This is a genomic window from Faecalicatena contorta (assembly GCF_021531895.1).
GTDB lineage: Bacteria > Bacillota > Clostridia > Lachnospirales > Lachnospiraceae > JAFBIX01.
The window spans coordinates 1-115,343 of sequence record NZ_JAFBIX010000004.1; the positions used below are offsets into that span (position 1 = coordinate 1).

The following is a 115,343-nucleotide window of genomic DNA, read 5'->3' on the forward strand; positions in this document are numbered from 1 at the left end:
ACTAAAAATATATTGACAAATATTGATTTGGATGATAATATATAATCATAAAATAACAAATCGGAATTGTAAGACAGACGCGAGCTGTAAACAATCATTTGTTATTAAAATCAACATCAATGTTGAAAAAAGATTTCCGAGAAAATAAGGCGCTAAGTATCGGGAAGAGAAGTTTATGAAAGGAAGGTACAAGCCACCAAAAACGTAAACTGAATTTTAAAAATTAAAGAAAGTAAGAGGTACAGACCATTGGATAATGAGTCAATATAAAGGCGGATGCGAAGTGAAAGATATTTGCATCCGTTTTTATATTGTGTTACCATACATTCGATAAGAGTAATTAAGTTGGGATGGAACAGATCCTGGCGGAGAGGGGAATACAAAGTGTCTGTTCATGATAATGTGCGAAAAGAGTATGGGAAAATAGCTTTGGAGTTGTATGGGGAATCTGTTCTGACTGAGACAATTTCGCCAGAGAATATGTCTGAAAATGTAGGATATACATTCGAGGAATTAGCGATGGCTCCCGAGGGAGCGAATATGGGACTTGGTTGTGGAAATCCTCATCGAAAAGCGCAGATTCAGCCTGGGGAGATCGTACTGGATCTGGGAAGCGGAGCAGGATTGGATTGCTTTATTGCCGGAAAGATCGTGGGAAGAAGAGGACGTGCGATTGGAGTGGATATGACTCCAGAGATGTTATCACGTGCCAGAACTATTGCAAAAGAAAATAAGATTCGTAATGTGGAATTTCGTCTTGGAGAGATTGAAAATCTGCCGGTTGCAGATAATACGGCAGATGTCTGTATCTCGAATTGCGTGATTAATATGTCTGATAATAAACTGCGAGTTTATAAGGAGATATTCCGTGCATTGAAGCCCGGTGGAAGAATATCAATCTGTGATATTGTGATCATGAAGGAGCTAACAAAAGAAATGCAGGAAGATGAAGCCATGCACTCATGCTGAGTGTCTGGCGCTTCTTCAGTTGAAGAATTGGAAAAGATTGTAAAGTTTGCCGGATTTGAGCAGGTGGAGATTACGACGAAGCCTGTCTCAAAAGAATATGAACAACGCTGGGGGCGGAGCCTGTCAATAGGAGAATACATTATGTCATCTTCTGTGACAGGGCGAAAACCTGAGATTCTATAACAATAATAGCCAAAGGAAGCCATAGATACGAATGGCTTCCTTTGGTTATTACTGTATTTCCATGAATTTTCCCTGTGGTCCGAACGAGAATAAGGAACGAGTGATCCAACTTGATGCTTCTTTAAGTGCAGGGACATATTTTTCTAATTCACTCACATCTTCTACACCGATAAATCCGCTGAACGAAAGAGCGGCAATTACGGTTCCTTCAATATCCCTTACTGGAACAGCAACACAGCTTCCTCCTTCTGTAGACTCATGATTATCAAAAGCATAACCGCGCTTTGCCGTAATGCGAAGTTCTTGCCAGAATAGATTCGGGTCTGTGATTGTATGGCTGGTCAAAGGAACTAGATTGCTTGCCTCAATAATTGCTTCGGCATGGGAAATAGGAAGTTCTGAAAGGAAAACCTTTCCTCCTGCACAGGCATAAATTGGAAGTTCAGAATAGATGGGAGGAACGTAATCAACAATTTTATTCGTCCTGGATTGCTGAAGAATAATACAGGAAGTCCCTTTGCGGATCAATAAGTTCATTGCCATATTATATTCATTGGTATAATGCTGCATGATCAGAGATGCAACGTCTTGCAGTGCGATATATAGATTATTGCGCTCTGTTACAAAACTAATCTTTTGACCAGTTATGTAACGACTGTCATTCAATTGAAATACCCACCCCGATAATTCTAATGTTTTTAAAATACGAAACGTAGTGGAGGGGTTTAGCTTACATGTTTTTGCAATTTCATTAACACCAAGTGGTGACTTAGAAGTTCTTAATAAATCCAATACTTGCAGGGCACGTTCCACCATTTTGATCGTTTCGGTATTTTTTTGCTCTCTCTCTTCCATAGATATAACTCCTTTCGACCTCTTCTTGTGTCCTTATGCGTAATGAAACACATGATATAGAATATCTAACTTAAATATATGCTGTATTTTGTGAAAAGTCAACTATATGGCATCTGAAAATAGAATAAAAATTGGATGGTTTTCCATAGATAAATTACAATTTTATACAAGTTCAGCAATTCTGGATACGCCTACATATACCTCGGAGATTTTATACCAGGTGCTGTAATCAACAACACCGGTGGCCGGCAATCCGAAGACGGATTGGAATTTTTGTACGGCAGCAGCGGTAGCTGGACCGTAGATGCCATCAGCGGTGACCTTGGGAATTGCAGGGTATGCACTGGCAATGGTATTGAGTTGTTCTTGCATCTGGCGGACTTTGGGGCCAGAAGAACCTTGCTCCAGATTATATCCTGGCCAGGAAGAAGGGATGCCTGAGATGGCTTCGGCGGTATTAATGTACATGTCGTCACCGTAATAGTAGCGCAGGATTTCAATAGGGGTATATCCCTGTTCTCCCAGAGACATCGAACCCCATTGTGTCATCCAGTTTGGACATTGAACACGCCTTCCGTCACAATACTGGGTCAGAATCGGCTGGCGTACATTTGGACGTGACAGATAATCAGCAAAAAGTTCATCTACGATTACGGAGATGGTGTCAAATACATTCCTCTCTGGGATCCATTTGTGGTCAAATGCTGTAGATGAAGTTATGGTGAAGTCATAGCCTTGATTTCGGTACCATTCAGTATATACTCGATTCAGAGTGAAGGACATAATTGCCAGAACATTTGCCCGGATAGTATTTGCCGGCCATGTGGCATAGATTTCACTGGAGGCAACATTTTTGATATAATCCTTGTATTTCACATAATAATTTTGTGCAGTAGAATCTCTTGGACTTCCATCATGAACGACAATGTATTCGGGGACAACGACGCGGCTTAGAACGATTTCGCCGGTTTCATTCATAGGTTTGATCTCATCTTCCGGTATTTTAGCGGGATATGTTCCATATAATGTGTGTGCAGGGATGACAAAAACTTCTTCTGATGGTTCTGGGGTATCAGTTGGGCGAAGAGAGATGTTTTGAATTGCGGTAACGTCTGGAAGCAGTTCGGCGCCGGCAATGCTGACAGGTTCGTATCCGGGAGCCTCTACTTGGAATGTATATTCTGCATAAGGTTGTTCTTCAATCGCAGGATTTGTACTATACTCTAAAGGAGGAGTATTTAGTTCGATGACTTCTGTCTGACCGGAGGAATCTGTTTTTAATTGTTCTAATTGACTTTCTGGAACACCAGTATATGAAATGGATATGGTGGCATCTGCAATCGGATATGCATTAATTTCAGATGTAATATTAATCTGTAGTTTTCCTTTATCAGGTGTATCCAACTGATTGGGATTCATTGCATTCATAAAAGTACCTCATAGAGAATCTATTACAATTAGCATATGAAATCAGAGAAGAAAGCGTTACTTGTATTGTACATTTTTGTGAGAATGAATATAATGTGAATAGAATATTGGTAAGACTGAGGAGGATGAATGAGAAGAAGAAAGAAGCGAGGATGCCTATATGCATTGACGACGGTGGTCGGTGTATTTTGTATGTTGCTGTTCATTATATATGTAACAGGTGAAAAATTAAATATTCAAAAAGAAGCAAAAAAAACCGTATCTATACCATATCAGGAGATAGACGCAGAATTGGAAGAAAGCTTGGGAGAAAAGTATTATTATCAGCAAATTGGAGCTGAGGAACAAGCAATCTATCAGGAAATTCTACAGGGAATCAAGGAGAATGTAGATGAAATTTATACGCATGGGTCAGATGCGGACAGAACGATTCAGTTATTTCAATATGTTTTAAAAGATTATCCTGATATATTCTGGTGTGATGGGACGGCAACAGCAACTGCGTATGAGGAGGAAGAGTCCTATACTATATTGCGGCCGGATTATATATATAATAATGAAGAAAAGACTGTTATGAAAGAGGAGATTGAAGATACAGTGTTGGACTGTCTCTCGGGAATATCTGCAGAGGAATCAGAATATCAGAAGATACTGTATGTCTATGAATATATTGTTAATACAGTGGATTATGATCAAGAAGCTTCTGATAATCAGAATATTTACAGTGTTTTTGCGCACCATCGTTCTGTGTGTGCCGGGTATTCCAAGGCGACACAATATCTGTTGGAAAAATTGGGGGTATTCTGTACTTATGTGACTGGAACGACGACAGGGGGGCAGAGTCATGCATGGAACCTGGTGCGTTGTAACGGAGAGTATTATTATGTGGATACGACATGGGGAGATCCAGTGTTTCAGGCAGCGGAGGGTGAAGAAGTGAACCAGCTGCAGAATATTAGTTATGACTATATGTGTTGTGATGATACGGAACTTTTGAAAAATCATACGCCGGATAATGACGTGGAACTTCCATCTTGTACAAGAATGGACTGTAATTACTATGTGATGAATGGAATGTATTATGATTCTTATGATGGGGAAATCATACTTCAAAAGATGAATGATATCATCTCGTCCAAAGGAAATCCAGTGGTGTTGAAATTTAAAGACAGTGGAGTATATGGTCAGGCACATGATGACATTTTTCAAAATATTATTCACAAGGCAGCGCAGAATCTGGCATCCTGGTATGGGCTGACAGAAGTGAAGTATCAATATATGGATGAACCGGAGCTGAATAAGATTACGATTTATTGGCAGTATGAGTAAGATTTAAGAAGAATTAGTGGTTGAAAAATGAATCTATTTGTAGTATAATTTTTACAATTTGTGGAGACGAGGATTGTCGAAGAGTGATAGAATAAAACAAGGCGGTTTTGTGCTTGCACAAACTGCCTTATTTTTTGGAATTATAGCTGTTTCGGAGGGATGTTCGTCCTGCATAAATTAAGGAAGGGAAAAGGTGAATATATGAAAGCATTTCTTATATTGGAAGACGGGACCGTCTTTACCGGAACCAGCATAGGTTCAACAAGAGACATGATTAGCGAGATAGTATTTAATACTTCAATGACAGGTTATCTTGAGGTGTTAACTGACCCTTCTTACGCCGGACAGGCCGTTGTAATGACCTATCCATTAATTGGCAATTATGGAATTACGCCGGATATGGAATCGAAAAAGGCATGGCCGGACGGGTATATCGTAAGAGAATTATCCAGAATGCCAAGTAACTTCCGATGTGAAGGCAGCATTCAAGATTTCCTGAAAGAACAGGATATACCGGGAATCGCGGGAGTTGATACCCGGGCACTGACGAAGATATTGCGTGAAAAAGGTACCATGAATGGAATGATCACTACGAATGAGAATTATGATCTGGAAGAAATCATCCCGAAGTTAAAAGCTTATGTGGTAGGGGACGTAGTATCAAAAGTCACATGTAAGGAAAAATATGTCTTAGAAGGTGATGGACCGAAAGTTGCGCTGATGGATTTTGGCGCGAAGAATAACATTGCCAAGTCTTTAAATAAGCGGGGATGTGAGGTGACAGTATATCCGGCAGACACTTCTGCAGAAGAGATCATAGAATCGCAACCGGATGGAATCATGTTATCGAATGGGCCTGGAGACCCGGCTACCTGCGTATCTATTATCAAAGAAATCAAAAAATTATATGATTCAGAGATTCCAATTTTTGCAATTTGTCTGGGACATCAGTTAATGGCTCTGGCAAATGGTGGGAAAACCTATAAGTTGAAATATGGACATCGTGGTGGCAATCATCCGGTGAAGGATCTAAGTAATAATCGTGTGTATATTTCTTCACAGAACCATGGATATGCAGTAGATGGCTCAAGCCTGGATCCGTCGGTTGCAGAAGAAGCATTTATCAATGTCAATGATGGAACCAACGAAGGACTTTCATATGTTGGGAAGAATATCTTTACCGTACAGTTCCATCCGGAAGCATGCCCTGGTCCTCAGGATTCGGGTTATTTGTTTGACCGGTTTATGGATATGATGAAAGGAGCAAAATAATGCCTAAAAATAAAGATATAAAAAAAGTATTGGTGATTGGCTCCGGTCCTATTATTATTGGACAGGCAGCAGAGTTTGACTATGCAGGTACACAGGCCTGCCGTTCATTAAAAGAGGAAGGCCTGGAAGTTGTTCTTTTGAACTCTAATCCGGCAACGATTATGACAGATAAAGATATTGCAGATCGTGTATACATTGAGCCGTTGACTCCAGAGGTAGTGGAACAATTGATCTTGAAGGAAAAGCCAGATAGTGTGCTTCCGACTCTGGGAGGACAGGCAGGATTGAATCTTGCAATGGAGCTGGAAGAATCAGGCTTTTTAAAGGAGCATGGGGTTCGTCTGATTGGAACAACATCGGAGACTATAAAAAAGGCGGAAGACCGTCTGGAATTTAAGGCTACCATGGAAAAGATTGGGGAGCCTTGTGCAGCATCTCTGGTCGTAGAAGATGTGGAGTCTGGTATTAAATTTGCAGAAGAAATTGGTTATCCGGTCGTTCTGCGTCCGGCCTATACATTGGGAGGAAGCGGCGGCGGTATCGCACACGACAGAACGCAGCTGGTAGAGATTCTGGAAAATGGACTTCGTCTTTCTCGTGTTGGTCAGGTTCTGGTTGAGCGTTGTATCGCCGGATGGAAAGAGATCGAGTATGAGGTGATGCGTGACAGCAATGGTAACTGTATTACTGTATGTAATATGGAAAATATTGATCCGGTCGGCGTTCATACCGGTGACAGTATCGTTGTAGCACCTTCTCAGACGTTGGGAGATAAAGAGTATCAGATGCTTCGTACTTCGGCATTGAATATTATCAGTGAGCTGAATATTACAGGAGGATGTAACGTACAGTATGCATTGCATCCAGAGACATTTGAGTACTGTGTTATCGAGGTGAATCCTCGTGTCAGCCGTTCTTCGGCACTTGCATCTAAGGCAACAGGATATCCGATTGCCAAGGTTGCGGCTAAGATTGCACTTGGTTATACTTTGGATGAGATTAAGAATGCGGTTACGAAGAAGACTTACGCAAGCTTTGAGCCTATGCTTGACTACTGTGTAGTAAAGATTCCAAGACTTCCATTTGATAAATTTATCAGTGCAAAACGTACACTGACGACTCAGATGAAGGCAACCGGAGAGGTCATGAGTATCTGTGATAATTTTGAAGGTGCCCTTATGAAGGCCATCCGTTCTCTGGAGCAGCATGTTGACAGTCTGATGTCTTATGACTTCTCTCATTTATCCAGAGAGGAATTGCTGGAAGAGCTGGAGGTGGTGGATGATCGCCGCATCTGGAAGATTGCAGAGGCGATTCGTCAGGGAATCACCTATGATGAGATTCATGCGATTACCAAGATTGATAAGTGGTTCATTGACAAGATTGCGATTCTGGTTGAAATGGAACAGAAACTGCAGAACAGTACACTTGATGCTGAGACCTTAAGAGAAGCAAAGCGTATGGAGTTCCCAGATAATGTGATTGCAAGACTGACCGGTAATACAGAGCGTCAGATTCACGATATGCGTCATGAATATGGAATTACGGCTTCTTATAAGATGGTTGATACCTGTGCGGCAGAATTTGCGGCTGAGACACCATATTATTATTCCGTATACGGAAGTGAGAATGAAGTAGAAGAGACAACCGGCAAGAAGAAGGTTCTGGTGCTTGGTTCTGGTCCGATCCGTATCGGTCAGGGTATTGAGTTTGACTTCTGCTCTGTACACTGTACGTGGGCATTTGCAAAAGAAGGTTATGAGACGATTATTGTAAATAACAACCCAGAGACGGTTAGTACCGACTTTGATATTGCGGATAAATTGTATTTTGAACCATTGACACCGGAAGATGTGGAAAGTATCGTTGATCTGGAGAAACCAGATGGAGCAGTGGTACAGTTTGGCGGACAGACAGCTATTAAACTGACGGAATCTTTGATGAAGATGGGCGTTCCGATTTTAGGAACATCTGCTGAAAATGTAGACGCTGCAGAAGACCGTGAGTTGTTTGATGAGATTCTTGAAAAATGTGGAATTCCAAGACCGACAGGTGGAACTGTATTTACTGCGGAGGAAGCCAAAGAGGTTGCAAACAGACTGGGCTATCCGGTATTGGTAAGACCTTCTTATGTACTTGGTGGACAAGGAATGCAAATTGCAATTAATGACCACGATATTGATGAATTTATTGGTATTATCAACCGAATCGCCCAAGATCATCCAATTCTGGTAGATAAGTATCTACAGGGCAAAGAGATTGAGGTTGATGCAGTATGTGACGGTGAAGATATCTTGATTCCTGGTATTATGGAGCATATCGAGCGTGCCGGAATCCATTCTGGCGATAGTATCTCCGTATATCCGGCACAGAGCATTTCCGATAAGACAAAGCGTACGATTGAGGATTATACGAAGAAGCTTGCGCAATCACTTCATGTAATTGGATTGATTAATATTCAGTTCATTGTGGTGGGAGAGGATGTCTATGTCATTGAAGTGAATCCCCGTTCCAGCCGTACCGTTCCTTACATTAGTAAGGTGACTGGAATTCCAATCGTACCGTTGGCTACAAAGGTGATTATTGGAAATAAGATCAGAGATCTGGGATATACGCCGGGGCTTCAGCCGGAGGCGGATTATTTTGCAGTAAAGATGCCGGTATTCTCCTTTGAGAAGATCCGCGGTGCAGATATCAGCCTTGGACCAGAGATGAAATCCACCGGTGAGTGTCTTGGCATTGCCAAGACATTTGACGAGGCATTGTATAAGGCATTTCTTGGAGCTGGTATTAAATTGCCGAAGCATAAGAATATGATCATTACAGTGCGTGATGACGACAAAGAAGAAGCTGTGGAAATCGGACGCAGATTTGAAAAGATAGGATATAAGATTTTTGCAACAAAGGGAACGGCGGATGCATTGAAAGAAGCTGGTGTAAGAGCCAATGCAGTTAATAAGATTGAACAGGAATCACCAAATCTTATGGACCTTATCCTTGGACACAAGATAGACCTTGTCATTGATACGCCGCCACAGGGTGCTGATCGCTCCAGAGATGGATTTATCATTCGAAGAAATGCGATTGAGACAGGTGTCAACGTCCTGACGGCTATTGACACAGCGGAGGCGTTGATTACTAGTCTAGAGAATACAGATATCAAAAAATTGACATTAATTGATATTGCGACAATATAATATGGTTGCTTTGAAGAAAAGGAATGTGCAGATATGCATGTTCCTTTTTTTAGTAAAAGCAACTTTTTTGTTGACAGATTATTTTGAATATGATAATATATCTCACGTTGTGTTATGTAACAAATTTGTAATAATTGTAATAAAGTTTAAAGAAATGAATATACTTTATTAAAACAATGTTCATACATTGCAAAATAGGAGGGTATAAATTTATGATAAAAAATAAGAGACTGAGTTCGATGTTCGTGTTTTTGGCAGCATGTTCACTGATGGCAACGGGGTTTACCAGCCAGGCAGCCTCTTTACAGTCTGAGACAAACCATACAACAGGGATAGAGACAGCTGACATACAGACTACAGCGATGCAGACAATATCTGAAGAATTCGTGGCTTCCGCCAGTGAAGTTACAGCAGAGGGTCAGCAAATGGCAGCTGAAGAAACAGCCAGAAGAGAACAAGAAGCAAAAGAACAGGCAGAAAGAGAGGCACAGGCTGCGAAAGAATTGCAGCAGAAGCAAGAACTTCTGGCATCTATCATATTTTGCGAGGCAGGAAATCAGCCATACGAAGGACAAGTGGCGGTAGGAGCTGTTGTTCTAAACCGCGTGAACAGCGGAAGCTATCCCAATAGCATAGAAGAAGTCATCTATCAGCCAGGCCAGTTCGGTCCGGCATCCACAGGATGGCTCAACCAAGTCAGAAATTCCGGCGGTTACACCGCAACAGCCCTACAGGCTGCAGCAGATGCACTGGCAGGAGCCAACCCAGTTGGCGGGTGCCTGTACTTCGACAAAGGCGGATGCGGTACCAAAATAGGAGATCATTACTTTCATTAGTAAAATGTTAAAATGGGGACGTAGTAAAATGCAATTTTACTACGTCCCCATTTTAAAAATGCCCTGTACCCAAATTAAGATTTTATGAATTTTTATGTGAAATATACACAAGAATATTAAAATCCTGTACACTGTTGTTTGATAAGGAGTGAAGACAACGATGTACAGGATTTTAATTATTGAGGATGATATGACGATTGCGCATGCGCTTGCAAATCATTTGGAAAGATGGGATTATGAAACGCGGTGTGCGGAGGATTTTAAGTATGTGACAGAGGTTTTTCTGGAGTATGATCCGCAGTTGGTGCTTTTGGATGTTATGCTTCCGTTTTTTAATGGATTTCACTGGTGCCAGGAGATTCGAAAGATATCGAAGGTGCCGATTATTTTTCTGTCTTCAGCCAATGACAATATGAACATTGTGATGGCTATGAATATGGGTGGAGATGAGTATATTGAGAAGCCGTTTGATCTGAATGTAGTGACGGCGAAGGTTCAGGCTATCTTGCGAAGGGCGTATTCTTTCCAGGGTTCGGTCAATGTGATGGAATATCATGGGGCGGTATTGCATTTGAACGATGCGGTGATCGGTTATCGGGATCGGGAATTAGAATTGACAAAAAATGAATTTCGCATTTTGCAGATGCTGCTGGAGAATCGGGGAAAGATTGTCTCGCGAGATGATCTGATTACGAGACTCTGGGAGAGCGATGAGTTTATCGATGACAATACTTTGACGGTCAATATTGCCAGGCTTCGGAAGAAATTAGAGCAACTTGGACTGGATGATATGATCCGCACAAAAAAAGGGATAGGATATATGGTGGAGCAATGAGGATAGTGATGTCATTTTTGCGAGAGCAGACCAGAGAGATATGCTTGTATATGGGGCTGGTCGGAATATTTATTGTAATGTTATTCTTATATAATGTTCCGTTGGATGCGGTTCAATATATTGTGTTATTGATGATTTTGTGGGGAGTTTTCTGTGGAGCAATCGGCTTTTTCCGATATCGGAAACGTCATGAGGCACTTTTAAAGGTGGAAAGGAGTCACGGAAAATGTCTGGATGATCTGCCACAGCCGGAAGGTATGCTGGAAGATGATTATCAGAGAATTGTACGACTTTCTGATAATCTGATCAGAGATATGGAATCGACAGCTCGTATTTCCAAGCGGGAGATGGAAGATTATTATGGAATGTGGATACATCAGATCAAGACACCGATTGCGGCAATGCATGTCTTACTGCAATCCTATGAAAACGGAGATGTAGTTGATCAGATTCTGACTAAAAATATAAAAATGGAACTTTTCAAGATTGAACAGTATGTCGAGATGGTCCTTACTTATCTTAGAGTAGAGGATATGTCGTCGGACTTGTCTCTGAAAACATATGATCTGGATGATATCGTGAAACATGCAGTCCGTAAATATTCACAGCCATTTATTTTGAAAAAGATTAAGTTAAATTATACTACAATAGATATTCAAGTTCTTACAGATGAAAAATGGCTTCTCTTTGTTATTGAACAGATTCTGTCAAATGCATTGAAATATACCAAAAGTATGGGGAGTATTGCCATTTATATGGAAGAGACAAAGCAAGGAAAGTGCCTTGTGATAGAAGATACTGGAATTGGTATTCAGCCAGAAGATTTGCCGCGAGTGTTTGAAAAGGGATTTACAGGATATAATGGCAGGGCAGATAAAAAGTCTACTGGGATTGGTCTGTACCTGTGTAAAGTGGTTATGGACAGGCTTCGGCACAGCATATGGATCGAATCAGAGGTTGACCAGGGAACCAAGGTGTTTCTATGTCTGTCCAGAGATGAAGGCTACTTCGAATAGAATCCATTCTTACAAAGATGTAAGTTTATACAGGGAAAATGTAATCCAATTCGATGGAAGGACATTTTCCCGTTTTTTATAATAAGATTTGTAGAGAACAAAGAAAGGATGGATAGATTATGGCACTGTTGGAAGTGAAAAATGTAAAGAAAATATATACGACCCGTTTTGGGGGCAATCAGGTGGAGGCACTTAAGAATGTGAATTTTTCTGTGGAACCAAGAGAGTATGTTGCAATCATGGGAGAATCAGGATCGGGAAAGACGACTCTTTTGAATATTCTTGCGGCACTGGATAAGCCTTCCGGAGGAAAAGTATATTTGAAAGGCAGAGATCTTGGAAGTCTCAGAGAGAAAGAAATTGCAACATTCAGACGTCAAAATCTGGGGTTCGTGTTTCAGGACTTTCATCTTCTGGATACGTTTTCTCTCAAAGATAATATCTTTTTGCCTCTGGTACTTTCCGGCAAAAAGTACGAAGAGATGGAAAAGCGATTAAGGCCGATTGCAGAAAAACTTGGTATTCAGGGAATATTGGACAAATATCCTTATGAAGTGTCCGGCGGACAGAAGCAAAGGGCAGCGGTAGCAAGAGCGCTGATTACCAGGCCGCAGTTGATTCTGGCAGATGAGCCTACAGGAGCGTTGGATTCCAGGGCCGCAGATGATCTGATGAATCTTTTTACGACCATTCATCAGGACGGACAGACAATCGTAATGGTCACTCATAGTGTGAAGGCGGCAAGCAACGCAAAACGGGTGTTGTTCATCAAAGATGGCGAAGTGTTCCATCAGTTGTATCGTGGCAGTCTTACCAATGAGGAAATGTATCAAAAGATCTCAGATACACTGACCGTGTTAACAACGGGAGGTGAGAGGCATGAGTAGCTCCATTTATTCCAGGCTGGCTGTGACAAATATTAAGAATAACCGAAAGACCTATGTTCCGTATATCCTGACGGCTATTCTGACGGTTATGATGTACTATATTATGGATGCTCTTTCCAAAAACCCGGAAATTGGAGATGGAAGTCTGAAATCAGTATTGGATTGTGCAGTTTGGGTTATTATAATTTTTGCAATTATTTTTCTGTTCTATACAAATAGTTTCCTGATTAAGAGACGGAAAAATGAAATCGGCGTGTATAATATACTGGGCATGGGAAAACCTCATATAGCAAGGATGCTTACAATTGAAACGATGATTACAGCAGTGCTCAGCATTGGCACAGGGATGATCTGTGGAATTATTTTCAGCAAATTGATGTATCTGATTTTTTTGAAAATCCTGCACTACGACATAGGAATGAAATTCAATTTATCAGTAGATTCACTTCGCAATACATTAATCCTCTTTGTCGGAATATTTTTGCTGACATTGGGATATAACCTGCTTCAGATTAAACTGTCGAATCCAATAGAACTGCTTCATGGAAGTGAGCAGGGTGAAAAAGAGCCAAAGACAAAATTACTATTGACAATATTTGGCTTGATATCACTTGGAATTGGATATTATATTGCTATTATAACAAAAGAACCTTTGACGGCTCTCACTAATTTTTTCGCAGCAGTTGTATGCGTAATCTTAGGAACATACGCATTGTTTGTGGCAGGCAGTATTGCACTTCTTAAAATGCTTCGCAAAAATAAGAAATTTTATTATCAGACCAGACATTTTACGGCAGTTTCCGGCATGATTTACCGTATGAAACAGAATGCAGTCGGACTGGCCAATATCTGTATCCTCAGTACGATGGTTCTGGTCATGATATCAACCACAGTATCTCTGTATGCAGGAATGGATGATATATTACATATACGATTCCCGAAAGAATGTAAAGTGAGTATTGAGACTGCCAATCCTGAAAATGAGCAGATGGCAGATCAGATTATTGAAGAAGAAACCAAAAAAGCAGGCGTTAGGCTGGAAAGTATTCTGCAATATCATAATGAAGAATTAATGGCATCAAGATCAGACGATGAATTTCAGTTGAGAGAATTTGGAAATTATGCGGTTGCTAATACTTGCGAAATAAATCTGATTCCGCTGGAAGACTTCAACCAGATGGAAAATCAAAAGAGGAGTCTTATGGCAGATGAAGTCCTTGTATACAATGTGAAAGGAATGTATGGGAAAGATACGATTAAAATTGGTGACAAAGAGTATCATGTAGCAGAAGAACTGGAACACATGAAAGCAGAACCAAAAAACCAGTCCGGGATATATGAAACCTATTATGTGATATTCCCAGATATAGATCAGATTCAGGATGTACTAAATCATGTATATCAGGATAGTACAATGGATGCAGACTGGATTGCCAAGAAAAGCAGCATTTCTTATGATATATCATTTGACCTGAAGGGGAAAAAACAAAATTGCAAGGATGCAATGAATGTTATCAAGAGCCGGATTGAAAATGAAATTCCGAATGCATCCTGTGAAAGCCGTGAATTAAGCCGTAAAAGCTTTTACGGTTTATACGGCGGACTGTTTTTTATCGGAGTCTATCTTGGAATCATGTTTCTGATGGCAACCGTACTCATCATCTATTACAAACAGATTTCCGAAGGATACGATGATCGTAAACGTTATCAGATTATGCAAAATGTAGGAATGAGTAAAGCAGAAGTCAAACGTTCTATCCGAAGTCAGGTCCTTATCGTATTCTTCCTTCCGCTGGTAATGGCAGTTATACACATCACTGTGGCATTTGGTGTGATTACAAAATTACTGGCAGTATTAAACCTCGTCAATGTCGAATTATTCCGACATTGCACAGTCGCTACCGTTGCAGTATTCGCTGCATTCTATGCAGGAGTATTCACGATTACTACCAGAGAATACTACAAAATTGTTAAATAGATGTTGTTGACACATCCCTTTCTTAGGTTGTATTGTGTATATAGAACATATCATCAATGAACTAGGATGATAGCGATAAGGAGGAGCATGTAGTATGACAAAAGCCGGAGAAAGAGAATTAGTAAAAGTAGAGCATGTGAATGGAGGAGCAGGGTTCATCACAAGAGAGCAGTTGGTTTCTTCTGAGGAAGTCGGAGAAGCTTGTAGGATGTATGCGAAGATATCGGTTCTTCCGAACTGTGAGATTGGATATCATGAGCATCATGGAGAGACGGAATCGTATTTTATATTGTCTGGACATGGAATGTATGATGATAATGGTAAAGCGTATCCAGCTGAACCGGGGGACTTATTCCTGTGTAAAGACGGAGATGGACATGGGCTAAAGAATACTGGAACAGAAGAACTTACATTTATGGCATTGATACTTAAAAAATAATATGGGTAGTTTTCATAGACTAAGTGAAAGGGAGTAAGTTGTCGGAGGACTTACTCCCTTCAAAAGTTAAATATATAATTATAGATTTCGGAAAATATCCATAAGCCGGTCATTGTCTTTTGGCATCATGATACAAAATCGCACATATTCTCCCTCAAGACTTTCAAAAGAGGAACAATCACGGATCATCATACGTTCGCGGATTGCGGCTTCAAATACATCAAATGAAGTAATACCTGTTTTAAGAATTCGAATCAGGATAAAGTTCGCATAGGGATTATAGATTTTTAATGTGCCTTGGGCTTCTAGCTTTTTCAACTCTGTGTAGAGTCTGGTACGTTCAGAGTCAATCAGCTGATAGGTAGCATGGATGTATTCTTTGTCATTTAACATAAGTTCGCCTGCAAAAGCGCCGATACTGTTCAGACTCCATGGATTTTGATGGGTAATCAGAGCCTGAAGAAATGCTTCGTTACTTGTAAGCCCATAACCAAAACGCAGCCCTGGAGCGGCGAAGAATTTGGAGACACCACGGATGACCATGAAGTTGTCGTATTTTGGAACAAGAGGGATAGAACTGATTTCGGTTCCTTCAGGGGCAAATTCCACGTAAGTCTCGTCGATCATGACGAAAATATCGAGCTCTTTGCAGCAGTGGATGATCTGTTCCATATCATTTATGCTGATAGCAGAAGAAGTAGGATTGTTTGGATTACAGATGATTACAAGATCGATTTCTTTTGTTAAATTATTTAAAAAATCTGAAATATTTAGACAAAAGTTATCCTCTTCCTTTAGATGATAGTATTCCAGAGTTCCACCGACCAGGGAAAGTTCTCGTGCGTATTCTGAATAGGTAGGTCCGAGTACAAGGGCTTTTCGAGGAGCACGCTGACTGATCAGAAGGGAGATTAGTTCGGTAGAACCATTCCCGACTACAATATGCCGTGGATCTGCATTACAGTAGGAACCTATGTTTTTTTTGAGACTGGTGTAATTTCGGTCTGGATAGCTGCTGATGATGTCCAGATTACCGGCCAGTTTCTTTTTTACTGTCTCTGATAATCCAAGTGGATTGACATTTGCGCCGAATTTAACGATTCCTTCGGCGGAAATGTGGTAATATTCTGCAATCTTTTCTAAATCACTTCCGTGAAATTCTGGTTTCTTTTCCATATCTATGCATCCTATTCTATAATAATTTCATGATTTTGTGTTTCTGGCATTGCCTTTACTTATCAATCAATGCTATAATTTATTATAGTATGTTTTTAGAAAAATGCAACGAAAGAAGCAGGTGTCAGACTTGAAAAATAAAATCCAGAAATTTTCCAAAGGAGACTTTCAGCTCAAACAACCTGATGTCATATTTGATGAAACAAATCTGGTTCTCATTATAGGAGAAGGGGAAGTATATCGGGGGAGTTTTACAATTAAGGCGAATAGTGAGGGAACAATACGGGGGTTGGTCTACCCGTCTTCTTTTCGCGTTCATTTTAAAGACCAGGGATTCGAGGGGAATCCTGCAAAAATAGAATTTACTTATGATGGAAGAGGATTGCGTCCCGGACATGTAGAAGAAGGAAAATTCACAGTTGTGTGCAGCGGCGGAGAGTATGAACTGTCATTTACTGCAATTATTGAGAAGCCTTATGTGATGACGTCTTATGGTAAAGTGCAGAGTACGGATGATTTTCGCAAGCTTGCCATTAAGGATTTTTCTGAGGCGGGAAGATTATTCCGTTCCAAAGAATTCTATGAAATATTAAAATATGAAAATGAGAGAACATTTTATCTTTATGATAATATGCGGAAATGGTCACTTGGTGAACAGGCGATGGAAGAATTCCTGGTAGGAATAAAACAGAAAGAGTGTATCTTTCTGACTTTGCCGGGAGAAGGTATGTTGTTTGAGGATATTTCGGAACCTACCAAGGGAACTTTGACGCTGATGAAGAATACCTGGGGATATATGCCGATTCATATTGAGACTGAAGGTGGGTTTATTCGAGTATCCCGGCCGGAAATCAGCACCGAAGATTTTGTGGGGAATGCGCATGAGATTGAATATGTAGTCCGTCCGGAGCGTTTGCATGCTGGACGTAATTATGGTGCGCTTAAGTTTGTTACACCTTATGAGACCTTGAAATATGAGATTGAAGTTCTGCAGAATCAGGAATATCATGAAAATCACAGAGTACCGGAACTTCTGCTTGCGCAGATATTGAAAGAATATGTTGGGTATATTGGCGGAAGGATTAAGCTGGAAAATTGGATCGACAGTGCAGTTGAGAAGATGACTGCACTTCGAAAGTTAGAGCCGCAGAGTGAACTCTATCAGTTGATGCAGGCTCAGATTTATCTTGCGGGTAATAAAGTAGAAGAAGCAAAATGGATTCTTGAAAATTATAATTATAATAGATTTGCAATCGGAAAGGATCCTGTGACAAATTGTTATTATCTTTATCTGACAGCGCTTGTCAGAGGTAAGGGGAATCATGTAGAGCGTGTACTTGATGAGATTGGCAAGACTTATATGCGTCATCAAGATTCATGGGTCCTTCTGAGCATGTTGTTAGATCTTGATCCTAGATATAAGAATGCATATAAAAGAATTGAAGTATTAGAGCAACAGTTCGAATACGGAATACACGGTGTATTATTCTATCTGGAAGCATATTTGTGCTATCAGGAGAAGCCGACACTGTTGAAAAAACTTGGAACATTTGAGATGCAGGTTCTGAACTTTGCATCCAAATACCGTTTAATGACGAAGGAATTAGCATTGTACGTGTCGAATTTTGCCAGTCAGCAGAAGAACTACAGTGATTCTATGTTCCGGATTTTGGAGCGTATATATAAGATGTACAATGAGCCAATGATTCTGAATACTATCTGTACCCTTCTGATTAAAGGAAATAAGACACAGAAGCGTTATTTTGTGTGGTATCAGCGTGCAGTTGATGCGGAATTAAAGATCGCGCAGTTGTACGAGTATTATATGATGACTCTTGATGAAGACAATGCCAGAGGACCACTTCCAAAGACAATTCTATTGTATTTTATGCATGGGAATTCGCTGAATTATAAAAAGGCAGCTTTTCTTTATGCCAATCTGATAACCTATGAAGAAACGGCTGGAGATTTATACTTGAATTATAGGGAACAGATGGTGGCGTTTACATGGGATCAATTGATGAAGCGCCATATTACAGAGTCTCTTCGAATATTATATAAGAGATTCTGCCAGGAAGAAGAGATGACGGCAGAACGGATGGAAGCCATGCGGGACATCTGTTATTCTTATGAGATCAAGACGAAAGTTCCAAACATGAATTGTGTTCTTGTAATTGAGAAAGATGGAGCAATCCGGCAGAGAGTTCCATACGATGAAGATGGTGCAATTATTTTCCTGTATGATAAAGAATCAAGGATTGTATGGGAATCTGTAGAAGGACGTCATTATACGGATTCTATTGCATATGAGACAAGACGGCTCTTTTATGAACCGCGTTTCCTTGATATGTGTCGTAAGTATGCAGCATCAACGGGAATCTGGAAGCAGGAAAATGAAAAAGAAGAGCCGACGTTTGAAAAAATAAAAGTTAAAGGAATCAATGCATTTGATGAAAAAGACGTATTTCGCATGTGCAGTAAACGGATTCGTGAGGATAATTATGAAGAAGATGAGTTCTTAAATTATCTTTGTATTGAATTGTTCAAAAGACAGCAGTATGATAAGGTGACTCTGATGTATCTTGCGAATTATTACTGCGGTGCGACCAGAGATATGAAAAAACTCTGGAAAGTATTACGGGAATATGGAATCCCTGCATTCAAAGTCGGAGAGCGTATAATTACCCAGATGCTATTTTCTGAAAATCTGTTTCAGGAAGAAGAGATATTTGAAGATTACTATATGTCTGATAATGTCTATTTTCGTTTGAAACAGGCGTATCTGGCATATGTATCCAGAGAATATGTGGTATATGGACGAAGCTTGAAATCCTGTGTATTTGATATGATTGCAAATGAATGTGATAAAAAAGAAGAATTACCGGATATCTGTAAAGTTGCGCTTTTAAAGTATTATTCCGGACGAGATTATACTGCGGCTTTGGAAGTAATCCTTCATCAAGTATTGAGAGAGATGTGCGAGAAACAGATTGTTTTCCCGTTTTATCTGCAATATAAGAAAGAATGGCTTAGAGAAGTACAATTGTATGATAAGACAATGATTTCTTATCAGTCAGCGCCAGGAAGCAGAGTTACTTTGTATTACAAAGTAAAACAAGGGAACCGTGATGGATTGGGGTATCAAAGTGAAGCCATGATGCCGGTATATGAGAATTTGTATGTAAAACAATTTGTCCTGTACGACGATGAATCCGTGAGTTATTATTTCGCGGAAAGCAGGGAAAAAGAGGATATCACTACAGAGAAATCTGTGTTGAAAAATGAGAATCAAATTGCAGGCTCTGGAAAATATGGAAAGTTAAATGATATGACTAAGATGGCGCCTGCATCGCGCAGAAAAGCGATGATAGAGTACCAGGAAGAAGAAATTATGGCAGAACATTTATTTAAGATTTATTAGGAGAGAGGAGGATATGATAATGAAAAGGGGCAGTATTCTGGGCTATGATCTAAATGAAAAGAATTGCCAGATCAGTTATTACGACGAGAACAAAGAAGAACCTGAGACACTGGAAGTTTCCGTAGATAATTATCAGATTCCTCTGGTATTAGGATATTATAAAGAACATTGGGTTTATGGAAAAGAGGCGAAAAGGCTTGCGGCAATCAATGAGGGATGTACGATAACCGATCTTTTTAATAAGGCGGTACATCGAGAAAAAGTAAGAGTTGGTGCACGTAATCACGATGCAGTATGGCTCCTCGCCAAGTTTGTTAGTCTGACACTGGAAGAATTTGAAGATATCAAATTTATAACGTTTACAGTTCCGTTTACAAATATTGATATGTCAAAAATGATGAAAGGAATTGGTCAGCATCTTGGCGTTCCGAAAGAAAAAGTATGTGTTCAGGATTATAAAGAGAGTTTTTGTCATTATATGTTTTATCAACCAAAAGAGTTGTGGCAGTATGAATCAGCATTATTCTATTGTGATGCGCATGAGATACGGGCTTATATGCTGCGGAAACTGAATGCAATCAGTGGCAGAGGAAAAGATATGTTCGTGACAGTTGATGAAGTGGCAAATGCGCGTATGAAGGAGCTGGAAGCAATCTATCCGGTACTAAATGTTGATAAAGCAAAAGATGCGGATGAGCGATTTAAGACATTTATTCAGAGCGTATTTGAGAAAAAGGTAGTATCTTCCGTATATTTGACGGGAGAGGGATTTGAGAATAATTGGTATCCGAATTCTTTGAAAGTACTTTGTAATGGAAGGAGAGCTTTCCTAGGCAATAATTTGTACAGTAAAGGAGCGTGCTATACATCAATCCGAAAATGTCTTGATTATGATGAGGGACCGGTCTATCTGGATGAAACCAAGATGACGGAGCAGATATGTCTGCGTATGCGGGTGAATGGTCAGGAAGGCTGGTATCCAATTGTCTCATGGGGAACCCATTGGTATGAAGCAGATGGACAATGGGATGTGATCCTGGAAGATACCTCAGATATCGAAATTCACGTAGAGACATTGGCAGGAGAAGAACTTCAGGTTGAAACGGTTTCGCTGGAAGGTCTCCCTGAAAGAAGAGATTATTCTCTGAGAATTCAGATTGAAGCAATGTTTATGGATGAACGTACCTGTAAGCTCACATTTAAAGATGTCGGATTTGGAGAATTTTTCCTGTCGTCCGGTTTTCAGGTAGAGAAGATATTACATTTAGGAGGAATCAATGGGCAGTTTAATTCTATGTCATAGAAAAAAAGCAAAACAACCATACGAGATATCCAGAGTTCATATGAGAATCTATACGATAGAGGAACTGTGCTATTATATATGCAACAATCTGTATCTGATTGATTATACGATTATAAACAGACAGCTTTGTAATTGGATTGACACTGAATTAGATATGAAAGAGCTGGCTGATAAGCTGCGCGAAGAATTGAGGCAGAACTGTTCGATGGAGCAATTTGTGTTGACAATTTTGAGAGAATCAACGATTTATGCAGCGGCGGATATTAATAAGATCCAGAGTTTGTTAGAACATCTTCAGAACCAGAAAGATGTAGAACGAACAAAGTATAAAGCAGACAGTTTGCAAAATAGTGGAGAATATGAAACTGCGATACTGGTATATCAGTCTATCATCAATCAGGAGTGGGATGATTCTGTGCCCAAGATGTTTTATGGTAAGGTGTATGCATGTCTGGGAGCGGCTTATGGACATCTGTTTTTATATGAGGAAGCTGCCAGGATGTATCAGGAAGCCTATCGAATATGCGAGGAATCAGATCTGTTGAAGGCATATCTTTATTGCTGTTATCGTTTTATGCCGGAAGATCAATATGTGAAAATGTTATCAGGAAATCCTATTTACCTGAGTGTGAATTCTCTTTTGAGAGACGAGATGAAAGAAGTGCAAAAGGAAATTGATATAGATATGCCGGAAGAACAGCTGGTACAGTGGAAAAAGGAATATCGCAGAACGGATAAGAAAACAGTATAAATTTACAGGCACCTGAAAAAGGTGCCTGTTGTGTTATCCTTGTGTAAATCGAGACAGGAATTGTTTTGTACGTTCTTCTTTAGGGTGTTCGAATACTTCGTAAGGATCTCCCTGTTCGAGAATGTATCCATCGTCCATGAAAATCACCTGATTGGCAACATCTCTTGCAAATGCCATTTCATGTGTGACAATAATCATTGTAGTGTTCTTGTCTGCAAGTTCTTTGATTACTTTCAATACCTCTCCGGTAAGCTCTGGATCCAGTGCGGAAGTTGGTTCATCAAAGCAGAGAATATCAGGCTGAAGTGCTAATGCGCGGGCAATTGCGACACGCTGGCATTGTCCTCCGGACAATTGATGAGGATAATTATCCATACGATTTTCCAGACCCATTTGAATGAGAAGGTTCTCGGCCTGTGATTTGATCTCTTCGTGGATTTCCTTTTTCTTTGCTTTGTAATCAGGCTGCTCTTTGGCTAATAATTCTTTGGCCAGCATAACATTTTCCAGAGCAGTGTACTGTGGAAAGAGATTGAATGACTGAAAAACAAGACCAAAATGAAGCCGTTTTTTTCGAATTGCGGTTTCTTTTTGTGTAGATGGATCCGCATAGTCAAATAATGTTTCTCCATTTACACGGATAATACCTTTGTCTGGTTGTTCTAAAAAGTTCAGACAACGCAGAAGAGTGGTCTTACCGCTGCCGGATGAACCAATGATGGATACGACTTGCCCCTTTTCCAGAGAAAAACTGATGTCCTTCAATACTTCTGTGTTATTAAAAGATTTGCAAATATGTTCAACTTCTAAAATAGCCATTGTATGACCTCCCTTTTATCTAAAATAGTCTAGTTTCTTTTCCAGACGCCCAAGCAAAACAGTAAGAACGCCGTTGAAAATCAGATAGTAGACAGCTGTGAAGAACAATGGCCAAATAACACCAGAAATTCCCTGTGAGCCTTTCATAAAGGCCTGGCCAGCCCAGATGATCTCTTGCAATGCAATGATTCGGGCCAGTGAAGTGTCTTTTACCAAAGTAATGATTTCATTGGACATTGGCGGAACAATATGTTTGATCATCTGTAATAACTTTACTTTGAAGAAAATCTGAGTTTTAGTCATTCCAAGTACAAGACCGGCTTCTTCCTGGCCTACAGGAACACCTTGTATACCGCCGCGATATATTTCGGAAAAATAACAAGCATAGTTTATAATGAAAGAAACGGATGCAGCGAGAAAACGGCCGGTTTCACCACTGCCCCAGATTGGATTGTGTAATACAAGTCCAGGAAAATAATAAATTATAAGCAACTGAATCATAAGTGGAGTACCACGTACGATCCAGACAATCAACTTTGTAAGATAACTCAAAGGTTTAAAATGGGACATAGAGCCAAAAGAAATAATCAGACCCAGAGGAAATGCCCCGATCAATGTTACAAAGAAAAGTTTTAAAGTTTGTAAAAAGCCGATGTTTAGTGAGTTGATGACAACCGGCATTTGTTCCATTATATGTTCCATAGGATTATCCTGCTTTCTCTTTGTGTAATGATTCTAGTGAAAAATAGAGAGCGGGGAAAACCGCCCTCTATGAATATACATTACATTATTATTTTGATTATTGTTCAAGAATGGCATCCTTTACACCATATTTCTCAGCACATTCCATCATGCTGCCATCTGCATAGCTGGAAGCGAAGAATTCATTCAGTGCTTCTGCCAGATCAGATCCTTTACGGAAACCAACACCGTATTCTTCACTGTTCAGTTCTACTGTATGGGTTAAGGATTCGTAACTTGTTCCTTCTCCGATCATAGCAGCTGCCATAAGTAAATCGATAACAGCAGCATCAGATGTTCCTGCAGATACTTCCATCAGAGCATCTGCCTGAGATGCAACTGCTGTATACTCAAGATTCAGAGCACTAACTTCTTCTTCACCGGCACTTCCTGTCTCAACTGCGAAAGCGAGATCAGCAAGACTGTCGGTATCCTGATATTGATCTGCCTTATCAGAAGGAACTACAACAACCTGTGCGTTTTTGCAGTATGCATTGGAGCATTCCATTGCACTTGTAACTTCATCTGTTAATGTCATACCGTTCCATACGCAGTCAATGGTCTTGCCATCAAGCTCCATAATCTTGTTATCCCAGTCGATTTCAACAAATTCAACATCAACTCCAAGGCTGTCTGCAAATGCTTTTGCCATGTCAGCATCAAAACCAACCCATTCATCGCTGCCTTCTTCTTTGTAATCCATTGGTTCAAAATTTGTAATACCTACGACCAATGTTCCCTTTTCTTTTACGTAATCAGAATCGCTCTGGCTTTCTGTTGACTCCTTGCTGTCTTCTTTAGAATCAGAAGAACCACAAGCTGCCAAGGACAGAACCATGATTAATGATAACGTGAATGCAATAAATTTTTTCATAGTACATCTCCTCAATATTATTGTTAAATTATATTTCTTTTACGTTACAATATTATCAAGTTAGCAGACTAAAGTCAACAGGATTTTTAAAGAAGAGAGATTGCTTTTCTGAACGCCTTGTATTATACTGGTATTGCATGTCAAGTGCATTGATACAGTACTTTGTATGATTTGGGTATAAAAAAAGAATAAGTAAGGAGCTTACATTCATGGATAACTTTGAAAAAGTTACGACAGGTATGGGAGAGGAATGTGGAGTTTTTGGAGCCTATGATATGGACGGAAGCGATGTTGCTTCTGATGTATACTATGGGCTTTTTGCGTTGCAGCACAGAGGACAGGAAAGCTGTGGTATTGCTGTGACGGATACTTATGGGGAAAGAAAAGTACATTTTAAAAAAGGACTTGGTCTGGTAAATGATGTTTTTGATGCCGAAGCATTGGAAGCATTACATGGTAATCTTGGGGTTGGTCATGTCCGCTATTCAACAGCTGGAGGTACAAGGGCAGAGAATGCTATGCCGCTGGTTTTGAATTATGTAAAAGGAACTTTGGTGATTGCACATAATGGTAATTTGACGAATGCAGTGGAACTTCGGCATGAATTGGAATATACGGGGGCTATTTTCCAGACAACGATTGATTCTGAAGTGATTGCATATCATATTGCAAGAGAACGTCTGAAGACGAAGAATGCCGAAGATGCAGTAAAAAAGGCCATGAAAAAAATAGAAGGTGCTTATGCATTGGTAGTAAGTTCTCCGAGAAAGATGATTGGTGCAAGAGATCCATATGGTTTCAAGCCTCTTTGTATCGGGAAAAGAGATAATACTTATTTTTTGGCTTCTGAAAGTTGCGCGATTGCGGCAGTTGGGGCCGAATTTGTCAGAGATGTGGAACCGGGTGAAATCGTAAGCATTACGAAAAAAGGAATCAAATCCGACATGTCGATGGCAATTCATCCTGCGAAACAGGCAAGATGTATCTTTGAATATATTTATTTTGCCAGAACAGATAGCTGTATGGATGGCGTAAATGTTTATCATTCGAGAATTGTTGCGGGAAAAGCATTGGCAGAGTCTTATCCTGTGGATGCGGATCTGGTAGTTGGTGTGCCAGATTCTGGTCTGGTAGCTGCAAAAGGATATTCGGAACAGTCTGGAATTCCCTACGGAATGGCATTTCATAAAAACAGTTATGTCGGCAGGACTTTTATTAAACCAAAACAAAGTGAGAGAGTCAGCAGTGTCAAAATCAAGCTGAATGTTATCGAAGAAGTAGTCAAGGGGAAAAGAATTGTTATGGTAGATGATTCTATTGTAAGAGGAACTACCAGTGCCAATATTATTAAAATGTTGAAGAAAGCAGGGGCGAAAGAAGTTCATGTCAGAATCAGTTCGCCGCCATTCTTGTATCCTTGCTATTTTGGTACCGATGTACCATCTAATGAACAGCTGATTGCCCATTCACATACGACAGAACAGATTCGTGAGATGATAGGGGCGGATTCACTGGGATATATGGAGATTGACAAATTAAAGGATATGGTAGGAAATCTGAGCTATTGTGATGCTTGTTTTACCGGCAAATATCCAGTAAAAGTACCGGGGAAAGATGTTTCCCTGGCATTTGAGTAGTAGATCTGTAACAAGGAAAAAGAAAAGGAGAATCAGATTATGAGTAATGACAGATATCAAAGCCCGCTTTCTGAGCGTTATGCTAGTAAGGAGATGCAATACATCTTTTCGCCAGATAAAAAGTTCAGAACATGGAGACGACTTTGGATCGCTCTTGCAGAAACAGAAAAGGAATTGGGACTGCCAATTACAGAAGAACAGATTGAAGAATTAAAAGCTCATGCAGATGATATCAACTATGATGTAGCAAAAGAAAGAGAGAAAATTGTGCGTCATGATGTTATGTCGCATGTTTATGCGTATGGACAGCAGTGTCCTAAAGCAAAGGGAATCATTCATTTGGGTGCCACTTCTTGTTATGTTGGCGATAATACAGATGTCATTTTAATGTCTGATGCTTTGGAATTGGTGAGAACAAAGCTGATTAATGTAATAGCAGAACTTGCAAAATTTGCTGATGAATATAAGAACCTTCCGACTCTGGCATTTACGCATTTTCAGCCGGCTCAGCCGACAACTGTTGGAAAACGTGCAACACTTTGGATGCAAGAGTTTATGATGGATCTTGAAGATTTGGAATATGTAAAAGGAAGTCTTAAATTACTGGGCTCTAAAGGAACCACTGGAACACAGGCAAGTTTCTTGGAATTGTTTGATGGCGACCAGGAGACGATTGATAAAATTGATCCGATGATCGCAGAGAAGATGGGATTTAAAGCGTGCTATCCAGTATCCGGGCAAACATATTCTCGTAAGGTAGATACCAGAGTATTAAACGTTCTTGCAGGCATTGCGGCAAGTGCACACAAGTTCTCGAATGATATTCGACTTCTTCAGCATTTGAAAGAAGTGGAAGAACCATTTGAGAAGACACAGATAGGATCTTCCGCGATGGCGTATAAGAGAAATCCAATGAGGAGTGAAAGAATTGCTTCATTGTCGAGATATGTTATGATTGATGCACTGAATCCGGCTATCACTTCTGCGACACAATGGTTTGAAAGAACTTTGGATGATTCTGCTAATAAGCGTCTCAGTGTACCGGAAGGTTTCCTTGCAATTGATGGTATTCTTGACCTGTGTCTGAATGTAGTAGATGGTTTGGTGGTATATCCAAAGGTGATTGAGAAACGACTTATGTCCGAACTCCCGTTTATGGCAACAGAGAATATTATGATGGATGCTGTGAAAGCTGGCGGTGACAGACAGGAACTTCATGAAAGAATTCGTGAGTTGTCAATGGAAGCAGGCCGTAATGTGAAAGAAAAAGGGCTGGATAATAATCTTCTTGAACTGATTGCAGCTGATCCGGCATTCAATCTGACATTGGATGAGCTGAAGAAAACTATGGATCCGGCAAAATATACAGGCCGTGCATCTGTGCAGGTAGAAGCGTTCCTTGAAAATGTTGTGAAACCAGTTCTGGATGCCAATAAGGATGTCCTTGGCATGACTGCGGAAATCAATGTTTAATATTACCAAAAAATAAAAAATCAAGTGTTTTTTTTGAAAAATCTTAAATGGCGTAAACGGCGTGTTTGCGCCATTTTTCTTTTTTGTATTGACTGATTAAAAGTCATAAAATGGCAAAAGTGACGAAAATTCTTCAAAATTCTCTGCAATTATTGAAGAAAAAATGGGTGAGTGATATTATAGACACATCGAATAATGTTATTCAAAATATCAATACAATGAAGGGGGTCATGTTGTGGAGGCAGCATTAAATAACATTTTTTCAACTATTGGCAGTTATCTTTCAAACTACATTCTGATCGTAGCACTTCTTGGTGGCGGTATCTGGTTTACTGTGAAACTTGGTTTCATTCAGGTAAAGGGCTTCGGCGAAGGAATGAGAAGAACGTTTGGTGGACTTTTCAGCAAAAAAGGCGAGGCGGGAAATGATGGTATGTCTTCTTTCCAGGCACTGGCTACAGCTATTGCAGCTCAGGTAGGTACTGGTAACATTGCTGGTGCGGCAACAGCACTTGCAGTCGGTGGACCAGGAGCGATCTTCTGGATGTGGATTGCGGCATTCCTTGGAATGGCAACAATCTATGCAGAGGCAATTATGGCACAGAAATATAAGAAGATTGGTGATGACGGAGTTGTGACAGGTGGTCCTGTTTACTATATTCGTGCAGCATTTCAAGGACCATTTGGTAAGTTCCTTGCAGGGGCATTTGCAATCCTGATTGTTCTTGCACTTGGCTTCATGGGTAATGCTGTGCAGTCCAATTCTATTGCGGCAGCATGGAATACAGCATTTGGAATCCCAAAATGGGTTATGGGTGCTATTCTTGCAGTTGTAGCTCTGTTTGTGTTTGTTGGAGGCATGGGACGTATTGCTAAGATTACTGAGATGATTGTTCCGGCTATGGCAGCACTTTATATTATAGGTTCATTGATTGTCATTATCTATAATTTTAAAGAGATTCCTTATGCGTTCAAATCTATTATTGTAGGTGCGTTTGCACCGTCTGCGGTTGTCGGTGGTGCGGCAGGTGCAACGATCAAGCTCGCACTTACAAAGGGTGTTGCAAGAGGTTTGTTCTCTAATGAGGCTGGTATGGGTTCTACACCTCATGCTCATGCAGTGGCGAAAGTAGATCATCCGGTAGAGCAGGGATTTGTGGCTATGATTGGTGTGTTTATTGATACATTCGTAATTCTGAACCTGACAGCTCTCGTAATTATTACAACACATTCTATTCCGACTGGACTTACCGGAGCAGAGTTAAGCCAGTATGCATTCTCAACATTATATGGAAAAGGCGGAGATATCTTTATTGCTGTATGTATGCTGTTCTTTGCGTTTTCTACTATCCTTGGATGGTATTTCTTCGGACAGGCTAATATCAAGTATCTGTTTGGAGCAAAAGCAGTAAAAGTGTATTCTGTGATTGTGGCGGTTTGCGTGTTCCTTGGATCACTAGCAGAGGTTGAACTTGTATGGACAATGCAGGATTGCTTCAATTCTCTGATGGTTATTCCGAACATTCTTGCGTTGTTTGCACTTAGCGGAGTGATTAAAGAAGTACATAATGATTACTTTAAAAATAAAAAGAACAAATAACTATTCGTTATTTCTATAGAAAGTAATGAAGATTTTTGCTGAGAAGAATAGAAAGTTTCAATAAATGCAAAGGGCAAAATCAACAAAAATAGAAATAAATATTAGTGCAATGTGCATAAAATAATTTAATTTTAAGATAGCGGTTGCAAAAAAAATAACAATACGCTATTATAGATATAGGCAATTGAATATATTCAGGAATTCGATAAATCACGTCGGATTTTGAATGAGAATATATTGAAAATGTCTATACATAAAAAATAAGAGTGGGATGATATTTTCCAAGAGAGAGTCAGGTTTTTGACCGCCGAAGAGGCAAACCTTATATAAAGTGGTGAATATATATGAGGCGAAACTTTCAGGCAAAAGGACTGGAGAATGTACCACATTCTGAATCTTGTGCTGTATGATAAAGCTTTAAAGGAATACATTATCAGGGCAAAAGACAGAAAAGGACGATTACGCACATGGTTGTGTTTGAATCGTCCTTTTTTAATTGCTATGCATTTAGTATGAGTTTTCATATAGGCTGGCAGATTGACTGAAAGGAGAAAGTGGAACGTGAATCAAAAGAAATACATCATTATAACGAATAATCCACTGGTTTTTGATAAGCTTAAGGAGACGCACAACGTAGAATACAAGGAGATTTCTTACGAAGAGATTCTAAAAGAAGTTAGAGACAGAATCCATGAAGGTCATTTGCTTCTGACGCACCCATTGTCGGGGAGCGTGAAGCCTAATGAAACACCATACAAATCCATAATGATTACGGAGGGAAAGGGGGAGATCGACGAGAGGTCTCTCACGTTGATTGAAAACGCCATACAAGCGTGCCAGAAGTTTGAGTTTAAATCAGACAAATATAAAGCTTCGGTATATGACGATTTTCAGTTGATTGACTGGACCTTGCTGGAAAGTGGAATGGCATCGGCTGATGCGTGGTAGGTCATAAGTGAGGTTGTAAAAGCGTTAAAGCTTACACAATAATATCAAATTTCTTGAAGGAGGGAACTACAAGTGAGATTAGAAATGGGACACATTTACATTAAGGATATTCAGTTCGCAGCTGAGTCTAAGATTGAAGACGGAATCCTTTATGTATCCGAAGAAGCCGTTAAGGCTGTCGCTCTTGAGGATGAGAAGATTAAGAGCGTATCATTTGACATTGCAAAACCAGGTGAGTCAGTAAGAATTACACCAGTTAAAGACGTAATCGAACCAAGAGTTAAAGTTGAAGGAAGAGGGGGAATCTTCCCGGGCGTTATCTCTAAGGTTGATACAGTTGGTGAAGGAAAAACTTATGCATTAAAAGGAATGGCTGTAGTAACAGCAGGTAAGATCGTTGGTTTCCAGGAAGGTATCATTGATATGACAGGTCCGGGAGCTGACTATACACCTTTCTCAAAGACCTTGAACCTGGTAATGGTATGTGAACCGGTTGATGGAATCAAACAGCATGATTATGAGAAGGCTGTTCGTTTCGCAGGATTCAGAGTTGCAGTTTATATTGGGGAATTAGCTCGTGACTTGACACCTGATGAGACAAAAGTATATGAGACATGCACAATTAAAGAAGGTATGGAAAAATATCCAGATCTTCCAAGAGTTGCATATGTTCAGATGCTTCAGAGTCAGGGATTATTACATGACACATATGTATATGGTGTGGATGCAAAGAAAATCGTTCCTACAATTTTAAGCCCAACAGAGATTATGGACGGTGCAATCGTATCTGGTAACTGTGTGTCTGCTTGTGATAAAAACCCTACATATGTACACTTGAACAATCCAGTTGTACATGATTTGTTTGAGCAGCACGGAAAAACATTAAACTTTGTATGCCAGATCATCACAAATGAAAATGTATACCTGGCAGATAAACAGCGTTCTTCTGATTGGACAGCTAAGCTGTGTAAGATGTTGGATCTGGATGGCGTTATTGTATCTCAGGAAGGATTTGGTAACCCAGATACAGACCTTATCATGAACTGTAAGAAGATCGAAGCTGAAGGCGTTAAAACTGTAATCATTACAGATGAATATGCTGGACGTGATGGAAAGTCTCAGTCATTGGCTGATGCTGATGCAGCTGCAGATGCAGTAGTAACTGGCGGAAATGCAAACCAGGTAATTATCCTGCCAAAACTTGATAAAGTAATTGGAACTTTGGATTATGTAACCAAGATTGCTGGAGCAAGTGAGGAGACACTTCGCGAAGATGGATCTCTGGAAGTTGAGCTTCAGGTACTCACAGGTGCAACTAATGAGACCGGTTTCAATAAGCTGAGCGCAAGATAGGAAGGGAGGATAATATAATGGCTAAATTAAAAGTTGTTCATTACATCAATCAGTTCTTTGCACAGATTGGTGGAGAAGAGAAAGCAGATTATCCGGCTGAGATTCGTGTTGGCGAGATCGTTGGACCGGGTATGGCATTGACACAGAATTTTGGGGATGAAGCAGAGATTATTGCTACAATCGTTTGTGGTGACTCTTACTTTAATGAGAACCTTGATAAAGCAAAAGCTGATATCCTCGCTATGGTAAAAGAGCAGAATCCAGATGTATTCGTTGCTGGTCCTGCATTTAACGCTGGACGTTATGGTGTTGCTTGCGGAACTATCGCAGCAGCAGTTCAGGAAGAACTTGGAATTCCGGCTGTAACTGGTATGTATGTTGAAAATCCAGGTGCTGATATGTTCAAAGATAAGGTATATATTGTATCTACAAAGAACAGTGCAGCAGGTATGAGAGATGCTATTAAAAAATTAGCTCCTCTTGCATTAAAAGTTGGAAAAGGTGAGCCGATTGGCGCTTCTTGTGAAGAAGGATATATTCCAAACGGCGTTCGTGTGAACTTCTTTGAAAAAGAAAGAGGATCTCAGAGAGCTGTTAAGATGCTTATCAAGAAATTGGCTGACAAACCGTTTGTTACAGAATATCCAATGCCTGACTTCGATAGAGTAGCTCCGAATCCGGCAGTAAAAGATCTTGCTCATGCTAAGATCGCTCTGGTTACTTCTGGTGGTATTGTACCAAAAGGAAATCCAGATCATATTGAAAGTTCAAGTGCATCTCACTATGGTGAGTATGATATCGCTGGTGTTATGGATCTTACCGAAGAGACATATGAAACTGCTCATGGTGGATATGACCCAGTATATGCAAACGAAGACTCTGACCGTGTATTGCCGGTTGATGTACTTCGTGACATGGAAAAAGAAGGAATTATTGGAGAACTGCATCACCTGTTCTACACAACAACAGGAAATGGTACAGCCGTTGCTTCAGCAAAAGCATTTGCAGCAGAATTTTCTCAGAAATTACTGGCTGACGGTGTAGACGCAGTAATCCTTACCTCTACTTGAGGTACCTGTACTCGTTGCGGTGCAACGATGGTTAAAGAGATAGAGAGAGCTGGTATCCCGGTTGTACATATCTGTACAGTAACTCCTATTTCTATGACAGTTGGTGCGAACAGAATCGTTCCGGCTATCGCAATTCCACATCCTCTTGGAAATCCAGCACTGGATAAAGATGAGGAAAAAGCACTTCGTCGTCGTATTGTTGAAAAAGCTTTGAATGCTCTTACAACAGAAGTAGACGATCAGACAATTTTCGAATAGGTGTTACCTTATATTAAAGGAGAATAACAAAAATGGATAAGATTTATGATGTTATTGTCCTGGGTGCAGGTCCTGCTGGTTTAGCAGCAGGACTGTATGCAGGAAGAAGCCGTCTTTCTGTTCTGATTATTGAAAAAGGTCAGGATGGCGGACAGATTGCAATTACAGATGAGATAGAAAACTATCCGGGACAGATCGTAGAAGGCGAATCAGGTCCATCCTTGATTGCAAGAATGACAGAGCAGGCTGCAAAATTTGGAGCAGAGCGTGTGTCTGATACAATCAAAGAAGTGGAGCTTGAGGGCGAGATCAAAGTCCTGAAGAGCGCAAAAGAAGAGTACAAAGGAAGAAATGTAATCATTGCTACCGGTGCTCATGCACGTCCGATCGGATGTAAAGGTGAAGCTGAATTCACAGGAAAAGGTGTTTCCTATTGCGCCACATGTGATGCAAACTTCTTCGAAGATTTTGAAGTATATGTAGTAGGTGGTGGAGATTCCGCTGTAGAAGAAGCTATGTATCTTACAAAATTTGCAAGAAAAGTTACGATTATTCACAGACGTAATGAACTTCGTGCTGCAAAATCTATTCAGGAAAAAGCATTCAAGAATCCAAAACTTAACTTTATGTGGGATTCTGTAGTTGAAGAAGTTGGAGGAGATGATATCCTTCAGTGGATGAAAGTAAAGAATGTAAAGACTGGCGAGATCACTACAGTAGAAGCTGATGAAGAAGACGGAATGTTCGGTGTGTTTGGATTTATCGGTACTGTTCCGAATACCAAACCATTCGAAGGAATCATTGACATGGATGAACGCGGATATATCAAGACGGATGCTGATATGCATACAAACATCCCAGGTGTATATGCAGCAGGTGATGTTCGTGTCAAGAGTTTAAGACAGGTTGTAACTGCAGCAGCTGATGGAGCAATCGCAGCTGTTCAGGTAGAAAGAAGCATGTCTGATTACTTCTAGATTATATAGCCGGAGAAAAGTAAATCGCGGTGCGAAGCGGCGCATGGTCATAAAGTGATGCCTTTTGGTTCTTCCGGGTTATATAAAAAGCAACATAATAAAAGGAGGATGATACCAATGTTAGATTTGGATAAGACAAACTTTCAGGCTGAAGTATTAGAGGCAGAAGGTTATGTATTTGTAGATTTTTATGGAGATGGATGTGTTCCATGCCAGGCTCTGATGCCAAAGGTACACGAGTTTGCTGAAACATATGGAGATAAATTAAAATTCACATCTCTGAACACAACAAAGGCACGTCGTCTGGCAATCAGTCAGAAGATTCTTGGCCTTCCGGTTATGGCTATTTACAAAGACGGAGAGAAGATCGACGAAGTTGTAAAGGAAGAAGCAACACCGGAAAGTATTGAAGCGATGATTCAGAAATATATCTAAGAGATATTTCTTGATCATATAACATGTTTTTTACCACTTAAGAAAGGAGAAAGCATAATTATGGCTATTTTAGAAGGGAAAAAAGCAATAATTATCGGAGACCGTGATGGAATTCCGGGACCAGCTATCGCTGAATGCGTAAAGACTGCTGGTGCTGAGATCGTATTTTCATCAACGGAATGTTTCGTCTGAACGAGCGCAGGCGCAATGGACTTAGAGAATCAGAAGAGAGTAAAGGAATTCGCTGAAGAATACGGCGCAGAGAACTTAGTAGTAGTTCTTGGAGCAGCTGAAGGCGAAGCTGCAGGTCTTGCAGCTGAGACTGTAACATTAGGCGATCCTACTTTTGCAGGTCCATTGACAGGGGTCCAGCTTGGACTCACGGTATATCACGTATGTGAACCTGAAATCAAAGAAGAATTTGATGAAGCAGTATATGACGAGCAGGTTGGTATGATGGAAATGGTTCTTGACGTAGACGACATCGTTAGTGAGATGGAAGCTATCAGAGAACAGGCTTAATCGATGCTTAAAAAGGGGCAGACCCGGTGTGTACCCACTAGGGTACTGCCTCTTTTTTCTATGAATTTCGTCAAAGCAAGAAAAAAGAAAGGTGGAAAACCCATGAATAGTGTAATCAAAGGAGCAAGCTACGTATTGGCACATACTCCTGATATGGTTTTATATAACGGAACAACTCAGACAACAGAGAGAATCGTAAATCCAGAGTCTGAATACTTAAAAGAACTTCCAGGACATCTCCGCTCTTATGAGGATGCAGTTTCTTACTGGCCAAACCAGACATATATTGGAAATGTACATCCGGATGAGCTGGCTGAGGTAGAGTTCCCATATTATGATAAGAAAAAAGAAGGCGCAGAGCGCTACGGAAAATATGGCGAGATCATGCCAGAGGAAGAATTCCTGTTCCTTGTTCAGGCATGTGATATGTTCGAAGTTGTAAAACTCGACAAAGAATTCGTTGCAAAATATAAAGATGCATTTGCAGCAGACCCGATCATCTCTGATGATATCGTAGAGAAGATTGAGGAAGGTGTGGAGATTGCAGAGATCGAAGCATTGATTAATGATGACCATGCAGAAGCATTATATTTTGAAAACAAACTGGTTGGATGTGTCAAGCCTGCTCATGATATCGATGTGAACTTGTCATCACACGTAATGCATGAGAACCTGATGAGCAAGGCATCCAGTGTACTGGCACTTCTCTATGCAGTACGTAATGCAGGAATTGACAAAGCAGATGTAGAGTATGTAATCGACTGTGCGGAAGAGGCATGTGGTGATATGAATCAGCGCGGTGGCGGTAACTTTGCAAAGGCTGCAGCTGAAGTTGCAGGTCTTGTGAATGCAACAGGTTCTGATGCAAGAGGATTCTGTGCAGCTCCGACGCATGCATTGATTGAAGCAGCAGCACTTGTAAAATCCGGTGCATACAAGACGGTAGTAGTTACTGCTGGCGGATGTACAGCAAAACTTGGTATGAATGGAAAAGACCATGTGAAGAAAGGCCTTCCGATCCTTGAGGACTGCCTGGGAGGATTTGCAGTTGTCATTTCTGAAAATGATGGTGTAAACCCAGAGATTGACCTTGGAATGCTTGGACGTCACAGTGTTGGAACAGGTTCCGCACCACAGAACGTAATCGGAAGTCTGGTAGCTGATCCACTTGACAGAGTTGGAATGAAGATTACAGATATCGATAAATTCTCACCAGAGATGCAGAATCCGGACATCACAAAACCGGCAGGAGCAGGAGATGTTCCGCTTGCAAACTACAAGATGATCGCAGCTTTGGCAGTAAAGAGAGGCGAGCTTGACAGAAAAGAACTGGCATCCTTTACAAAAGACCACGGTCTTACCGGATGGGCTCCTACCCAGGGTCATATTCCTTCAGGAGTACCATATGTAGGATTTGCACGTGAAGATATTCTGGAAGGAAAGATTAAGAATGCAATGATCATCGGAAAAGGAAGTCTGTTCCTTGGACGTATGACAAACTTATTTGACGGTGTATCCTTCGTAATTCACGGAAATACAAAGGCAGAAGAAGAAGCTGCTGCAGGTGTATCCGAAGAAGAGGTTAAGGGACTGATCGCAAAAGCAATGAAAGACTTTGCAGCTACCCTGATGGCAGAATAGGGGGGCTTTGATATGGCAAAAAATATTGAAAAGATGATCGCTGAGACATTCATGGAGATGGCACAGGGACTGGAAACAGGAAGCTTTGGCAAGAGACCAAAGGTTGCCCTCACAGGAATGGGAAGCGAGCACGGAGAAGAGAACTCCATGGCTGCAGCAGTGGCGGCAGCAAAAGATGGAATCGATGTATATTACATTGGTACATTAGAGGCAGAAGGCGTAACGACCGTCAAAGTGGCGAATGATGAAGAAGGCCATGATAAGATGGAAGAGATGCTGAAGAATAAAGAAGTGGATGCTGCAGTGACCATGCACTTCCCATTCCCGATTGGTGTATCAACGGTTGGACGCTGTGTAACACCAGCGATGGGAAAAGAGATGTATATTGCGAACACGACCGGAACTTCCAGTACAGACCGTATTGAAGGTATGATCAAGAATGCAATCTATGGAATCATTACTGCAAAAGCATGTGGAAATGCCGCTCCATCAGTAGGAATCCTGAATGTAGACGGCGCACGTCAGACAGAAAAAGCCCTGAAACAGTTAAAGGAACAGGGATATGACATTACATTTGCAGAGTCATCCAGAGCAGATGGCGGATGTGTGATGAGAGGAAATGATGTGCTTCAGGCATCACCGGACATTATGGTAACGGATTCCCTGACAGGAAATATCCTTGTGAAGATGCTTTCATCTGCAAATACAGGCGGAAGCTTTGAAGCAACAGGATATGGCTATGGACCAGGCATTGGAGAAGGATATGAACAGTTAGTCATGATCGTATCCAGAGCCAGTGGAGCACCGGTCATTGCAAATGCGATCCGATATGCAGCACAGCTGGTAAGAGGAAAAGTCTTTGAAGTAGCAAAAGAAGAATTTGCGGCAGCTCAGAAGGCTGGATTAAAGGACATCCTGGATGCATTAAAAGCATCTCAGAAACCGGCAGGAGCAGCAGAAGAAGTCAAAGAACCACCAAAAGAGATCGTAACAGCACAGATACCTGGAATTGAGGTTATGGATCTGGAAGATGCAGTGAAAGCATTGTGGAAGATCAATATCTATGCAGAGAGCGGAATGGGATGTACCGGACCGATTATCCGAGTGTCTGATGCAAATCTTGCAAAGGCAGAAGAAGAGCTTAAAAAAGCTGGATATATTCAATAATAATTGTATTGTGGCATCTTGATGTGTCAAGATGCCACTTTCTTTTTAGGGACAGATGGATTTATAATAAAACCGTGAGGTGTTAATAGTTATGGAAGCGGTTTTGAAATTAAGATATCCAGGCATTCAAATTTATGTTCCATGGAAGAGAATAATAAGTGCAATTATCAGTATTTTATTTTGGAGTGCTTTAACTGTTGGGGTAATGAATCAGGCACAAGTCTGCGCAGAACTTCCAACGGTCGAAGGAATGAATAGTACGATGACGCATGCTGTAGATGCAATGTCAACGAATAAAATTTCAATGGTTATCAGAGAACAGACACACACTGGTTCGCCAAGATTTGCAGATGTGGTAAATCTGAATATTAGTGAAATACCTAAAATATCAGTAAAACCCACTGCAATATCGACAAATTCTGTTGAAAAAAGCTATCAGGAATCACTGCCAGATGAAGCTCTTCCAGTGGGAATTTTGGATGAAATACCAGAAGAAGAGGGAGACGTAAGTAACAGTTACATCAATATTAATGGTTTCTTGTGTGATGAGAATGGCTTGATTGTTGGGTACGAAGATATGCCGGTTGCCGATGGAGTTTTGGCATTTCCAAATAACAATAAATGTACTGGAATTGCGAAATCTGTGGCCGAAGGATTGGAAGCAGAGACAATGGAAATCTATATTCCGGGGAATATTACTTACATAGAGCCAGGTGCATTTGATAATCTAACGTCACTATTCTACATAGAAGTAGCAGAAGGAAATCCAAATTATTATAGTTCTTGCGGAATCTTATATTTGAAAACAGGAGAAGTATTCTGTTATCCGGCAGGAAGATAGAGATTAGGGATGTTATTTGAGAAGAACTCAGAAAGCATCCCTAAAACTATGTAAAATTATACTATAATTTTCAGAATGTAGGTGCTATAATAAGTTGGATTAATTGATAGAGGTGCAAAAATGAATATTCAACAGGTTGTAGACAATAAGAAAAAATACATGGATATGTTGCTGATGGCTGACCCGGAAGAACAGATGATCGAGAAGTATCTGGATGAGGGCGAGATGTTTATATTGAAGGAGCATGGGGAGGTCAAGACAGTCTGTGTGGTAATGCTGTTGAAAAATCGTAAATGTGAATTGAAGAACATAGCGACCAGAGAAGAAGACCAGGGAAAAGGCTATGGGAAAAATATGATACTTTTTCTGTGTGAGCATTATAGTGCGCAGTGCGACACTATGTATGTAGGAACAGGTAATTGTCAGAAGACGTTAGATTTTTATAAAAAATGTGGATTTGTTAATTCCCATATTATTGTTGATTTTTTTGTAAAGAATTATAAAAAACCGATTTATGAAGATGGTATTATGCTCACAGATATGATTTATTTGAAGAAGCAGCTTGAGTCGGAAGTAAATGTTAAGAAAGTTGTCGATCTTGCTCTGGAAGCTGGAAGAATTCTTTTGAAAAATGGAGCGGAGATATTTCGTGTGGAAGAGACAATTACCAGAATCTGTAATCGTTTTCATGTTGATCAAGTTGATATTTTTACCTTGAGCCATGCAATCTTTGTCACTGCGGAAAATGATATGGAAGAGGCATATACAAAGGTAAAGCAGGTACCTTTGTCTGCTTCGCATCTTGGAATTGTGGCAGAAGTTAATGATTTGTCTCGAGAGATTACTGCTGGGAATGTAGGAATAGATGAAGCATCTGAACGTTTGAAAGTGATTGATAAAATGCCTGCTAAGAAGTGGTATTTTCAAGTGCTTGCGGCTGGTATTGGCAGTGGATTTTTTGGATATTTATTAGGAGCTACGCTGCGAGAGAGTGTGATTGCGTTCTGCATTGGATGTCTGTTGTATTTATGGGTATTGGTTGGAAAGAAACATAATATGTCTAAGATGATCGTGAATATTGTGGGAGGAGCGATTATTACTTTGATGGCAATCATTGCGATTCATCTTCCTTTTCTAGGGGGAGTCAGATTGGAAGGAATGATTATCGGTTCAATCATGCCGTTGGTTCCGGGACTGGCATTTGTGAATGCAATACGAGACATAGCGGACAGTGATTTTCTGTCCGGGACAGTGCGTATGATTGATGCGTTGCTAACGTTTGTTTATATAGCAGTAGGTGTAGGATTGACGCTCAGTATTTACAATAACATGGGAGGAGGACTTATGATATAATGGGGATTCTGATTAATATATTGTGTGCTTTTATGGGGACTATTGGATATGCTATATTGTTTAATGTTCCCAAGCGTTTTTATCTATGCTGCGGAATGACGGGAGCTGCCGGGTGGCTTATGTATCTGATTGCTCATGAATATTCTTCTCCGGCAGTAGCTTCATTTTTTGGAACACTGGTGGTAGTCTTGATTTCGAGAATGCTGACAGTTAAGATGAAATGTCCAATTACGATATTTCTTGTATCAGGAATTTTTCCAATGGTACCGGGAGCAGGAGTATATTTTACAGCTTATTATTTGGTGACTAATCAGTTGGGACTGGCAGTACAGAAAGGGATGGAATCTTTGAAAATTGCATTTGCCATGGTACTGGGAATTGTCTTGATTGTATCTATACCACGAGAAGTATTTCAGGCGAATTATTGGAGAGAAAGAAAATTCAGACGGCTTAGAAAAGGTTGATGGAAGTTAAAGGGTTGTGCTACAATAAGTATGTATTCCAGGTTATGTAATAAGAGGGAGGGATGCTACATGTTGGAAAGAACTTTACTGAAGATATTGCAAGAAAGCAAGTATACTACTGTTTTAAGTGGTTTTGGTATGTTGATCGAGAGTGATTATCCGGCAATTCGAGACGGAGATGAGTCTTATGATATTGAGTTAAAATACGGATATTCTTGTGAAGAATTGTTTTCGAGCGCATTTTACTCCACCCGAAAAGATCAATTTTTTGAGTTTTATCGAAATGAGTTGTTAAGTCATTTAGATAAACCGCCAGGAAAAGGGTTTTATGAGATGGCGGAATTGGAAAAAGCAGGTTTGTTTCAGTCAATTATTACCAGGCGTATTTTTGGCCTTCCTGGAAGAGCTGGTTGTAAGAATGTAATTAATCTGCATGGTAGTGTATATGATAATTATTGTCCGCATTGTGGACGCAAGTATTCTATGGAATATGTCAGAGATTCTGCCAGAGTTCCGTTGTGTGAGCATTGTAATACGCCAATTCGTCCTAAGGTATGTTTGTTTGGTGAGATGGTAGACAATGTAGTTATTACAAAAGCGGCAGAAGAGATTCAGAAAGCAGATGTATTGCTGGTGCTTGGAACGAATCTCAATTCATATCTCTGTAGTCAGCTGATAGATTATTACGATGGAAGTAAGCTGATTTTAGTAAATGAAGAGCCTCATTTTTCTGATAAATATGCAGATATTGTAATTCATGCAAGAGTAGATGATACATTAGAAAAAATACGAAAGGAATTAGGAAGATAACCATGAGTAAAGTAAGAACAAGATTTGCACCAAGTCCTACAGGGAGAATGCATGTAGGAAATTTAAGAACAGCGCTATACGCTTATTTGATTGCAAAGCATGAAGGTGGAGATTTCATGCTGAGGATTGAAGATACGGATCAGGAGCGTTTTGTAGACGGTGCGTTGGAGATCATTTATCATACATTAGCGGAGACAGGCTTGATTCATGATGAGGGCCCGGATAAAGATGGAGGAGTAGGTCCATATGTGCAGAGTGAACGTAATGCATCAGGTCTTTATCTGAAATATGCCAAGCAGTTGATCGAACAGGGAGATGCATATTATTGCTTTTGTGACAAAGAGAGACTGGATTCATTAAAGAGCAGTGTTTCTGCTGATGGTGGAACAGAAATTGTTGTATATGATAAGCATTGTCTGGGATTAAGCAAGGAGGAAGTAGAAGCGAATCTGGCAGCCGGTAAGCCGTACGTTATTCGGTTTAATATGCCGACGGAGGGGACAACAACTTTCCATGATGATATTTATGGTGACATTACAGTTCCAAATGAGGAATTAGAAGATTTGATCTTGATCAAATCAGACGGCTATCCGACATATAATTTTGCTAATGTTATTGATGATCATTTGATGGGAATTACGCATGTTGTACGTGGGAATGAATATTTGTCATCTGCGCCGAAATATAACAAGATTTATGAGGCGTTTGGATGGGAGATTCCAACATATGTACATTGTCCATTAATTACTGATGAGAATCATAAAAAACTGAGCAAGCGTTGTGGACATTCTTCATATGAGGATTTGATCAATCAGGGATTTGTTACAGAAGCAGTTGTGAATTATGTTGCATTGTTGGGATGGTGTCCATCTGGCAATCAGGAGATATTCTCGTTGGAAGAATTGGTGAAGGAATTCGATTATCATCATATGAGTAAGTCGCCGGCGGTGTTTGATATCGTGAAATTAAAATGGATGAATGGTGAATATTTAAAATCCATGGATTTTGATAAATTTTATCATATGGCAGAACCATATATCAGAGAAGTTGTGACAAAAGATTATGATCTGAAGAAAATAGCAGCTCTGGTAAAGACTAGAATCGAAATTTTCCCAGATATTAAAGAACAGATTGACTTCTTTGAAGAGTTGCCGGATTATGACACTACTATGTATTGCCATAAAAAGATGAAAACCAATGAAGAAAATTCACTTGAGGTCCTTCAGGAGATTCTTCCGATTCTTGAAGAGCAGGAGGACTTTAGCAATGATGCTCTCTTTGCCACATTAAAAGGTTATGTGGATGAAAAAGGTGTGAAGACAGGTTTTGTGATGTGGCCAGTCAGAACGGCAGTATCTGGAAAGCAGAGTACTCCTGGCGGAGCAACAGAGATTATGGAAATCCTTGGAAAAGAAGAATCTCTTAAGAGAATCAGGAAAGGAATTGAGTTATTAAGCAAATAAGGTGAATCTATGAGTTTAAATCAGGCTCAGGCTGAGGCGGTCGCCCATAAGAATGGACCATGTATGGTTCTTGCCGGTCCCGGTTCCGGGAAAACTCTTACCATAGCGAAAAGAATAGAATATCTGATTACAAAGTATAAGGTAAGACCAGAAGAAATTCTGGTCATTACCTTTACAAAGTATGCTGCAAATGAGATGAAGAACCGTTTCCGACAAATTATAGGAACATCAGGGGTACCGGTGACTTTTGGTACATTTCATGGGATTTATTACGGAATTTTGAAGTGGGCCTATGGACTGAATCAGGCTAATTTATTGTTGGAGGAAGAAAAGATTCAGCTCATTAAGCAAATTGCGGTATCTATGGATTGGGGAGAAATATCAGATGCGGAAGAGGAGAAAGATATTCTTGAAGAATTGGCAATAGAAATAGGAAATGTGAAAAATAATTGTTATGATATTCAATTCTATGAATCTTCTCGTTATGGGACGAACAGATTTCGGGAACTGTATCAGTCATATGAGAAAGAAAAAAGAAAATTAAGAAAAATTGATTTTGAAGATATGCTGGTGATGTGTCGGGATCTTTTTCGAAGTCGGCCAGATATCTTAGAGAAATGGCAGAAAAAATTCCGTTATATTCTTGTGGATGAATTTCAAGATGTAAATCAGGCGCAGTACGATGTTGTCAGGATGCTTGCTGAACCGGAAAATAATTTGTTTGTGGTAGGCGACGATGACCAGTCTATCTATGGATTCAGAGGTGCAAAACCTGGTATCATGATGGAATTCCGAAAAAATTATCCAGAATCGAAACAAATCCTTTTAAATATTAATTATCGTTCAACCGCGCATATCGTAAGAGGTGCATTGCGCGTTATTGCACATAATCAGGAACGTTATGAGAAAGAAATCATTTCCAAGAAAAAACCGGGAGAGACTATACATGTTCAGGAGGTAAAAGATCCGGTTGAAGAGAGTAAATATGTGTTGGAGAAGATAAAAGAGTATGTTGCCCAGGGGATTCCTTATCATCAGATTGCTGTGTTGTATCGGACGAATTTAGATGCAAGGGCGCTTTCTGAAACACTGATGGAGTATCAGATACCTTTTACGATGAAAGAATATCTGAATAATATTTATGATCATTTTGTAGGGATCGATATCAGTAGTTATTTCCATTTGTCACAAGGAGATTATGACCGAAAATATTTTCTTCAGGTTGCCAACCGTCCAAAACGTTATATTGGTCGTGACAGCTTAAGTGGGGATAAAATTAGTTATGAATCATTACGAAATTTCTATTGTGATAAGGATTGGATGATGGATCGAATTGACCAGTTGGAATGGGATATGAAGATGATTCAGAATAAGACGCCATTTGCTGCGATTCAATATATTCGAAAAAGTATAGGATATGATGAATTCTTAAAAGAATACGCCGCATATAGAAAGATATCCTTAGAGGAAATCATGAATGTTCTGGATGAGATACAACAGAATTCCAGAGAGTTTCAGACTATCAGAGAATGGTTTGTTCATGTAGATAATTATCGGGAGATGTTGGAAAAGCAGAGAGAAAAAAAAGAGAGTAAAGAGGGTGTTGCTCTCATGACAATCCATGGGGCCAAAGGGCTGGAGTATGACTCTGTTTTTATTATTGAAAGTAATGAAGGAAGTATACCATATAAGAAAGCAAAGACTCCTGATGATATAGAAGAAGAACGAAGATTATTTTATGTAGCTATGACACGTGCCAAAAGAAAGCTGATTATTAGTTATGTAAAAGAAAAAAACGGAAAGGATATCAATCCTTCCCGTTTTGTCGAGGAACTACTCCTCGTCGTCTAACTCTTCAAATTCCTGTGTATCCATCCATTCGTCAAAAGCGTCAGCAGCAATTTCATATTCGTCATCATCTTCGATATTCTCAAGCTCTGGTTCGCCGCTTTCGTTTTCAATATAACGGTAAAGATATACATCGCCGTCTTCTGTCTCGCCATTTTCATTAAGAGGAAGAAGAGCGATGTATTCTTTGCCGCTCGCTTCAAATAATGTTAGAATGGCACATTCAACGACTTCATCGTTGTCGAGAGTAAGCTCAACTGTCATGTATTCATCCATAGCATAATCTCCTTTATTTATAGATACTTTAACTGTACCAAAGGAGCATGCAAAATGCAAGGATGTTTTGGAGGAAATACAAGAAAATGAAAACAGTAGCCAAACAAGTAAAAATGTTGTAAAATGTATATTAAATATGCGAACATATGCATAAGGAGGAAAACTATTATGATGAGAAAGAGAATGTTAAGAGTATTATCAGTGATGCTCATATGCATTTTCGCATTGTCCGCCTGCAAGAAGAATGTAGGTACTCCGGAGGACAATGCTGTTACGGAAGAGACACAGGATAGTGAAGAGACAGAAGAAGATACATATGTATTTGGCTTTACGGCAATCGATATGGAAAATCCATATTTTATAACGCTGGAGGCAGCAATGAGAGAAGCTATTGAAGATGAAGGATATCAGATGATCACGAAAGACCCGGGATCGGATCCAGAACTTCAGGCAACCCAGATTGAAGAGATGATAGAGGAAGGCATTGATGCTATTTTCCTTTGCCCGGTGGATTGGGAAGCGATTACTCCATCTTTGGAAAAGCTGAAAGATGCAGATGTCAAAATCATTAATGTTGACACACAAGTAAAAGAGATGGATTATGTAGACGCATATGTTGGGTCGGATAATGAAAAAGCGGGATATATTTGTGGGGAAGATCTGATCGAAAGATGCCCGGATGGAGGAAAAGTTGCTATTTTAGAATGTCCGACACAGAATTCAATTAATGATAGAATTACAGGATTTGAAGAAGCAATCGCAAAAGCCGAGAAGGGATTTGAAGTTGTTGCCAGAGCCGATACGAATGGAGAATTTGAAAAGGCCTTGGATGCTGCGGAAAAGATTGTAGATGAATATCCTGATGTAATGGCTATTATGTGTGGAAATGATCAATTGGCAGTTGCAGCGAAGACGGCTGTGAATCTGGCGGGACTTGACAAGGTAATCATCTATGGTGTAGATGGTTCTCCTGACATAAAGAAGGAGCTGAAGAAATCAGAAAGTCAGATAGCAGGAACAGCAGCACAATCTCCTATTAATATGGGAAAAACAGCAGCTCAGGTTGGAATTGACATATTAGAAGGAAATGAATACGAAGAAGAGACCTATGAAGATGTATTTATGATTGATAAAGATAACGTTGATATGTATGGCGTAGATGGGTGGCAGTAAAAATATAGACGACAGGAAGGATAAAGCATGAAAGAGATACAGGGAAGACCTTTACCACTAGGAGTTACGAGGATAGGAAATACCATGAATTTTTCGGTGGCAGTACCACAGGAGAAGGAGTGTCAGTTATTGTTATACCATGCAGGAGAAAAGAAACCCTGTATGTCTTTTGGAATGAAGAAATCGATTGGGGAAGTAAGATATATTGCGCTGGAAGATATTGACCCATCTGAATATGAATATAACTATGAGATGGATGGGGAGATTGTTGTTGATCCATATGTAAAAGCGTTGGCAGGACGCGAAAAATGGGGGCAGGCAAGAGATGTTCAGATGCATGAAGTGCGAGGAAAGCTGGATATCAAAGAATATGACTGGGAAGGTGATGCGCCTTTGCAGCTTCCGTATCATAGTATTATTGCATATAGCCTGCATGTAAGAGGATTTACAAAACATTCTTCTTCTAAGGTAAAGGCCAAAGGGACATTTCGGGGAGTGATTGAAAAAATACCTTATCTGAAAGAACTTGGAATCAACCAGATTCAGTGTATGCCGGTATATGATTTTGAAGAAAATCTTCAATATTGTAATTACTGGGGATATGGGGATGCTTATTGTTTTGCACCAAAGGGTGCTTATGCCTATTCAAAAGATGCTGTAAATGAATTAAAAGATATGGTCAAATCCTGCCATAGAGAAGGAATAGAAGTTGTGTTGGAAATGCCGTTTTCTGGTAATGTTCCAAAACAGATGATGGAAGAATGTCTAAGATATTATATGATGGAATATCATGTAGATGGATTCATACTAAATCCATCTTCGGCACCCATGGAGGGTATCTGTGCGGATCCGATTTTGAAGAAAACAAAGATTATGGTACATCAGACCGGATTTCAGACGGTGATGCGACGATTCTTGAAAAGTGATGAAGGAATGATTCCTGAAGTTATGTATTGGCTGCGGCATAATTCTCTGGGAGACAGAACTTATAATTATTTTACGAATCAGAACGGATTTACTTTGTATGATCTGGTATCCTATGATGGAAAACATAATGAAGCGAATGGAGAAAATAATCAGGACGGTCCGGAATACAATTACAGTTGGAATTGTGGTGTGGAAGGTGTGACTCGTAAAAAGGCTGTTCTGGAATTACGTCAGCAACAAATAAAAAATGCATTTTTCTTGTTACTCTTTGCACAAGGAACACCTTGTATTCTGGCGGGCGACGAATTTGAAAATACACAAAAAGGCAATAATAATGTGTATTGTCAGGATAATCCAGTGGGATGGTTAGATTGGAGTAAACTAGAAAAGAAAAAAGAATTGCATGATTTTGTAAAGAAATTGATCGAAATACGAAAAGCATATCCGGTGTTCTGGCCGGAAGAAGAAATGCGGGGAATTGATCAAGTCAGTTGTGGAGTCCCTGATGTGTCTTATCATGGTGAGAGCGCGTGGAGAGTTCCATCGGAGGTTTCCAGCAGGCAATTAGGAGTTTATTATAGTGGCGCTGCTGTCGGAGGAGACGACTGCTTTGTGGCATACAATATGCATTGGCAGGAGCATCCATTTGCTTTACCGGCATTGTCGTCAGGAAAGAAATGGTATAAAATAGCTTCAACCAGTGAAGGAGTTTTAGAAGAACCAGAACTTTTGGATAATCAGAGACTGGTCGAAGTAGCAGAAAGGACTATTATGCTGGTTATAGGCAGGAAATAGCATGAGATTGGTACAGAAAATTAGACTCACATCTTATCAATTAAAATGGATTGCAATTATTACAATGGTCATAGACCATACGGGTGCAGTCCTTTTTCCAGAATGTATGTTGATGAGGGAGATAGGAAGAGTGTCCTTTCCAATATTTTGCTTTTTGTTAGTGGAAGGGTTTTTTCATACGCATGACTTATATCAATATATGATAAGGCTTGGAACTTTTGCTGTAATCTCGGAGATTCCCTATGACCTTGCTTTTCGTGAAACAATATTGGAATTCACTCATCAGAATGTTTTTTTTACTTTACTTTTAGGCGTGCTTATGATGTATGTGTTGCAAATGGCAGGTGAATGGCCGACGAAAGTGGTTGAAGTATTATTGGTGATGTGGGCGGCTGTATGTTTGAAGACAGATTATAGTTTTAAGGGAATTCTTTTGATTTTGGTTTTTTATTTGTTTCGTCAGAATAAAAGATTGAAACTGGCAGGGGGAATTTTGTGGAACTTTCTCTGGAAAGGGAACTTGCAGAGATATGGAGCTATTGCGATGTTTCCTATTGCATTATATAATGGAGAACGAGGAAAAGGAATAAAATACTTTTTTTACATTTTCTATCCAATGCACTTGTTCCTGTTATTTTTGATGAAAAGATTGATTGGATGATGAAAGAAAGAGAAGTAAAGAGATATGAAAGCTTTGCAACATTTGAAGACGATTAATCACCATAAATGGCTGGTTATGAAAGGTTGTTTTAAAGTAGGACTCTATAAACAAGGATTACTCCATGATCTGTCCAAATATACGCCAACAGAATTTTTGGTAGGATGTTGGTATTATCAAGGAAATCGAAGCCCTAATAATGCAGAACGGGAAGCAACCGGATATTCGCAGGCATGGCTTCATCACAAGGGCAGAAATAAACATCATTACGAATATTGGATTGATTATAGCGTGAATCCAGAAGAAGGTATTGTTGGGCTTAAGATGCCTGTGAAGTATGTAGTAGAAATGTTTGTAGACAGGATTGCAGCGTCTAAGACTTATCAAGGCGAGAATTATATGGATTCGCATCCGTTGGAGTATTATGAGAAAGGTGCTGCGAGACTAGGTAAGATGATCCATCCTGAGACAGCAAGATTGTTACATTCATTATTGAGGATGTTGGCAGATGAAGGAGAAGAAAAAACATTCTATTACATAAGACATCATGTGTTAAAGAAAAAAAGTTAAATTAGTTGTTGACTTTTGTAGTATAGTGTAGTATTATAATCTTCGGGCAGTTGATAAAGACGCCACTTGCGGAAGTGTCGGAACTGGCAGACGAGCAAGACTAAGGATCTTGTGACTATTGCAGTCGTGTGGGTTCAAGTCCCATCTTCCGCATCCTAATACAAAAAGGTTCAACCCTATGGGTTGGACCTTTTTGTATTAGGAGCCGAAGCGTCCCTTGAACCCGAGGTTCAAGATCTACGCTTCGCTCCGGTCGGCGCAGAGCAGACATCCCCCGGATGTCTTGCGCCTCATCTTCCGCTTACGATAGAAATAGTAGGGAATCAGCAAAAGTGCTGTGGATGCCCAGGCGAGAGGATAACTGATCAGAATGGTGGATATACTATGATGGATTGGTGTCATGATTAAAATCCAAGGCAATCTTACGCCGCAGACACCGCCAATTGTTATCAGAGATGGAATCAGTACATCTCCCATACCGCGAAGGGCACCGGATATTATCTCTACAAATATATAGATGCTGTAGCTTGGAACAATATAGAGCAACATATATACTCCAATCTCAATGACATTCTCATCTGTGGTAAAGAGATGGAATAATGGGCGGGCGAATATCATCAGACATGCCAGGATTGTTCCGCAGATGGCCAGGGACATTCCAAGGCTTATGCGTACACTTTTGTATACACGGTTCATTTTCCCTGCACCATAATTCTGTCCGGAGAAGGTGGTAACGGAAGTGCCCAGTGCTCCGCTGATTGCCCAGAAAATGAGATCCATTTTTCCGAAAGCCGCCCATGCAGCAGTGGTATCGGTGCCGAAACCATTGATGGAAGATTGAATGATCATGTTTGTAAGTCCATAAGTGCAAGCCTGAAGTCCTCCCGGAAGTCCAATGCGAAGTTCTGATTTTAGGATTGATAGAGTGGGACGGATGGAACGAAGTTCTAATTTCAGCATATTGTAAGAAGTCATGAGTGATCTCGTTACCAGAATTGCACTTGTCCCCTGAGACAAGATAGTGGCAATAGCGGCACCAGCAATCCCCATTTTCAATACAACCACAAAAAGAAGATCCATTGTTATATTCAGGACGCAGCAGATGATCAGATAATATAAAGGCCGTCTGGAATCACCAATAGCCCGCATAATACTAGATCCCATGTTGTATATTAGTGTAGCAATAATTCCAAGAAAATAAATTCTTAGATATAAAACAGAATCGTCCATTGTATCTGATGGGGTGTTCATAATTTCTAAGAGCCATGGAGTAGAAAACCATCCGACAATAGAGATTATGATACTTACAATAATTGCAAAGGCGTATGAAGTATGTAAGCCTTTGTGAAGATTCCTGGAATCACATGCACCATAGAATTGTGAGATGATTACGGTTGCACCAGTAGATAGAGCAGTAAAAAATGCAACCACCTGATAAGAGATGACCGAAGCTGATCCTCCGACACTAGCCAAAGCTTCTTTTCCTACAAATCTACCCACAATGATGGCGTCCACAGTATTATATAATTGTTGAAACAACGTTCCAACTGCAATAGGAACGAAAAAGATTAATAGTTGTTTCCAGATAATCCCTTCTGTTATCTGATTTTTCCCCAAATTTGTTTTTGACATGATATAAACACTCCTTTATAGGAAAATTATAGCATTATAAAAGAAAAACAACATCCATATTTTGCGAAAAACCAATATATATTTGGCAAATAGTGTATAATAATAAAAGAATTAGAAATCTTAGAAATATTGGCATTCTTGGTTGTGCAAGGAGGAGAAAATATGTTGGAAAAAATAGATTTGACGAAGAGTCTTAGTAAGACGGAATATAAAGAAAAGATGTTGGGATATGAATCGAAACTTGGGAAATTACAGCGGGAATGCAAAGAGTTAGGGATTCCCGTTATGATTGCCTTTGAAGGGTATGGAGCATCTGGAAAAGGAGTGCAGATAGCGCAATTGATTCAGGCACTTGATCCAAGAGGATTTGAAGTATATGCTGTGAAGAATGAGACAGAAGAAGAACGTATGCATCCTTTTTTATGGAGGTTCTGGACAAAGATGCCAGCGAAGGGCAGAATTGCAATCTATGACAGTAGCTGGTATCGAAAGGTTTTGGTGGATCGCTTTGATAAAAAAATGAAGAAAGAAGAAATTGAGGATGCATATCATTCGATTTGTTCATTCGAAGAACAATTAACTGCAGATGGAATGGTAATTATTAAAATTTTTCTGGCAATTGGGAAAAAGGAGCAGAAAAAAAGATTCGACAAATTGTTGAGTTCAGAAGAGACTTCATGGCGTGTGAGCAAAGGAGATTTAAAGAGAAATAAAGAATTTGAAAAATATCAGAAAATGAATGAGGAGATGCTAATGCGCACAGATACAGAATATGCGCCATGGCACATTGTTGAAGCAACTGATCGGAAGTTTGCAACAGCAAAGATTTATGCAATTGTAATCCAGACTTTGGAAGAAAGAATCAAAGAACAGAAAGTGAAAAAGGAAACAGAAGAAAGGGGACAAAAAGAGGAATTCCGGGTTAATGAATCGGAAAAAGATAAAAAATTAAAGGAATCAATTCTAGCAAAAGCAGATTTAAGCCTTTCTTATACAAAAGAGGAGTATAAAAAGCGCCTGGAAAAACTACAGAAGAAGATAGAAAAGCTTCACAGTGAGTTATATCGCAGAAGAATTCCGGTAGTACTTGCATTTGAAGGCTGGGATGCTGGAGGAAAGGGAGGGGCAATCAAGCGCCTGACAGAAAAAATGGATCCAAGAGGATATGTGGTTCATCCAACCGCATCTCCAAATGATATAGAAAAAGCACATCATTATCTATGGCGTTTTTGGACGGATATGCCAAAGGCAGGACATATAACGATATTTGACCGGACCTGGTATGGAAGAGTTATGGTGGAGCGAATTGAAGGTTTCTGCACAAAACAGGAATGGCAGAGGGCTTATAAAGAAATAAATGATATGGAATTGGATCTTACGAATTCAGGTGCAATTGTCTTAAAATTCTGGATGCAGATTGATAAGGATGAACAAGAGAGAAGGTTTAAAGCAAGACAGGCGAATCCAGAAAAGCAATGGAAAATAACGGATGAAGATTGGCGTAACAGAGAAAAATGGAGTCAGTATGAAGAAGCTGTAAATGAAATGTTGATTCGTACTTCCACACCCAATGCACCTTGGATTGTAGTAGAAGGAAATAGTAAATATTATGCAAGAATTAAAGTATTAGAAACTGTGGTGAATGCAATTGAAACTCGATTAAAGGAAAAAAAGAGATAAAGAGGTGGCAGATACATGACGATCAGGGAACAGTTAGAACTTCGGGAAATAGAATATTTGAGCCCATATGCGGCCTTAAGTAAGGATTCTGTGGGAAGAGACAGACCGGAACAAGAATGTGATATTCGTCCGGTATTTCAACGAGATCGTGATCGGATTCTGCATTGCAAATCGTTTCGTCGATTAAAACAAAAGACACAAGTATTTCTTCTTCCCAAAGGAGATCATTATCGAACCAGACTTACTCATACGCTGGAGGTTTCGCAGAATGCAAGAACGATTGCAAAAGCACTTCGTCTGAACGAAGATCTGGTAGAAGCAATTGCGCTTGGACATGATCTGGGCCATACACCATTTGGTCATGCCGGAGAACGCGCATTGAATCAGGTCTGCTCTTTGGGGTTTCAACATCAGGAGCAGAGCGTTCGGGTTGTAGAAATACTTGAAAAAGAGGGACAGGGACTGAACCTGACCTGGGAAGTGAGGGATGGAATCCGCAATCACAAAACCAGTGGAACACCGCATACACTAGAGGGACAGATTGTACGGTTGTCTGATAAGATTGCGTATATTAATCATGACATTGATGATGCGATACGGGGAAATATTTTAAGAGAAGAAGATATTCCGGAAAAATATCGTAAAATTCTGGGTGCAACTACAAAAAAACGATTGAATACAATGATTCATGATGTGATTACCAATAGTATGGATCAGCCAAGGATCTGTATGTCTGAAGAGATTCAGGAAGCGTCAAATGGGCTACGTAAATTCATGTTTGAGCATGTATATTTGAATTCAAAGGCCAAAGGAGAAGAAGAGAAGGCGATTCGTATGGTGGAGGATCTGTATGAATATTACATTCACCATTTGGAACTTTTGCCACTGCAGTTTTTGGATATGCTTGAAAAAGGCGAGGCGGGAGAGGAACAGGTAGTCTGTGATTATATAGCAGGAATGACTGATACATATGCAGTTAAAAAATTTGAAGAATATTTTGTACCGGAATCTTGGAAATTTTAAAGGAAATCGGATGCTTTTGTCGAATATTATATATGAGGGCTTAAATTATGTATTATTCCGATGAACTAATTGAAGAAGTAAGATCAAAAAATGATATTGTAGATGTAATTTCCAGTTATGTGAAGCTACAGAAAAAAGGTAGTTCATACTTTGGGCTTTGTCCTTTTCACAATGAAAAATCACCGTCTTTTTCGGTAAGCAGACAGAAGCAGATGTATTATTGCTTTGGATGTGGCGCCGGAGGGAACGTATTTACATTTCTAATGGAGTATGAAAATTATTCTTTTGTAGAAGCATTGAAATATCTGGCAGACCGGGCAGGAGTAGAACTGCCTGAGCAGGAATATTCCAAAGAGGCAAGAGAACGTGCTGACACAAAGGCGATTTTGCTGGAGATCAATAAAGCGGCAGCGCAGTATTATTATGTTCAGCTGAAGAATAGTCAGGGGGCGCAGGCACTCGATTATCTGAAGAAAAGAAAGTTAAGTGATGATACTATTAAGGCTTTTGGACTGGGATATTCCAACAAATATAGCGATGATCTCTATCGATATTTAAGATCAAAGGGCTATCAGACAGAGATGATTGCGAAAGCAGGATTGATCAGTGTTGACGAAAGGCAGGGCGTTTATGATAAGTTCTGGAATCGGGTAATGTTTCCGATTATGGATGTCAACAATCGAGTTATTGGATTTGGCGGCAGAGTCATGGGAGACGCGAAGCCGAAGTATCTGAATTCGCCGGAGACTATGATTTTTGATAAGAGCCGGAATCTATATGGCTTGAATCGGGCCAGAAGTTCCAAAAAGCCATATTTTCTGCTCTGTGAAGGATATATGGATGTGATTTCTCTTCATCAGGCTGGCTTTTCGAATGCAGTGGCGTCGCTTGGAACTGCATTGACTCCGGGACATGCATCATTGATTAAGCGGTATGTGCAGGAGGTATACCTTACTTATGACAGTGATGAAGCTGGAACAAAGGCTGCGCTTCGTGCAGTGCCAATTCTAAGGGATGTAGGAATCACAGCCAGAATTATTCGGATGGAGCCATATAAAGATCCAGATGAATTTATTAAAAATCTCGGAGCAGAGGCTTTTGAAGAACGGATTCAAAAGGCAAGAAATGGATTCATGTTCAGCCTGGAAGTTCTGGAAAAAAATTATGATATGAATTCTCCAGAGGGAAAGACAGATTTTATGAAGGAAGCAGCTAAAAAGCTGACGGAATTTGATGAAGAGATCGAGCGGAACAATTACATAGAAGCGGTAGCAAAAGCTTATCATGTAGGTTTTGAAGATTTGCGGAAACTGGTCGGAAAGATGGCAATTCAGACAGGACTTGCCAAACCGGTGGAGCGGCCGAAGTCTTCACAGAATCGTGAAAAAGGTAAGGAAAATGGAATTGTCAAGTCACAGAAGATTCTTCTGACGTGGTTGATTGAGGACGAATCCATATTTCAGCAGATTAAAAAGTATATAACTCCGGAAGATTTTACCGGAGATATATATAGAACGGTGGCAGAACTCCTTTATCAGCAATATGAAGATCAGGATGTAAATCCGGCAAAGATTATGAATCATTTTACGGATGAAGAAGAACACCGGGAGGTTGCAAGTCTATTCCATACGAAGATTAAGGAATTGACAACCGTAAAAGAGCAGGAAAAAGCGTTGCAGGAAACCGTTGTTCGGGTGAAGAACCATAGTATTGAGGAAGCAACAAAAAAGCTTGACCCTACGGATATCAAGGGATTACAACGGTTGATGGATGCGAAAAGGGAACTGCAGGACCTCCAAAAACTGCATATTTCTATTAATTAAGGATAAAATATAAACAAGCAATGAGAGGATGGGCACTACATGGAAGAAAATATAGCAAAATTTGAAGAGAAACTCAAAGAGCTGGTAGCGCTGGGAAAAAAGAAGAAGAGTATTCTGGAAGTGCAGGAAATTAATGATTTCTTCTCGGATATGGATCTTGAATCCGAACAGATGGAGAAGATATTTGAATATCTGGAAGCAAATAATATTGATGTTTTGCGTATCAGTGGCGATGATGACGATGATATTGATGATGTGGATCTTCTGATTTCGGAAGAGGATGATGTGGATGTCGAGAAGATTGATCTGTCTGTTCCGGACGGAATCAGTATTGAAGACCCAGTACGTATGTATTTGAAAGAGATTGGAAAGGTGCCGCTTCTGACTGCGGAAGAAGAGGTAGAGCTGGCAAGAAGAATGGCAGATGGAGATGAAGATGCCAAAAAGCGCCTTGCAGAGGCGAATCTTAGATTGGTCGTAAGTATTGCCAAGCGATACGTTGGACGTGGAATGTTATTCCTTGATTTGATTCAGGAAGGAAATCTTGGACTGATCAAGGCTGTCGAAAAGTTTGATTATCAGAAGGGATTTAAGTTCAGTACTTATGCGACCTGGTGGATTCGTCAGGCAATTACCAGAGCAATTGCCGATCAGGCAAGAACGATTCGTATTCCTGTTCACATGGTAGAGACTATTAACAAATTAATCCGTGTGTCCAGACAGTTGCTGCAGGAATTAGGACGTGAACCTACGCCGGAAGAGATAGCAGCTGAGTTGGACATGCCTGTAGAAAGAGTTCGTGAGATTCTGAAGATTTCGCAGGAGCCAGTTTCTCTTGAAACTCCGATTGGAGAGGAAGAAGACAGTCATCTGGGAGATTTTATCCAGGATGACAATGTGCCAGTACCTGCGGAGGCGGCAGCACAGACTCTGTTAAAAGAACAGTTGGATGAAGTACTATCTACGCTGACAGAAAGAGAGCAAAAGGTATTGAGATTACGGTTTGGGATGAATGATGGACGTGCACGTACATTGGAGGAAGTAGGAAAAGAATTTGATGTTACTCGTGAACGTATTCGTCAGATTGAGGCAAAAGCACTTCGCAAATTGCGTCATCCAAGCCGCAGCAGAAAATTAAGAGATTATTTGGATTAAGAAAGAGGCGCCTATGGAACTATCAAAAAGACTTTATGCAGTTGCAAGTCTTGTGACAGAGGGCGCCTCTGTTGCAGATATTGGAACTGATCATGGTTATATTCCTATTTATTTGACTGAGCAAAAGATTGCATCAAAAGTGATAGCATTGGATATTAACAAAGGTCCATTGGAACGGGCAAGGATGCATATTATTGGGCATGGATTGAAAGATCAGATCGAGACAAGATTATCAGATGGACTTAAAGCGGTAGATCCAGGTGAAGTTGATACTATGATAGCGGCTGGCATGGGTGGAGGACTTGTGATTAAGATCCTGGAAGAAGGAAAAGATGTTGTTGATCAACTATATACTTGTATTCTTCAGCCACAGTCTGAGATACAGAGGGTTCGAGAATATCTGGCCACGAACCATCTTAAGATTATTGCGGAAGATATGGTGGAGGAAGATGGAAAGTTCTACCCTATGATGAAGGTGGTTCATGGGGAAGTTCAGCCTTACACTAGGTGTGAATGTCTTTATGGAAGATGCTTGCTGCAGCAGAGACATCCTGTCTTGGAAAAATACCTTCACAGGGAGATGGCAATTAGAGAAAGTATATTTCGTCAGTTGGAAAAAAGAAAAAACAGTGAGAGTGCAGCCGCTCGAATGGAAGAGATGCGAAAAGAAATTATCCTGATTGATCAGGCGCTGGGATATTTTCGCGAAAAGAAGTGATTATTCAAGGAGGGGCAGATACAACGATGATTTGCAAAGAGATTATAAAAATCATTGAAAATGCTTATTCCAGAGCATATGCACTGGAATGGGACAATGTGGGACTTTTGGCTGGCAGAGATGACAAGGAAGTACAGCGTATCTATGTGGCGCTGGATGCAACAGATGAAGTGATTGATGCGGCTTCTGCATACCATGCAGATATGTTGATAACCCACCATCCGTTAATTTTTAGTGGCTTGAAGAGAATCAATAATCAAGATTTTATTGGAAGACGTATCATAAAATTAATTCAGAATGACATATCCTATTATGCGATGCATACGAATTATGATGTAAAGGGAATGGCAGCGTTATCTGGAGAAAAAATGCAGTTTAAAGAGGCAGAAGTTCTGGAAGTTACGGCAGAAGACCCTGAAACAAATCTGCTGGAAGGAATTGGAAGAATTACAGAACTTACATCTCCAATTACTTTGCAGGTTTGTTGCCAGAAAGTGAAAGAAGCTTTTCAGTTAAACGAAGTGAAAGTATTTGGAGAGCTTGGACAGAAGGTGCAGAGAATTGCTATTTGTCCGGGCTCAGGAAAAAGTGTAATTCCAGAAGCGTTGAAAAGAAATGCAGATGTATTGATTACTGGTGATATTGGACATCATGAGGGAATTGACGCAAATGCACAGGGACTTGCTGTGATTGATGCTGGACATTATGGAATAGAACATATATTTATAGAGGATATGAAACAATATCTGGAAAAGAATCTGGAGGGAGTGGAAGTGATAGCCGCACCTGTCCGGCATCCTTTTCAAATGGTATAGAGCTTAGTGAGCAAAAAGGAGGCGCGCAATGGAAAAGGAAATGTATAACGTTCAGATTGGAGATGAAATCCGGCAGTATGAGTCTGGGACGACTTATCGGCAGATTGCGGAAGAATGGCAGGAGCAATATGAGAATGATATTGTTCTTGTGTTTGTGAACGGAAGATTGCAGGAACTTTTCAAAACGCTGAAAGAAGACTGCATCATACGATTTGAGACGACTGGAGACCCTATTGGACACAAGACGTATAAGAGAAGTATGAGTTTAATGCTGGTGAAAGCCATCTATGATGTAGCAGAGGTGGACACAATAAAAAAAGTAAGGATTCACTATTCTGTCAGCAAAGGGTATTATTGTACGATTGAAGGAAATGTGAACCTAAATCAAGAATTTTTAGCGCGGGTCGAAGCGAGAATGCAGGAAATGGTTTCTATGGATATGCCTATTAATAAGCGTACGATTCATACTTCAGAGGCAATCGCTCTTTTTGGTCAACATGGGATGTATGATAAAGAAAGGTTGTTCCGTTATCGCCGCGTCTCGAAAGTAAATATCTATAGTATGAATGAGTTTGAAGATTATTATTATGGATATATGGTGCCAAGCGCTGGCTATCTCAAATATTTCAAATTATTTCTGTATGATGAGGGATTCGTGATTCAGATGCCTGAACAGTCTGCGCCAAAAGTTGTTCCCCCTTTTGAACCACAGAATAAATTATTCCAGGTATTAAAAGAGTCAACGAAGTGGGGCGATATGCAAGGGATTGAGACGGTCGGTGCATTGAATGATAAAATTACCAAAAGTGATGTGCATGAGACGGTTTTGGTGCAGGAGGCACTTCAAGAGAAGAAGATAGCCGAGATTGCCGCGCAGATTGCCAAGCGACCAGAATTGAAATTTATATTGATTGCGGGTCCTTCTTCCTCTGGAAAAACAACATTTTCTCATCGCCTGTCTGTTCAGCTTCGGGCGAATGGTCTGGTACCACATCCTATTGCAGTAGACAATTATTTTGTGGAAAGAGAGGAGAACCCAAGAGACGAGACGGGGGCCTATGATTATGAATGCCTGGAGGCTGTAGATGTAAAATTGTTTAATCAGCAGTTGCAGGATCTGCTTGCCGGAAAAGAAGTAGTGATTCCGAATTTTAATTTTGTGACAGGTCATAAGGAATATGGAACAAAAACGAAGAAACTTGGACCAAACGATGTCCTTGTGATTGAAGGGATTCATTGCCTGAATCCCAAATTAACAGAACATCTTCCGGATGAAAATAAGTTCCGGATTTATATCAGTGCGTTGACGCAATTAAATATTGATGAGCATAATCGTATTCCGACGACGGATGGACGGCTTCTCAGAAGGATTGTAAGAGATGCACGTACCAGAGGAGCCTCTGCTCAAAAAACAATCAATATGTGGCCGTCCGTAAGAAGAGGAGAAGAGAGGAACATATTCCCATATCAAGAAGAGGCAGATGTGATGTTTAATTCTGCGTTGATTTATGAATTAGCAGTGTTGAAAATCTATGTAGAACCTTTATTGTTTGGAATCAGCCCGGATGTACCGGAATATCAGGAAGCAAAACGTTTGTTGAAATTTCTGGATTATTTTGTAGGAATAGGAAGTGAAAATGTGCCGACAAATTCACTTCTGCGTGAATTTATCGGTGGAGGCTGTTTTCACGTATAATTAAGACGAGTGTTATAATAAAAAGCTCTGACGGATCAGTGCATCTATCAGAGCTTTTTGAATGTTAAACATTGGTATTAATCGTTGGAATGATAAATTGTTCTCAGGTGATCCATACGTGAAGCCATATTTGTCATCAGTAGATCGACAAGTGTAATAGCTGCCATTGATTCAACGACAACAACGGCTCTTGGAACAATTACAGGATCGTGACGACCGGTGATAGCAATAAGGGTATTTTGTAGATTTTTATCAATGGTTTCTTGCTCCTGGGAGATAGAAGGTGTTGGCTTGATTGCTGCCCTTAAAATGATAGGACTTCCATCGCTTAAACCACCCAATGTACCTCCGGCGTGATTCGTCTTCTTAGTAACTTTTCCATCTTCGGAATAGAAAGCATCATTATTACAGCTTCCTTTTGAAACGGAGGCCTGGAATCCATCGCCAATTTCGACTCCTTTTACAGCTCCGATTGACATGATAGCCTGTGCGAGTCTGGCGTCTAGTTTGTGGAAGACAGGGTCTCCAATTCCCACTGGCATTCCGTTGATTATGCACTCAATAATGCCTCCGGAAGAATCCTGACTTTTCATGCAATTCTCTAAATATTCACTTGCGATTTCAGCATATTTCTCATTCGGCATATAGAGCTTGTTGTTGGAAATACATGTGTAGTCGTAGTCAGATTCAGGGATTACAATATTACCGATAGCTTTCGTATAAGTAGTAATATGAATTCCGAGCTGTTCCAATATCTTTGAAGCAATTGCACCAGCGGCAACGCGACCAATAGTTTCTCTTCCAGAAGTCCTTCCGCCACCGCGATAATCACGAAATCCATATTTGCAGTCAAAAGTATAATCGGCATGTCCGGGACGATAGCAGTCTTTGATTATGCCATAATCTCGAGAACGTTGATCTTCATTGTGGACAATTAAGGAAATTGGGGTACCTGTTGTGTATCCTTCAAAAATACCAGAAAGTATTTCCACTTGATCGGATTCGTTTCGGGCGGTCGTGAACTTACTCTGCCCAGGTTTCCGTCGATCTAAGAACTGCTGTATATCCTCTAGAGTGAGGGGGAGTCCTGCAGGACATCCGTCAACAACTACACCAATTGCTGGTCCGTGAGATTCTCCCCAGGTTGTGATTGTAAATAATGTTCCATATGTTGATCCTGCCATAGATAAATCTCCTTTTTTATTCTATATAATCAGATGTTTTATTTTCACATAGTCCATTATATTATAGAATAGAAAAAAAACACAACCAGCAATTGTATTCTCTTCAGGAAATCTTCATTTATTTTTTGCATTTTTTTCTGTACTTTTGAATATATGCATATTATAATAAAATGACATGATAATTATTATTGAGGTGTAAGGTGAATGGAAGATAGAGATAAAAAAGCTGATGAGATTGTAGAGGAGACCATGAAAGAAATTTTTGAAGATCTCAACAATTCAGAAGCTTTTCAAGAAACGGAAGATAAAAATGAAGAAATATATATGGATAGCGATGATATACCTTCTGATGACGATTCTTCTACAACAGAAGAATTAGAAGAAGATGATGATTTTGAAGATTCAGATGAGGAAGAAGATGATGATCAGGCAGATATGGAGGAGAAAGCGGCCAGAAAGAAAAAGCACAAAAAAACTGCTGCAATTATAATTGGAAGCATTTTTTGTGTTTTGCTGCTTATATATGTTGGATTTGCAATTTTCTTTAATAATCATTTTATGTTTTATACAAAGATTAACGGTATAGATTTTTCGTTGAAAAATGTTAGTCAGGTAGAAGCATATATGGAACAACAAGTAAAAGATTATGTTCTGACGTTGGAAGAATCTGATGGTGATAGAGAAGAAATCAATGGTTCTGATATTTCTTTGGAATATGTGCCTGGAGATGAATTAAAAAAACTTGTGAAAGAGCAGGATAATTTCTTGTGGATTACATCTTTATGGAATCATCCGGAGATTGAAGCAGAAGTTGGTGTGAAATACGATGCAGATGCGTTGTCTGCTATTATTAGTAATCTTGAGTGCATGAAGGAAGAGAATCAGACAGTTTCTGTAGATGCACATCCGGAATTTCAAAATGATCAATTTGTAGTTGTCCCTGAGGTTGTGGGGACTCAGATCAATATAGAAGTATTCAGTGAAAAAGTAGAAGAAGCGATTAATGGATTTCAGCCAACACTGGATCTCTATGAGACAGGATGTTATATATTGCCTAGATTTCTGTCTGATTCAGAGGAAGTCATTGCTGCAAAAGATGCTATGAACAGTTATCTTGGAGCTAATATTACTTATGATTTTAACCCTTATACTGAAGTAGTGGATGCATCTGTTATATCTCAATGGGTGAGTGTGGATGCAGATATGAATGTAACTTTTGATGAAGGGGCTGTCAGGGCATATGTACAGTCTCTGGCGAATAAGTATGATACCAAAGGAAAACCAAGAAACTTTACTACAGCGACCGGTAATGTGGTAACAGTTGAAGGTGGAAGTTATGGATGGAAGATTGATCAGGAAGCAGAGTATAATGCATTGATTGCGAATATTCAAAATGGTGAGACAGTGACAAGAGAGCCTAATTATGTCAGTCGTGCAGCCAGCCATGAAGGAAATGATGTAGGGAGTACATACGCAGAGGTGGATCTTACTGCACAGCAAATGTATTTTATACAGGATGGTCAGGTGGTTCTACAGTCTGGTGTTGTAACTGGTAACCCTAATAGAGGAAATGGAACCCCGCAGGGTGTCTATACTCTGGCTTATAAAGCATTAGATCAGACTTTAAGAGGTACAAAAAAGCCGGATGGAACATATGAATATGAGACTCCGGTGAAATATTGGATGCCGTTTAATGGAGGAATTGGCTTCCATGATGCTACCTGGCAATCGTCATTTGGAGGATCAAGGTATTTAACAAATGGCTCACATGGGTGTGTGAATTTGCCATATGATGTAGCCGGACAATTGTATAACCTGATATCAGCGGGAACTCCAGTAGTTTGCCATTATTAAATAGAATATTTTGAAGAATGAGGAAAAGACCATGTATGAATTGATAAAAAGAGATGGTCTTGCCAAAAGAGGAAGATTACATACAGTGCATGGGGTCATTGAGACCCCTGTATTTATGAATGTGGGAACAGCGGCTGCAATCAAGGGTGCAGTTTCTACGACTGATCTGCAAGAAATTAAAACGCAGGTAGAGCTTTCTAATACATATCATCTTCATGTTCGACCTGGAGATGAAGTGGTGAAAAAGTTAGGAGGACTTCATAAGTTTATGGTCTGGGACAAGCCGATTTTGACCGATTCCGGCGGATTCCAGGTTTTTTCTCTGGCAGGACTTAGAAGAATTAAAGAAGAAGGTGTTTATTTTAATTCTCATATTGATGGAAGAAAGATCTTCATGGGACCGGAGCAGAGTATGCAGATTCAATCGAATCTGGCCTCTACCATTGCCATGGCATTTGATGAGTGCCCTTCAAGTGTAGCGGAAAAAGAGTATATTGAAAATTCTGTAGACAGAACAACACGATGGCTGAAACGGTGTAAAGAAGAGATGGATAGGCTGAATCAACTGCCGGATACGATTAATCAACATCAGATGTTATTTGGAATTAATCAGGGTGGTATTTATGAAGATATCCGTATTCGTCATGCACAGGAAATTGCAGAATTGAATCTTGATGGATATGCTGTCGGAGGGCTGGCTGTTGGAGAGTCTCACGAAGATATGTATCGAATTCTGGATGCAGTTGTTCCGTATCTTCCGGTAGATAAGCCAACCTATCTTATGGGGGTAGGAACTCCGGTGAATATATTAGAAGCTGTTGATCGTGGTGTTGATTTTTTTGACTGTGTTTATCCAAGCAGGAATGGCCGCCATGGGCATGTATATACCAATCAAGGTAAACTTAATCTATTTAATGCAAAATATGAGTTGGATGACAGTCCAGTAGAAGAAGGTTGCCAATGCCCTGCATGTCGTACTTATTCTCGGGCATATATCAGACATTTGCTGAAGGCAAAAGAGATGCTGGGGATGCGCTTATGCGTACTTCACAATTTGTATTTCTACAATACAATGATGGAAGAGATTCGTCAGGCCATTGATGAAGGAAATTATCAGGAGTATAAAAAAAGAAAAATTGCCAGTATGTTGAAAAAAGAAGCATAAAAAATGATGAATTCAAGAAAATTACTTGATGAAAGTTGCAATATTGTGTATGATAGCAATAGTGTTTAAAGATATTAGGAGGAATTAATATGTACGCATTAGCATCACAAAGTTCAGGTGGAAGCTGGGTATTACTGATTATTGTATATGCAGTTATTTTTGGTGGTTTTTGGTTTATTTTTATAAGGCCACAGAAAAAGGAGCAGAAAAGAGTTCAGGCAATGATCTCAGAGATGGAAGTCGGAGATACAGTATTGACAACAAGTGGTTTCTATGGTGTTATTATTGATATCAGCGAAGAAGATGTCATTGTAGAATTCGGAAGCAACAGGAATTGCCGTATCCCAATGCAGAAAGCAGCAATAGCACAAGTAGAAAAAGCTTCAGCAGAATAAAAGGAAAACGTAAAAAGACCCTTAATCAAAAGGGGTCTTTTTTTGTTGCTTTGAAGGAGGTGCGAAAGGATTTTTGGGAAAATTCCTGTTCCCCTGTAGATTGCACAAAATTAGATACATAGCTTTAAATGATAATTACTGTCTATAATCCCATTGATATTTTTTTCACAAGATAATATACTGTGCGGGCAAACGGTAATAAGTAGAGAAAGAAAGGGGATAAAAGTCAATGAGACAATGTGAACAGTGGATAGGATTTGAAGGCAAAAATTGGAGAAATTCTGTTGACGTCCGTGATTTTATTCAGAATAATTACAAACCTTATGAAGGAGATGAGTCTTTTCTGGTTGGTCCGACAGATGCAACGAATCAGTTATGGGGTAAGTTGCAGGAACTGCAAAAAGAAGAGCGTGCAAAGGGCGGCGTTCTTGATATGGAGACAGAGATTGTATCAGGACTTACTGCATATGGACCTGGCTACATTAGTGAAGAGTTAAAGGATTTGGAAAAGGTGGTAGGCCTGCAGACAGATAAACCTCTTAAGAGAGCATTTATGCCTTATGGGGGAATCAAGATGGCAGAGCAGGCTTGTACTACCTATGGGTATCAACCAAGCGAGAAGCTTCATGAGATTTTTACAAAATATCATAAAACACATAATCAGGGAGTATTTGATATCTATACACCTGAGATGAAGAAGGCGCGTCATAATAAGATTATAACAGGTCTTCCGGACACATATGGAAGAGGACGTATTGTTGGTGATTATCGTCGAGTAGCTTTGTATGGTATTGATTTTCTGATTGAGAAGAAACATTATGATTTTGAGCGTTACGCAAGACATGGAATGAAAGGAACGGATTTCCGCCTTCGTGAAGAGATTGCAGATCAGATCCGTGCTTTGGAGCAGATGAAAGAAATGGCAGCTGTATATGGATTCGATATTTCTAAACCTGCGAAAGATGCAAAGGAAGCAGTACAGTGGTTGTATTTTGGATATCTTGCAGCAATCAAGACTCAGAATGGTGCGGCCATGAGTGTTGGGCGTATTTCTACTTTCCTGGACATTTATATTGAAAGAGATCTTCAGAATGGAACTTTGACAGAAGCGGAAGCACAGGAATTAATTGACCATATGGTCATGAAATTCAGAATGGTTAAATTCGCAAGAATTCCTTCTTATAATGAATTGTTCTCTGGAGACCCGGTATGGGCAACTCTGGAAGTGGCAGGTCTGGGACAGGATGGACGTTCTATGGTAACAAAGAATGACTACCGTTTCCTCCATACATTGGAAAATATGGGACCATCACCAGAGCCGAACCTGACGGTTCTCTATTCTGAGAGATTGCCTGAAAACTTCAAGAAGTATGCAGCGCATATTTCCGTGACGACCAGTTCTATTCAGTATGAAAATGATGATGTAATGCGTCCGGTATGGGGAGATGATTACAGTATCTGTTGTTGCGTATCTGCGACTCAGACCGGAAAAGAGATTCAGTTCTTTGGTGCACGTGCGAACCTCGCAAAATGCCTGTTATATGCAATTAACGGTGGTATCGATGAAAAATCAAAACAGCAGGTAGGACCGGCATATCAGCCGATTACAGCTGAATATCTTGACTATGATGAAGTAATGGAAAAATATGATGCAATGATGGAATGGCTGTCAAAATTATATGTAGATACCTTGAATATGATTCATTATATGCATGATAAGTATTACTATGAAGCAGCTGAAATGGCGTTGATTGATACAGATGTCAGACGTACATTTGCAACAGGAATTGCAGGATTCTCACATGTGGTAGATTCTCTGAGTGCTATTAAGTATGCGAAAGTAAAAGTGCTTCGTGATGAGAATGGTCTTGCCATAGGATTTGAGCCAGAAGGAGAATTCCCAAGATACGGGAATGATGATGACCGTGCCGATGATATTGCAATCTGGATTCTGAAGACATTTATGCATAAACTGAGCAAATGCCATACATACAGAGATTCTGAACCAACAACTTCTATTCTTACGATTACATCCAATGTTGTATACGGTAAGGCAACAGGATCTCTCCCAGACGGAAGAAAAGCTGGTGAGCCGCTTGCGCCAGGTGCCAACCCATCTTATGGTGCGGAAAAGAACGGACTTCTTGCATCATTGAATTCTGTAGCTAAGCTTCCATATGAACTTGCGCTGGATGGTATATCTAATACACAGACCATTAGTCCAGGTGCGCTGGGACACGATGACAAAGAGCGTACAGAGAATCTGGTAAATGTAATGGATGGATATTTCAGACAAGGAGCTCATCATCTGAACGTGAACGTATTTGGTACAGAGAAATTGATTGACGCTATGGAGCATCCGGAAAAACCAGAATATGCTAATTTCACGATCCGAGTATCAGGATATGCTGTAAAATTCATTGACCTGACACGTGAGCAGCAGATGGATGTTATTGCAAGAACATGCCATAAGGAAATGTAATTATATACAAATGTAAACTTGAAACTATGGTTAAAAAGGGCAAGATAATGACAAAAGGATATGTTCATTCTTTGGAAAGCTTTGGATCTGTAGATGGACCAGGCGTCCGATTTGTGATATTTACGGCCGGCTGTGCCATGCGCTGCCAGTTCTGTCATAATCCGGATACCTGGAATCTGCAGTCGGGGACGATCTATACAGCAGACGAACTGATTGAAAGGGCATTAAGATACCGTTCTTACTGGGGAAGTACGGGAGGTATTACCGTCAGTGGAGGAGAACCCCTCTTGCAAATAGATTTTTTGTCAGAGTTATTTCAGAAGGCGAAAGCAAAAGGAATTCACACAACGTTGGATACCAGCGGTAATCCATTTACAAGAGAAGAGCCATTCTTTGACAAATTTCAAAAACTCATGGAGTACACCGATTTGATTCTGTTGGACGTTAAGCATATAGATGATGAGCAGCATAGAATCCTCACCGGATGTACTAATGAAAATATTTTGGACCTGGCGAAGTACTTGTCTGATATTAAAAAACCAGTCTGGATCAGACACGTATTAGTACCAGAACGAAATGATAAAGACGAGTATCTGATGAAACTACATCAATTTATTGAAACACTTGATAATGTAGAAAAAGTAGAAGTACTTCCATACCATACTTTAGGAGTATACAAATGGAAAGAACTTGGAATAGAATATGAGTTGAAAGATATTGCTCCGCCAACACAGGAGCGGATAAAGAATGCAAATCTGATATTGGGGACGGAGGAAATTTAAATTTCCTCCGTCCCCAATTAAATATTCTTACATCTTTGAGCATAAAGTATTGTGATAAGAATGAGAGCGTGTAGGAATTGGAATGAAGAAGCAGAGGATTATTGTGATGTTGTGTCTGATAGTTATGGTGAGTGGCATATATAGTTATCAGATATCGCAATCGAGAACTGTAGAGACTGTGGATTTGATGAAGGATGAGAATAAAACTTTTATTCAGTGGGTGGAATTTAATGTAACTTGTGATGCAATGAAACAGGCCTATGAATACGATGTAAAGACTTATGGGGAGAAGATTCATCTGAACTGGGTGGAGCTATTGGCATATTTGGGGGCAAAATATGGTGGTGATTTTTCAAATTATCAATCAAAGGATATGAAAGAAATCGCAGATTTGTTAGTCGAGGGAAAGATTTCAGTTAATGAACTGTCAAAAAATATGCAGTATTTTGACTATTACCGGGAAGCTTATGGTGCTGTGCTGGATGGCTTGGTAGGGGTCTATGAGATGGAACAGCCTAAAGAAGATAAAACAACTGAAAAGGTTTGGAAAAAAGTATATGGTCTTAAAGGGTTTCACCCTATTGCAAAAGGATTCCCATATTCTGATTATGATGATTTTGGGGTGTCTAGAAGTTATGGATATCAGAGAAATCATCTGGGACATGATATGATGGGGCAAGTCGGAACACCGGTGATTGCGGTGGAATCAGGGTATGTGGAAGAGCTTGGATGGAATCAATATGGTGGATGGCGTGTCGGAATCAATAGCTTTGATGGCAGACGTTACTATTATTATGCACATCTCAGGCAGAACCGTCCTTATGCGGAGGGATTAAAAAAAGGAGATATTGTGCAGGCAGGAGATGTCATTGGATATATTGGAAGGACTGGATACAGTACAGAAGAAAATGTAAATAACATTGATGAATATCATTTGCATTTTGGTCTTCAATTAATATTTGATGAATCACAGCGAGAAGGAGATAATGAGATCTGGATCAATTGTTATGAATTGGTCAGATTTCTTTATCAGCATCAGTCAGAAGTGCAACGAAATGATGAGACGAAAGAATGGACGCGATTATATCAGATGAAAGACCCTGCTATTGAGTAATGTAAAGATGAAAAGGATTTTACTGATTGAATTTGCATAAATATACTTGACTTACATTATAATTATAAACAATTTCTGATAAATATCTATTTCTAAGATGTAAAAACTGCATGAATCGACATTGAATCGACAATTTAGTCAATTAAAGTCTTGAAACATGAATAGAAATAAGATAATATAAGTGGTAAAGATTTTTTGTCTTAGGAAGGATGAGAATTATGAATCTGAAAATTGGAGTTATTAAAGGGGATGGAATCGGACCGGAGATTGTAGCGGAAGCCATGAAAGTGTTGGATAAAGTTGCAGAAGTATACGGACATACCTGTGACTACACACAACTTTTAATGGGAGGAGCATCTATAGATGTACATGGGGAGCCGCTTACAGATGAGACAGTAGCAACGGCGAAATCCTGTGATGCAGTGTTGATGGGATCCATTGGGGGAGATGCCAAGACTTCACCATGGTATCAGTTGGAACCATCCAAAAGACCTGAAGCAGGCCTTTTAAGAATTCGCAAGGAACTGAATCTATTTGCTAACTTAAGACCTGCAATTTTGTACGATGAATTAAAAGGTGCATGCCCGTTAAAAGAAGAGATTACAGAAGGTGGTTTTGACCTGATGATCATGAGAGAATTGACGGGTGGTCTCTATTTCGGTGAAAGAAAGACTGTTGAAAAAAATGGCGTTATGACGGCGTACGATTCCCTTACATATAATGAAAATGAGATTCGTCGTATTGCCAAACGTGGTTTTGATATTGCGATGAAAAGAAGAAAAAAAGTGACCAGTGTTGATAAGGCAAATGTGTTAGATTCTTCCAGACTCTGGAGAAAAATTGTAGAAGAAGTTGCCACAGAATATCCAGAAGTGACATTGGAACATATGTTAGTTGATAACTGTGCAATGCAGCTTGTAAAAGATCCAAAACAGTTTGACGTAGTACTGACAGAAAATATGTTTGGCGATATTCTGTCTGACGAAGCAAGTATGGTTACTGGATCCATCGGAATGCTTGCAAGTGCAAGCCTTAACGAGACCAAATTCGGTCTTTACGAACCAAGCGGTGGATCTGCACCAGATATTGCGGGTAAAGGAATTGCCAATCCGATTGCAACCATTCTATCTGCAGCTATGATGCTACGCTTCAGTTTTGATTTAGATCAGGAAGCAGATGCAATTGAAGCAGCAGTCCAAAAAGTGCTGAAAAAAGGATATCGGACCATTGATATTATGTCTGATGGAAAGAAACAAATCGGTACAGTCGAGATGGGAGATCTGATTGCAAGTTACATTTAGGTACAGGGCATTTAACATTTAGGTACACCACAAAATTAATATAGGGACGTAGTATTTTTTAAAAATACTACGTCCCCAGGAGGATAGATATGAGAAGTGATACAGTTACAAAAGGGAAACAGCAGGCGCCTCATCGTTCTTTATTTAACGCATTGGGGCTTACAAAAGAGGAGATGGAGAGACCGTTAGTAGGTATTGTCAGCTCTTATAATGAGATCGTTCCGGGGCATATGAACCTGGATAAAATCGTGAATGCAGTCAAGCAGGGAGTTGCCATGGCAGGGGGAACGCCAATTGTATTTCCGGCAATTGCAGTATGTGATGGAATTGCGATGGGACATATTGGTATGAAGTATTCTCTGGTCACCAGAGATCTTATCGCGGATTCTACGGAAGCTATGGCAATGGCACATCAGTTTGATGCATTGGTCATGGTACCGAATTGTGATAAGAATGTGCCAGGACTTTTGATGGCTGCAGCCAGAATTAATGTGCCGACAATTTTTGTGAGCGGTGGTCCAATGCTGGCTGGACATGTAATGGGACAGAAGAGAAGCCTTTCCAGTATGTTTGAAGCAGTTGGAGCAAATGCAGCGGGTACCCTTTCGGATGAGGGATTGTGTGAATTTGAAAATAAAGTTTGTCCGACATGTGGTTCTTGTTCCGGTATGTATACTGCGAACAGCATGAATTGTCTGACGGAAGTGTTGGGTATGGGCCTTGGTGGAAATGGTACTATTCCAGCGGTATATTCAGAAAGAATCCGCCTTGCAAAACAAGCAGGCATGAAGGTTATGGAACTTTGGGAGAAGAATATTTGTCCGAGAGATATTATGACAGAGGATGCAATTTTAAATGCGTTAACTGTGGATATGGCATTGGGATGTTCAACAAATAGTATGTTGCATCTTCCAGCAATTGCACATGAAATTGGCATGGACTTTGAAATCGATTTTGCAAATGGAATCAGTGAGAAGACTCCAAATTTGTGTCACCTCGCACCGGCTGGCCCAACTTATATGGAAGATCTTAACGAAGCTGGTGGTGTTTATGCCGTTATGAATGAATTGAACAAGAAAGGTCTCCTTCATACAGAATGTATGACCGTTACCGGTAAGACAGTAGGTGAAAATATCAAAGATGCAGTCAATAAGAACCCGGAAGTTATTCGTCCAATCGATAACCCTTATTCTCAGACTGGCGGTCTTGCAGTATTAAAAGGAAATCTTGCGCCGGATGGAAGCGTTGTAAAACGTTCTGCAGTAGTGGAAGAGATGTTAGTGCACGAAGGACCTGCAAGAGTATTTGATTGTGAAGAAGATGCAATTGATGCAATCAAAGGCGGTAAGATTGTCGCTGGTGATGTTGTTGTTATTCGCTATGAAGGGCCAAAAGGCGGACCGGGTATGAGAGAAATGTTAAATCCGACTTCTGCAATTGCAGGAATGGGTCTTGGTTCTAGTGTGGCATTAATTACAGACGGCCGATTTAGCGGAGCATCCAGAGGAGCATCTATCGGTCATGTGTCACCGGAAGCGGCAGTCGGTGGACCAATCGCATTGGTAGAAGAAGGCGATATTATCAAGATTGACATTCCTAACCTGAAGTTAGAAATCGATGTTTCTGATGAAGAGCTGGCAAAGAGAAAAGAAGCATGGAAACCAAGAGAGCCAAAAGTAACAACTGGTTATCTGGCAAGATATGCATCTATGGTGACATCCGGAAACCGTGGGGCAATTCTGGAAATACCAAAGAATTAAGAAAAGATACTATAGATAGAACAGGAGAGCTTAAGGTATGCAATTGACAGGATCACAGATCGTAATCGAATGTTTGAAAGAACAAGGCGTGGATACCGTATTTGGATATCCAGGCGGAGCAATTTTGAATGTATACGATGAATTATATAAACATAGTGATGAGATCACCCATATCCTGACCTCACACGAGCAAGGAGCAGCTCATGCTGCAGATGGATATGCAAGAGCAACCGGAAAAGTTGGTGTATGTTTTGCCACCAGTGGGCCGGGAGCTACCAACCTGGTTACAGGAATTGCTACAGCATATATGGATTCTATTCCGATTGTAGCTATTACTTGTAATGTTGGAGTATCACTTCTTGGAAAAGATAGTTTTCAAGAGATCGATATTGCTGGAATTACTATGCCGATTACAAAGCATAATTTCATTGTCAAAGATGTAAAAAATCTTGCAGATACCATACGTAAGGCATTTGTTATTGCCAAAAAAGGAAGACCAGGTCCAGTTTTGATTGATATTCCAAAGGATGTGACTGCAAACAAGGCTGAGTATAAAAAAGCAGAGATTAAACCGGTAGTACCATCCACTGATATTTGCGAAGAAGATATCCAATCTGCATTGAAAATGATATCCAAGGCAAAGAAACCATACATATTTGTTGGTGGCGGAGCTGTATTATCTGGTGCCAGTGAAGAACTTTATACATTTGTAAAAAAAGTAGATGCACCAGTTACAGATTCCTTGATGGGAAAAGGAGCCTTCCCGGGAACAGATCCATTATATACAGGAATGTTGGGAATGCATGGAACTAAGACGTCCAATTATGGAGTTAGCGAATGTGATTTATTGATAGTAATCGGTGCAAGATTCAGTGACCGTGTAACAGGAAATGCAAAAAAATTTGCCAAAAATGCTAAAATCTTACAGTTTGATGTAGATGCGGCAGAAATGAATAAGAATGTTCTGATTACAGATGGGGTGGTAGGAGATATCAAAGTTGTTCTCAGTATTCTCAATGAACGTCTGGAACAGCAGAGCCACCCAGAATGGATAGAAAAGATCATGGATTATAAGAAGCGTTATCCATTATCTTATCATCCAGATATGTTAACAGGACCGTATGTTGTGGAAGAAATCTATCGTCAGACTCAGGGAGATGCAATTATTGTAACAGAAGTAGGACAGCATCAGATGTGGGCAGCACAGTTTTATAAATATACAAAACCGAGAACATTGTTGACTTCCGGAGGTCTTGGAACAATGGGGTATGGTCTTGGAGCATCCTTGGGTGCCAAGACAGGAATGCCAGACAAGACAGTAGTGAATATCGCCGGAGATGGTTGTTTCCGTATGAACATGAATGAAATTGCAACAGCTGTACGGCATAATATTCCGGTTATTCAAGTTGTAATCAATAACCATGTACTCGGAATGGTACGTCAATGGCAGAATCTATTCTATGAACAGAGATATTCGGCGACAGTTTTGAATGATGCTGTAGATTTTGTAAAACTTGCTGAAGCTATGGGTGCAGTTGGATTAAGAGCGACTACGAGAGATGAATTTAAAGAAGCGTTTAAAAAAGCCCTGTCTCTTGGAAAACCAGTAGTCATTGACTGTCAGATCGACTGTGACGAAAAGGTATGGCCAATGGTCGCACCGGGAGCAGCCATCAGTGAAGCGTTTGATGAAAAAGACTTGAAGGAAAAAAATAACTAATAAAGAAAATGGAGGAACTTGAAATGAGCAGAGTGTACAATTTTTCAGCAGGACCGGCAGTCTTACCGGAAGAGGTATTAAGAGAAGCAGCAGAAGAGATGTTAGATTATAATGGAACAGGAATGTCCGTGATGGAAATGAGTCACCGCTCGAAAGCGTTTCAGGAGATTATTGAAACTGCAGAGGCTGATATCCGCAAGTTGATGAATATACCGGATAATTATAAGGTATTATTCCTGCAAGGCGGAGCATCTCAGCAGTTTGCCATGATTCCAATGAATTTAATGAAAAATGGCGTGGCAGATTATATCGTAACAGGTCAGTGGGCGAAAAAAGCCGCTGCCGAGGCAGAAAAATATGGAAAAGTAAATATTGTCGCATCTTCTGCAGATAAGACATTCAGTTATATCCCAGATTGCTCTGATCTGCCAATATCAGAAGATGCAGATTACGTATATATCTGTGAGAATAATACAATCTATGGAACTAAGTACAAAGAACTTCCAAATACAAAAGGTAAGATTCTGGTAGCAGATGTATCCTCATGCTTCCTATCAGAGCCAATAGATGTTACAAAATACGGAGTCGTATATGGAGGTGTCCAGAAGAACGTAGGACCTGCAGGTACTGTTATCGTGATTATCAGAGAAGATCTGATTACAGATGATGTTCTTCCAGGAACACCGACAATGTTGAAGTATAAGACACATGCAGATGCAGGTTCTTTATACAATACACCGCCGGCTTATGGCATTTATATCTGCGGAAAGGTATTTAAATGGCTAAAAAAACAAGGTGGTCTTGAAGCAATGAAAGAGCACAATGAAAAGAAGGCAAAGATTCTCTATGATTTTCTGGATCAAAGCAAACTGTTCAAGGGAACAGTTGTGCCAAAAGATCGTTCTCTCATGAATGTACCATTTGTGACTGGCGACGCTGACCTGGATGCAAAATTCGTAAAAGAAGCTAAAGAAGCTGGATTAGAGAATCTGAAAGGCCATCGTACAGTAGGTGGAATGCGTGCAAGTATTTATAATGCAATGCCTGTAGAAGGTGTAGAAACATTAGTAGCATTTATGAAGAAGTTTGAGGAGGAGAATTTATAATCATGTATAAATATCATTGCTTAAATCCAATTTCTGGCATAGGATTGGAAGAATTTACAGAAAATTATGCACCAGTAAGCGCAGCAGAAGATGCAGATGCTATTTTGGTAAGAAGTGCAGGAATGCATGAAATGGAATTTGCACCTGAGTTAAAGGCAATTGCAAGAGCAGGGGCAGGAGTTAATAATATTCCTCTGGATAAATGTGCTGAGGAAGGAATTGTTGTATTTAACACTCCAGGTGCCAATGCAAATGGGGTAAAAGAGTTGGTTATTGCCGGAATGCTTCTGGCATCCAGGGATATCATTGGAGGAATCAACTGGGTGCAGGAAAATGAAGAAGATGGCAATATCGCCAAAGATGCCGAAAAAGCCAAGAAAGCATTTGCCGGATGCGAACTCGAGGGTAAGAAGTTAGGTGTTATTGGTCTGGGAGCTATCGGTGTATTGGTAGCGAATGCAGCAACGAATCTTGGAATGGACGTATACGGATATGATCCATATGTATCTGTTGAATCGGCATGGAAATTATCCAGAAACATCCATCATGCGAAGACGGTAGATGAATTGTATAAGGATTGTGACTATATTACAATTCATGTGCCAGCACTTGACAGTACCAAAGGAATGATTGATAAAAATGCAATCGGTCTTATGAAAAAGGGTGTTGTTGTTCTGAATTTTGCAAGAAATGTTCTGGTTGATGAAGAGGCAATGGTAGATGCACTGGTATCCGGGCATGTAAAACATTATGTATCTGATTTCCCGACACCTATTACAGCAGGAGTGAAAGGAGCAATTGTGATACCGCATCTTGGCGCTTCTACAGAAGAATCAGAAGATAATTGCGCAAAGATGGCAGTAAAAGAACTGAGAAATTATCTTGAGCATGGCAACATCAAAAACTCTGTAAATTACCCGGATTGTGACATGGGATACAGAGGAGAAAATACAAGAATTCTTCTCCTTCATCACAACGTTCCAAATATGATTGGACAGTTTACCAAGATTCTTGCAGACGACAACATGAACATTGCAGATATGACTAACAAGAGTAAAGGTGGATACGCATATACGATGATTGATATTGATTCAGATGTGCCGGAGAAAGTTGTAAAAGATCTGAAAAAAGTAGGAGAAGTATTGCGGGTTCGTGTTTTAAGATAGGAATTTAGATGAGTTAGTTGGTGATTGGGTGTGTGCGGCGCAAGGGAGTTGGATAGACTGTTCTGTATCCGATATCCTTCGCCAAGAATCCATAACATAAAAAAGAGTTGCAATTTCGTGACCGGACTGATTCACCGAGAAATTTGGATAATTTCTCGATTCAGCAGTCCTTTCGAATTTGGCTGGATGCCAAATTCTCACACGGAATTGCAACTCTTTTTTATGTAACGGATTCTATCGCTTGGATAGACGGATACAGAACAGTCTATCCAGCTCCCTTGCGCCTGACATTCCCAATTACTGAACGAACTCATCTGGGGAAATTCCTGGCGCGAAGCGCAATGGGGAACGATGTTTTTATACTATTCATCATTATTTCAATGGAAGAATCAGTTAGTTATTCTGCCAGTTTTTTGATAATATCTTTACTATGATCTTTCCCTCTGCATGACGCGCAGGAATTCTCCCAGATGAGGAAGTTGCGGACTTGGGGGATGTCAGGCGAGAAGATGGATGGGATGGTTGCCATTCGTTGGACAAGCGCTAGAATCCGTTACAGGAAAAGAAGCAGATATTATGTGTGAAGATTTGGCTTCAAGCCAAATCTGAGAAGGCTGCTGAGCCTCGAAATCATCAAGATTTCGGGGTGAATCAGCCTGATCACAAAATATCTGCTTCTTTTCCTGTTATGGATTCTTAGCGAAGGACTCCGCAATGGCAACCATCCCATCCATCCTCTCGTCGTACACACCCAATCACCAACTAACTCATCTAAATTCCCAATGACTCATTATGCTTTTTTAACAGTGCATGAATCTTATCTGTTGGGTTCAACACAGCTCCAATGGAAATATCATGGTTTAGTGCATCAATGATTAATGCGATGAATTTGCTCATATCTGCAACTACAAAATATGGTTTTTCATAAGCTACCGGAGGCAGATATGTGAGATTGGTCGTAATCACACGGTCGATGTAACCATTGTTATAATAATCGTCGAAAATATCGAAACCTTCTGTGAATAATCCAAAAGTGGTGCAGACAAACACACGGCTTGCTCCGCGTTCTTTGATCTGTCTTGCAACATCAAGCATACTTTCACCGGAAGATATCATGTCGTCAATTATAATGATATCTTTACCATGAATATCATCTCCCAAAAATTCATGTGCAACGATTGGGTTTTTGCCGTTGATGATAGTAGAGTAGTCACGACGCTTGTAAAACATACCCATGTTGACACCCAGTACGTTAGAAAAATATACCGCACGATGCATTGCACCCTCATCAGGGCTGACGATCATTAAGTGTTCTTTATCTACAATTAACTCCGGTTCTGCACGCAGAAGGGCTTTCATGAACTGATACGGAGGATTAAAGTTATCGAATCCATGTAGTGGGATGGAATTCTGCACTCTAGGATCATGCGCATCGAATGTAAGAATGTTATCGACGCCCATATCAATCAATTCCTGGAGTGCCAGAGCACAATCTAGAGATTCACGTTTGGTACGTTTATGTTGGCGGCTTTCATATAAGAATGGCATAATGACATTTAGACGATGTGCTTTACCGTTAGCAGCCGAGATAATACGTTTTAAGTCTTGATAATGATCGTCCGGAGACATGTGATTAAGATGTCCATTTACCTTGTAAGTCAGGCTGTAATTACATACATCAACCATGATGAACAGGTCTTTTCCTCGAATGGATTCACTAATTAGTCCCTTGGCTTCTCCAGAACCAAAACGCGGACAATTACATTTGACCAGATAGTTATCTAACTGATAACTGGAAAAAAGAGGGGAATCCAAAGATTCTTTTAATGTCTGCTGCCTAAATTGAACGATATAATCATTGACTTTTTGTCCAAGGTCTTTACATGAATCAAGAGCAGCAATTTTTAATGGCGCTATCGGAAGCGCATTTTCCATTAATTTAATATTCGGCATAGTAATCTCCTGTATTTTAGAATTTTATATTATGTTCTAAGTTATTTATATCACTTTTACTATAAAAAGGTCAACTACAGATTGGACTATTTGAAGAAGGTGTGCTATAGTAATGACAAAAGTTCATAAGGAGCAAATGTATGAAGCATGAGCATATAATAAAAGATGTCTTGCCGGGAAGCATTGCAGATGAATTAGGAATTGAGGCAGGAGATAAATTAATTTCTATAAATAATAATGAAATTGAAGATGTGTTCGATTATCATTTTTATGTTAATGATGAAGAGTTAGTTCTTTTGATTGAAAAGCCAAATGGTGAAGAATGGGAACTTGAGATAGAGAAAGATTACGAAGAAGATTTGGGAATTGAGTTTGAACAGGGGTTGATGGATGAATATCGCTCTTGCCATAATAAATGCATGTTCTGTTTCATTGATCAGATGCCGGAGGGAATGCGAGATACCTTATATTTTAAAGATGATGACTCCAGACTTTCTTTTTTACAGGGGAATTATGTGACACTGACAAATATGAGTGATCATGATATAGAACGTATTGTTCGTTATCATTTGGAGCCAATTAATATCTCTTTTCAGACAACAAATCCAGAGCTGCGTTGTAAGATGCTCCATAACCGTTTCGCCGGAGATGCTTTAAAAAAAGTGGATACACTGTATGAGAGCGGGATTCAGATGAATGGGCAGATTGTATTATGTAAAGGAATTAATGATGGCGAGGAGTTAGAAAGAAGCATTCGAGATTTATCAAAATATGTTCCGTGCCTGCAAAGCGTATCTGTTGTACCGGTAGGGCTTACCAAATACAGAGAGGGTCTGTATCCTTTGGAACCATTTACCCGTGAGGATGCAGTCAAGATCTTAGATACGATCCATAGGTGGCAGGACAAGTTCTACGAAGAATATGGAATCCATTTTATTCATGCCGGAGATGAATGGTATATTTTAGCAGGAGAAGAGATGCCAGAAGAAGAGCGGTATGATGGATATCTGCAGCTGGAGAATGGTGTGGGAATGTTGCGGTTGTTGGAAAATGAATTCGAAGAAGCTTATGAAAAAGTAGATGGGGATGATCGCGACAGGGAACTTTCAATTGCAACAGGGTTTCTGGCATATCCATATATACAAAAGATGGCTTCCAGGATAGAAGAGAAGTATTCCAATACCCAAATACATGTCTATCCGATTCGCAATGATTTTTTCGGAGAATTGATTACAGTGTCCGGATTGATTACAGGTCAGGATTTGATTCATCAGTTACAGAATCAAAAGCTGGGGGACAGATTATTGTTGCCATGTAACATGTTCCGCAGTCAGGAAGAGGTGTTTTTGGATGATATTACGCTTGCGCAGGTGGAAGATGCTTTACAAGTGCGGGCAGATATTGTAAAATCAAGCGGACAAGATTTTATAGATGTTATTGTCAATGAGATATTAGAATAGGAGTTTTAACATGAGTAAACCAGTTGTGGCTATTGTGGGGAGACCGAATGTCGGAAAATCAACTCTTTTTAATGTTTTAGCCGGTGAGATGATCTCAATTGTGAAAGATACGCCTGGTGTGACCAGAGACCGAATTTATGCAGATGTTTCCTGGCTGGATAAAGAATTTACCTTGATTGATACCGGTGGTATTGAACCGGAGAGTAAAGATATCATCTTATCACAGATGAGAGAACAGGCACAGATTGCGATTGATACTGCTGATGTAATCATATTTTTGACAGATGTCCGTCAGGGACTTGTGGATTCAGATTCTAAAGTTGCAGATATGTTAAGAAGATCTGGAAAACCAATTGTTCTGGCAGTAAATAAAGTCGACAATTTTGACAAGTTTATGCCGGATGTCTATGAATTTTATAATCTCGGGATTGGAGACCCGATGCCAATATCAGCAGCATCCAGACTTGGAATGGGAGATATGCTGGATGAGGTGGCAAAGTATTTTTCAGAACATTCTGGGGAAGAAGAAGAGGATGAACGTCCGAGAGTAGCAATCGTAGGTAAGCCCAATGTTGGAAAGTCATCGATCATTAATAAGTTATTAGGTGAACAGAGAGTCATTGTATCCAATGTAGCCGGAACAACCAGAGATGCAATTGATACAGAGATTGTTCACGATGGAAAAGAATATGTTTTTATCGATACGGCAGGTCTTCGAAGAAAGAATAAGATTAAAGAAGAAATTGAACGTTATAGCATTATCCGCACGGTAACTGCTGTAGAACGGGCAGATGTGGTGCTGGTGGTCATTGATGCCACAGAAGGTGTCACAGAACAGGATGCAAAGATTGCAGGAATTGCCCATGAACGCGGAAAAGGGATTATCATAGTTGTCAATAAGTGGGATGCTATTGAGAAGAATGATAAGACCATGCGGGAATATGAGAATGAGATTCGGCGTGTGCTGTCTTTTATGCCATATGCCGAAATCATGTATGTTTCTGCACAGACAGGGCAGCGTCTGCCTAAATTGTATGATATGATTGATATGATTATTGAAAATCAGACCATGCGTGTAGCAACGGGTGTCCTTAATGAAATCATGGCGGAGGCAGTAGCGATGCAGCAGCCTCCTTCTGACAAAGGAAAGAGACTAAAACTATATTATATTACGCAGGTGTCAGTTAAACCGCCAACATTCGTTATATTTGTAAATGACAAAGAATTGATGCATTTCTCATATACAAGATATCTTGAGAATAAGATTCGAGAGGCATTCGGATTCAGAGGAACGTCTCTGAAATTCTTTATTCGAGAAAGAAAGGAAAAGGATCACTAGTTATGGAACGTTTGATATGTGTAATGATCGGATATGTGTTTGGATTATTTCAGACAGGATATATATATGGGAAGATGCATAATATTGATATTCGTAAACAGGGAAGCGGCAATGCCGGGACAACCAATGCGCTTCGCACAATGGGTTGGAAAGCAGGCTTGGTTACCTTCCTTGGCGATTGTTTTAAATGCGTGTTTGCTGTGGTTATAGTTCACCTCCTTTATGGCAAGACCCATGCCGATATGATACCGCTTCTTGCAATGTATGCAGGTATGGGGGCAGTTCTTGGGCATAACTACCCATTTTATCTCAAATTTAAAGGAGGAAAAGGAATTGCGGCAACAGCAGGGCTTCTGGTCAGTACAACAAATGTGTGGATGGTACTGATTTGTCTGGTGGCATTTGTAGCAATTGTAGGCGTAACAAGATATGTTTCATTAGGTTCTCTTGCGGTTGTTATTATATATCTTGTGGAAGTTGTGGTATATGGACAGATGGGAGGATTTGGAGTGGCAGCGAATTATCTCTGTGAGATGTATGCGATTGTTGCGTTCTTGATGCTGTCAGCCTTCTTTAAACATAGAGCAAATATTCAAAGATTATTATCTGGCACGGAGAATAAATTAAGCGTCGGAAAAAATAAATAAGTAATAAAAGAAAGGAACGGATACGATTATGGCAAATGTAGGCATTATGGGAGCAGGAAGCTGGGGAACTGCTTTGGCACTTTTGCTCCACAAAAATGGTCATCAGGTAACGGTCTGGTCAATCAATGAAGATGAGGTAAAGATGCTTTCGGAAAAGAGGGAACATGAAAGTAAACTTCCTGGCGTTAAGATTCCAGAAGATATGATGTTCACAACGGATATCGAAAGCACTGTAAAGGGAAAAGATTTTGTGGTTCTTGCGGTTCCGTCTCCATTTACAAGAAGTACTTCTCGTAATATGTGTCCTTTTATTGCAGAAGGACAGATCATCGTGGATGTGGCAAAAGGAATCGAAGAAAGTACATTAATGACTCTTTCGCAGCAGATTGAGGAAGAGATACCTCAGGCAGATGTGGCAGTATTGTCAGGACCGAGCCATGCAGAGGAAGTAGGAAGAGGCCTTCCGACAACGGTTGTCATTGGGGCAAGAACTAAGAAGACGGCAGATTATCTTCAGGAAATGTTTATGAGTGAAGTGTTCCGTGTATATACAAGCCCGGATATTCTGGGAATGGAACTAGGTGGTTCACTTAAGAATGTTATTGCTCTGGCAGCTGGAATTGCAGATGGATTGGGATATGGTGATAACACAAAAGCAGCTCTTATTACCAGAGGAATTGCAGAGATTGCAAGACTCGGTGTTAAGATGGGCGGTGCAATTGAAAGTTTTACAGGACTTACAGGTATCGGTGATCTGATCGTAACATGTGCCAGTGTGCATAGCCGTAACCGAAAGGCAGGTTACCTTATAGGTCAGGGAATGAGTATGCAGGAGGCAATGGATGAAGTCAAGATGGTGGTTGAAGGTGTATATTCTACGAAAGCAGCTGTAAAATTAGGAGAAAAATATGATGTTTCGCTTCCAATCATCAATAAAGTAAATGAAGTATTATTTGAAAATAAAGATCCAAGAGAAGCTGTGAACGAACTTATGCTTCGAGATAGTAAAGCTGAACATACTGCTTTACCTTGGAAAGAATAAAAAGAACGGAGGTTTTTAAAGACCTCCGTTCTTTTTTTCTATGAACTGTTTGAATTCATGAACAATAGGTGCCTGATATACATTTTTTAAAGTTGCCATGTAAAAAATACGCTCCCAGGTGGAATTTGTAATCTCAATGATTTTAACTGGCATATTATTTAATGTTGGCATGTGTGGAATAATTGCGATTCCAAATCCAGCACTTACAAGATCTGCCACAATCTGGTCGTCGCCTATGGAGTAGGCAACTTTGGGACGTCCGCCACAATCTTCGAATAATTTGTCTATCACAGGTTCTAGTCCACTTTCTTTTGAGAACATAATCTGAGGATAAGGGAGAGTTTCTGCAAGATCTACAGAATCTCGATTTTCCAAGGGATGACCTTTGGGTACAATGAGCACCAGCTTTTGTTTGGAAATTGGAACAAAATCAATCAAAGGTTCATTTTCCTGCAGTGTACAGAAAGCGATATCATAGCGGCGTTTTTTTAATCCATGAAGAATATCTGAAGTCAATCCGGTAGATGTATGAAAATAGAAGTCAATTCCTTTATCCGGTTGTGAATCTAGAAAATCTTTTGCATGGCGAGAAACAATAGTACTGAGAGAAGGAAGCATGGCGATGTCAATATGTCCTTCACCGCTTCCCGTCATTTGTAACTTGTTAATACATGAATCCAGTATACAGAGCGAATGTTCAACATCATCTAGGAATGCCTGCCCGCATTTGGTCAGAACAACATTGCGACCATCTTTTTCGAATAATTTTACCCCAAGTTCTTTTTCGAGAGAAGAGATGGCATGACTGAGACTTGGTTGAGTGATTGATAATATCTCCGCTGCTTTCGTGTAATGTTCTAAGTGGGCCAGTGTTACAAAATATCTTAAATGATATAGATTCATAAGACTTCCCCTTTCGTCATTTGTTTGAGCATATCTTAACATGAACTTAAAATAAAATCCACGAATTTTATTGCCCCAACAATTAGTTCTATTATTAATGCCAGAATTGGGTAAAATGTATTGATAAATGTAATAATTTTTGATTGAAAATCTTGCGTTTATCCAGATATTTCCAGCTGATTTTCTTAGTCTAAATCAAAAATAGACCGCATATATTCTAACAGCATAGACGTAAAGGAGTCAGGACAATGGATCAGTATCATTTATACAAAGATATACAGGCAAGGACCAACGGAGAGATATACATAGGAGTTGTAGGACCGGTGCGGACGGGAAAATCAACATTTATCAAACGATTTATGGATGTTCTGGTATTACCACATATGAAGGATGAGCATGGCAAAGAACGGACAAGGGATGAATTGCCGCAGTCTGCTTCTGGACGTACTATTATGACAACAGAACCCAAATTCGTTCCTAAGGAAGCGGCCGAAATTCAGGTGTCAGATGATGTCACAGTGAAGGTGCGTTTGATTGATTGTGTGGGATATATGGTAGAAGGAGCATCAGGACATATTGAGGGGAATGAAGAAAGACAGGTAAAAACGCCTTGGTTCGATCATGAGATTCCCTTTACAAAAGCAGCAGCCATCGGAACCAGAAAGGTGATTCATGATCATGCAACGATAGGAATAGTAGTGACAACAGATGGCTCAATTACAGATATTCCAAAAGAAAATTATCGTGACGGAACCGAGAAAACAATCCGGGAGTTGCAGAGTATTGGCAAGCCATTTATTGTACTGGTTAATTCTAAGAAGCCATATGGGGATGAGGCAAAGCAGACTGTAGAAGAATGGGAAAAACAGATGGGGGTATGTGCATTACCGGTGAATTGTGAACAGTTAAAAGAAGAAGATATTATGCGGATTATGGAGGCTGTGCTCTATGAATTCCCAATATCAGAAATTCAATTCTATATTCCGAAATGGACAGAGATGCTCTCGAGAGATCATAAAATTAAGCAAGATATGTTGGTACATATAAAAAATGTTATGGGTCATTTTTGCGAGATTAAAGATGCTGCGGCCGGAATTGAGAAACCAGACAGTTCATATATAGAAGATATGAAAGTAGATTGTATCGAAATGGATACGGGATGTGTTAAAGTTCGGATTGCTGTAGCAGAGAAGTTTTATTATGAGATGTTGAGTGAATTGACAGGGACACATATAGCCGGACAATATGAATTGATTTCGACAATGAAAAGTCTGTCGGAGTTAAAAGCAGAATATGAAGGAGTACGAGATGCATTTTCTGCTGTAAAGATGAAAGGGTATGGGATGGTCTGCCCGAAAAAAGAAGAGATTACATTAGAAGAACCGACGATTATTAAACAAGGTAACAAATACGGAGTTAAGATTCATTCAGAGGCTCCATCTATTCATCTGATCCGGGCTAATATTGAGACAGAAATAGCACCGATCGTGGGAAGTGAACAGCAAGCAGAAGATTTGATACGATATATTAAAGATACAAAGGAGCGGGAAGGAGGTATCTGGGGAACGAATATCTTTGGAAAATCCATTGAAGAACTGGTAATGGATGGAATGAGGAATAAGATGGCAATGATCAATGATGAAAGTCAGGAAAAACTTCAGGATACCATGCAGAAAATTGTAAATGACAGTAATGGCGGACTGGTATGCATCATCATCTGACACTTTATAGATTCCTACATATATTATAGAGAAAAATAAATAACAGGAATATGCAAGATGATGGAAAATTATGTAACATTATCAATAGAAACACACCTGTTTTTTGCAAGAATCATGAAGGAACACGCATTGTTTCTTGAGGCAGGATTCCCATGCAAAGAAACACAGTGGATTCAAAGAGCAGACCGACTGCGTAATGAGTTCGAGAATCTGTTGCGTCAGGTCATGCAGTTTAATTGTGGCCTGATGAACCATGAGATATTGAAATCACAAGAACTGGTCACACAGTTCACACTTCAGGCAGAGAGAAGAACTAGTCAGTTAACGGGAATTTCGATTGACCATAGAATTACAATGGCAGAACAACAGCTTGAAGCAGATTGTTCTGGCAATAGACACAAAAGAATGATACGTTCGATCGATCAGTTGAATCGAAAGGCTATTCATTTGTTGGATGAATTGATAGGATTTAAGGAAAGTATCTTAAGAGAAGTGGAGGAAGGATGTTTATTTACATTTAATTATCCATTGTTAATCCAGCACATTTTAAGGGAAGCAAAATTGTACCGGTCAATTTTGACTGACTTGGTTGAAGATCAGCGAGTATCCTATAAAAAAATCAGAGATCAGGAGATGTTCTGGAATCAGATCATGATGGAACATGCATGGTTTATCCGGGGACTTCTCGACCCGACAGAGACAGAATTAATCGAATCGGCAGATCATTTTGCAGTGGAATATGGCGAATTACTTGAAATGGCAAGGACGCAGAATTGTAAGGCGATGGATGGGATACGGAGAAAATCTCTGGAAGAGACATTAAAGTATCGAAAATTCAAAGAGGCAGGAGCAGAAGGTATTCTGAATTGTGAGATTGCATCCCTCATATTACCATTATTGGCGGACCATGTGTTACGGGAAGCCAATCACTATATCCGAATCTTGGAATGTGGAATGGAAAGGACCTACTAAAAGATGTTGGAATTATGTGATTACTCATTGCGCAGAAAAGTCCGCTGCTATGAGATAGAGGCGATAGAAATTCCGATTGTATATAATAAATATGGAGATCATGACCCAAATGGTCTTCTCTATGTGTTAAAGAAGGATGCAGATCGAATACGCAAAAATGCAATCCGGAATTTTCAGAAAGATATTCCACAGCCTTATGAAGAAGTGAAGCCGCTGGTTATCCGGGCAAATGTAGGAGAGAAAGTAGAGATTATTTTCTCTCATTCGTTGAATCGGCCATTGTCTATACATGTACAGGGACTGGCTTATGACGTTCAGACTTCGGATGGCGCCAGTGTAGGATATAATAAGGATACAACAACGCAGAATCAGATTTTATATACATGGTATGCAGATCGAGAAGGAGTCTATCTGTTTCAGGATATGGGAGATACCAGAAGTAGTGAAGATGGTACGAATGTACATGGATTATTTGGTGCGATTATTGTGGAAGAAGCAGAATCCAGATGGCTGGACCCAGAGAGCGGAAAAGAGCTGGAAAGTGGATTGTTTGCAGATATCTATCATCCCTGGAAACCTGCTTTTCGGGAATATGCGGTATTTTTCCATGATGAACTGGAAATCAAAGACAAAGATGGTAATCAGCCGAAAGATCCTCATACAGGGCTTCCCTCTGCTACAACAGCAATCAGCTATCGTGCAGAACCCATGAGGAACCGAATGCCGCTGACAGAAGAACATGCAGATACGGGAGAAGATATTTCCATGAGTTCCTGGGTCTATGGAGATCCGGCGCCACCGATCCTGAAGGCGTATGTAGGGGATCCGGCGAAGATCCGTCTGGTTCATGGAGGAATCAAAGAGACGCATGTATTCCATCTGCACAATCATCAGTGGAGACTGGAAGGACAAAATCCGAATTCTACGATCATAGATTCTATTTCCATCAGTCCTCAGGAATGTTATACGTTGGATATCTTGCACGGAGCAGGGAGTCTGAACAGAACGATTGGGGATGTCATTTTCCATTGCCATTTGTATCCGCATTTCCATGAAGGAATGTGGACCTTGTGGAGAATCTATGACAGACTGCAGGATGGAACAGGATGCCTGCCAGACGGAACGGTTATCCCGCCATTACAGCCATTAAAAGACAGAGTTCTTCCGCCAAAGAAAGAAAAGGAACATCCGGGATATCCGAATTTTATTCAAGGTGAATCGGGAGAAAGACCATTGCAACCACCGTTGGGAATCGTTGATAATGAAGGTGATAACCAGATTGAGCCAACAGAACTGGAACGGGCGAATTTTGTAGAAGACTTTGAGCCTGGAGCGCTCTATACAGATACCTGTCCATGTTATACAGATGCTCGTTCCCCTGGAGATGATGGATGTGAATGTTGGGGAGAAACGGATGAAAAGGTGAAGATTTTTGAGATTGCGCTGGTACAGGCGAAGGTAGTATACAATCGTTACGGATGGCATGATCCCCAGGGAAGATTCTTTGTAATGAAGGAAGAACTGGAAAAACATGGAGGATTGGAATCCTATATTCGAAAAGTAGAAAAAGAACAGATTCAGGTAGAACCGCTTGTCATCCGGGCAAATGCAGGTGATTGTATTGAAGTGAGATTGACAAATCTTCTGCCGGAATATTTAAATGCGAGTCCATTCCAGATGGAGACAAAAACGGATATCGTGGGATACCATATTCATCTGGTAAAATTCGACACGATTGTATCTGATGGAGCAGCGAATGGATGGAATAATATTGCAGGAGCAAGACAGTATGAGACATTGATAGAACGTTTCTTTGCTAATACGGAGTTAAGAACGGTATTCTTCCATGATCATCTATTCGCAAATTCACACCAGCAGCATGGAGTGTTTGGCGCTTTAGTCATAGAAGAAGCAGGTGCAACATTTCACGATATACGTACAGGAGAAATATTGCCATATGGTACCAAAGCAGTCATACGCAGGCGTGATGGAACATCGTTCCGAGAGTATGCTTTATTTGTCCATGACTTTGCATTGCTTTTTGATAAGAAGGGAAAAGCGCTGAATCCACCGGAAGTTCCTGGATCTCATGATGATCCTGGAGTGATGGGAATTAATTACCGCTGTGAACCAATGCGGGAGAGACTTTCTGGAAATAATGATCCAGCTTATATTTTTAGTTCTTATGTTCATGGGGATCCAGTAACGCCAGTTTTGGAGACGTATCCGGGAGATGAATTGATGATCCGCCTGCTGGATGGGGCTCATGAAGAACAGCATGCTCTTAATATTACTGGGATGTCTTGGAAAAAAGAAGTTGCAGATATCGTGTCACCAGATGTAGCTTCTCAGACACTGGGGATATCAGAAGCATTCAATATTCGGATTACAAAGTCATATGGTCCGGGGGATTATCTGTATTATTTTGGTGGAATTGACGATGTCTGGTTAGGATTATGGGGAATTATCCGTGTGTATCAGCATCAGGAAAAATGTCTGAAGCCATTATGCAAGGAGAAAAATCAGATCCTTCCACTTCCGCCATGTCCTGGAAGAAATGCTGTCATACGCCGTTATGAAGTTGCAGCAATTCAAAAGAATATTCTATATAATGAATACGGAGATCATGATCCCGATGGACTACTTTTTGTTCCGATTGATGATGCAGAACGAGTTCTGACTGGAAAGCAAAGACCAAGACCTTTGATTCTAAGGGCAAACGCAGGTGACTGGATTGAAGTAACGCTTCACAATCTGTTTGATCCGAGAAAACCAGTTACATATTATGATTATCCGAAAGTACCATTGGATATTGCCCACAGGCCATCAATGCGCGTTTCACTGAATCCGCAGTTCCTACAATATGATCCGCTATATGACTCTGGTGTCAATATAGGATATAACAATCGAGAACAGACAGTAGGAATTGGGGAAAGTAAGAAGTATCTCTGGTATGCAGACCGAGAATATGGTGCATGTATCATTCAGTCTTTTGGCGACATGAGAAATCACAGATATCATGGATTATTCGGAACAATTTTAATCGAACCGGCAGGATCAAAGTGGTATCAGAATTCATCTCTTAAGAAAGCAATCTATGATGAAGAAGCTGTCATTGCGCCGCCGGATGCAGAGCATTTCCGCGAGTGTGTAGTATTGGTACAAAACGGAATTCGTCTGCTGGATAAAGAGAATAAGCTGATTCAGACAGCAGCAGGCGAAAGGGAAGAAGTAGATGCAGAAGATACAGGAGAAAAGGGATACAATTATCGCTCGGAAAGATATGCAAACAGACTAAAACGGGATTCAAGAATTGCGAAGATATTCAGCAGTAAAGTTCATGGTGATCCGGCAACCCCGTTATTCAGAGCTTATGCAGGAGATCGAGTCATCTTCCGTACGATGATGCCGGCTGATAAACCTAGAAATGTTGGATTTTGCATACATGGACATGAGTGGAAGGAGCAGCCAGAGGATTCTCATTCCAGAATCATCTCTGTACAAGGAGCAGTCAGCATCGGAAATACATTCAATCTGGAATTGAAAGAGGGTGCTTCCTGTCCGGGAGATTACCTATATCGGTCCGGAAGTCTGAAATGGGATGTAGAATCCGGTATGTGGGGAATCTTCCGTGTAATGAAACATGGAATTAAGAGAAAATGTAAGGATGTATGCCACAGAACTTTCGCATGCATCTGTGGAAAAAGGACTTGAATCTGAGGAGAAAAGTAGTATAATAGTCATGACAAAGGAGTCACATGTTTCTATGTGACTCCTTTTTATGTTAAATTGAAGGAACAAAGGAGATTGGAAAATGAAGGATTATACGTTTAAAGTACCTCAGGACATCGTGTTTGGAATGGGCTCATTAAAGAGACTGCCAGAATTGCTGGAAAAATGTGGTTCTAAAAAAATGATGATTATTTCTGACCATGGCCTGGAAAAATTAGGAGTTGTTGAGAAGATTCAGAAAATTGTTGAAGATGCGGGAATTGAGACTTGCACATTCCTTGATATTTTACCGAATCCAACGGTTGATATGGTGGATGCGGCAACGAAGATATATAAAGAGTCTGGAGCGACCAGTATTGTAGCATTAGGTGGAGGAAGTCCGATGGATGTGGCGAAAGCAGTTGGTGTACTGGCAAGGTATGGTGGATCTATTGTGGAATATGAAGGCGCACATCTGGTACCAGGTTCCATTGAACCAATCATTGCGATTCCAACTACGGCAGGAACCGGAAGCGAGGTTACTGCATTTTCTGTTATTACGGATACCTCCAGAAATTATAAATTAACAGTATTCAGTTACGAGTTGCTTCCAAAATACGCATTGCTGGATCCAGAGATGATCATGTCTGTACCACCATCAATTGCAGCATCTTGTGGTATTGATGCGCTGATCCATGCCTGGGAAGCATATACTTCTCTGGGAGCATCTCCATTCTCAGATGCGATGGCAGAAAAAGCTATGGAGCTGATAGGAGGAAATATCCGCCGATTCGTCGCAAACCGTCAAGATGAAGAAGCTGCCTGCGCGATGATGTCAGGAAGTATGTTCGCTGGTATTGCATTTGCATGGGCAAGACTTGGCAATGTCCATGCTATGTCCCATCCGGTCAGTGCGTTCTTCGGTGTTCCACATGGCGTGGCGAATTCGATTCTTCTTCCAGTCATTGTAGAATATAATGCACTTGCAGATCACGGCCGGTATGAAAAGATCTACAATTACATCCGTGAGAAAAAGGAACCTGTTTCTGATTTCAGACCGGAGATGCTGGTAGAAGAGATTAAGAAGCTGAATGCGGATCTTGGAATTCCAAAGACATTATCAGAGGTTGGTGTGACAGAAGATAAGATTCCACAGATGGCGGCAGATGCAATGAAGAGTGGTAATATTGCTGCTAATCCAAGACAGTCTACATTAAAAGATATTGAGATGCTGTATCATAAAGCAATGTAACATTGGAAATCTATGGATCAGATTTCGAGAAAGTGAATACAGAAATGGCGCCAGGGGTAGAACTTGGCGCTGTTTTTATGTTATACTGTTACAGTGCGTTCAATCTAATGTGATGCAAATGATAAAAGCAGGGAGAAAGAATATGCATAGAAAAATATTAAAGCAATTAAGTATTATTTTGTGTCTTTGTCTTATAGCAGAGTTTATCGTTTCGCTGCTTCCGATTACATTTCCAAGCAGTGTCATGGCGATATTGATACTTGCATTGTTACTAGGAACAAAGACACTAAAAGAAGAACAGATTCAGGAGACAGGAGATTTTCTGCTGTCCAATATGGCGTTAGTCTTTGTGCCGTTGTCAATAGGAATGATTGAGGATCTAGAACTTTTAAAAGGGCAGATCGTAGGGTTTGTTGTGGTTGTGATGATCTCATTGGTTCTGACATTCCTTGGAACCTATGCATCTGTGAGGGCTGTTCAGATCTGTATGAAAAAAATAGGAGAAAAAGGAGAAAAGAATCATGAGTGAAATCTGGTCAAATCCTTTGTTTGGTGTGTTGTTAACTGTCTTTTCCTTCTATATCGGCGGACAGGTGTCGAAGAAAATAAAATCACCGATTGCAAATCCGCTTTTGATTGCCATGGTAATCTGTGTTCTTGTGATGAAGGTGTTACATATCTCTTACGATGATTATATGGAAGGAGCACAATTTGTATCCATGTTTCTTGTACCGGTGACTGCGATGCTTGGGTTGTCCATCTACAGGCAGCGGGCGGTTCTGAAAGAACAATTTTTCCCAATTGTAATCGGATGCCTGCTTGGAAGCATCTTGTCGATGGGAAGTACAGTAATCTTGTGCCGTATGCTGGTAATGCATGAGGAGATGATATATTCGCTACTTCCAAAGTCTGTGACCACGGCGATTGCCCTGGATGTATCGGAGCAATTAGGCGGATTAAAATCCATCACGATGATGGCAGTGATCATCTGTGGAACTGTCGGTGCAATCATCCATCCGTTTTTGATCAAATTATTTCGTCTCAAAGATCCAGTGGCAACAGGTGTTGCTTTTGGGACCGCAAGTCATGCAATAGGAACGGCGAAAGCACTCGAGATTGGAGAAGTAGAAGGTGCAGTCAGCGGAGTCGCAATGGGGGTTGCTGGAATTTGCACGGTTATCATTGCATTATTTCTGTAAAAGATATAATATATAAAATATATGAACACTGATGAAAAATTAGATGGAGGTACAATATGAGAGTTGCGATTATCACAGCGAACACTGATATATACAGAGGAAATGAAGAAAATAAGAGTGGAGAAGTGATTAAGAAGATCGTGGAAGAAGCAGGACTTGAGATTGTATTTATGAGAGCTCTTCCAACAGATAGAGAAGTGTTATCAACAGTCATGGAGAGATTGGCAGATGGGCATCTGACAGACCTTGTCCTGACGACAGGCGGAGCTGGATGCGGTCCGGAAGACTGTACACCGGAAGCAACCATGGATGTGGTAGAAAGACCGCTGCTTGGCATTCCGGAAGCTATGCGTGCCCATACCATGCAGCTGACAAAGCGTTCTATGCTGAATAGAAGTACAGCTGGTATCCGTAAGGATGTATTGATTGTTAATCTGCCGGGTAAGCCGCAGGCAGTTAAGGAAAGTCTCCGTTATCTGCTTCCAGAGATCATGCATGCAGTAGATGTCATTCAGGGAGAGGCTTAAAAGAATGCGTATTACTTATTTGAACCATAGTGGATATGTGGTGGAAGAGAAAGATATTGTCCTGATCTTTGATTATTATAAAGGATATCTTCCTCCAATTACAGAAGAAAAGAAAATCTATGTATTTGCCAGCCATGTTCATTATGATCATTTTAAAAAAGAAATTTTCCAATGGGCAGACAGGTATAAGAATATACAATATATTTTGTCAGATGATATTATGGCGGAAGGACCGGATGGCAAGACTATTTATATAGGGCCTCGTCAGGAAATACAAGTAGATGAGTTACAGATTAGAACGCTTCGCTCTACCGATGAGGGTGTAGCGTTCTTTGTACGCTTTCGTGACAAAGTGATCTATCATGCCGGAGATCTGAACTGGTGGCACTGGGAAGAGGAAAGTGAAACTTATAATCTGATGATGAAGCGAATGTTTCAGAATGAGATCGGGAAGATAGAGGGAGAGAGGATAGATGTGGCTTTTGTGCCGCTGGATCCGAGGCAGGGCGAACAATATTACTGGGGACTTGATTATTTTATGAAGCATACGGATACAAGATGTATCTTCCCTATGCATATGTGGGAAGATTATGATATATATGAACGTTTGATGGAGAATCCGGCTGCGGAAGAATACAAAAATCGAGTGATGCATGTGATCCGACCACAACAGGTGTTTGAAAGGAGTATGTAAATGCAGGTAAAAATATATACAGATGGCGCTGCCCGGGGGAATCCGGATGGACCAGGAGGATATGGAACAGTTCTGGAATATGTAGACTCAAGAGGAGAACTGCACACAAAAGAAATCTCCCAGGGATATCAGCGTACCACGAATAACCGGATGGAACTGATGGCAGTGATAGCCGGGCTGGAAGCTTTGAACCGGTCATGTGAGGTAGAACTTTACTCAGATTCCAAATATGTCGTGGATGCATTTAATCAGCATTGGATTGACGGATGGATGAAAAAGGGATGGAAGAGGGGAAAGAATGAACCGGTCAAGAATGTCGATCTGTGGAAACGTTTATTAAAAGCAAAGGAACCTCATCATGTTACATTTATCTGGGTAAAAGGTCATGATGGACATCCTCAGAATGAACGATGTGATACATTGGCGACAACGGCGGCTGATGGGAATGATCTGATCGTGGATGAGGGAATTGCAAAATAAGAATTGTATTTTAAAATAAGATGTGATATAGTAACCAAGGCAAGTAAGACAAGTAATCGCAGCTGTAAGTGCCGAAAGGCAGCAGGTGAGGAAAGTCCGGGCTTCACAGGGCAGGATGCCGGATAACGTCCGGTGGAGGCGACTCCAAGGAAAGTGCAATAGAAATGAACCGCCCGTGCAGAAGACTCCTTCTGCACAGGTAAGGGTGGAAAGGCAGTGTAAGAGACTACCGCCTTGCTGGTAACAGCAGGGGCATATGTAAACCCCATCCGAAGCAAGACCGGATAAAGACAATGTGGCGGCCCGTCACGTCTTAGGTAGGTCGCTGGAACCCATCGGCAACGGTGGGTCTAGATAGATGATTACTCAACGACATAACCCGGCTTATCGTCTTGCTTGCTTTTTATTTTCGATTGCCATCGTATTTTTCTTCACAGTACATGCATCGATAGATTTCTTTTTCAGGATCGGTCAATACGAATACGTGGTCCAATTCCTGCTCAATAGAGGTAATGCATCTTGGATTCTTGCATCGGATGATGTTCGTAATCTTTTTTGGAAGATGCAGGGATTTCTTCTCTACAATCTCAGAATCCTTAATAATATTAATCGTGATATTGTGGTCGATGAATCCTAATACATCCAGGTCAATAAAATCAATTGGGCATTCAATCTTCATAATGTCTTTTTTGCCCATTTTACTGCTTTTTGCGTTTTTAATAATAGCAACACAGCAGTCTAATTTATCTAAGTGAAGGTATTTATAGATTTCCATACTTTTGCCGGCCTGAATATGATCTAATACAAATCCCTCTTCAATACGTCCTACATTCAAAGTGTTATTTACCATGTTCATATCCCCCTATACTTCGATTTCTAACAATGTCAATATCAATGCCATACGAATATATACACCATACTGGGACTGCCTAAAATAAGCTGCTCTTGGATCATCGTCAACTTCAACAGAGATCTCATTGACACGTGGCAGTGGGTGGAGAACATACATGTCTTCTTTGGCCAGCTGCATTTTCTTGGCATCCAGAATATAGAAGTCCTTCATTCTTACATAGTCTTCTTCGTTGAAGAAACGTTCTTTCTGTACACGAGTCATATAGAGTAGATCCAGATTCGGAATTGCATCCTCCAGACGAACAACTTCTTCATATGGAATATGATTCTTGTCCAGAACATCGGAGCGGATATAGCTTGGAAGTCTTAATTCTTCCGGTGAAATCAAAACAAATCTGATGCCCGGATATCTGACTAATGCATGAATCAAAGAGTGAACCGTACGGCCAAACTTCAAGTCCCCACAAAGACCAATGGTCATATTGTCGAGATGACCTTTTAGACAACGAATGGTCAATAAATCGGTCAGTGTCTGGGTCGGATGCTGATGCCCGCCATCGCCTGCATTGATTACAGGGATTGTAGCATGCTTGCTGGCTACCATAGGTGCGCCTTCTTTTGGGTGGCGCATTGCACAGATATCTGCATAACAGGAAATCATACGGATGGTATCGGATACACTTTCTCCCTTGGCGGCAGAACTGGAATCTGCAGATGAAAATCCGAGAATGCTCCCGCCCAGATTCAACATGGCAGCTTCATGACTTAATCTTGTTCTTGTACTTGGTTCATAGAAGAGGGTCGCTAATTTCTTCCCCTCACAGGCATGCGCGTATTTCGTTGGATTGGCTTCAATATCAACCGCCAGATCCATTAATTTGTCTAGTTCTTCCACGGAAAAATCCAGTGGACTCATCAAGTGTCTCATAATAACCTCCCACATCGAAAATCTTTCATACATCATATAATAAATGCGAAAGATTTTCAATGTTTGTTGAGAATTTTTTCGAACAACAGTCCAGCGCCGAACCATAGAGGTGCATAGTCCAGTCGTATCAGACCATCAATATTTAACGGAGCATTACTATAATCCCATGGGCAGGCATTATGTTTCTTCAGAAAAGAGCCTGTGACATATTCTCCAATAAAAATACAACATGTATAGACCCCTCCTCTTAACCATATACTCTTTCCTTTTAATCGCCTGCAGATTGGAGATAGAAAGCTAGCCATTCCGTAGATGGGGAACATCCAGATAGAAGTATTCCCAGTAAGTTTCGGATTGTCTTCACGAAGAGAACGAAGGCCGGTAAAAAGGATTTCCATGCACCAGCCAGCAGTTCCACAAGTTAAAAAATTGTGTCTCATAACAATAAGTATGCCAATGGAAGGTGGATTTTATGCGAAAAATGTATTATAATACAGATTAGTTTGTGTAAAGGAGATTGCCAGATGTCGACATTAGAGGAATTAAGAGAGAAATTAGATCAGGTAGATGATCAGATCGTAGAGTTATATGAGCAAAGATCAAAACTTACCGAAGAGGTGGGAGAATATAAGATTCGTAACGGGATTAAGGTATTTGACCGTCAGCGGGAACATGATAAATTACAGAATGTAGCAGCAAAAGCAACTACGGATTTTAATAAAAAAGGGATTCGGGAAATATTTGAACAGTTGATGTCTATCAGTCGTAAGAAACAATATCAGCAGCTGGTGGAAGCCGGAGCACTTGGCCGTCTTCCATTTATTGAGGTAGACAGCCTGAATGCAGAACATGCAAGAATTGTTTTCCCGGGTACAGAAGGAGCTTATAGTCAGGCTGCAATGCAAGATTATTTTGGAGAAAACTGCAATAGCTTTTATGTGCGGACATTTCGAGATGCCATGGAGTCTATCGAAGAGGGGGCAGCTGACTTTGCAGTGCTTCCAATTGAAAATACAACAGCCGGAGCTGTAGATGAGATGTATGATCTGCTGGTAGAATTTGAAAATTATATCGTAGCAGAAACCATTATTCCGATCACGCACACGTTGTCCGGACTCCCAGGAACGAAATTGTCAGATATTGAACGGGTATATTCGAAAGGTGTTGCATTGATGCAGGCATCCAGATATCTGGATGAACATAGTGATTGGCAGCAGATCAGTGTTGCAAACACCGCGATTGCCGCAAAGAAGATCCTTGATGAACAGGATATGACTCAGGCGGCGGTCTGCAGTGCATATGCTGCAAAGGTACATGGACTGGAGCTCCTCGAAGATAATATCAATGATAATCCAAATAATTTTACAAGATTTATCGTTGTTACAAATCAGAAGATATTTTTGAAAGATGCGAAGAAGATCAGTATCTGCTTTGAAGTGCCTCACGAAAGCGGATCTTTGTACCATTTACTTTCGCATTTTATCTATAATGATCTGAACATGAGCAAGATTGAGTCCAGACCAATTGAGGGAAGAAACTGGGAATACCGTTTCTTCGTTGATTTTGAAGGTAACCTTGCTGATGCGGCTGTGAAAAATGCAATCCGCGGACTGAGAGAAGAGAGTCGCAGTCTTAAAATCTTAGGAAATTACTAAGCGGAAGATGACATATAGAGAAATACCAGGGAGTGACGAAGATGAGAACAAATGAATTGATGCTATACAAACATATGGAAGACGGACAGATTCTTCAGGATATGACGTTTCTTATGGAAAATTATGACAACGATTATTACAATCAGGAAGACTTGAAAGGATTATTATTCGAGTCTGTCAATGAGATATTGGAAATGGCAGTGAGTCATGGATTTGAAGGAAATCTGTGGCACAATTATCTGACCTATCTGTTGGCAAGCCATGAAAATGCTTACAGTACTTCTTGTGAAATTGTTGGAGAAGTGGAAGGAAGCATTAATCAGGTAGCTTTACATGATTTTGCCATTTTTAAAGAATTATTTGATTATAATTTTAAGGAGTTGGAAGAGGCACTGGATGCCAAATGTCTGTCAATTCTGATGGAATATCAGGGAACTAGTGGGTATGGTAAGGTATTTAATCGAAGAGTCCGTGACAGAATCTGTGATCTTAGCAGAAGCCTTGCAAAGACAAAAGATGTAGAGGAATTTAAGGCAACTCTTACACAGTTTTATAAAGAATTTGGGGTAGGTAAGCTTGGACTTCATAAGGCATTTCGTGTTGAACATACAGAAGAAGGTGCACAGATCGTTCCAATTACAAATATTGCACATGTACATTTGGACGATTTGATTGGTTATGAACTTGCAAAAAAGAAATTGATAGACAATACCAAGGCATTTGTAGAAGGAAGAAAGGCGAATAACTGCCTGTTGTTCGGTGATGCGGGGACTGGTAAATCTTCATCCATTAAGGCTATTTTGAATCAGTATTATGATCAGGGACTTCGAATGATTGAAGTGTATAAGCATCAGTTTCAGGATCTGAATGATGTGATCGCACAGATCAAAAACCGTAATTATAAGTTCATTATCTATATGGACGATCTCTCTTTTGAAGAGTTTGAAATTGAGTACAAATATCTGAAAGCAGTAATTGAGGGAGGTCTGGAAAGAAAGCCAGAGAATGTTCTGATCTATGCAACTTCTAATAGAAGACATCTGATTCGTGAGACCTTTAAGGATAAGGAAGATCGGGATGAGGAACTTCACACCAATGATACCGTGCAAGAGAAACTGTCGTTGGTTGCAAGATTTGGTGTGACTATTTATTTTGGAAAACCGGACAAGAAGGAATTCCAGGAAATCGTACGCCAGCTGGCAGCAAAGAATGGTATTGAGATGCCAGAGGAAAAGCTTCTGTTGGAGGCTAATAAGTGGGAATTAAGCCACGGTGGATTGTCTGGAAGAACTGCACAGCAGTTCATTGACTATCTGGCAGGAACTCAGTAAAAAACAAAAGGTATAAGATGAGAGTCAAGATAGAGTTATGGGGAAGAATCTGACAGAAGGAAATGTCTCGAAAACAATGCTGTTGTTCTCGGGACCGATGATATTGGGAAATCTGTTACAACAGTGTTATAATATCGTGGATACGATAATCGTAGGGCAGGTCCTTGGCGCTGAGGCATTGGCAGCTGTAGGAGCTGCCTATACTTTGATGACGTTTTTGACTTCTATATTAATAGGAATGTGTATGGGAAGTGGAACGTTATTTTCGTTTTATTATGGAAAAAGGGATTATGAGCGGCTGAAGGATGGAATAGTGGCATCTTTCCTTTTAGTCGGTGGAATATCTGTACTGATGAATATCCTGGTCTTTGTAAAGATAGATTTTATCTTTAGATTCTTAAATATTCCAGATTCTTTAATGGGTATGATGCATGATTACGTCTGGAGCATCTTCTGGGGAATCTTCTTTGTGTTCTTATATAATTATTATGCGTTTTTACTCCGTGCAGTGGGTGATTCTGTGACACCACTTTGGTTTCTGGGAATTTCCTCTGTATTGAATGTTCTTCTGGATGTGATATTTGTCATGAAATTGCATTGGGGAATTGAAGGAGCAGCATTTGCCACTGTATTTTCACAGATAGCTGCAGGAATCGGAATTGCCATATATACATGGTGGAAAGAGCCTGGGATTCGAATCAGCATTCGAAGGGCACGCCAGTCTATGGGACGGATGCCGGAAATGGCGAGATATTCTTTTGCATCCAGTATCCAGCAATCTGTGATGAATTTCGGAATTTTGCTGATTCAGGGTCTGGTGAACAGTTTTGGAACGATTGTTATGGCGGCTTTTGCAGCGGCAGTAAAAATAGATTCTTTTGCATACATGCCGGCACAGGAATTCAGTAATGCTTTCTCTATCTTCATTTCGCAAAACCATGGCGCGGGAAAAGAGGACAGAGTAAAAAAGGGCGTCCGTTCAGCAGTTATGATATCTGTGCTTTTTTGTATCATCGTGTCTGTAATGGTATTTATTTTTGCGGCTTATCTGATGATGATATTCATCAGTCCGCAGGAGAAGGAGATTATTCAGGTCGGTGTAGGATATCTTCGGGTAGAGGGAAGTTTCTACTGTGGCATTGGAATCCTGTTCCTTCTATATGGATATTATCGTTCTATCGGAAAGCCGGAGATGTCAGTAGTCTTGACGGTGATATCTCTGGGCACACGAGTCGTATTGGCATATATACTGGCTCCTGTTCCAGAGATTGGAGTATGGGGAATCTGGTGGGCAATTCCAATCGGATGGCTGTTGGCAGATGTGACAGGATTCATAGTAATGAGAAAGATAAAAAGATCCGTACGTATCAGATAATCTGAAAAAGCTGTGCAGTTAATCTTGCACAGCTTTTATATTGGATATATCAGAATCAATCATTAGAGAATAGTTCGTATAGTATACCACAAAGCCAGGTTTGGCACCGTTAGGTTTTTTGACATGTTTTTTCTCTACGTAGTCAATCTCTACTTTATCACTGCCACGGTTCTTAGAGTAGTATGCAGCTAATCGCCCTGCTTCTTCAAATGTACGATCCGGAAGTTCATCACCGTTGGTTTTTACGATCACGTGAGATCCCGGAGCACCTTTCGCATGGAACCACCAGTCGTTTCCAGAGGCAAAAGAAAAGGTCAGTTCGTCATTCTGGAGATTATTCTTTCCTACATACATATGATAGCCATCGCTGGAGATATAATGCATTGGCCTACTGGTAAGCTTAACCTTCTTTTTAGAATATTTCCTGCGGATATAGCCGGTTTGTATGAGTTCTTCTTTAATCTGTGCGAGATCTGCCTCGCTCCTGGCAATATCAAGAGAGTTGCTAATAGATTCCAGATATTGAATATCATCTGCGGTTTCTTGAATCAGTCCTGTCAGTGCTTCGTAAGTTCTCTTTTGTTTGTTATATTTCCCAAAATATTTCTGTGAATTTTCTTGTGGTGTTTTGGTAGGATCCAAAGGGATGGTAATCTCCTGGTTCGTGTAATAATTTAGCGCAGTTAATTCCTTTGAGCCAGAGGGAAGATTGTAACCATAAGTGTTGATTAATTCACCATATACTTTATATTTTTCACGGTTTTCCGTATCTTTTAACTGTTTTGTCTGAAGATCGTATTTTTTACGATTCCGTTCCAGCGAAGTCTGAACTACGTGACGTAAATCAGCGCTTTTCTGGTGAATGCGGGTCAATGTGTTCTTAGTAGAATAATACGTAGCAAGCACTTTTGAGATAGAATCATATTCTTTTTCTGTGTACTCTTGATAATGAGAAAGGGGGAGAGCACTGAATTCTTTCGGTTCATTTCTATTATAATAGATTGTTGGATGGAAATTGCCGGATTTAACATCTTCTATATAATAGATAAATTGTCGATATAAATGAGTCAGTACATCTTTGGAAAGATTATTAGCGCTTATTCCTGAGTCTAAAGCACCCAGATAACAGATTTCCTCTGCAACAACAGGACTTATACCAGTAAAGCTGGTATAGATTGTCTTACTGAGAGGCATTGGTTTATTTTGTAGAATCGTGATAAAAGCTTCGAGATCTACAGTTAAGGGATCTTGTTTTGACATTGTATCAGGAATGAAGTATTGGCGTCCCGGCAATACTTCACGAATGGAACTCATTTGAGCCGATACATGCTTAATGCTATCAATAATCATTCCATTATCATCACAAAAGATGATATTACTGTGCTTTCCCATGATTTCTATAATAAGTTTTTTCTTGCACAGATCACCAAGTTCATCCAAGTGTTCAATATCCAGATGAATAATTCGTTCTAATTTAGGTTGAGAAATACAAGTGATGCGCCCGTTACCAATATGTTTCCGAAGAAGCATACAAAAATTAGGCGCAGTCATAGGACTTGGTTTGTTCTCGTCGGTTAAATATATCAAAGGAAGGGAAGCGCTGGCCGAGATATAGAGGCGCTTTTGTCCTTGTGGTGTCTTGATTGTAAGCAGCAATTCGTCAGGTTCCGGCTGGGCAATCTTGGCAATTCGCCCATCGACAAGGTTCGATTGTAATTCCTGAACGATTGCAGCAACAGTTATTCCGTCAAATGCCATAATATGGTTCCTTTCTACTAAGATAAAGTCCGTAGTGCATTTGCCCTATGCAGACCAGATAGGGCCCACAGTGCCAGCTCAAGAACAAAGTTCTTTCGCTGAGGGCATTCGCCCTATGCAGACCAGATAGGGCCCACAGTGCCAGCTCAAGAACAAAGTTCTTTCGCTGAGGGCATTCGCCCTATAAAAACACATAGTCTCATAAAATCCTGCTGGCAGGATTTTATGTTCCTAAGTGTTTTTGCACTGTTCATTGCTATATCATAACATAGTTGACGGGATTTGCCAAATGACTTATAATAAACAATGGCGTAAGTGCCGATTGTTACAAATATATTAGAATTAGAAGAGGTCCATAATATGATAAAAAGTATGACAGGATTTGGACGCTGTGAGGTGTCTGATGGGGAGCGGAAGTTTACTGTGGAGATGAAGGGGGTAAACCATCGTTATCTTGATGCCAATATTCGTATGCCAAAGAAACTGAATTTTTTTGAAAGTGCAATTCGTAATTTATTAAAGAAAAGTGTTCAGCGAGGTAAGGTTGACATTTTTATTACCTATGAGGATTTGTCTGAAAGTCAGGTTTCTTTGAAGTATAATGAGAAGCTTGCAGAGGAATATCTGACCTATTTTAAGAAGATGGAGGAATCGTTTTCTCTGGAAAATGATATTCGTGTTTCTACACTGTCACGATATCCGGAAGTGTTGACAATGGAAGAGCAGCTGATGGATGAAGAAGAATTGTGGAATGGACTGAAAAAGGCTCTGGATGGTGCGATCAAGCAGTTTGTTGAGACCAGAGCGTTGGAGGGTGAGAACCTGAAGACGGATATTATCAATAAGCTAGACGGTATGTTGAAACTGGTGGACGTTATTGAGGAACGTTCTCCGCAGATTGTGGCTGAGTACCGAGAAAAGCTTGAGACGAAGGTACATGAATTGTTAGAGGATACTCAGATTGAAGAGGGGAGGATTGCTGCAGAAGTAGTGATATTTGCGGATAAGATATGTACAGATGAGGAAGTGGTCAGACTCCGCAGCCATATCTTACATATGAAAGAGACACTCCAGTCTGAGGAAAGTGGAATTGGACGTAAGCTTGATTTTATTGCGCAGGAGATGAATCGAGAGGCGAATACGATTCTGTCAAAAGCGAATGATCTGGAAATCTCCAATATTGGAATTGATTTAAAAACAGAGATTGAAAAGGTCAGAGAACAGATTCAGAATATTGAGTAGTGAAAAGAGGGGATAAATTCATGAGGGAAAAAGGAATTCTTATTGTTGTATCTGGATTTTCTGGTTCCGGTAAAGGGACCATTATGAAAGAAATGATGCGTCAGTACGATAATTATGCGTTGTCCATATCTGCCACTACAAGAAATCCGCGTCCGGGTGAAGAAGATGGTCGTGAATATTTTTTCAAAACAGTGGAAGAATTTGAAAAAATGATTGCGAAAGATGAATTGATAGAGTATGCTAGATACGTGGATAATTATTATGGGACGCCGCGAGCATATGTAGAAGAACAGTTAGATGCTGGGAAGGATGTTATCCTTGAGATAGAGATTCAAGGGGCCTTGAAAGTGAAAGAGAAGTTTCCGGAGACGTTGTTATTGTTCGTGACACCACCGACTGCAAAGGAATTACGCAATCGTCTGGTAGGACGAGGAACGGAGACCATGGATGTGATTGATTTCCGTATGAACCGTGCCAAAGAAGAGGCTGAGGGCATGGATCAGTATGATTATCTGATCATTAATGATGTACTTCAGGATTGTGTTGAACAGATGCATCGGATTATCCAGGGAGAACACAGAAGAAGTTTTCGTAATATAGAATTTATAGAGAATATGAAAGCAGAATTGAAAGGAGAATAGTGTATGTTACACCCATCTTACACAGATTTAATGAAGGTAGTAAATAAGGATGTAGAAGAAGGCGAAACAAAAGTTGTTAACAGCCGTTATTCTATTGTTATGGCTACTGCCAAGAGAGCAAGAGAGATTATTGACGGAGCTATGCCGCTTGTGCCTGTGAAGGACAGCGAAAAACCGTTATCTATCGCTATTGATGAACTGAATCAGGCCAAGATTAAAGTGGTTGGAGAAGAAGAGTAAGAGAATCATATACGGTTTGACGTGAATATAAGGCAGATGCCGTGAGGTATCTGCCTTTCTTCACAATAATTGGGAGGAGGAAAGAATGAATATATTATTTATATCTCTTGGCTGCGATAAGAATCTTGTGGATTCGGAAGTAATGCTTGGACTTTTAGATGCAAAAGGATATCAGATGGTAGATGATGAGACATTGGCAGATGTTATTGTGGTCAATACTTGTTGTTTTATCCATGATGCAAAGGAAGAGAGTATACAGACGATTCTGGAAATGGCGCAGTATAAGACGAAGGGAAGATTGAAGGCATTGATTGTGACTGGATGTCTTGCTCAGAGGTATCAGAAAGAAATTCTGGAAGAGATACCAGAAGTAGATGCTGTGCTTGGAACAACATCTTATGATAAAATTGTAGAGACAGTGGAGGAAGCCCTTGCAGGTAATGGACATTTGGAATTGGCAGATGTTGATGCATTGCCTTTAGTAGATGTAAAGAGATTGGTAACAACGGGCGGCCATTATGCATATTTAAAGATTGCAGAAGGATGTGATAAGCATTGTACTTATTGTATCATTCCAAAGATTCGCGGCAATTACCGAAGTGTACCAATGGAAAGGCTTTTAAAAGAAGCAGAAGAATTGGCTGAACAGGGAGTAAAGGAACTGATCTTGGTAGCACAGGAGACGACTTTATATGGAAAGGATCTTTATGGGGAAAAGTCTCTGAGTAAGTTGTTGCGTGAATTATGTAAAATAAATGGTATCCGATGGATTCGGATTTTGTATTGTTACCCAGAAGAAATTGATGATGCATTAATTCAAGTAATGAAAGAAGAAAAGAAAATCTGTCATTATCTTGATCTTCCGATTCAACATGCGAATGACACTATCTTAAAACGAATGGGAAGAAGAACTTCGAAACAGCAGCTGAAGAAGATTGTAAGAAAACTTCGCCAGGAGATTCCGGATATTGCTCTTCGTACTACTCTGATTACCGGATTCCCCGGTGAGACACAGGAACAGCATGAGGAATTGATGGAGTTTGTAGATGAGATGGAATTTGACCGTCTGGGAGTGTTTACTTATTCGCCGGAAGAAGATACACCGGCAGCGGAGATGTCGGATCAGATATCAGAAGAAGTGAAGCAAGAACGTCAGGCAGAACTGATGGAATTGCAGCAGGATATTGTATTTGATCAGGCAGAAGATATGATTGGACAAGAAGTTCTTGTCATGATAGAAGGAAAAGTTGCTGATGAAAATGCTTATGTAGGACGGACCTACAAGGATGCACCAAATGTAGATGGGCTGATCTTTATAAATACTGATGAAGAACTGATGTCCGGTGATTTTGCTAAGGTAAAAGTAACTGGAGCATTAGAATATGATTTGATAGGAGAGTTGATGTAATGAATTTACCAAATAAATTAACTGTATTAAGAATAATTATGGTACCTTTTTTTGTGTTTTTTATGCTGACAGATGTAGGTGGATCTGCGAATAAGTGGATCGCCCTGGTGATTTTCTGTGTGGCAAGCCTTACAGATATGTTGGATGGAAAGATTGCCCGTGCAAGAAATCTGGTGACAAATTTTGGGAAGTTTATGGATCCATTGGCAGATAAGCTGTTGGTATGTTCTGCAATGATCTGTATGATTCCATCAGGGAAACTTCAGGCCTGGTTTGTAATTATCATAATTGCCAGAGAATTTATTATCAGTGGATTCCGCCTTGTGGCATCAGATAACGGAATTGTGATCGCTGCCAGTTACTGGGGGAAATTTAAGACCGTTTCTCAGATGTTTATGATTATTGTATTGATCATGGATCTCGGAGGTGTATTTGACGTGATTGGAACTGTGTTGATATGGGCATCCTTAATATTGACAATCATATCTTTGGTTGATTATATTGCAAAGAACGTACAGGTATTGACACAGGGAGGCATGTAAAAATGACAGTAGAACTGATTTCCGTAGGGACAGAGATTCTATTAGGTAATATTATCAATACGAATGCAGCCTATCTTGCGGAAAAATGTGCAATGTTGGGGTTATCTTGTTTTCATCAGAGTGTAGTAGGAGATAACGAAGAACGTTTGGAAGATACGGTCCGTCTAGCACTTTCCAGGGCAGATATCGTTATTCTAAGCGGAGGTCTTGGTCCAACAAAGGATGATCTGACAAAAGAAGTAACAGCAAAGGTATTTGGAAAAGAGCTACGTGAAGATACACATACAAAAGAAAGAATCCAAGAATATTTTCGCCAGGTACACAGTAACCAAGTAACTCCAAACAATTGGAAGCAGGCATTGGTCCCTGACGGTGCAATCGTGGTTGACAATCATAACGGAACAGCACCAGGACTCATATTAGAAGAGAATGGCAAGATTGCAATTCTTCTTCCTGGACCGCCAAATGAGATTAAGCCGATGTTTGAAAGAGACATTGCACCTTACTTGAATCGTCTGCAGCCTGAAGGAATCTATTCGAAAATGATAAAAATATGTTCCATCGGAGAGAGCAAAGTGGAAACGATGATTGCCGATCTGATGGATACACAGACGAATCCAACGATCGCACCCTATGCTAAGACTGGAGAAGTACATCTCAGGGTAACTGCCAAAGCAGCAGATGAGGAAGCTGCTAACGCATTAATTGCTCCTGTAATGGAAGAATTATTCCATCGGTTTGGCGATAAGATCTATACCACGGAAGAAAATATCTCTCTGGAAGAGGCAATTGTGAGAATACTTGAAGAGAAGAAACTATCGGTCACAACTGCTGAGTCTTGTACCGGAGGGCTTCTTGCAGGCAGGATCTTGAATGTAGCAGGAGCATCGAATGTATATAAGGAAGGTTATATTACTTATTCTAATGATGCAAAAGAACGTCTGCTGAAGGTAAAAAGAGAGACTTTGATGCAATATGGAGCAGTCAGTCCACAGACAGCCTGTGAGATGGTGCGTGGCGTCGCGGAAGCTACAGGGGCAGATGCAGCTCTAAGTGTGACCGGTATCGCAGGACCTGGTGGCGGAACCAAAGAAAAGCCAGTTGGACTTGTATACGTAGGATGTTATGTAAAAGGGCATGTCAGGGTAGAAGAATTTTATTTTACTGGCAATCGCGACAAGAATCGTGAATATGCGGTCGCAAGGGCTTTGACATTACTTCGTGAGGAATTATTGAAGTATCATGCCTAAGGAGGTTGAATCATGGAAATAAGAATGCTGCAACAATACGAGCTGCTGCCGGCACTTCATCTTGTATGGGATGTATTTGCAGATGAAATTGCACCTTCTTATACTCCGGAAGGTGTTGCTGAGTTCCAGAAGTTCATCAAATATGACAACATTTATACAATGTGCCAAAGAAGAGAAATATTCTTCTTTGGTGCATTTCAAGGTACAGAATTATGCGGTACAATCGCAGTCAAAAACGATGGACATATCAGTCTGTTCTTTGTAAGAAAACAGTATCGAGGAAAAGGCATTGGTCGGATGCTGTTTCAGTGTGTTTATAATTATTGTGCTCAGCAGCTTTGTGTCAAAACAATTACTGTAAATTCAGCGCCACAGGCAGTGCAAAAATATATACATCTGGGAATGCATGTGACTGCGGAAGAACAAGTAGTAAATGGTATTCGTTCTGTTCCATTAGAAATGTATGTGATTCCTGGGTTGGTAAGACCTGTAAAAAAGAAATCTAAAAAACCGATTATTATTGTAAGTATTATATGTATGGTCATAGTTATCGGACTGTTTGTTGGTGAAGTCAAACTGCTAAAAAGTATACAGAAGAATATCTATGATGTTCCAGACATTTATGAAGAATTTGCAGAAGAGCCAAATCACGAATATGATCTTCCAAATGAAGAAAAAGAAGATTCAACAGATGAAGAAAATCTACAAGGAATTGAATCAATTCCAGAAAAAATCGAAGAAAATTTGTCGTATGAAATAACGGAAGATACATACTCATTTTCTGATCGAGAAAAGGAATCTATGTTGATTGAATTCAATGTAACATATCCGGTCGTTCATGGATTACCAGATGCCGACATAGAAGAAAAAGTAAATAAAGCATTGAAGAATTGTGCAATGCAGACAGTAAATGAAATCTATAATAATCCTTCTAATACGATAAAAGAAAGAGTGATCAGCGAAAAAAATCCTATGCTGATAAGCTATGCAAAATATAAAGTATGTTATGCGTCAGATGACCTAATAAGTATCGCCTATGAAGATTATAATTACGAAGGCGGAAGCCAATATTATTCCCAGCATCTCAGAACATGCAATATCAATCCCAAAACTGGAGAAACATACCAATTAAAAGATCTGGTAGATATCAACGATGAAGTGATTGATCAATGGCTTCAAAATATGCGTGACGAAACAAAAAACGACAGCTTCCTGTCAGAATTAAGCAAAGAAGAAATCAAAAAAACCCTGGAAGGCGACAGCCTTGATGGCGTTTACATTGTCAATTATTACATGGATGAAGAAGGAGTTCAGGTAGGATACGATTTAAATTATAAAAAAGATGATTCCCATGATTTGGGATTTTCGTGGGTGACAGCAAAAATGTAAAAAAAGGGGACGTAGTATTTTTTGGTTTTACTACGTCCCCTTTTGAAAAATGTGGTGTACCCAAATGAAAAACAATTGACGAATGTAGAATAATGTGAGAAAATATAAATAAGTATGGTGTTAAAGATATAACAAGCCCTACGACAGAAAAATCATACATAGTTGAAAGGAGTTTTAAAATGATTTATTCACATGAAGTAGAAATGATGTGTCCGGTGGCTCAGGGTGCGAATCACGGACCAGCTCCGATTCCGGAAGAAGCAAAATGGGTACAGGCTAAAGAAGTAAAAGATATTTCTGGTTTTACACACGGTATTGGCTGGTGTGCTCCTCAGCAGGGTGCATGTAAACTTACTTTAAATGTTAAAGATGGTATTATTCAGGAAGCTCTTGTTGAGACAATCGGATGTTCAGGAATGACTCACTCAGCAGCCATGGCATCTGAAATCCTTCCAGGAAAAACTATTTTAGAGGCATTGAATACAGACCTTGTCTGTGATGCTATTAATACAGCAATGAGAGAATTGTTCCTTCAGATTGTATATGGAAGAACTCAGAGTGCATTTTCAGAAGATGGACTTGCAATTGGTGCTGGTTTGGAAGACCTTGGAAAAGGACTTCGTTCTCAGGTTGGTACAATGTACGGAACATTAGCAAAAGGTCCTCGTTATCTTGAAATGGCTGAAGGTTATGTAACAGGTATTGCTTTGGATGAGAACGATGAGATTATCGGATATCAGTTCGTAAGCCTTGGAAAATTCACTGACTTCATCAAAGCTGGTGATACACCTAACGATGCTTGGGAAAAGGCAAAAGGACAGTATGGACGTGTTGCAGACGCAGTAAAGATTATTGATCCTAGAAAAGAATAGACGCGATAAGCGGACAGAGAAGGATGACCTGGTCAGATGATTCATGCTTGTATGAAATCGGTAGACCGGGACAGGCTTTGAAGGCGCAACGCGCCACATGAACGAGGTTCATGTGTGTTCGTGGGAAGATTCAAAAGGTAACAAAAAAATCAGGAGGACAAGTAAATGGCTTTATTTGAATCATATGAAAGAAGAATTGATAAAATCAATGAAGTATTAGGAAGCTATGGTATTGCTTCCATCGAAGAAGCAGAGAAGATTACAAAGGATGCCGGCCTTGATGTATACAATCAGGTAAAAGGTATTCAGCCAATCTGTTTCGAAAATGCATGTTGGGCATATACAGTAGGTGCAGCAATTGCAATTAAAAAGGGATGTAAGACAGCAGCTGATGCAGCAGCAGCAATCGGAGAAGGCCTGCAGGCTTTCTGTATCCCAGGTTCTGTAGCAGATCAGCGTAAAGTTGGTCTTGGACATGGTAACTTAGGAAAGATGCTTCTGGAAGAAGACACAGATTGTTTCGCATTCTTAGCTGGTCACGAGTCATTCGCAGCAGCTGAAGGTGCAATCGGTATTGCAGAGAAGGCAAACAAAGTTCGTAAGAAACCACTTCGTGTTATCTTGAACGGACTTGGAAAGGATGCTGCAAAGATCATTTCCAGAATTAACGGATTTACATATGTTCAGACAGAATATGATTACTATACAGGAGAACTGAAAGAAGTTCAGAGAATCGCTTACTCTGACGGACTTCGTTCTAAAGTTAACTGCTATGGGGCGAATGATGTACGTGAAGGTGTTGCCATCATGCACAAAGAAGGCGTAGACGTATCTATCACAGGTAACTCTACCAACCCAACACGTTTCCAGCATCCAGTTGCAGGTACATACAAGAAAGAATGTATCGAGCAGGGCAAGAAGTACTTCTCAGTAGCATCCGGCGGTGGTACAGGACGTACACTTCATCCAGATAACATGGCTGCAGGTCCAGCTTCTTATGGTATGACAGATACTTTAGGACGTATGCACTCTGATGCACAGTTTGCAGGTTCTTCATCCGTTCCAGCCCATGTTGAGATGATGGGCTTAATCGGAGCAGGTAACAACCCGATGGTTGGTATGACTGTTGCAGTTGCAGTTTCCGTAGAGGAAGCCGCTAAAGCTGGAAGATTCTAATTAATAGCGTAAAATCAGTATTTTTAGAATGTTTTAACATTTTAAAAAATCAATAAATGCTAATACATTTGTTATTTATTTGTTAACGTATATTTGTTAATATATTTAAAGTGGGAGATGATGGATTTTCTCCCACTTACTTTAGTTTTTCAAGATTTTATCTTAACCATTCTAAATCACGGACTGTGTAAGTTGATTCTGTAATATCTTTTATTGAGTGTCTTGCCATTTCTTTTAGTGCATATTCATCGACATTCGTTTTTTTACATCTGGTTACAAATGTTTTTCTCGGATCATGAGGACGATGTTCCGGGTTGAGATGAAGTTCGCCGGTTACTTTCTTAAATCTATTCGCATATTTGTCGTAAGTAAGTTTCTATGATCCGGCATGAGTCTGCCCTTTGTTATTTAGCAAATATTCGCTTCCTATAGAAGCGGCAAAATCATAATTATTCTTTAAGAGTTCTATGATTTTGGTATGAATTGGAACTATGCGTTGTTTGCCAGCTGGCGTTTTTATTCCGGCTTTCATGTACCACTTTTCAAGATTGATTACATCTAATCTTAAAGCAGCAAGTTCTTCGGTCTCCATCCCATATAACATTGCATTATAATCTAATCTACGTATCTTACTTTCCCTACGTTTTTCCAGAGAATGTTCATCTCATCATCGGTAAATGGAATATGTGTTCTTGTTGCTTCTTCTTTCTCTTTACTGATATCATTAGAAATTTCAAATGTTCTAGCATAGTTCTTGTCTACAATTTTGTATCCGGGTACATAATCAAGCATAAGATTAAAAAGCGACTTGATTCTAGCTTTCGTCCCTGCGGTAGGAAAAATCTTTTCACCTTTTTTCTTTCCTTTGGTTTCAATTCTATATCCTCCCGCCATGCATCCCTTTATGTGTCTGGCCCTGATATCTTTCACCCTCATGTCATAAACAGAAAAGCAGTAAGCTCATGCTGACGTAATTGTTCTAATGGAATTATCAGCGATTTCTTGAAAGTATTGATCCGTCCAATTATCATAAACTTGTAAAAGGAAAATACTATTTTGTAAATGATAAGAATGAGTTTTGGTGGTATAATCCAGATACTGGTGAAATAAACCCATTGAGCCTTAAGTTGGATAGTAAAGAATAAGATATGATGATTTTTAAATGTATAAGCCTGTCAGCTTTTTGTAGCATGACAGGCTTAGAATAATTTAAATGTATTTGTCGATTAATTACATTTCAAGACATTCTTATAGAAGCTATCCATTTCTTTCTTAGTATTGAATACCGCAACATACATCTGATTACCCATCGCACCGGACAATACATCAGGAATCCGGTCGACCATCTTCAGGTTATCACCATATTTTTCAAGAATTTCTTCATGACTCAGCACGAAATCTTTTCCATCTCGACGCCCGGCATAAGCACAGTAAGCATGTTTGCCGTCTGGCAGAGTGGAGTGATCAAAGGCGATCATATCCGCCCAGATCTTGTATACATTGGTACTGTTAGCGTAATTCATCATATCAGGAGAAAATCCGCCGCAAGGACGCATGTTAACTTCCAGAGCCACAACATCGCCTTTCTTGCCCATTCCGTCGTGATCCTTTAGAAGACGGAAGAATTCAAAATGAACGAAACGGCTTTTTACACCGAAGCTTTTTACAGTAGCACGTCCGGCAGTACGTACATCCTCAGAAAGATTTTTCACAATATGATAGATAGAGTTATCAGAATTATTGACGATATCCATGATTGAATCTGGAGTTACGTTACCCGTCTCGAACATTGGATCGCCATTAGAATCGATGACAGCATCGTAAGAATTAACTTCTGCGTCGATAAACTCCTCCATGATGTATTGTGTATCAGCTACTTTCTCATTAAAGAACCGAAGAAGATCTTGGTCAGATGAAAGCTTAAAGGTATGGGATGCGCCAACACCATTGTCTGGTTTTACAATGACTGGATAACCAACGAGCTTAATAAAATCCTGACAATTTTCGACATTGTCAACCAGATGATAGCGGGCTACCGGGATTCCAGCCTTCGTGTAGAATTCTTTCATCTTTGATTTGTATTTAATACGAGGCATGTCTTCTGTGTGGAAACCGCTGGAGATATTAAAATCTGTACGCAACATTGCATCACGTTCCAGCCAGTATTCATTGTTAGACTCCAGCCAGTCGATCCGTCCGTATTTATAAGTAAAAAATGCAACGGCACGGTATACTTCATCATAATTTTCCAGACTGTTTACTTTGTAATACTCATTCAAACTGTTTTTTAATTCCTGAGATAATTCATCGTAAGGCTGATCGCCAATACCCAGAACATTAAGACCATTTTTCTTTAATTCCGCACAAAACTGCCAGTAGTTTGTAGGAAAGTTTGGAGAAATAAATATAAAATTCTTTGTCATTTGTGTTTACTCGCTTTCTTTTGTTGAACTATAACGTTACATAGAAAAAGAAACCCCTCTAATCTAACAAATATGGTACAAAATAAGTGACTTGTTTGTACCACCAGATCCAGTCATGGTAGCAGTCCATTCCCCAATAATCTACCCATGTATGGATACCCTTGTTTTTCAGAATACCATCCAACTGTCTGGTAGAATCCGGAAGTTCCCATGCTCCCTGCCCAACACAGATGGCTGACTTTTGTTCATTATACATAGAAATGTAAGGATGATCTAATGGCATATTTGCCAGATAATGAATTGGTGAATTGTTATAGACAAGATCATCCATGTAAGAACCGAATCCATATTCTGCAGTATAGATTCCGCTTAATGCTAATAGTCTGTCAAAGAGATCCGGACGTCGGAAATACAGGTTAGCGGCGTGAGTTGCCCCAAGACTACAGCCGAAGACCAATACACCCGGATAGCCGGTCCAGCCATTGCATTCATTCACCATATCACGCATAAATGGAACCATCTCATCCGTGATATAGCGTATCCAGTCCTCGTAGCGGCAGATTCTCCATCGAGGATCCCCTTCTTCATTAGACCATGTTTCCTGATCGATCGTATCAATGGAAAATACCATGACTTCTCCAGAATCAATCCATGGTGCCCATATGTCAGTCATATGAAAATTCTCAAAATCAAAGAATCGGCCGTTCTGACAAGGAATGAAGAGCACCGGACGACCGGCATGTCCATAGACCTTACATTCCATATCTTTATTAAGCGCTGGGCTGAATTGCTTAAAATATTGTACTTTCATAAGTTTCCTCCTGTTATTTCTGGTATAGCAGAGTATTCATGAAAAATGGAATCTGCTTTTCCCAGCTCGCTTCGCAGTGATCTCCGCCGGGAACAATCCGACAGTCAAGCATCACATGACGTTTTAAAAGCAGAGATGCCACTTTTCCAAATTGTTGTAACATGTTTGGATGGAAATGAATCTCTCTGGAACCATAATCCATGTAAACAACCGTATCTGGTTGGATCTTTGACCGTTTGGTCAATTGCTCGATTCTTTGAATATCTACCCAGAGGGATGGGGAGAGACAGGCTGCACGAGAGAAGTAGCGATTATATTCTAATACAGCGTACAGGCTCATCAGACCACCCATAGAACTTCCCGCGATAAAAGTATGCTCACGATCTGGCTGGGTAGGAAAGCGTTCGTCAATTTCTTCTTTAAATGTATGAATCAGCCATTCCATTGTCGTTCTGCCACGGCCAATAACTTTTCCAAAACGGGAATCGTTGAAAGAATATGGTGAATATTCTTCCAGCCGTCCATTGTTCGGACTATGATTACATTCTACCGCAGCAATGATCAGAGGAGTGGATGTGGCATCCATATATTCTTTCATTCCCCAGCTCTTGCCATAGGTAGCATGTGAATCAAAAAACACATTGTGTCCATCAAACATGTATAAAACTGGATAACGTTGATCTGAATCTGTATGACAAGATTCCGGTAGGTAGACATAGGCTTTGCGGGGGTCGTCAGCTGTCAGTTCCGGAATAGTAATGTCCCATGTATAAACCATATTAATACCTCCAATCTGTGTATTATTTTTTTATATAATACACCCATGATATCCAATTATTTAATATAGCACACTGTGCCATAGATGGCAAGAAAAGGTTGATTTTCCACACTTTTGCAGTTAGTTATGAACTGATATAGCTCGAAAGCTTTATAGAATAAGGCTTCCGAGCATTTTTTATTTTATATTTTTAACTTTTATATATAGCGTTTTATAACGTTTCGTGATATAATAAGTATTATATCGAAGGAGCTGAATTATGTACTTAAAAAAAACACCAAACACCCACGGACGCATTAGACTTTCTATCGTTGATAATTACTATGATAAAGTCAAGAAATGTTCTAGACAGAAGACGATTGAATCGATTGGTTTTCTCGACGAACTCCAAAAAATCTATGAGGATCCGATTGCCCATTTTCAGAAAAGAGTCGATCAATTAAATGAGGAGAAAAGAGCAAAACAAGCTCCTATCAACTTCACTTTCTATGATTCTGACCGCTTGTGCGTCGGTGACAGCTTACGAAAAAACTTTGGTTACGCTGCTCTTAGTAAGATTTATCATGAACTTGAAATTGATAAGTTCCTCATTCACCGTCAACGCTATACCAAGGAAAAATACGATGCCAACACGATCATGAAGATGCTGGTTTATTCCAGAATCCTTGCTCCTGCTTCAAAAAAAGCTTCTTTTGACAACCGTGAATGGTTCTTCGAAAAAAGTAATTACTCCCTTGATGACGTTTACAGATGCTTGGATTTCTTTCACAAACACAAGGAAAGCCTTCAAGTGTGGATGAACGACAGAATCAAGAAAAACTATGGAAGAGATACCAGCCTTATCTACTATGATGTGACGAATTATTACTTTGAAACAGATAACCAGACTGACTTCCTTCGTAAAGGAGTATGCAAGGAGCATCGTCCAAATCCAATCGTACAGATGGGACTTTTCATGGATAACAATGCACTCCCGATTACTTACGAACTTTTTCCAGGAAACACGAACGACTGTCTCACTTATCGTCCGAACTTTGGACGAATCAAAAAGCAGTTCGACCTTGGACGTGTCATCACAGTTGCCGATAAAGCCATGACAACAGGTGATAACATCTGGTATACCATCAACACACCAACCAAAGATGGTTATGTGTTCAGTATGTCCATCCGCGGAGCCACTCAGGAATTAAAGGACTTTGTATTAGATGAATCCGATTATATATGGCTCGGGAACGAATACAAGAGAAAATCCAGATACTACCCACGTACCATTAAAGTCACTGGTGTTAGTGGCAAAAAATTAGAAAAACAAGTAGATGAAAAACAGGTCGTATTCTGGAGTGAAAAATATGCAAAAAAAGCAAAAGCCGAACGTGAAGCGGCACTTGCAAAAGCCAGAGATCTTGCAGCACATCCCGGAAACTATACTCGTGCTACTTCTTATGGCGCAGCTAAGTATGTGAAAAAAGTAGAATACGACAATAAAACTGGCGAAATCCTTACAGCCTCCTCTATCCTGGATATCGATGAAGACAGAATTCTTGAAGAAGAAGCGCTGGACGGTTACTATGTACTGGTAACAAGTGAAATGGAAGAATCTGATGACAAGATCATCGATATGTATCGCGGACTT

The 115,343-nt window shown here is 40.1% G+C and carries 99 protein-coding genes, 1 tRNA gene, 1 other RNA gene and 1 riboswitch (1 of these 102 running past the window's edge); of the genes, 81 read left to right on the top strand and 20 right to left on the bottom strand.

Annotated elements, in window-relative coordinates:
* Positions 1 to 384 precede the first annotated feature (384 nt).
* The gene (locus JQM81_RS01810; RefSeq protein WP_235231815.1) at positions 385 to 969 is read left to right on the top strand and encodes a methyltransferase domain-containing protein; all 585 of its coding nucleotides are present in this window, start codon (positions 385 to 387) and stop codon (positions 967 to 969) included.
* Positions 970 to 996: 27 nt separating this feature from the next.
* Entirely contained in the window at positions 997 to 1,152 is a 156-nt protein-coding gene (locus tag JQM81_RS01815; RefSeq protein ID WP_235231816.1) for a hypothetical protein, read from the top strand.
* Positions 1,153 to 1,200: 48 nt separating this feature from the next.
* Here the strand turns inward: JQM81_RS01815 and JQM81_RS01820 are convergent, their stop codons facing one another.
* The gene (locus JQM81_RS01820; RefSeq protein ID WP_235231817.1) at positions 1,201 to 2,007 is read right to left on the bottom strand and encodes an IclR family transcriptional regulator; all 807 of its coding nucleotides are present in this window, start codon (positions 2,005 to 2,007) and stop codon (positions 1,201 to 1,203) included.
* A 162-nt stretch (positions 2,008 to 2,169) separates the two neighbouring features.
* Positions 2,170 to 3,435, bottom strand: a complete 1,266-nt coding sequence (locus JQM81_RS01825; protein ID WP_235231818.1) for a peptidoglycan-binding protein — start codon at positions 3,433 to 3,435, stop codon at positions 2,170 to 2,172.
* Between the two features lie 129 nt (positions 3,436 to 3,564).
* On the opposite strand from JQM81_RS01825, the gene JQM81_RS01830 reads away from it, so the two are divergent.
* From JQM81_RS01830 to JQM81_RS01870, 9 genes are all read left to right on the top strand, one after another.
* Positions 3,565 to 4,764 carry a transglutaminase domain-containing protein gene (locus JQM81_RS01830; protein WP_235231819.1) on the top strand — a complete coding sequence of 400 codons (1,200 nt, stop codon included), beginning with the start codon at positions 3,565 to 3,567 and terminating at the stop codon, positions 4,762 to 4,764.
* 201 nt (positions 4,765 to 4,965) lie between these two features.
* Positions 4,966 to 6,036: a carbamoyl phosphate synthase small subunit gene (locus JQM81_RS01835; RefSeq protein ID WP_235231820.1), complete on the top strand. Its 1,071-nt coding sequence runs from the start codon at positions 4,966 to 4,968 to the stop codon at positions 6,034 to 6,036.
* Positions 6,036 to 9,233: a carbamoyl-phosphate synthase large subunit gene (gene carB / locus JQM81_RS01840; RefSeq protein ID WP_235231821.1), complete on the top strand. Its 3,198-nt coding sequence runs from the start codon at positions 6,036 to 6,038 to the stop codon at positions 9,231 to 9,233. The genes JQM81_RS01835 and carB overlap by 1 nt, the downstream gene beginning before the upstream one ends.
* 212 nt (positions 9,234 to 9,445) lie before the next feature.
* Positions 9,446 to 10,069 (top strand): cell wall hydrolase, encoded by a 624-nt coding sequence (locus JQM81_RS01845; RefSeq protein ID WP_235231822.1) that lies wholly within the window; start codon positions 9,446 to 9,448, stop codon positions 10,067 to 10,069.
* A gap of 160 nt (positions 10,070 to 10,229) precedes the next feature.
* Positions 10,230 to 10,904 carry a response regulator transcription factor gene (locus JQM81_RS01850; protein WP_235231823.1) on the top strand — a complete coding sequence of 225 codons (675 nt, stop codon included), beginning with the start codon at positions 10,230 to 10,232 and terminating at the stop codon, positions 10,902 to 10,904.
* A gap of 8 nt (positions 10,905 to 10,912) precedes the next feature.
* Positions 10,913 to 11,920: a sensor histidine kinase gene (locus JQM81_RS01855; protein WP_235231824.1), complete on the top strand. Its 1,008-nt coding sequence runs from the start codon at positions 10,913 to 10,915 to the stop codon at positions 11,918 to 11,920.
* A gap of 119 nt (positions 11,921 to 12,039) precedes the next feature.
* On the top strand, positions 12,040 to 12,807 hold the full coding sequence (locus tag JQM81_RS01860) for an ABC transporter ATP-binding protein (protein WP_235231825.1): 768 nt from the start codon (positions 12,040 to 12,042) through the stop codon (positions 12,805 to 12,807).
* Positions 12,800 to 14,785 (top strand): ABC transporter permease, encoded by a 1,986-nt coding sequence (locus JQM81_RS01865; protein WP_235231826.1) that lies wholly within the window; start codon positions 12,800 to 12,802, stop codon positions 14,783 to 14,785. Before JQM81_RS01860 ends, JQM81_RS01865 begins: the two co-directional genes overlap by 8 nt.
* Before the next feature lie 94 nt (positions 14,786 to 14,879).
* Entirely contained in the window at positions 14,880 to 15,224 is a 345-nt protein-coding gene (locus JQM81_RS01870; protein WP_235231827.1) for a cupin domain-containing protein, read from the top strand.
* A 78-nt stretch (positions 15,225 to 15,302) separates the two neighbouring features.
* Here the strand turns inward: JQM81_RS01870 and JQM81_RS01875 are convergent, their stop codons facing one another.
* The gene (locus tag JQM81_RS01875) at positions 15,303 to 16,400 is read right to left on the bottom strand and encodes a pyridoxal phosphate-dependent aminotransferase (protein WP_235231828.1); all 1,098 of its coding nucleotides are present in this window, start codon (positions 16,398 to 16,400) and stop codon (positions 15,303 to 15,305) included.
* A 130-nt stretch (positions 16,401 to 16,530) separates the two neighbouring features.
* Between JQM81_RS01875 and JQM81_RS01880 the strand changes: the two genes are divergently transcribed.
* Genes JQM81_RS01880 through JQM81_RS01890 form a run of 3 tightly spaced genes read left to right on the top strand, consistent with a single transcriptional unit; the run spans position 16,531 to position 21,875 of the window.
* Positions 16,531 to 19,821: a DUF5717 family protein gene (locus tag JQM81_RS01880; RefSeq protein WP_235231830.1), complete on the top strand. Its 3,291-nt coding sequence runs from the start codon at positions 16,531 to 16,533 to the stop codon at positions 19,819 to 19,821.
* A 19-nt stretch (positions 19,822 to 19,840) separates the two neighbouring features.
* Positions 19,841 to 21,124 (top strand): DUF5716 family protein, encoded by a 1,284-nt coding sequence (locus JQM81_RS01885; protein ID WP_235231833.1) that lies wholly within the window; start codon positions 19,841 to 19,843, stop codon positions 21,122 to 21,124.
* Positions 21,099 to 21,875 (top strand): hypothetical protein, encoded by a 777-nt coding sequence (locus JQM81_RS01890; protein WP_235231835.1) that lies wholly within the window; start codon positions 21,099 to 21,101, stop codon positions 21,873 to 21,875. Before JQM81_RS01885 ends, JQM81_RS01890 begins: the two co-directional genes overlap by 26 nt.
* Positions 21,876 to 21,908: 33 nt before the next feature.
* On the opposite strand, the gene JQM81_RS01895 is transcribed toward JQM81_RS01890, so the two are convergent.
* The 3 genes from JQM81_RS01895 to JQM81_RS01905 all read right to left on the bottom strand — a co-directional run bounded on the left by JQM81_RS01895 (position 21,909) and on the right by JQM81_RS01905 (position 24,309).
* The gene (locus JQM81_RS01895) at positions 21,909 to 22,694 is read right to left on the bottom strand and encodes an amino acid ABC transporter ATP-binding protein (protein WP_235231837.1); all 786 of its coding nucleotides are present in this window, start codon (positions 22,692 to 22,694) and stop codon (positions 21,909 to 21,911) included.
* A gap of 15 nt (positions 22,695 to 22,709) precedes the next feature.
* Positions 22,710 to 23,396 carry an amino acid ABC transporter permease gene (locus JQM81_RS01900; RefSeq protein ID WP_235231838.1) on the bottom strand — a complete coding sequence of 229 codons (687 nt, stop codon included), beginning with the start codon at positions 23,394 to 23,396 and terminating at the stop codon, positions 22,710 to 22,712.
* A gap of 97 nt (positions 23,397 to 23,493) precedes the next feature.
* Positions 23,494 to 24,309 (bottom strand): transporter substrate-binding domain-containing protein, encoded by an 816-nt coding sequence (locus JQM81_RS01905; RefSeq protein ID WP_235231839.1) that lies wholly within the window; start codon positions 24,307 to 24,309, stop codon positions 23,494 to 23,496.
* A gap of 209 nt (positions 24,310 to 24,518) precedes the next feature.
* On the opposite strand from JQM81_RS01905, the gene purF reads away from it, so the two are divergent.
* The 17 genes from purF to JQM81_RS01990 all read left to right on the top strand — a co-directional run bounded on the left by purF (position 24,519) and on the right by JQM81_RS01990 (position 44,172).
* On the top strand, positions 24,519 to 25,946 hold the full coding sequence (gene purF, locus JQM81_RS01910; RefSeq protein ID WP_235231840.1) for an amidophosphoribosyltransferase: 1,428 nt from the start codon (positions 24,519 to 24,521) through the stop codon (positions 25,944 to 25,946).
* Between the two features lie 39 nt (positions 25,947 to 25,985).
* Complete coding sequence (gene purB, locus JQM81_RS01915; RefSeq protein WP_235231841.1) at positions 25,986 to 27,419, top strand: adenylosuccinate lyase; 1,434 nt, start codon at positions 25,986 to 25,988, stop codon at positions 27,417 to 27,419.
* A 235-nt stretch (positions 27,420 to 27,654) separates the two neighbouring features.
* Positions 27,655 to 29,019, top strand: coding sequence for an alanine/glycine:cation symporter family protein (locus JQM81_RS01920; RefSeq protein WP_235231842.1), 1,365 nt, complete (start codon positions 27,655 to 27,657; stop codon positions 29,017 to 29,019).
* Between the two features lie 272 nt (positions 29,020 to 29,291).
* Positions 29,292 to 29,403, top strand: a riboswitch (glycine riboswitch).
* Positions 29,404 to 29,580: 177 nt separating this feature from the next.
* Positions 29,581 to 29,967 (top strand): GrdX family protein, encoded by a 387-nt coding sequence (locus tag JQM81_RS01925; protein ID WP_235231843.1) that lies wholly within the window; start codon positions 29,581 to 29,583, stop codon positions 29,965 to 29,967.
* 72 nt (positions 29,968 to 30,039) lie between these two features.
* On the top strand, positions 30,040 to 31,320 hold the full coding sequence (locus JQM81_RS01930; protein ID WP_235231844.1) for a glycine/sarcosine/betaine reductase component B subunit: 1,281 nt from the start codon (positions 30,040 to 30,042) through the stop codon (positions 31,318 to 31,320).
* 17 nt (positions 31,321 to 31,337) lie between these two features.
* The gene (gene grdB, locus JQM81_RS01935; RefSeq protein WP_235231845.1) at positions 31,338 to 32,648 is read left to right on the top strand and encodes a glycine reductase complex selenoprotein B; all 1,311 of its coding nucleotides are present in this window, start codon (positions 31,338 to 31,340) and stop codon (positions 32,646 to 32,648) included.
* A gap of 32 nt (positions 32,649 to 32,680) precedes the next feature.
* On the top strand, positions 32,681 to 33,625 hold the full coding sequence (gene trxB, locus JQM81_RS01940; RefSeq protein ID WP_235231846.1) for a thioredoxin-disulfide reductase: 945 nt from the start codon (positions 32,681 to 32,683) through the stop codon (positions 33,623 to 33,625).
* Positions 33,626 to 33,742: 117 nt separating this feature from the next.
* Positions 33,743 to 34,060: a thioredoxin TrxA gene (gene trxA / locus JQM81_RS01945; RefSeq protein ID WP_235231847.1), complete on the top strand. Its 318-nt coding sequence runs from the start codon at positions 33,743 to 33,745 to the stop codon at positions 34,058 to 34,060.
* Between the two features lie 60 nt (positions 34,061 to 34,120).
* Entirely contained in the window at positions 34,121 to 34,582 is a 462-nt protein-coding gene (gene grdA / locus JQM81_RS01950; RefSeq protein WP_235231848.1) for a glycine/sarcosine/betaine reductase complex selenoprotein A, read from the top strand.
* Positions 34,583 to 34,684: 102 nt separating this feature from the next.
* Positions 34,685 to 36,223: a glycine/sarcosine/betaine reductase complex component C subunit beta gene (gene grdC, locus JQM81_RS01955; RefSeq protein ID WP_235231849.1), complete on the top strand. Its 1,539-nt coding sequence runs from the start codon at positions 34,685 to 34,687 to the stop codon at positions 36,221 to 36,223.
* 12 nt (positions 36,224 to 36,235) lie between these two features.
* Positions 36,236 to 37,390, top strand: a complete 1,155-nt coding sequence (grdD, locus tag JQM81_RS01960; protein WP_235231850.1) for a glycine/sarcosine/betaine reductase complex component C subunit alpha — start codon at positions 36,236 to 36,238, stop codon at positions 37,388 to 37,390.
* 91 nt (positions 37,391 to 37,481) lie between these two features.
* Entirely contained in the window at positions 37,482 to 38,231 is a 750-nt protein-coding gene (locus JQM81_RS01965; protein ID WP_235231851.1) for a hypothetical protein, read from the top strand.
* Positions 38,232 to 38,351: 120 nt separating this feature from the next.
* Positions 38,352 to 39,584 (top strand): GNAT family N-acetyltransferase, encoded by a 1,233-nt coding sequence (locus JQM81_RS01970; protein ID WP_235231852.1) that lies wholly within the window; start codon positions 38,352 to 38,354, stop codon positions 39,582 to 39,584.
* Positions 39,584 to 40,048: a threonine/serine exporter family protein gene (locus JQM81_RS01975; protein WP_235231853.1), complete on the top strand. Its 465-nt coding sequence runs from the start codon at positions 39,584 to 39,586 to the stop codon at positions 40,046 to 40,048. Before JQM81_RS01970 ends, JQM81_RS01975 begins: the two co-directional genes overlap by 1 nt.
* Positions 40,049 to 40,117: 69 nt before the next feature.
* Positions 40,118 to 40,858, top strand: coding sequence for an SIR2 family NAD-dependent protein deacylase (locus JQM81_RS01980; protein ID WP_235231854.1), 741 nt, complete (start codon positions 40,118 to 40,120; stop codon positions 40,856 to 40,858).
* 2 nt (positions 40,859 to 40,860) lie between these two features.
* Positions 40,861 to 42,321 (top strand): glutamate--tRNA ligase, encoded by a 1,461-nt coding sequence (gltX, locus tag JQM81_RS01985; RefSeq protein WP_235231855.1) that lies wholly within the window; start codon positions 40,861 to 40,863, stop codon positions 42,319 to 42,321.
* A gap of 9 nt (positions 42,322 to 42,330) precedes the next feature.
* Complete coding sequence (locus JQM81_RS01990; protein WP_235231856.1) at positions 42,331 to 44,172, top strand: ATP-dependent helicase; 1,842 nt, start codon at positions 42,331 to 42,333, stop codon at positions 44,170 to 44,172.
* Here JQM81_RS01990 and JQM81_RS01995 read toward each other — a convergent pair.
* Positions 44,155 to 44,445, bottom strand: a complete 291-nt coding sequence (locus JQM81_RS01995; protein ID WP_235231857.1) for a DUF1292 domain-containing protein — start codon at positions 44,443 to 44,445, stop codon at positions 44,155 to 44,157. The two genes, JQM81_RS01990 and JQM81_RS01995, sit on opposite strands and share 18 nt — an antisense overlap.
* Before the next feature lie 168 nt (positions 44,446 to 44,613).
* On the opposite strand from JQM81_RS01995, the gene JQM81_RS02000 reads away from it, so the two are divergent.
* From JQM81_RS02000 to JQM81_RS02020, 5 genes are all read left to right on the top strand, one after another.
* Entirely contained in the window at positions 44,614 to 45,618 is a 1,005-nt protein-coding gene (locus JQM81_RS02000; RefSeq protein ID WP_235231858.1) for a sugar ABC transporter substrate-binding protein, read from the top strand.
* A 27-nt stretch (positions 45,619 to 45,645) separates the two neighbouring features.
* The gene (locus JQM81_RS02005; RefSeq protein WP_235231859.1) at positions 45,646 to 47,340 is read left to right on the top strand and encodes an alpha-amylase family glycosyl hydrolase; all 1,695 of its coding nucleotides are present in this window, start codon (positions 45,646 to 45,648) and stop codon (positions 47,338 to 47,340) included.
* A gap of 1 nt (position 47,341) precedes the next feature.
* The gene (locus JQM81_RS02010) at positions 47,342 to 48,001 is read left to right on the top strand and encodes a TraX family protein (RefSeq protein ID WP_235231860.1); all 660 of its coding nucleotides are present in this window, start codon (positions 47,342 to 47,344) and stop codon (positions 47,999 to 48,001) included.
* A gap of 24 nt (positions 48,002 to 48,025) precedes the next feature.
* Positions 48,026 to 48,568 carry a DUF5662 family protein gene (locus JQM81_RS02015; protein ID WP_235231861.1) on the top strand — a complete coding sequence of 181 codons (543 nt, stop codon included), beginning with the start codon at positions 48,026 to 48,028 and terminating at the stop codon, positions 48,566 to 48,568.
* A gap of 68 nt (positions 48,569 to 48,636) precedes the next feature.
* A tRNA-Leu gene (locus JQM81_RS02020) sits at positions 48,637 to 48,721 on the top strand.
* An 84-nt stretch (positions 48,722 to 48,805) separates the two neighbouring features.
* On the opposite strand, the gene JQM81_RS02025 is transcribed toward JQM81_RS02020, so the two are convergent.
* Positions 48,806 to 50,200 carry an MATE family efflux transporter gene (locus JQM81_RS02025; protein ID WP_235231862.1) on the bottom strand — a complete coding sequence of 465 codons (1,395 nt, stop codon included), beginning with the start codon at positions 50,198 to 50,200 and terminating at the stop codon, positions 48,806 to 48,808.
* A 162-nt stretch (positions 50,201 to 50,362) separates the two neighbouring features.
* Between JQM81_RS02025 and pap the strand changes: the two genes are divergently transcribed.
* From pap to JQM81_RS02060, 7 genes are read left to right on the top strand one after another with little or no spacing between them, the layout of a single operon-like run.
* Positions 50,363 to 51,880, top strand: a complete 1,518-nt coding sequence (gene pap, locus JQM81_RS02030; RefSeq protein WP_235231863.1) for a polyphosphate:AMP phosphotransferase — start codon at positions 50,363 to 50,365, stop codon at positions 51,878 to 51,880.
* 15 nt (positions 51,881 to 51,895) lie between these two features.
* Positions 51,896 to 52,903, top strand: a complete 1,008-nt coding sequence (locus JQM81_RS02035; protein ID WP_235231864.1) for a deoxyguanosinetriphosphate triphosphohydrolase — start codon at positions 51,896 to 51,898, stop codon at positions 52,901 to 52,903.
* A 47-nt stretch (positions 52,904 to 52,950) separates the two neighbouring features.
* Positions 52,951 to 54,726 (top strand): DNA primase, encoded by a 1,776-nt coding sequence (gene dnaG, locus JQM81_RS02040; RefSeq protein WP_235231865.1) that lies wholly within the window; start codon positions 52,951 to 52,953, stop codon positions 54,724 to 54,726.
* A gap of 39 nt (positions 54,727 to 54,765) precedes the next feature.
* Positions 54,766 to 55,881: an RNA polymerase sigma factor RpoD gene (gene rpoD / locus JQM81_RS02045; RefSeq protein ID WP_235231866.1), complete on the top strand. Its 1,116-nt coding sequence runs from the start codon at positions 54,766 to 54,768 to the stop codon at positions 55,879 to 55,881.
* A 13-nt stretch (positions 55,882 to 55,894) separates the two neighbouring features.
* Positions 55,895 to 56,599: a tRNA (adenine(22)-N(1))-methyltransferase gene (locus tag JQM81_RS02050; RefSeq protein WP_235231867.1), complete on the top strand. Its 705-nt coding sequence runs from the start codon at positions 55,895 to 55,897 to the stop codon at positions 56,597 to 56,599.
* A gap of 26 nt (positions 56,600 to 56,625) precedes the next feature.
* Positions 56,626 to 57,414, top strand: coding sequence for a Nif3-like dinuclear metal center hexameric protein (locus tag JQM81_RS02055; RefSeq protein ID WP_235231868.1), 789 nt, complete (start codon positions 56,626 to 56,628; stop codon positions 57,412 to 57,414).
* Between the two features lie 28 nt (positions 57,415 to 57,442).
* The gene (locus JQM81_RS02060; protein WP_235231869.1) at positions 57,443 to 59,110 is read left to right on the top strand and encodes a nucleoside kinase; all 1,668 of its coding nucleotides are present in this window, start codon (positions 57,443 to 57,445) and stop codon (positions 59,108 to 59,110) included.
* A gap of 77 nt (positions 59,111 to 59,187) precedes the next feature.
* On the opposite strand, the gene aroC is transcribed toward JQM81_RS02060, so the two are convergent.
* Positions 59,188 to 60,294: a chorismate synthase gene (aroC, locus tag JQM81_RS02065; RefSeq protein ID WP_235231870.1), complete on the bottom strand. Its 1,107-nt coding sequence runs from the start codon at positions 60,292 to 60,294 to the stop codon at positions 59,188 to 59,190.
* Between the two features lie 204 nt (positions 60,295 to 60,498).
* On the opposite strand from aroC, the gene JQM81_RS02070 reads away from it, so the two are divergent.
* The 11 genes from JQM81_RS02070 (at position 60,499) to JQM81_RS02120 (ending at position 75,139) form a co-directional block, all read left to right on the top strand.
* Positions 60,499 to 62,148, top strand: coding sequence for a L,D-transpeptidase family protein (locus tag JQM81_RS02070; protein WP_235231871.1), 1,650 nt, complete (start codon positions 60,499 to 60,501; stop codon positions 62,146 to 62,148).
* Positions 62,149 to 62,179: 31 nt separating this feature from the next.
* Entirely contained in the window at positions 62,180 to 63,313 is a 1,134-nt protein-coding gene (tgt, locus tag JQM81_RS02075; RefSeq protein WP_235231872.1) for a tRNA guanosine(34) transglycosylase Tgt, read from the top strand.
* 89 nt (positions 63,314 to 63,402) lie between these two features.
* Entirely contained in the window at positions 63,403 to 63,708 is a 306-nt protein-coding gene (gene yajC / locus JQM81_RS02080; RefSeq protein WP_235231873.1) for a preprotein translocase subunit YajC, read from the top strand.
* Positions 63,709 to 63,937: 229 nt separating this feature from the next.
* Positions 63,938 to 66,190 (top strand): formate C-acetyltransferase, encoded by a 2,253-nt coding sequence (pflB, locus tag JQM81_RS02085; protein ID WP_235231874.1) that lies wholly within the window; start codon positions 63,938 to 63,940, stop codon positions 66,188 to 66,190.
* Positions 66,191 to 66,237: 47 nt separating this feature from the next.
* Positions 66,238 to 66,972 carry a pyruvate formate-lyase-activating protein gene (gene pflA / locus JQM81_RS02090; protein ID WP_235231875.1) on the top strand — a complete coding sequence of 245 codons (735 nt, stop codon included), beginning with the start codon at positions 66,238 to 66,240 and terminating at the stop codon, positions 66,970 to 66,972.
* An 82-nt stretch (positions 66,973 to 67,054) separates the two neighbouring features.
* Positions 67,055 to 68,086 carry a M23 family metallopeptidase gene (locus tag JQM81_RS02095; protein WP_235231876.1) on the top strand — a complete coding sequence of 344 codons (1,032 nt, stop codon included), beginning with the start codon at positions 67,055 to 67,057 and terminating at the stop codon, positions 68,084 to 68,086.
* Between the two features lie 218 nt (positions 68,087 to 68,304).
* Complete coding sequence (gene leuB / locus JQM81_RS02100; RefSeq protein ID WP_235231877.1) at positions 68,305 to 69,387, top strand: 3-isopropylmalate dehydrogenase; 1,083 nt, start codon at positions 68,305 to 68,307, stop codon at positions 69,385 to 69,387.
* A gap of 89 nt (positions 69,388 to 69,476) precedes the next feature.
* On the top strand, positions 69,477 to 71,147 hold the full coding sequence (gene ilvD / locus JQM81_RS02105) for a dihydroxy-acid dehydratase (RefSeq protein WP_235231878.1): 1,671 nt from the start codon (positions 69,477 to 69,479) through the stop codon (positions 71,145 to 71,147).
* Positions 71,148 to 71,184: 37 nt separating this feature from the next.
* Positions 71,185 to 72,867: a biosynthetic-type acetolactate synthase large subunit gene (gene ilvB / locus JQM81_RS02110; RefSeq protein WP_235231879.1), complete on the top strand. Its 1,683-nt coding sequence runs from the start codon at positions 71,185 to 71,187 to the stop codon at positions 72,865 to 72,867.
* A gap of 23 nt (positions 72,868 to 72,890) precedes the next feature.
* Positions 72,891 to 73,973, top strand: a complete 1,083-nt coding sequence (gene serC, locus JQM81_RS02115) for a 3-phosphoserine/phosphohydroxythreonine transaminase (RefSeq protein ID WP_235231880.1) — start codon at positions 72,891 to 72,893, stop codon at positions 73,971 to 73,973.
* Between the two features lie 2 nt (positions 73,974 to 73,975).
* Positions 73,976 to 75,139 (top strand): phosphoglycerate dehydrogenase, encoded by a 1,164-nt coding sequence (locus JQM81_RS02120; protein ID WP_235231881.1) that lies wholly within the window; start codon positions 73,976 to 73,978, stop codon positions 75,137 to 75,139.
* 771 nt (positions 75,140 to 75,910) lie between these two features.
* Here the strand turns inward: JQM81_RS02120 and JQM81_RS02125 are convergent.
* Positions 75,911 to 77,092, bottom strand: coding sequence for a ribose-phosphate pyrophosphokinase (locus JQM81_RS02125; protein ID WP_235231882.1), 1,182 nt, complete (start codon positions 77,090 to 77,092; stop codon positions 75,911 to 75,913).
* Positions 77,093 to 77,232: 140 nt separating this feature from the next.
* Between JQM81_RS02125 and JQM81_RS02130 the strand changes: the two genes are divergently transcribed.
* Genes JQM81_RS02130 through JQM81_RS02145 form a run of 4 tightly spaced genes read left to right on the top strand, consistent with a single transcriptional unit; the run spans position 77,233 to position 81,580 of the window.
* Entirely contained in the window at positions 77,233 to 78,552 is a 1,320-nt protein-coding gene (locus tag JQM81_RS02130; RefSeq protein WP_235231883.1) for a DUF512 domain-containing protein, read from the top strand.
* 10 nt (positions 78,553 to 78,562) lie between these two features.
* Positions 78,563 to 79,891 carry a ribosome biogenesis GTPase Der gene (gene der, locus JQM81_RS02135; protein WP_235231884.1) on the top strand — a complete coding sequence of 443 codons (1,329 nt, stop codon included), beginning with the start codon at positions 78,563 to 78,565 and terminating at the stop codon, positions 79,889 to 79,891.
* Between the two features lie 2 nt (positions 79,892 to 79,893).
* Entirely contained in the window at positions 79,894 to 80,538 is a 645-nt protein-coding gene (gene plsY, locus JQM81_RS02140; protein ID WP_235231885.1) for a glycerol-3-phosphate 1-O-acyltransferase PlsY, read from the top strand.
* Positions 80,539 to 80,566: 28 nt separating this feature from the next.
* Positions 80,567 to 81,580: an NAD(P)H-dependent glycerol-3-phosphate dehydrogenase gene (locus tag JQM81_RS02145; RefSeq protein ID WP_235231886.1), complete on the top strand. Its 1,014-nt coding sequence runs from the start codon at positions 80,567 to 80,569 to the stop codon at positions 81,578 to 81,580.
* Between the two features lie 15 nt (positions 81,581 to 81,595).
* On the opposite strand, the gene JQM81_RS02150 is transcribed toward JQM81_RS02145, so the two are convergent.
* Positions 81,596 to 82,483, bottom strand: coding sequence for a LysR family transcriptional regulator (locus JQM81_RS02150; RefSeq protein WP_235231887.1), 888 nt, complete (start codon positions 82,481 to 82,483; stop codon positions 81,596 to 81,598).
* A gap of 248 nt (positions 82,484 to 82,731) precedes the next feature.
* Between JQM81_RS02150 and spoIVA the strand changes: the two genes are divergently transcribed.
* The 10 genes from spoIVA (at position 82,732) to rnpB (ending at position 93,442) form a co-directional block, all read left to right on the top strand.
* Positions 82,732 to 84,204: a stage IV sporulation protein A gene (gene spoIVA / locus JQM81_RS02155; RefSeq protein ID WP_235231888.1), complete on the top strand. Its 1,473-nt coding sequence runs from the start codon at positions 82,732 to 82,734 to the stop codon at positions 84,202 to 84,204.
* A gap of 57 nt (positions 84,205 to 84,261) precedes the next feature.
* Complete coding sequence (locus tag JQM81_RS02160; protein WP_328282587.1) at positions 84,262 to 85,176, top strand: DUF2935 domain-containing protein; 915 nt, start codon at positions 84,262 to 84,264, stop codon at positions 85,174 to 85,176.
* Between the two features lie 3 nt (positions 85,177 to 85,179).
* Entirely contained in the window at positions 85,180 to 88,890 is a 3,711-nt protein-coding gene (locus tag JQM81_RS02165) for a multicopper oxidase domain-containing protein (RefSeq protein WP_235231889.1), read from the top strand.
* 100 nt (positions 88,891 to 88,990) lie between these two features.
* Positions 88,991 to 90,139: an iron-containing alcohol dehydrogenase gene (locus tag JQM81_RS02170; protein WP_235231890.1), complete on the top strand. Its 1,149-nt coding sequence runs from the start codon at positions 88,991 to 88,993 to the stop codon at positions 90,137 to 90,139.
* Positions 90,140 to 90,281: 142 nt separating this feature from the next.
* Complete coding sequence (locus JQM81_RS02175; protein WP_235231891.1) at positions 90,282 to 90,668, top strand: CidA/LrgA family protein; 387 nt, start codon at positions 90,282 to 90,284, stop codon at positions 90,666 to 90,668.
* Positions 90,661 to 91,338 carry an LrgB family protein gene (locus JQM81_RS02180; RefSeq protein WP_235231892.1) on the top strand — a complete coding sequence of 226 codons (678 nt, stop codon included), beginning with the start codon at positions 90,661 to 90,663 and terminating at the stop codon, positions 91,336 to 91,338. Before JQM81_RS02175 ends, JQM81_RS02180 begins: the two co-directional genes overlap by 8 nt.
* 56 nt (positions 91,339 to 91,394) lie before the next feature.
* Positions 91,395 to 91,865, top strand: a complete 471-nt coding sequence (locus JQM81_RS02185) for a MogA/MoaB family molybdenum cofactor biosynthesis protein (protein ID WP_235231893.1) — start codon at positions 91,395 to 91,397, stop codon at positions 91,863 to 91,865.
* A 4-nt stretch (positions 91,866 to 91,869) separates the two neighbouring features.
* Complete coding sequence (locus tag JQM81_RS02190; RefSeq protein WP_235231894.1) at positions 91,870 to 92,559, top strand: MBL fold metallo-hydrolase; 690 nt, start codon at positions 91,870 to 91,872, stop codon at positions 92,557 to 92,559.
* Entirely contained in the window at positions 92,560 to 93,039 is a 480-nt protein-coding gene (gene rnhA, locus JQM81_RS02195) for a ribonuclease HI (protein WP_235231895.1), read from the top strand.
* A 40-nt stretch (positions 93,040 to 93,079) separates the two neighbouring features.
* Positions 93,080 to 93,442: RNase P RNA component class A (rnpB, locus tag JQM81_RS02200), an RNA gene on the top strand.
* Here rnpB and JQM81_RS02205 read toward each other — a convergent pair.
* From JQM81_RS02205 to JQM81_RS02215, 3 genes are read right to left on the bottom strand one after another with little or no spacing between them, the layout of a single operon-like run.
* A complete protein-coding gene (locus JQM81_RS02205) occupies positions 93,443 to 93,889 on the bottom strand; it encodes an aspartate carbamoyltransferase regulatory subunit (RefSeq protein WP_235231896.1) in 447 nt (148 codons plus the stop codon).
* Positions 93,890 to 93,901: 12 nt separating this feature from the next.
* Positions 93,902 to 94,819, bottom strand: coding sequence for an aspartate carbamoyltransferase (pyrB, locus tag JQM81_RS02210; protein WP_235231897.1), 918 nt, complete (start codon positions 94,817 to 94,819; stop codon positions 93,902 to 93,904).
* 56 nt (positions 94,820 to 94,875) lie between these two features.
* Positions 94,876 to 95,259, bottom strand: a complete 384-nt coding sequence (locus JQM81_RS02215; RefSeq protein ID WP_235231898.1) for a putative ABC transporter permease — start codon at positions 95,257 to 95,259, stop codon at positions 94,876 to 94,878.
* Positions 95,260 to 95,343: 84 nt separating this feature from the next.
* On the opposite strand from JQM81_RS02215, the gene pheA reads away from it, so the two are divergent.
* The 3 genes from pheA to JQM81_RS02230 are packed head-to-tail and all read left to right on the top strand — an operon-like array spanning position 95,344 to position 99,180.
* Complete coding sequence (pheA, locus tag JQM81_RS02220) at positions 95,344 to 96,474, top strand: prephenate dehydratase (RefSeq protein ID WP_235231899.1); 1,131 nt, start codon at positions 95,344 to 95,346, stop codon at positions 96,472 to 96,474.
* Between the two features lie 41 nt (positions 96,475 to 96,515).
* Positions 96,516 to 97,805, top strand: a complete 1,290-nt coding sequence (locus JQM81_RS02225; protein ID WP_235231900.1) for an ATP-binding protein — start codon at positions 96,516 to 96,518, stop codon at positions 97,803 to 97,805.
* A gap of 37 nt (positions 97,806 to 97,842) precedes the next feature.
* Positions 97,843 to 99,180: an MATE family efflux transporter gene (locus tag JQM81_RS02230; RefSeq protein WP_235231901.1), complete on the top strand. Its 1,338-nt coding sequence runs from the start codon at positions 97,843 to 97,845 to the stop codon at positions 99,178 to 99,180.
* An 18-nt stretch (positions 99,181 to 99,198) separates the two neighbouring features.
* Here JQM81_RS02230 and JQM81_RS02235 read toward each other — a convergent pair whose 3' ends face one another.
* Complete coding sequence (locus JQM81_RS02235; protein ID WP_235231902.1) at positions 99,199 to 100,938, bottom strand: Rqc2 family fibronectin-binding protein; 1,740 nt, start codon at positions 100,936 to 100,938, stop codon at positions 99,199 to 99,201.
* Positions 100,939 to 101,298: 360 nt separating this feature from the next.
* Between JQM81_RS02235 and JQM81_RS02240 the strand changes: the two genes are divergently transcribed.
* The 9 genes from JQM81_RS02240 (at position 101,299) to JQM81_RS02280 (ending at position 109,698) form a co-directional block, all read left to right on the top strand.
* Positions 101,299 to 102,180 (top strand): YicC/YloC family endoribonuclease, encoded by an 882-nt coding sequence (locus tag JQM81_RS02240; RefSeq protein ID WP_235231903.1) that lies wholly within the window; start codon positions 101,299 to 101,301, stop codon positions 102,178 to 102,180.
* A gap of 20 nt (positions 102,181 to 102,200) precedes the next feature.
* Positions 102,201 to 102,821, top strand: coding sequence for a guanylate kinase (gene gmk, locus JQM81_RS02245; protein WP_235231904.1), 621 nt, complete (start codon positions 102,201 to 102,203; stop codon positions 102,819 to 102,821).
* Positions 102,822 to 102,824: 3 nt separating this feature from the next.
* The gene (gene rpoZ / locus JQM81_RS02250; RefSeq protein ID WP_235231905.1) at positions 102,825 to 103,061 is read left to right on the top strand and encodes a DNA-directed RNA polymerase subunit omega; all 237 of its coding nucleotides are present in this window, start codon (positions 102,825 to 102,827) and stop codon (positions 103,059 to 103,061) included.
* Between the two features lie 85 nt (positions 103,062 to 103,146).
* The gene (gene rimO, locus JQM81_RS02255) at positions 103,147 to 104,469 is read left to right on the top strand and encodes a 30S ribosomal protein S12 methylthiotransferase RimO (protein WP_235231906.1); all 1,323 of its coding nucleotides are present in this window, start codon (positions 103,147 to 103,149) and stop codon (positions 104,467 to 104,469) included.
* A complete protein-coding gene (gene pgsA, locus JQM81_RS02260; RefSeq protein WP_235231907.1) occupies positions 104,469 to 105,011 on the top strand; it encodes a CDP-diacylglycerol--glycerol-3-phosphate 3-phosphatidyltransferase in 543 nt (180 codons plus the stop codon). The genes rimO and pgsA overlap by 1 nt, the downstream gene beginning before the upstream one ends.
* 2 nt (positions 105,012 to 105,013) lie before the next feature.
* Entirely contained in the window at positions 105,014 to 106,261 is a 1,248-nt protein-coding gene (locus JQM81_RS02265) for a competence/damage-inducible protein A (RefSeq protein ID WP_235231908.1), read from the top strand.
* 12 nt (positions 106,262 to 106,273) lie between these two features.
* Positions 106,274 to 107,650, top strand: coding sequence for a GNAT family N-acetyltransferase (locus JQM81_RS02270; protein ID WP_235231909.1), 1,377 nt, complete (start codon positions 106,274 to 106,276; stop codon positions 107,648 to 107,650).
* A 179-nt stretch (positions 107,651 to 107,829) separates the two neighbouring features.
* A complete protein-coding gene (locus JQM81_RS02275) occupies positions 107,830 to 108,522 on the top strand; it encodes an iron-sulfur cluster assembly scaffold protein (protein WP_158372156.1) in 693 nt (230 codons plus the stop codon).
* A 165-nt stretch (positions 108,523 to 108,687) separates the two neighbouring features.
* Positions 108,688 to 109,698 (top strand): GGGtGRT protein, encoded by a 1,011-nt coding sequence (locus JQM81_RS02280; protein WP_235231910.1) that lies wholly within the window; start codon positions 108,688 to 108,690, stop codon positions 109,696 to 109,698.
* A 376-nt stretch (positions 109,699 to 110,074) separates the two neighbouring features.
* Here JQM81_RS02280 and JQM81_RS02285 read toward each other — a convergent pair whose 3' ends face one another.
* From JQM81_RS02285 to JQM81_RS02305, 5 genes are all read right to left on the bottom strand, one after another.
* Complete coding sequence (locus JQM81_RS02285; RefSeq protein WP_235231911.1) at positions 110,075 to 110,302, bottom strand: hypothetical protein; 228 nt, start codon at positions 110,300 to 110,302, stop codon at positions 110,075 to 110,077.
* Positions 110,303 to 110,313: 11 nt separating this feature from the next.
* Positions 110,314 to 110,628, bottom strand: coding sequence for a hypothetical protein (locus tag JQM81_RS02290; protein ID WP_235231912.1), 315 nt, complete (start codon positions 110,626 to 110,628; stop codon positions 110,314 to 110,316).
* Positions 110,629 to 110,924: 296 nt separating this feature from the next.
* Positions 110,925 to 112,121, bottom strand: coding sequence for an ATP-grasp domain-containing protein (locus JQM81_RS02295; RefSeq protein WP_235231913.1), 1,197 nt, complete (start codon positions 112,119 to 112,121; stop codon positions 110,925 to 110,927).
* Positions 112,122 to 112,179: 58 nt separating this feature from the next.
* A complete protein-coding gene (locus tag JQM81_RS02300; RefSeq protein ID WP_235231914.1) occupies positions 112,180 to 112,932 on the bottom strand; it encodes an esterase family protein in 753 nt (250 codons plus the stop codon).
* Between the two features lie 13 nt (positions 112,933 to 112,945).
* Entirely contained in the window at positions 112,946 to 113,710 is a 765-nt protein-coding gene (locus tag JQM81_RS02305; RefSeq protein ID WP_235231915.1) for an alpha/beta hydrolase, read from the bottom strand.
* A 259-nt stretch (positions 113,711 to 113,969) separates the two neighbouring features.
* Between JQM81_RS02305 and JQM81_RS02310 the strand changes: the two genes are divergently transcribed.
* Positions 113,970 to 115,343, top strand: part of the annotated coding region (locus JQM81_RS02310; protein ID WP_235231916.1) for an IS1634 family transposase (this coding region is incomplete at its 3' end). Its footprint extends 188 nt past the window's final position; 1,374 of its 1,562 annotated nt are in view.

Coding starts and splice junctions, on each gene's coding strand:
- JQM81_RS01820 (WP_235231817.1), bottom strand. CDS start 2,007: ATGGAAGAGAGAGAGCAAAAAAATACCGAAACGATCAAAATGGTGGAA.
- JQM81_RS01825 (WP_235231818.1), bottom strand. CDS start 3,435: ATGAATGCAATGAATCCCAATCAGTTGGATACACCTGATAAAGGAAAA.
- JQM81_RS01830 (WP_235231819.1), top strand. CDS start 3,565: ATGAGAAGAAGAAAGAAGCGAGGATGCCTATATGCATTGACGACGGTG.
- JQM81_RS01835 (WP_235231820.1), top strand. CDS start 4,966: ATGAAAGCATTTCTTATATTGGAAGACGGGACCGTCTTTACCGGAACC.
- carB (WP_235231821.1), top strand. CDS start 6,036: ATGCCTAAAAATAAAGATATAAAAAAAGTATTGGTGATTGGCTCCGGT.
- JQM81_RS01845 (WP_235231822.1), top strand. CDS start 9,446: ATGATAAAAAATAAGAGACTGAGTTCGATGTTCGTGTTTTTGGCAGCA.
- JQM81_RS01850 (WP_235231823.1), top strand. CDS start 10,230: ATGTACAGGATTTTAATTATTGAGGATGATATGACGATTGCGCATGCG.
- JQM81_RS01855 (WP_235231824.1), top strand. CDS start 10,913: ATGTCATTTTTGCGAGAGCAGACCAGAGAGATATGCTTGTATATGGGG.
- JQM81_RS01860 (WP_235231825.1), top strand. CDS start 12,040: ATGGCACTGTTGGAAGTGAAAAATGTAAAGAAAATATATACGACCCGT.
- JQM81_RS01865 (WP_235231826.1), top strand. CDS start 12,800: ATGAGTAGCTCCATTTATTCCAGGCTGGCTGTGACAAATATTAAGAAT.
- JQM81_RS01870 (WP_235231827.1), top strand. CDS start 14,880: ATGACAAAAGCCGGAGAAAGAGAATTAGTAAAAGTAGAGCATGTGAAT.
- JQM81_RS01875 (WP_235231828.1), bottom strand. CDS start 16,400: ATGGAAAAGAAACCAGAATTTCACGGAAGTGATTTAGAAAAGATTGCA.
- JQM81_RS01885 (WP_235231833.1), top strand. CDS start 19,841: ATGAAAAGGGGCAGTATTCTGGGCTATGATCTAAATGAAAAGAATTGC.
- JQM81_RS01890 (WP_235231835.1), top strand. CDS start 21,099: ATGGGCAGTTTAATTCTATGTCATAGAAAAAAAGCAAAACAACCATAC.
- JQM81_RS01895 (WP_235231837.1), bottom strand. CDS start 22,694: ATGGCTATTTTAGAAGTTGAACATATTTGCAAATCTTTTAATAACACA.
- JQM81_RS01900 (WP_235231838.1), bottom strand. CDS start 23,396: ATGGAACATATAATGGAACAAATGCCGGTTGTCATCAACTCACTAAAC.
- JQM81_RS01905 (WP_235231839.1), bottom strand. CDS start 24,309: ATGAAAAAATTTATTGCATTCACGTTATCATTAATCATGGTTCTGTCC.
- purF (WP_235231840.1), top strand. CDS start 24,519: ATGGATAACTTTGAAAAAGTTACGACAGGTATGGGAGAGGAATGTGGA.
- purB (WP_235231841.1), top strand. CDS start 25,986: ATGAGTAATGACAGATATCAAAGCCCGCTTTCTGAGCGTTATGCTAGT.
- trxB (WP_235231846.1), top strand. CDS start 32,681: ATGGATAAGATTTATGATGTTATTGTCCTGGGTGCAGGTCCTGCTGGT.
- trxA (WP_235231847.1), top strand. CDS start 33,743: ATGTTAGATTTGGATAAGACAAACTTTCAGGCTGAAGTATTAGAGGCA.
- grdC (WP_235231849.1), top strand. CDS start 34,685: ATGAATAGTGTAATCAAAGGAGCAAGCTACGTATTGGCACATACTCCT.
- grdD (WP_235231850.1), top strand. CDS start 36,236: ATGGCAAAAAATATTGAAAAGATGATCGCTGAGACATTCATGGAGATG.
- JQM81_RS01965 (WP_235231851.1), top strand. CDS start 37,482: ATGGAAGCGGTTTTGAAATTAAGATATCCAGGCATTCAAATTTATGTT.
- JQM81_RS01970 (WP_235231852.1), top strand. CDS start 38,352: ATGAATATTCAACAGGTTGTAGACAATAAGAAAAAATACATGGATATG.
- JQM81_RS01975 (WP_235231853.1), top strand. CDS start 39,584: ATGGGGATTCTGATTAATATATTGTGTGCTTTTATGGGGACTATTGGA.
- JQM81_RS01980 (WP_235231854.1), top strand. CDS start 40,118: ATGTTGGAAAGAACTTTACTGAAGATATTGCAAGAAAGCAAGTATACT.
- gltX (WP_235231855.1), top strand. CDS start 40,861: ATGAGTAAAGTAAGAACAAGATTTGCACCAAGTCCTACAGGGAGAATG.
- JQM81_RS01990 (WP_235231856.1), top strand. CDS start 42,331: ATGAGTTTAAATCAGGCTCAGGCTGAGGCGGTCGCCCATAAGAATGGA.
- JQM81_RS01995 (WP_235231857.1), bottom strand. CDS start 44,445: ATGGATGAATACATGACAGTTGAGCTTACTCTCGACAACGATGAAGTC.
- JQM81_RS02000 (WP_235231858.1), top strand. CDS start 44,614: ATGATGAGAAAGAGAATGTTAAGAGTATTATCAGTGATGCTCATATGC.
- JQM81_RS02005 (WP_235231859.1), top strand. CDS start 45,646: ATGAAAGAGATACAGGGAAGACCTTTACCACTAGGAGTTACGAGGATA.
- JQM81_RS02010 (WP_235231860.1), top strand. CDS start 47,342: ATGAGATTGGTACAGAAAATTAGACTCACATCTTATCAATTAAAATGG.
- JQM81_RS02015 (WP_235231861.1), top strand. CDS start 48,026: ATGAAAGCTTTGCAACATTTGAAGACGATTAATCACCATAAATGGCTG.
- JQM81_RS02025 (WP_235231862.1), bottom strand. CDS start 50,200: ATGTCAAAAACAAATTTGGGGAAAAATCAGATAACAGAAGGGATTATC.
- pap (WP_235231863.1), top strand. CDS start 50,363: ATGTTGGAAAAAATAGATTTGACGAAGAGTCTTAGTAAGACGGAATAT.
- JQM81_RS02035 (WP_235231864.1), top strand. CDS start 51,896: ATGACGATCAGGGAACAGTTAGAACTTCGGGAAATAGAATATTTGAGC.
- dnaG (WP_235231865.1), top strand. CDS start 52,951: ATGTATTATTCCGATGAACTAATTGAAGAAGTAAGATCAAAAAATGAT.
- rpoD (WP_235231866.1), top strand. CDS start 54,766: ATGGAAGAAAATATAGCAAAATTTGAAGAGAAACTCAAAGAGCTGGTA.
- JQM81_RS02050 (WP_235231867.1), top strand. CDS start 55,895: ATGGAACTATCAAAAAGACTTTATGCAGTTGCAAGTCTTGTGACAGAG.
- JQM81_RS02055 (WP_235231868.1), top strand. CDS start 56,626: ATGATTTGCAAAGAGATTATAAAAATCATTGAAAATGCTTATTCCAGA.
- JQM81_RS02060 (WP_235231869.1), top strand. CDS start 57,443: ATGGAAAAGGAAATGTATAACGTTCAGATTGGAGATGAAATCCGGCAG.
- aroC (WP_235231870.1), bottom strand. CDS start 60,294: ATGGCAGGATCAACATATGGAACATTATTTACAATCACAACCTGGGGA.
- JQM81_RS02070 (WP_235231871.1), top strand. CDS start 60,499: ATGGAAGATAGAGATAAAAAAGCTGATGAGATTGTAGAGGAGACCATG.
- tgt (WP_235231872.1), top strand. CDS start 62,180: ATGTATGAATTGATAAAAAGAGATGGTCTTGCCAAAAGAGGAAGATTA.
- yajC (WP_235231873.1), top strand. CDS start 63,403: ATGTACGCATTAGCATCACAAAGTTCAGGTGGAAGCTGGGTATTACTG.
- pflB (WP_235231874.1), top strand. CDS start 63,938: ATGAGACAATGTGAACAGTGGATAGGATTTGAAGGCAAAAATTGGAGA.
- pflA (WP_235231875.1), top strand. CDS start 66,238: ATGACAAAAGGATATGTTCATTCTTTGGAAAGCTTTGGATCTGTAGAT.
- JQM81_RS02095 (WP_235231876.1), top strand. CDS start 67,055: ATGAAGAAGCAGAGGATTATTGTGATGTTGTGTCTGATAGTTATGGTG.
- leuB (WP_235231877.1), top strand. CDS start 68,305: ATGAATCTGAAAATTGGAGTTATTAAAGGGGATGGAATCGGACCGGAG.
- ilvD (WP_235231878.1), top strand. CDS start 69,477: ATGAGAAGTGATACAGTTACAAAAGGGAAACAGCAGGCGCCTCATCGT.
- ilvB (WP_235231879.1), top strand. CDS start 71,185: ATGCAATTGACAGGATCACAGATCGTAATCGAATGTTTGAAAGAACAA.
- serC (WP_235231880.1), top strand. CDS start 72,891: ATGAGCAGAGTGTACAATTTTTCAGCAGGACCGGCAGTCTTACCGGAA.
- JQM81_RS02120 (WP_235231881.1), top strand. CDS start 73,976: ATGTATAAATATCATTGCTTAAATCCAATTTCTGGCATAGGATTGGAA.
- JQM81_RS02125 (WP_235231882.1), bottom strand. CDS start 77,092: ATGCCGAATATTAAATTAATGGAAAATGCGCTTCCGATAGCGCCATTA.
- JQM81_RS02130 (WP_235231883.1), top strand. CDS start 77,233: ATGAAGCATGAGCATATAATAAAAGATGTCTTGCCGGGAAGCATTGCA.
- der (WP_235231884.1), top strand. CDS start 78,563: ATGAGTAAACCAGTTGTGGCTATTGTGGGGAGACCGAATGTCGGAAAA.
- plsY (WP_235231885.1), top strand. CDS start 79,894: ATGGAACGTTTGATATGTGTAATGATCGGATATGTGTTTGGATTATTT.
- JQM81_RS02145 (WP_235231886.1), top strand. CDS start 80,567: ATGGCAAATGTAGGCATTATGGGAGCAGGAAGCTGGGGAACTGCTTTG.
- JQM81_RS02150 (WP_235231887.1), bottom strand. CDS start 82,483: ATGAATCTATATCATTTAAGATATTTTGTAACACTGGCCCACTTAGAA.
- spoIVA (WP_235231888.1), top strand. CDS start 82,732: ATGGATCAGTATCATTTATACAAAGATATACAGGCAAGGACCAACGGA.
- JQM81_RS02160 (WP_328282587.1), top strand. CDS start 84,262: ATGATGGAAAATTATGTAACATTATCAATAGAAACACACCTGTTTTTT.
- JQM81_RS02165 (WP_235231889.1), top strand. CDS start 85,180: ATGTTGGAATTATGTGATTACTCATTGCGCAGAAAAGTCCGCTGCTAT.
- JQM81_RS02170 (WP_235231890.1), top strand. CDS start 88,991: ATGAAGGATTATACGTTTAAAGTACCTCAGGACATCGTGTTTGGAATG.
- JQM81_RS02175 (WP_235231891.1), top strand. CDS start 90,282: ATGCATAGAAAAATATTAAAGCAATTAAGTATTATTTTGTGTCTTTGT.
- JQM81_RS02180 (WP_235231892.1), top strand. CDS start 90,661: ATGAGTGAAATCTGGTCAAATCCTTTGTTTGGTGTGTTGTTAACTGTC.
- JQM81_RS02185 (WP_235231893.1), top strand. CDS start 91,395: ATGAGAGTTGCGATTATCACAGCGAACACTGATATATACAGAGGAAAT.
- JQM81_RS02190 (WP_235231894.1), top strand. CDS start 91,870: ATGCGTATTACTTATTTGAACCATAGTGGATATGTGGTGGAAGAGAAA.
- rnhA (WP_235231895.1), top strand. CDS start 92,560: ATGCAGGTAAAAATATATACAGATGGCGCTGCCCGGGGGAATCCGGAT.
- JQM81_RS02205 (WP_235231896.1), bottom strand. CDS start 93,889: ATGGTAAATAACACTTTGAATGTAGGACGTATTGAAGAGGGATTTGTA.
- pyrB (WP_235231897.1), bottom strand. CDS start 94,819: ATGAGACACTTGATGAGTCCACTGGATTTTTCCGTGGAAGAACTAGAC.
- JQM81_RS02215 (WP_235231898.1), bottom strand. CDS start 95,259: ATGAGACACAATTTTTTAACTTGTGGAACTGCTGGCTGGTGCATGGAA.
- pheA (WP_235231899.1), top strand. CDS start 95,344: ATGTCGACATTAGAGGAATTAAGAGAGAAATTAGATCAGGTAGATGAT.
- JQM81_RS02225 (WP_235231900.1), top strand. CDS start 96,516: ATGAGAACAAATGAATTGATGCTATACAAACATATGGAAGACGGACAG.
- JQM81_RS02230 (WP_235231901.1), top strand. CDS start 97,843: ATGGGGAAGAATCTGACAGAAGGAAATGTCTCGAAAACAATGCTGTTG.
- JQM81_RS02235 (WP_235231902.1), bottom strand. CDS start 100,938: ATGGCATTTGACGGAATAACTGTTGCTGCAATCGTTCAGGAATTACAA.
- JQM81_RS02240 (WP_235231903.1), top strand. CDS start 101,299: ATGATAAAAAGTATGACAGGATTTGGACGCTGTGAGGTGTCTGATGGG.
- gmk (WP_235231904.1), top strand. CDS start 102,201: ATGAGGGAAAAAGGAATTCTTATTGTTGTATCTGGATTTTCTGGTTCC.
- rpoZ (WP_235231905.1), top strand. CDS start 102,825: ATGTTACACCCATCTTACACAGATTTAATGAAGGTAGTAAATAAGGAT.
- rimO (WP_235231906.1), top strand. CDS start 103,147: ATGAATATATTATTTATATCTCTTGGCTGCGATAAGAATCTTGTGGAT.
- pgsA (WP_235231907.1), top strand. CDS start 104,469: ATGAATTTACCAAATAAATTAACTGTATTAAGAATAATTATGGTACCT.
- JQM81_RS02265 (WP_235231908.1), top strand. CDS start 105,014: ATGACAGTAGAACTGATTTCCGTAGGGACAGAGATTCTATTAGGTAAT.
- JQM81_RS02270 (WP_235231909.1), top strand. CDS start 106,274: ATGGAAATAAGAATGCTGCAACAATACGAGCTGCTGCCGGCACTTCAT.
- JQM81_RS02275 (WP_158372156.1), top strand. CDS start 107,830: ATGATTTATTCACATGAAGTAGAAATGATGTGTCCGGTGGCTCAGGGT.
- JQM81_RS02280 (WP_235231910.1), top strand. CDS start 108,688: ATGGCTTTATTTGAATCATATGAAAGAAGAATTGATAAAATCAATGAA.
- JQM81_RS02285 (WP_235231911.1), bottom strand. CDS start 110,302: ATGTTATATGGGATGGAGACCGAAGAACTTGCTGCTTTAAGATTAGAT.
- JQM81_RS02295 (WP_235231913.1), bottom strand. CDS start 112,121: ATGACAAAGAATTTTATATTTATTTCTCCAAACTTTCCTACAAACTAC.
- JQM81_RS02300 (WP_235231914.1), bottom strand. CDS start 112,932: ATGAAAGTACAATATTTTAAGCAATTCAGCCCAGCGCTTAATAAAGAT.
- JQM81_RS02305 (WP_235231915.1), bottom strand. CDS start 113,710: ATGGTTTATACATGGGACATTACTATTCCGGAACTGACAGCTGACGAC.